Origin of the sequence: Ohtaekwangia kribbensis (assembly GCF_042676245.1) — a bacterium.
GTDB classification, from domain to species: Bacteria; Bacteroidota; Bacteroidia; order Cytophagales; family Cyclobacteriaceae; genus Ohtaekwangia; species Ohtaekwangia kribbensis.
In genome coordinates this window covers 865,071-980,413 of sequence record NZ_JBHTKA010000001.1, presented here as the reverse complement: position 1 = coordinate 980,413, position 115,343 = coordinate 865,071, and the positions used below count along the sequence as shown (strand labels likewise).

The 115,343-nt window shown below is 44.7% G+C and carries 84 protein-coding genes (2 of these 84 cut by a window edge); 44 read left to right on the top strand and 40 right to left on the bottom strand.

Features of this window, described 5'->3' with window-relative positions; translation table 11 throughout:
- Both ACFQ21_RS03850 and ACFQ21_RS03845 read left to right on the top strand, forming a co-directional pair.
- On the top strand, positions 1-2,388 hold the 3' portion of the coding sequence (locus ACFQ21_RS03850) for an efflux RND transporter permease subunit (protein WP_377575098.1). It extends 1,017 nt beyond the left edge of the window; 2,388 of the gene's 3,405 nt are visible here — the last part of the coding sequence; its start codon lies beyond the left edge, outside the window; it ends in the stop codon at positions 2,386-2,388.
- A gap of 156 nt (positions 2,389-2,544) precedes the next feature.
- On the top strand, positions 2,545-3,783 hold the full coding sequence (locus ACFQ21_RS03845; protein WP_377575095.1) for a metallophosphoesterase: 1,239 nt from the start codon (positions 2,545-2,547) through the stop codon (positions 3,781-3,783).
- Between the two features lie 52 nt (positions 3,784-3,835).
- Here ACFQ21_RS03845 and ACFQ21_RS03840 read toward each other — a convergent pair whose 3' ends face one another.
- The 5 genes from ACFQ21_RS03840 to ACFQ21_RS03820 all read right to left on the bottom strand — a co-directional run bounded on the left by ACFQ21_RS03840 (position 3,836) and on the right by ACFQ21_RS03820 (position 7,491).
- The gene (locus ACFQ21_RS03840; protein ID WP_377575092.1) at positions 3,836-4,468 is read right to left on the bottom strand and encodes an NAD(P)-binding domain-containing protein; all 633 of its coding nucleotides are present in this window, start codon (positions 4,466-4,468) and stop codon (positions 3,836-3,838) included.
- 50 nt (positions 4,469-4,518) lie between these two features.
- A complete protein-coding gene (locus ACFQ21_RS03835; RefSeq protein WP_377575089.1) occupies positions 4,519-6,027 on the bottom strand; it encodes a gluconokinase in 1,509 nt (502 codons plus the stop codon).
- A 131-nt stretch (positions 6,028-6,158) separates the two neighbouring features.
- On the bottom strand, positions 6,159-6,614 hold the full coding sequence (locus ACFQ21_RS03830) for a DoxX family protein (protein ID WP_377575086.1): 456 nt from the start codon (positions 6,612-6,614) through the stop codon (positions 6,159-6,161).
- A gap of 70 nt (positions 6,615-6,684) precedes the next feature.
- On the bottom strand, positions 6,685-7,056 hold the full coding sequence (locus tag ACFQ21_RS03825) for a hypothetical protein (protein WP_377575083.1): 372 nt from the start codon (positions 7,054-7,056) through the stop codon (positions 6,685-6,687).
- A 108-nt stretch (positions 7,057-7,164) separates the two neighbouring features.
- Positions 7,165-7,491, bottom strand: coding sequence for an RNA recognition motif domain-containing protein (locus tag ACFQ21_RS03820; protein ID WP_377575081.1), 327 nt, complete (start codon positions 7,489-7,491; stop codon positions 7,165-7,167).
- 448 nt (positions 7,492-7,939) lie between these two features.
- On the opposite strand from ACFQ21_RS03820, the gene ACFQ21_RS03815 reads away from it, so the two are divergent.
- Positions 7,940-10,504: a family 20 glycosylhydrolase gene (locus ACFQ21_RS03815; protein WP_377575078.1), complete on the top strand. Its 2,565-nt coding sequence runs from the start codon at positions 7,940-7,942 to the stop codon at positions 10,502-10,504.
- Positions 10,505-10,508: 4 nt separating this feature from the next.
- Positions 10,509-11,708 carry a DUF5009 domain-containing protein gene (locus ACFQ21_RS03810; RefSeq protein WP_377575076.1) on the top strand — a complete coding sequence of 400 codons (1,200 nt, stop codon included), beginning with the start codon at positions 10,509-10,511 and terminating at the stop codon, positions 11,706-11,708.
- Positions 11,709-11,714: 6 nt separating this feature from the next.
- Here the strand turns inward: ACFQ21_RS03810 and ACFQ21_RS03805 are convergent, their stop codons facing one another.
- The 3 genes from ACFQ21_RS03805 to ACFQ21_RS03795 all read right to left on the bottom strand — a co-directional run bounded on the left by ACFQ21_RS03805 (position 11,715) and on the right by ACFQ21_RS03795 (position 15,230).
- The gene (locus ACFQ21_RS03805; protein ID WP_377575073.1) at positions 11,715-14,063 is read right to left on the bottom strand and encodes an ABC transporter permease; all 2,349 of its coding nucleotides are present in this window, start codon (positions 14,061-14,063) and stop codon (positions 11,715-11,717) included.
- A gap of 148 nt (positions 14,064-14,211) precedes the next feature.
- The gene (locus ACFQ21_RS03800) at positions 14,212-14,436 is read right to left on the bottom strand and encodes a DUF6576 domain-containing protein (protein WP_377575070.1); all 225 of its coding nucleotides are present in this window, start codon (positions 14,434-14,436) and stop codon (positions 14,212-14,214) included.
- Positions 14,437-14,504: 68 nt separating this feature from the next.
- The gene (locus ACFQ21_RS03795) at positions 14,505-15,230 is read right to left on the bottom strand and encodes a head GIN domain-containing protein (RefSeq protein ID WP_377575067.1); all 726 of its coding nucleotides are present in this window, start codon (positions 15,228-15,230) and stop codon (positions 14,505-14,507) included.
- Positions 15,231-15,587: 357 nt separating this feature from the next.
- Here ACFQ21_RS03795 and ACFQ21_RS03790 point away from each other — a divergent pair, with 357 nt between their 5' ends.
- Positions 15,588-16,490, top strand: a complete 903-nt coding sequence (locus tag ACFQ21_RS03790; RefSeq protein WP_377575064.1) for an SAM hydrolase/SAM-dependent halogenase family protein — start codon at positions 15,588-15,590, stop codon at positions 16,488-16,490.
- Positions 16,491-16,549: 59 nt separating this feature from the next.
- Here ACFQ21_RS03790 and ACFQ21_RS03785 read toward each other — a convergent pair whose 3' ends face one another.
- Together ACFQ21_RS03785 and ACFQ21_RS03780 are read right to left on the bottom strand one after the other, a co-directional pair.
- On the bottom strand, positions 16,550-17,551 hold the full coding sequence (locus ACFQ21_RS03785) for an SMP-30/gluconolactonase/LRE family protein (RefSeq protein WP_377575061.1): 1,002 nt from the start codon (positions 17,549-17,551) through the stop codon (positions 16,550-16,552).
- Between the two features lie 48 nt (positions 17,552-17,599).
- Positions 17,600-18,748 (bottom strand): hypothetical protein, encoded by a 1,149-nt coding sequence (locus tag ACFQ21_RS03780; protein ID WP_377575058.1) that lies wholly within the window; start codon positions 18,746-18,748, stop codon positions 17,600-17,602.
- Positions 18,749-18,955: 207 nt separating this feature from the next.
- Between ACFQ21_RS03780 and ACFQ21_RS03775 the strand changes: the two genes are divergently transcribed.
- The 3 genes from ACFQ21_RS03775 to ACFQ21_RS03765 are packed head-to-tail and all read left to right on the top strand — an operon-like array spanning position 18,956 to position 22,462.
- Positions 18,956-20,404 (top strand): lipopolysaccharide biosynthesis protein, encoded by a 1,449-nt coding sequence (locus ACFQ21_RS03775; protein ID WP_377575055.1) that lies wholly within the window; start codon positions 18,956-18,958, stop codon positions 20,402-20,404.
- Positions 20,405-20,434: 30 nt separating this feature from the next.
- Positions 20,435-21,328, top strand: coding sequence for an FkbM family methyltransferase (locus ACFQ21_RS03770; protein ID WP_377575052.1), 894 nt, complete (start codon positions 20,435-20,437; stop codon positions 21,326-21,328).
- A gap of 21 nt (positions 21,329-21,349) precedes the next feature.
- A complete protein-coding gene (locus tag ACFQ21_RS03765) occupies positions 21,350-22,462 on the top strand; it encodes a glycosyltransferase (protein WP_377575050.1) in 1,113 nt (370 codons plus the stop codon).
- 44 nt (positions 22,463-22,506) lie between these two features.
- On the opposite strand, the gene ACFQ21_RS03760 is transcribed toward ACFQ21_RS03765, so the two are convergent.
- On the bottom strand, positions 22,507-23,664 hold the full coding sequence (locus ACFQ21_RS03760; protein ID WP_377578252.1) for a glycoside hydrolase family 88/105 protein: 1,158 nt from the start codon (positions 23,662-23,664) through the stop codon (positions 22,507-22,509).
- Between the two features lie 151 nt (positions 23,665-23,815).
- Here ACFQ21_RS03760 and ACFQ21_RS03755 point away from each other — a divergent pair, with 151 nt between their 5' ends.
- A complete protein-coding gene (locus tag ACFQ21_RS03755; RefSeq protein WP_377575047.1) occupies positions 23,816-25,948 on the top strand; it encodes a hypothetical protein in 2,133 nt (710 codons plus the stop codon).
- 202 nt (positions 25,949-26,150) lie between these two features.
- Here the strand turns inward: ACFQ21_RS03755 and ACFQ21_RS03750 are convergent, their stop codons facing one another.
- The 3 genes from ACFQ21_RS03750 to ACFQ21_RS03740 form a co-directional block, all read right to left on the bottom strand.
- Positions 26,151-27,497 carry an FGGY-family carbohydrate kinase gene (locus ACFQ21_RS03750; protein ID WP_377575044.1) on the bottom strand — a complete coding sequence of 449 codons (1,347 nt, stop codon included), beginning with the start codon at positions 27,495-27,497 and terminating at the stop codon, positions 26,151-26,153.
- A gap of 2 nt (positions 27,498-27,499) precedes the next feature.
- Entirely contained in the window at positions 27,500-28,783 is a 1,284-nt protein-coding gene (locus tag ACFQ21_RS03745) for a sugar isomerase (protein ID WP_377575042.1), read from the bottom strand.
- Positions 28,784-28,852: 69 nt separating this feature from the next.
- Complete coding sequence (locus ACFQ21_RS03740; RefSeq protein WP_377575039.1) at positions 28,853-30,961, bottom strand: bifunctional aldolase/short-chain dehydrogenase; 2,109 nt, start codon at positions 30,959-30,961, stop codon at positions 28,853-28,855.
- 36 nt (positions 30,962-30,997) lie between these two features.
- Between ACFQ21_RS03740 and ACFQ21_RS03735 the strand changes: the two genes are divergently transcribed.
- Positions 30,998-31,120 carry a hypothetical protein gene (locus ACFQ21_RS03735; RefSeq protein WP_377575036.1) on the top strand — a complete coding sequence of 41 codons (123 nt, stop codon included), beginning with the start codon at positions 30,998-31,000 and terminating at the stop codon, positions 31,118-31,120.
- A 112-nt stretch (positions 31,121-31,232) separates the two neighbouring features.
- On the opposite strand, the gene ACFQ21_RS03730 is transcribed toward ACFQ21_RS03735, so the two are convergent.
- Positions 31,233-32,294 (bottom strand): GntR family transcriptional regulator, encoded by a 1,062-nt coding sequence (locus ACFQ21_RS03730; protein ID WP_377575033.1) that lies wholly within the window; start codon positions 32,292-32,294, stop codon positions 31,233-31,235.
- 157 nt (positions 32,295-32,451) lie between these two features.
- On the opposite strand from ACFQ21_RS03730, the gene ACFQ21_RS03725 reads away from it, so the two are divergent.
- From ACFQ21_RS03725 to ACFQ21_RS03705, 5 genes are all read left to right on the top strand, one after another.
- Positions 32,452-33,528: a glycoside hydrolase family protein gene (locus tag ACFQ21_RS03725; RefSeq protein WP_377575031.1), complete on the top strand. Its 1,077-nt coding sequence runs from the start codon at positions 32,452-32,454 to the stop codon at positions 33,526-33,528.
- Between the two features lie 29 nt (positions 33,529-33,557).
- Positions 33,558-34,925 (top strand): Gfo/Idh/MocA family protein, encoded by a 1,368-nt coding sequence (locus tag ACFQ21_RS03720; protein WP_377575028.1) that lies wholly within the window; start codon positions 33,558-33,560, stop codon positions 34,923-34,925.
- Positions 34,926-34,935: 10 nt separating this feature from the next.
- The gene (locus ACFQ21_RS03715; RefSeq protein ID WP_377575025.1) at positions 34,936-36,288 is read left to right on the top strand and encodes a glycoside hydrolase family 88/105 protein; all 1,353 of its coding nucleotides are present in this window, start codon (positions 34,936-34,938) and stop codon (positions 36,286-36,288) included.
- A gap of 8 nt (positions 36,289-36,296) precedes the next feature.
- Positions 36,297-37,070, top strand: coding sequence for a rhamnogalacturonan acetylesterase (locus tag ACFQ21_RS03710; protein WP_377575023.1), 774 nt, complete (start codon positions 36,297-36,299; stop codon positions 37,068-37,070).
- Between the two features lie 76 nt (positions 37,071-37,146).
- Complete coding sequence (locus ACFQ21_RS03705; protein WP_377575021.1) at positions 37,147-39,024, top strand: rhamnogalacturonan lyase; 1,878 nt, start codon at positions 37,147-37,149, stop codon at positions 39,022-39,024.
- 794 nt (positions 39,025-39,818) lie between these two features.
- On the opposite strand, the gene ACFQ21_RS03700 is transcribed toward ACFQ21_RS03705, so the two are convergent.
- The 5 genes from ACFQ21_RS03700 to ACFQ21_RS03680 form a co-directional block, all read right to left on the bottom strand.
- The gene (locus tag ACFQ21_RS03700; protein WP_377575018.1) at positions 39,819-40,406 is read right to left on the bottom strand and encodes a hypothetical protein; all 588 of its coding nucleotides are present in this window, start codon (positions 40,404-40,406) and stop codon (positions 39,819-39,821) included.
- A 21-nt stretch (positions 40,407-40,427) separates the two neighbouring features.
- On the bottom strand, positions 40,428-41,255 hold the full coding sequence (locus ACFQ21_RS03695; RefSeq protein WP_377575015.1) for a hypothetical protein: 828 nt from the start codon (positions 41,253-41,255) through the stop codon (positions 40,428-40,430).
- 368 nt (positions 41,256-41,623) lie between these two features.
- Complete coding sequence (locus tag ACFQ21_RS03690; RefSeq protein ID WP_377575012.1) at positions 41,624-41,869, bottom strand: hypothetical protein; 246 nt, start codon at positions 41,867-41,869, stop codon at positions 41,624-41,626.
- 317 nt (positions 41,870-42,186) lie between these two features.
- Positions 42,187-42,936, bottom strand: a complete 750-nt coding sequence (locus ACFQ21_RS03685) for an ABC transporter ATP-binding protein (protein ID WP_377575009.1) — start codon at positions 42,934-42,936, stop codon at positions 42,187-42,189.
- Positions 42,933-43,667, bottom strand: coding sequence for an MlaE family ABC transporter permease (locus tag ACFQ21_RS03680; protein WP_377578250.1), 735 nt, complete (start codon positions 43,665-43,667; stop codon positions 42,933-42,935). Before ACFQ21_RS03680 ends, ACFQ21_RS03685 begins: the two co-directional genes overlap by 4 nt.
- A gap of 190 nt (positions 43,668-43,857) precedes the next feature.
- Here ACFQ21_RS03680 and ACFQ21_RS03675 point away from each other — a divergent pair, with 190 nt between their 5' ends.
- Positions 43,858-44,562, top strand: a complete 705-nt coding sequence (locus ACFQ21_RS03675; RefSeq protein ID WP_377575007.1) for an SDR family oxidoreductase — start codon at positions 43,858-43,860, stop codon at positions 44,560-44,562.
- A 48-nt stretch (positions 44,563-44,610) separates the two neighbouring features.
- On the opposite strand, the gene ACFQ21_RS03670 is transcribed toward ACFQ21_RS03675, so the two are convergent.
- The 3 genes from ACFQ21_RS03670 to ACFQ21_RS03660 all read right to left on the bottom strand — a co-directional run bounded on the left by ACFQ21_RS03670 (position 44,611) and on the right by ACFQ21_RS03660 (position 50,167).
- Entirely contained in the window at positions 44,611-47,007 is a 2,397-nt protein-coding gene (locus ACFQ21_RS03670; RefSeq protein ID WP_377575004.1) for a putative Ig domain-containing protein, read from the bottom strand.
- A gap of 218 nt (positions 47,008-47,225) precedes the next feature.
- Positions 47,226-49,001 (bottom strand): T9SS type A sorting domain-containing protein, encoded by a 1,776-nt coding sequence (locus ACFQ21_RS03665; RefSeq protein ID WP_377575001.1) that lies wholly within the window; start codon positions 48,999-49,001, stop codon positions 47,226-47,228.
- A gap of 1,037 nt (positions 49,002-50,038) precedes the next feature.
- Positions 50,039-50,167: a hypothetical protein gene (locus ACFQ21_RS03660; RefSeq protein WP_377574998.1), complete on the bottom strand. Its 129-nt coding sequence runs from the start codon at positions 50,165-50,167 to the stop codon at positions 50,039-50,041.
- 193 nt (positions 50,168-50,360) lie between these two features.
- Between ACFQ21_RS03660 and ispG the strand changes: the two genes are divergently transcribed.
- The 15 genes from ispG to ACFQ21_RS03585 all read left to right on the top strand — a co-directional run bounded on the left by ispG (position 50,361) and on the right by ACFQ21_RS03585 (position 73,372).
- Positions 50,361-52,325, top strand: coding sequence for a (E)-4-hydroxy-3-methylbut-2-enyl-diphosphate synthase (gene ispG / locus ACFQ21_RS03655; RefSeq protein WP_377574995.1), 1,965 nt, complete (start codon positions 50,361-50,363; stop codon positions 52,323-52,325).
- 25 nt (positions 52,326-52,350) lie between these two features.
- Entirely contained in the window at positions 52,351-52,590 is a 240-nt protein-coding gene (locus ACFQ21_RS03650; RefSeq protein ID WP_377574992.1) for a DUF6728 family protein, read from the top strand.
- Positions 52,591-52,947 (top strand): MmcQ/YjbR family DNA-binding protein, encoded by a 357-nt coding sequence (locus ACFQ21_RS03645; protein WP_377574989.1) that lies wholly within the window; start codon positions 52,591-52,593, stop codon positions 52,945-52,947. It abuts the gene before it with no gap.
- A 98-nt stretch (positions 52,948-53,045) separates the two neighbouring features.
- Entirely contained in the window at positions 53,046-55,145 is a 2,100-nt protein-coding gene (locus ACFQ21_RS03640) for an OmpA family protein (protein ID WP_377574986.1), read from the top strand.
- A 35-nt stretch (positions 55,146-55,180) separates the two neighbouring features.
- Entirely contained in the window at positions 55,181-55,771 is a 591-nt protein-coding gene (locus tag ACFQ21_RS03635) for a hypothetical protein (RefSeq protein WP_377574983.1), read from the top strand.
- A gap of 300 nt (positions 55,772-56,071) precedes the next feature.
- Entirely contained in the window at positions 56,072-59,152 is a 3,081-nt protein-coding gene (locus ACFQ21_RS03630) for a T9SS type A sorting domain-containing protein (protein ID WP_377574980.1), read from the top strand.
- 307 nt (positions 59,153-59,459) lie between these two features.
- Positions 59,460-60,026, top strand: a complete 567-nt coding sequence (locus tag ACFQ21_RS03625; protein ID WP_377574977.1) for an RNA polymerase sigma factor — start codon at positions 59,460-59,462, stop codon at positions 60,024-60,026.
- On the top strand, positions 60,010-62,643 hold the full coding sequence (locus ACFQ21_RS03620) for an outer membrane beta-barrel protein (RefSeq protein ID WP_377574974.1): 2,634 nt from the start codon (positions 60,010-60,012) through the stop codon (positions 62,641-62,643). Before ACFQ21_RS03625 ends, ACFQ21_RS03620 begins: the two co-directional genes overlap by 17 nt.
- A gap of 16 nt (positions 62,644-62,659) precedes the next feature.
- Complete coding sequence (locus tag ACFQ21_RS03615; protein ID WP_377574971.1) at positions 62,660-63,475, top strand: hypothetical protein; 816 nt, start codon at positions 62,660-62,662, stop codon at positions 63,473-63,475.
- Between the two features lie 52 nt (positions 63,476-63,527).
- On the top strand, positions 63,528-64,055 hold the full coding sequence (locus tag ACFQ21_RS03610; RefSeq protein WP_377574967.1) for a YceI family protein: 528 nt from the start codon (positions 63,528-63,530) through the stop codon (positions 64,053-64,055).
- Positions 64,056-64,062: 7 nt separating this feature from the next.
- Positions 64,063-64,959 (top strand): DUF5777 family beta-barrel protein, encoded by an 897-nt coding sequence (locus ACFQ21_RS03605; RefSeq protein ID WP_377574964.1) that lies wholly within the window; start codon positions 64,063-64,065, stop codon positions 64,957-64,959.
- A gap of 471 nt (positions 64,960-65,430) precedes the next feature.
- Positions 65,431-66,060 carry a response regulator gene (locus ACFQ21_RS03600; protein WP_377574961.1) on the top strand — a complete coding sequence of 210 codons (630 nt, stop codon included), beginning with the start codon at positions 65,431-65,433 and terminating at the stop codon, positions 66,058-66,060.
- An 89-nt stretch (positions 66,061-66,149) separates the two neighbouring features.
- Positions 66,150-70,553, top strand: coding sequence for a PAS domain S-box protein (locus ACFQ21_RS03595; protein WP_377574958.1), 4,404 nt, complete (start codon positions 66,150-66,152; stop codon positions 70,551-70,553).
- A 106-nt stretch (positions 70,554-70,659) separates the two neighbouring features.
- A complete protein-coding gene (locus ACFQ21_RS03590) occupies positions 70,660-71,052 on the top strand; it encodes a hypothetical protein (protein ID WP_377574956.1) in 393 nt (130 codons plus the stop codon).
- Between the two features lie 67 nt (positions 71,053-71,119).
- The gene (locus ACFQ21_RS03585; RefSeq protein ID WP_377574953.1) at positions 71,120-73,372 is read left to right on the top strand and encodes an alpha-N-acetylglucosaminidase; all 2,253 of its coding nucleotides are present in this window, start codon (positions 71,120-71,122) and stop codon (positions 73,370-73,372) included.
- Positions 73,373-73,378: 6 nt separating this feature from the next.
- Here the strand turns inward: ACFQ21_RS03585 and ACFQ21_RS03580 are convergent, their stop codons facing one another.
- From ACFQ21_RS03580 to ACFQ21_RS03570, 3 genes are read right to left on the bottom strand one after another with little or no spacing between them, the layout of a single operon-like run.
- Complete coding sequence (locus tag ACFQ21_RS03580; RefSeq protein WP_377574950.1) at positions 73,379-76,639, bottom strand: FG-GAP-like repeat-containing protein; 3,261 nt, start codon at positions 76,637-76,639, stop codon at positions 73,379-73,381.
- Between the two features lie 32 nt (positions 76,640-76,671).
- Positions 76,672-77,688 carry a PorP/SprF family type IX secretion system membrane protein gene (locus ACFQ21_RS03575; protein WP_377574948.1) on the bottom strand — a complete coding sequence of 339 codons (1,017 nt, stop codon included), beginning with the start codon at positions 77,686-77,688 and terminating at the stop codon, positions 76,672-76,674.
- A gap of 29 nt (positions 77,689-77,717) precedes the next feature.
- The gene (locus tag ACFQ21_RS03570) at positions 77,718-86,195 is read right to left on the bottom strand and encodes a PKD domain-containing protein (RefSeq protein WP_377574945.1); all 8,478 of its coding nucleotides are present in this window, start codon (positions 86,193-86,195) and stop codon (positions 77,718-77,720) included.
- A gap of 838 nt (positions 86,196-87,033) precedes the next feature.
- Here ACFQ21_RS03570 and ACFQ21_RS03565 point away from each other — a divergent pair.
- From ACFQ21_RS03565 to ACFQ21_RS03555, 3 genes are all read left to right on the top strand, one after another.
- A complete protein-coding gene (locus ACFQ21_RS03565; protein WP_377574943.1) occupies positions 87,034-87,204 on the top strand; it encodes a hypothetical protein in 171 nt (56 codons plus the stop codon).
- Between the two features lie 74 nt (positions 87,205-87,278).
- The gene (locus tag ACFQ21_RS03560) at positions 87,279-88,499 is read left to right on the top strand and encodes an OmpA family protein (protein WP_377574940.1); all 1,221 of its coding nucleotides are present in this window, start codon (positions 87,279-87,281) and stop codon (positions 88,497-88,499) included.
- Between the two features lie 155 nt (positions 88,500-88,654).
- Positions 88,655-89,908 carry a peroxiredoxin family protein gene (locus ACFQ21_RS03555; protein WP_377574938.1) on the top strand — a complete coding sequence of 418 codons (1,254 nt, stop codon included), beginning with the start codon at positions 88,655-88,657 and terminating at the stop codon, positions 89,906-89,908.
- A gap of 103 nt (positions 89,909-90,011) precedes the next feature.
- Here the strand turns inward: ACFQ21_RS03555 and ACFQ21_RS03550 are convergent, their stop codons facing one another.
- The 4 genes from ACFQ21_RS03550 to ACFQ21_RS03535 form a co-directional block, all read right to left on the bottom strand.
- On the bottom strand, positions 90,012-90,815 hold the full coding sequence (locus tag ACFQ21_RS03550; RefSeq protein WP_377574935.1) for a hypothetical protein: 804 nt from the start codon (positions 90,813-90,815) through the stop codon (positions 90,012-90,014).
- Positions 90,816-91,258: 443 nt separating this feature from the next.
- Positions 91,259-94,315, bottom strand: a complete 3,057-nt coding sequence (locus ACFQ21_RS03545; protein ID WP_377574932.1) for a sensor histidine kinase — start codon at positions 94,313-94,315, stop codon at positions 91,259-91,261.
- Between the two features lie 75 nt (positions 94,316-94,390).
- A complete protein-coding gene (locus tag ACFQ21_RS03540; RefSeq protein ID WP_377574930.1) occupies positions 94,391-95,167 on the bottom strand; it encodes a response regulator in 777 nt (258 codons plus the stop codon).
- A gap of 233 nt (positions 95,168-95,400) precedes the next feature.
- Positions 95,401-97,065 carry a sensor histidine kinase gene (locus tag ACFQ21_RS03535; protein ID WP_377574927.1) on the bottom strand — a complete coding sequence of 555 codons (1,665 nt, stop codon included), beginning with the start codon at positions 97,063-97,065 and terminating at the stop codon, positions 95,401-95,403.
- Between the two features lie 177 nt (positions 97,066-97,242).
- Here ACFQ21_RS03535 and ACFQ21_RS03530 point away from each other — a divergent pair, with 177 nt between their 5' ends.
- The 3 genes from ACFQ21_RS03530 (at position 97,243) to dinB (ending at position 99,981) form a co-directional block, all read left to right on the top strand.
- Positions 97,243-97,902 (top strand): alpha/beta fold hydrolase, encoded by a 660-nt coding sequence (locus ACFQ21_RS03530; RefSeq protein ID WP_377574924.1) that lies wholly within the window; start codon positions 97,243-97,245, stop codon positions 97,900-97,902.
- A gap of 115 nt (positions 97,903-98,017) precedes the next feature.
- The gene (locus tag ACFQ21_RS03525; RefSeq protein ID WP_377574921.1) at positions 98,018-98,782 is read left to right on the top strand and encodes an SDR family NAD(P)-dependent oxidoreductase; all 765 of its coding nucleotides are present in this window, start codon (positions 98,018-98,020) and stop codon (positions 98,780-98,782) included.
- 92 nt (positions 98,783-98,874) lie between these two features.
- Positions 98,875-99,981: a DNA polymerase IV gene (gene dinB / locus ACFQ21_RS03520; RefSeq protein ID WP_377574918.1), complete on the top strand. Its 1,107-nt coding sequence runs from the start codon at positions 98,875-98,877 to the stop codon at positions 99,979-99,981.
- 76 nt (positions 99,982-100,057) lie between these two features.
- Here the strand turns inward: dinB and ACFQ21_RS03515 are convergent, their stop codons facing one another.
- Positions 100,058-100,603, bottom strand: coding sequence for a hypothetical protein (locus ACFQ21_RS03515; protein ID WP_377574915.1), 546 nt, complete (start codon positions 100,601-100,603; stop codon positions 100,058-100,060).
- Positions 100,604-100,849: 246 nt separating this feature from the next.
- Positions 100,850-100,999 carry a hypothetical protein gene (locus ACFQ21_RS03510; RefSeq protein WP_377574911.1) on the bottom strand — a complete coding sequence of 50 codons (150 nt, stop codon included), beginning with the start codon at positions 100,997-100,999 and terminating at the stop codon, positions 100,850-100,852.
- Between the two features lie 312 nt (positions 101,000-101,311).
- Between ACFQ21_RS03510 and ACFQ21_RS03505 the strand changes: the two genes are divergently transcribed.
- Complete coding sequence (locus ACFQ21_RS03505) at positions 101,312-102,259, top strand: hypothetical protein (RefSeq protein WP_377574908.1); 948 nt, start codon at positions 101,312-101,314, stop codon at positions 102,257-102,259.
- Positions 102,260-102,261: 2 nt separating this feature from the next.
- Here the strand turns inward: ACFQ21_RS03505 and ACFQ21_RS03500 are convergent, their stop codons facing one another.
- From ACFQ21_RS03500 to ald, 5 genes are all read right to left on the bottom strand, one after another.
- Positions 102,262-102,960, bottom strand: coding sequence for an SOS response-associated peptidase (locus ACFQ21_RS03500; RefSeq protein WP_377574905.1), 699 nt, complete (start codon positions 102,958-102,960; stop codon positions 102,262-102,264).
- Positions 102,961-103,027: 67 nt separating this feature from the next.
- Entirely contained in the window at positions 103,028-103,963 is a 936-nt protein-coding gene (locus tag ACFQ21_RS03495) for a YheT family hydrolase (protein WP_377574902.1), read from the bottom strand.
- Positions 103,964-103,970: 7 nt separating this feature from the next.
- Positions 103,971-104,495 (bottom strand): YfiT family bacillithiol transferase, encoded by a 525-nt coding sequence (locus tag ACFQ21_RS03490; protein WP_377574900.1) that lies wholly within the window; start codon positions 104,493-104,495, stop codon positions 103,971-103,973.
- Positions 104,488-105,264, bottom strand: coding sequence for a TerC family protein (locus ACFQ21_RS03485; RefSeq protein ID WP_377574898.1), 777 nt, complete (start codon positions 105,262-105,264; stop codon positions 104,488-104,490). Before ACFQ21_RS03485 ends, ACFQ21_RS03490 begins: the two co-directional genes overlap by 8 nt.
- A 172-nt stretch (positions 105,265-105,436) precedes the next feature.
- Complete coding sequence (gene ald, locus ACFQ21_RS03480) at positions 105,437-106,549, bottom strand: alanine dehydrogenase (RefSeq protein ID WP_377574896.1); 1,113 nt, start codon at positions 106,547-106,549, stop codon at positions 105,437-105,439.
- Between the two features lie 263 nt (positions 106,550-106,812).
- On the opposite strand from ald, the gene ACFQ21_RS03475 reads away from it, so the two are divergent.
- Positions 106,813-109,227, top strand: a complete 2,415-nt coding sequence (locus tag ACFQ21_RS03475; protein ID WP_377578247.1) for an alpha-ketoacid dehydrogenase subunit alpha/beta — start codon at positions 106,813-106,815, stop codon at positions 109,225-109,227.
- A gap of 38 nt (positions 109,228-109,265) precedes the next feature.
- Here ACFQ21_RS03475 and ACFQ21_RS03470 read toward each other — a convergent pair whose 3' ends face one another.
- The gene (locus tag ACFQ21_RS03470) at positions 109,266-110,123 is read right to left on the bottom strand and encodes a hypothetical protein (RefSeq protein WP_377574894.1); all 858 of its coding nucleotides are present in this window, start codon (positions 110,121-110,123) and stop codon (positions 109,266-109,268) included.
- A 36-nt stretch (positions 110,124-110,159) separates the two neighbouring features.
- Between ACFQ21_RS03470 and ACFQ21_RS03465 the strand changes: the two genes are divergently transcribed.
- Together ACFQ21_RS03465 and ACFQ21_RS03460 are read left to right on the top strand one after the other, a co-directional pair.
- Positions 110,160-111,152: a LuxE/PaaK family acyltransferase gene (locus tag ACFQ21_RS03465; RefSeq protein WP_377574893.1), complete on the top strand. Its 993-nt coding sequence runs from the start codon at positions 110,160-110,162 to the stop codon at positions 111,150-111,152.
- Between the two features lie 397 nt (positions 111,153-111,549).
- A complete protein-coding gene (locus ACFQ21_RS03460) occupies positions 111,550-111,954 on the top strand; it encodes a DoxX family membrane protein (protein ID WP_377574891.1) in 405 nt (134 codons plus the stop codon).
- Here ACFQ21_RS03460 and ACFQ21_RS03455 read toward each other — a convergent pair whose 3' ends face one another.
- Both ACFQ21_RS03455 and ACFQ21_RS03450 read right to left on the bottom strand, forming a co-directional pair.
- Positions 111,955-112,692 (bottom strand): SIMPL domain-containing protein, encoded by a 738-nt coding sequence (locus tag ACFQ21_RS03455; RefSeq protein WP_377574889.1) that lies wholly within the window; start codon positions 112,690-112,692, stop codon positions 111,955-111,957.
- Between the two features lie 51 nt (positions 112,693-112,743).
- Complete coding sequence (locus tag ACFQ21_RS03450; protein WP_377574887.1) at positions 112,744-113,517, bottom strand: class I SAM-dependent methyltransferase; 774 nt, start codon at positions 113,515-113,517, stop codon at positions 112,744-112,746.
- 44 nt (positions 113,518-113,561) lie between these two features.
- On the opposite strand from ACFQ21_RS03450, the gene ACFQ21_RS03445 reads away from it, so the two are divergent.
- From ACFQ21_RS03445 to ACFQ21_RS03435, 3 genes are all read left to right on the top strand, one after another.
- Positions 113,562-114,011, top strand: a complete 450-nt coding sequence (locus ACFQ21_RS03445; RefSeq protein ID WP_377574885.1) for an acyloxyacyl hydrolase — start codon at positions 113,562-113,564, stop codon at positions 114,009-114,011.
- A 138-nt stretch (positions 114,012-114,149) separates the two neighbouring features.
- Positions 114,150-114,779 carry an RNA polymerase sigma factor gene (locus ACFQ21_RS03440; protein WP_377574883.1) on the top strand — a complete coding sequence of 210 codons (630 nt, stop codon included), beginning with the start codon at positions 114,150-114,152 and terminating at the stop codon, positions 114,777-114,779.
- On the top strand, positions 114,769-115,343 hold the 5' portion of the coding sequence (locus ACFQ21_RS03435) for an anti-sigma factor family protein (protein ID WP_377574880.1). 274 nt of this gene lie beyond the right edge of the window; the window shows 575 of its 849 coding nt (coding positions 1-575); the start codon lies at positions 114,769-114,771; its stop codon lies beyond the right edge, outside the window. The genes ACFQ21_RS03440 and ACFQ21_RS03435 overlap by 11 nt, the downstream gene beginning before the upstream one ends.

Genomic DNA, 115,343 nt, shown 5'->3' with positions numbered 1-115,343 from the left:
ATCAATACCATCATCATCGGTTTCGTACTGGTAACGATCATTCTCATGTTCTTCATGGGCGCTACCAACGCGATCTTCGTAGGTCTGTCGGTTCCGCTGTCAAGCTTTATAGCGTTCCTTACATTCCCTACACTCGGCTTTACGCTCAACATGATGACGCTGTTCTCATTCCTGCTGGCGCTGGGTATTGTGGTGGATGATGCGATCGTGGTAATTGAAAACACACACCGCGTATTCGACAATGGTAAAGTGCCGATTCGTAAAGCTGCGAAGATTGCTGCCGGTGAAGTATTCATGCCGGTGCTATCGGGTACATTGGTGGTGTTGGCACCATTCGTGCCGCTTGCATTCTGGCCAGGTGTTATTGGTAAATTCATGTTCTATCTACCGGTAACATTGATTGTGGCATTGCTTGCTTCGTTGGTTGTTGCCTATATCATGAACCCGGTGTTTGCTGCTGACTTTATGAAGCCGCACGATCACGATCATGAGAACAAGACTAAACTTACCAAAGGCTTTAAAGTATCCACTGTCGTTTTCGTTGCTATAGCGTTGCTGTTCTACATAACAGGATCGTTTGGTATGGGTAACTTTACCATCTTTATATACCTGCTATATGCACTGCATCATTTCGTACTCGAGCGTGTTATATCGGCATTCCAGACAAGAGCATGGCCATCGGTACAAAACGGTTACCAGAAATGGATCACATGGTGCCTTCAGGGCTGGAGACCATGGGGTGTTGTACTCGCTGTAGTGGCATTGTTTATTTTCTCGATCATATTTACAGGCATTCGTAAACCTCCGGTGGTATTCTTCCCGCAAGGCGATCCTAACTTTATATTTACCTATGTGCGCATGCCGATCGGTACCGATCAGCGTGTAACCGATTCTATTACCAATATTGCCGAAGACAGGATCATTAAAGTTATAGGCAAGGATACTACAATGGTAGAGTCAATTATATCCAACGTATCCATTGGTGCTGCTGAAGATCAGTTTTCCGGTGCGCAATCACAACCGCATCTCGGAAAAGTTACGGTTGCCTTTGTAGATTTTGCGAAACGTGACGGGCGTTCATCGAAAGAATACCTCGGTAAGATCCGTGAAGCGGTGAAAGGTATAAAAGGTGCTGAAATTTCAGTTGACCAGGAGCAGGGTGGACCTCCAACCGGTAAGCCAGTCAACATTGAAATTGCCGCTGATAACTTCGACTTGCTGGTATCTACAGCGGATCGTGTGAAGCGTTATCTCGACTCTGTACAAGTGCCGGGTGTTGAAGAATTGAAATCAGATTTTCAAAGTGATAAGCCTGAGATCGTGATCAAGATCGATCGCGAGAAAGCAAACCGCGAAGGTATATCTACCGGTCAGATTGGTGGTACATTGAACACCGCTATATATGGTGAAGAAGTATCTCGTTTCCGCGATGAGAACGATGACTATCCGATTGAACTTCGTATTAAGGAAGATCAACGCAATGATATCAACACGTTGATGAACCTGCCGATAACCTATCGTGATATGGCTTCGGGTGGAGCTGTTCGCCAGGTGCCGCTGTCTTCGTTCGCTACGATTGAGTATTCAAACAGCTATGCCGGTATCAAGCGTATTGATCAGAAGCGTGTGATTACGTTGTCATCCAACGTACTCAGCGATTACAACGAGAACGAAGTAGTGGCTGAGATCACGAATCGTCTTAAGTCAATTTCAATTCCGGATGAAGTAACTGTAAAGATGACCGGTGCGCAGGAAGACCAGGCTGAAACTTCGAACTTCTTAGGTGTTGCCGGGCTGGTAGCCCTCGGGTTGATCTTTATGATCCTGGTGATTCAATTCAACTCGGTAGGTAAACCGCTCATTATTCTCACCGAAATTCTTTTCAGTGTGATTGGTGTATTGCTTGGTTTCTCTTTCTTCCGAATGGAAATATCCATCGTGATGTCGGGTGTAGGTATCATGGCATTGGCCGGTATCGTTGTGCGTAACGGTATATTGCTGGTGGAATTTACCGACCTGCTTATATCACAAGGTATAGAATTGAAAGATGCCGTGATTGAAGCTGCAAGAACGCGTATGACGCCGGTGTTGCTCACTGCCATGGCAGCAACTTTAGGACTTATACCACTAGCCGTAGGGTTGAATATCGACTTCGTTACGTTGTTCACAGAATTTAACCCGCATATATTCTTCGGTGGTGATAACGTAGCATTCTGGGGACCTCTTTCATGGACCATGATCTTTGGTTTGATCTTCGGTACATTCCTTACGTTGTTCCTGGTGCCTGTAATGTACCTGATCATGGCGAGACTGCGAGCACGCGTATACAAAACGAAGAAAGAAGAAGCGCATGGCGATGAAAAAGAAGAAGCCATTGTTGCTATATAAATAGCAGGGGAGGCTTAATCGTTAACTGCATAGGTAACAGGTTTGGTTTGATTTTTCAGGATGCAGTTAACGATTAACTTTCTGTAAGCGCAGAAACTAAATTTAAGCGAAAGTCGTCTTTACACAGGGACGACTTTTTCTTTTATGAAACCTCGTATGATGACTTTGATTTTCTTCACGTTACTTTTCCTGGTAATAGATTATTATGTTTTTCAGGCTGTAAAAACGGTTAGTGATGATTGGACTCCGCTCTGGAAAACGATAGCCCGCACAGCATTCTGGGTTCCGACTGTATTGAGCTTTGCTGCGCTTTTTTGGTGGACGTTTGGTGATCCGTATGGTGTAAGTGCTACCACCCGAAACTGGATTATTACCGGACTCATCGCTACTTACTTCTCAAAAGTATTTGCTGTAGTCTTTTTGTTCATTGACGATCTTTACCGCGGCCTCAAATGGGCGGTAAGCTTCTTCTATAAAGGGCCTTCCGGAGATTTACCAGGCGAAGGAATTACTCGTTCTGAATTCTTATCGAAGACAGCATTGGTGGCTGCCGCTATACCTTTCGGTACGATGGTATACGGGATCGTGTCGGGTGCACACGATTATCGCGTCAGAAGAAAGACTATATACTTGCCGAATCTGCCCAAGGCTTTTGATGGTATAAAGATCGGTCAGCTTTCGGATATACATTCCGGAAGTTTCTTTAACAAGGTTGCCGTGAAAGGTGGTGTGGAGATGATGCTGCAGGAAAAACCGGATGTGCTGTTTTTTACAGGAGACCTGGTGAACAACGAATCGTCCGAAGTAAAAGACTATATCGACATCTTCAACAAGCTGAAAGCACCGTTCGGTATATATTCTGTTACAGGTAATCATGATTATGGTGATTATCATCAATGGGCTTCACACGCAGCCAAGCAAAAGAACTTTAAAGACCTGATCGAAGCACATCGCCTGATGGGATTCAACCTGCTGATGAATCAACATCATTTCCTGGAAACAGCAGGAGAGAAGATTGCCGTGATTGGTATAGAGAACTGGGGCGAACGCAAGTTTTCAAAGTACGGTAAACTTGATAAAGCCTATGCAGGCACAGAAGAAGCGCCTGTAAAGCTTTTGCTTTCACATGACCCTAGTCACTGGGACTCGCAGGTACGTCCGCTATACCCGGATATAGATGTAGCCTTTGCGGGACATACGCATGGCTTTCAATTTGGTGTTGAGATCGGAAATATAAAATGGAGTCCGTCACAATACGCATACAAGCAGTGGGCCGGATTGTACCAGGAGGGTTCTCAATATCTGTATGTAAATCGCGGATTTGGTTATCTCGGGTATCCGGGACGCATCGGTATGCCTCCTGAACTTACCATCATCGAGCTCAAGCGTGGATAATGCACGCTACAGGGTTGGTATATATACTCTGAATGTTCCAATCGAGATATAGCTATATATTCAGAAAGTGCGCGATCTTTCCGGTGTCTAGTGTAAAGTCATCGCTGCGATGCGCGCTTAGTCCTTCCTGCAGGCTGGTAATGGTGCCGGCTTGCACGGCTTTCGCAACCATACCAACATAATGCCCTGAGCCGCTGCGACCACAATATAAACAGGCATCCGCACCGGCGATATCTTGCAAAACAGGTTCACAGTAGTTTAGCGCGAAACGATTTCCGCCAATAACAAAACGCGGTTGAAAGGATGCATCGTGACCGTTGTATAAAATGCTGCAATCCAGGTAATCGATCTGGTAACCTTGCAACTCGCGGCCTCTGCGAATAGTATCTTTGTAGAAGGAGTCACTGCTGTCAATAACAATATCACTTACAGAAAGATAGTCTTTCAGGATGATGAGGATCTGATCAAGCAGTTCGCCTGCCGGAATGGTAATCCATACAACACGTTTGGAAACTATACTTTCTGAAAATGTCTTCAACGATGAAGCTGTCGCGATGCCCTGCTCCCGGATCGTTTGCAGTGTAACTTCATCGTGGTCATAAACAATTATATCATGACCGCTTGCCTGCAGATCAAGTGCAAGATTCAACGCAGTGCCTTCAAAGCCGATCAACCCGATTTGCATACCTATATATTGAGCGCGAAAGTTAAATCACCATCCGGATAAATAAAACATCAGATCAGTGCAGAAGTCTTCATGTCTGAAAGAACACCCATGTTAAGAAGCAACGTGTTGGTAAGATTACGGAATAGCGGAAAGACACTTTCCTTATATACCCGGTGGTTTTCAATATTGGGAGTAAAGATACGAACACGGTCAGGTTTCAGAGAGCGATAGTCTGCGAGTGAACTGATTTTCCGCAGCGCCATGTAGGCTGCACCAATGGCCGAAGCATCATCCGTGTTTACCAGTCCGATCGGTTTACCAAATATATCGGCCAGTAGTTGTACCCATCGCTCCGAATGTACAAAGCCACCGCTTACGTTAACCTGTTGTATGACCAGTCCGGATTCCTCCAGGCATTGACTGATGTGATAAAGCGACAGCGTGATGCCTTCCAGTACAGCACGTGTAAAGTAAGCTTGTGTATGTTGCGCTGTAATGCCAAAGAATACACCAGAGGTTTCGCTGTTCCACAACGGAGCACGTTCGCCCAATATATAGGGTAAAAAGATCAATCCGTCCGAGCCCGCTTTTATCGAATCAATTTCTCCGATCACTTCATTATATATAGCAGCATCTGCAATATCTTTTTTCAGAAAACTGGACAAGTACCAGCGCAATGCAACCCCTCCGTTATTGATCGGTCCTCCGGAAATAAATGTACTTTCATCCAGCCGGTAATTGAAGGTCATCGCGTCAAAATTGAAAGTAGGATTTGTATTGGCAACGCGTATAGCACCACTGGTACCAATCGTTAAAGCTGCTATACCGGGTTCAACTGCGAAGCTGCCTACATTGGCACAGCAACCATCACTTGCGCCCGCCATAAATGGTATACCAGCGGGGATTCCCGTTGTATCAGCCGCTACTGTCGTCAGTATATTTCGTTGAAAGGTTGTGCTTACCGGTACAGAAAGTTTATCGGCAGTGATGCCGCACAGTTGCAAAGCCGGTTCACTCCATTGCAATTTTTCAATATCAAATAGCCCCGTTGCAGAGGCAATCGAGTGATCAATTTCATGTACTCCGAAAAGCCTGAACCAGATATACTCTTTAATGGATATATACTTGACTGCTCTGGCATACAGGTCGGGATCATTTTCACGCAGCCAGATAATCTTGCACAAAGGCGACATAGCATGAACAGGCGTACCGGTTTGCCGGTATATCAATTCGCCTGCAGGGGAGTTCTTGATACGATCAGCAACGGAAGCACTCCGGTTGTCTGCCCAGGTGATCATGTTCATCAACGGATTGCCTGCCGCATCTACCGGTATAAAACTGTGCATGGCCGAGCTCAGTGAAATACCATGTGGAGTATGCTGAAGTGTTTTTATCGAACGAAGAATACATTTCAGAAAGGCCTGCCATATAATTTCAGGAGCCTGCTCGCTATAGCCGGGGTGGGGTGATAGTGTAGGGTAGGCAACCTGTTCAGTATGTATAGCCTTACCGTTGTAATCAACGGCTACTGCTTTTGTACTTCCCGTTCCGATGTCAATGCCAAGAATATATTGCATGGTGAAATCAAAACTCCAAAGTACAAATTCCTATTGAGTAATGCCGGGTTAATGCCGGTATAGAAGGGGATACAATAAAAAGGCATCCGTTGGTAAATCGGATGCCTTCGGTTTAGGTTAGGAGAATGCTTTTACTGATGCTCAGTAATGTGCATTTCTCGTCTTCGCCTGGCATCAATGGAGTAACGCCCTGCTCCAAACACCATGAACATGATTAAACCAACCAATACGACAACGGAAAGCCAGAGTTCCATGTGCTGGCCTATTGATAGAAATCCCTTGGGAGCATTTACCATGAATACAGCTCCAATCAATATGGGTACTTGAATAAAACATACTATACGTGTAAATACTCCAAAAGCAATCAGCGGTCCTCCGCAGATGTGTGCAAATACAACATAGTGTGCGAGCACTGCGCCTGCGAAATACACGTTGACCCCCGAGGTTGTCATCTCAAGTTCATGCATATGCGTAATAAAGTACAAGCCTTTATAGGTGATAAATATTCCCAGCGCGATTCGAAGAATATCCAGAAAACCGGGGCGGTGACTGTTACCCCATTTTTCTACATCGGTGATAACACTCATAATCTTTATATCGTTAATCTATACAAAGTTTACGAAAATGCTTTGGCAAAACCAAGTAGATTCGAACAATTCATAACCCCGCGTGGGCTGTGGGCTGTCGCTCATTCCAGATGCGAAGAAACCAGTAGATAATAAAAGGTATAGTACCGAAGAAGATAAAAATCAATATCCAGATGATCTTCTCGCTTTGATCGATTGTTTTGTTCAAGGCTGCATGCACTATATAAAGTATGTGTAATGCAAAAGATATAAAGGAAAGTATAAGGACGGGAACGATGAAGGAAAGTATACCGGCTATAATTACGGTTTCAGAAGGTTCGTGATGTTCGCTTGTCTCAATGGTCTCCATTACGAAATGGAATATCTGGTAGAATATATAGGGAACCATTACGAGCGGCAATAGCGTAAAGATGAGCAGCGCTATCTTTTGAGGTTTACTCATATTCATATCTATAGGGGTTGGTAGTATAGTTACGAAAGTGAATATAAAAAAAACTGCCCGGTTATTTACCGGGCAGCCTTCCGAGTCTTTTGTGGGTATTTCTCCGAATTAATAATCGTTGTTATTATTTCTGCGGTTGAAACCACCGCCACCACCGCTTCTGTAGCCACCACCGCCAGAGCGAGGTGCGTCAGATTTAGGTCTAGCTTCGTTTACTACAAGGGTTTTACCCAAGAAGTTGAATCCGTTAAGGCTTGTGATAGCTTGACGGCCCGCTGCTTCATCCGCCATTTCGATAAAACCGAAACCGCGACTGCGTTGCGTTACTTTGTCCATGATAATCTTGGCTGAAGAAACTTCGCCATACTCTTCGAATAATCCCTTCAATTCCTGCTCGGATGCCTTAAAAGGGATGTTGGCAACGTAAATGTTCATTGTTTAAAAGATAAATGAGAAAAATTAATTTTTGAAAACTGACAGACTTCGACTGAACTACTTCTGAGGGCGGCCTCAGTAAAGAATGACAATTAACAAGTGCAAAATAGAAATATTTTTTGATTTTCCAGCAATTCTTTGTTTTCTATCGATTTCTGATTAAAAATTGGCCCTTTTAGCAGGAAGAACGGGCATAGCCGGGTAAAATAATTTACAACTGCCTCGTACTATAGGTACACTTATGAAGCTTGCGTGTTACGACATTCATGTACCCGTAACTTCAAATGTTACAAAGGTTGGTAACAACCCAGGTATATACTTTTCGTCAGTGTGCCCGGTGTGTCTAAATATATTTTCAAGTGTGCGCGGTGTGCTTCGAATTATTCATGCTAGTCATTTCAATTCATCCTATATTCACCACAAAACCAATTAAGATCGTAGCCCATTAATGAGAACACTTCTTCTTACTGCGCTTGTACTCTTTTCTTTTTTAGTACAGTCGCAACCTAAAACCATTGACGCTGCTAAAATCAAAGTACAATGGGAGGTAATCGAAAACAGTCATCAGAATAAATCACAGTTTCTGTCTGCTTTTACATTTACCAATACTGGTAAAGAAGATATACCGGCTGTCGGTTGGACACTATATTTCAATTTTGTACGTGCCGTAGATCCGACATCCGTTACGGGGGGTGTGATGATTGAACGGGTAAATGGCGATTTCTTCAAGCTATATCCCAAGCCTGACTTCAAAGGTATAAAAGCAGGCGCATCACTGCGTGTTGAATTTGTCTCCAGCGACTGGGTGGTAAATTTTACCGATGCCCCGGCCGGTATATATATAGTTTGGGCCCATGCACCTGAAAAAGGTGTAGTGATCACCGACTACACCATTAAACCATCCACGGAGCCGAAACAATATTTGCGTTTTCCCGGAGACAAGATTGGACTGATAACACCAGCCGCACTGTATGATCAGAATAAAAATACATTGCCGGTAGCGGCTGATAAACTTGTTAAAATATTTCCAACACCCGTGTCCTATCGGGAAGAGCGTGGTTTCTTTGCGTTGTCTAAAGATATAGTCATCGTAGCGGATGCCGCTTTCCGGAACGAAGCCGAAATACTTGGAAGCGACTTGTTTACGATATTCAAAACGAAACCGCCTATTGTAACGACCGAGGGAAGCGCAAAGAAGATGATTCAACTGGTCAAAAATAGTTTGCCGGAAGAAGCGTATGAATTACACGTTACCGCAGAGAAGATAACCATTGCTGCGTCTTCCGGGGTCGGGGTATTTTATGGCATCCAATCGTTGAAGTCACTGTTGCCGGTGCAGTCGTGGTCGAAATCCCAGTCGACAGTAGCCATACCGTTGGTAACGGTGGAAGATGCTCCGCGCTTTTCGCACCGTGCTTTCTTTCTGGATGTATCGCGTAATTTCCAGCGCAAGGAACAGATTCTTAAAACGCTGAACCTGATGGCTCTCTATAAACTTAATGTCTTTCATCTCCATCTGAACGATGATGAAGGCTGGCGACTGGAAATTCCTGCGTTGCCGGAGTTGACTGAGATCGGTTCGAAGCGTGGCCATTCGTTAACCGGCAGTACACATTTGCCGCCATCGTATGGCTCCGGACCAGATGTAAACAATCCCTATGGCACGGGATATTATTCCAAAGCTGACTATATCGAGATCTTAAAGTATGCAACAGCGCGACACATTCGTGTGATACCCGAGATCGAAACTCCGGGACACGCGCGTGCTGCTGTTAAATCCATGGCTGCCCGTTATGAACGCCTGCTCAAACAAGGTAAGAAAGAAGAAGCAGAGAAATATTTACTCCACGATCCGGAAGACCAATCGCAATACCGTTCTGTGCAGGGATGGAACGATAATGTGATCAACGTTGCGTTGCCTTCGGCCTATACATTTCTGGAAACCGTTGTAGACGAAATCACCGCGATGTATAAACAAGCCGGAGCTCCTTTAAATACGATACACTTTGGTGGGGATGAAGTACCGGCAGGTGTATGGGAAAAATCTCCGCTATGTAAAAAGCTGATAGACGAAAATGCATCAGTTAACAACGTAGATGACCTCTGGTATTATTTCTATGGAAAGATAAATACCATGCTGCAGAAAAAAGGATTGACCATGTACGGATGGGAAGAGATATCCATGCGTAAAACAAAACTGGATGGTAACAATACATATATACCCAATCCTGATTTTGTAAAAGACCGTTTCCAGGTTGATGTATGGAACAACGTGCTCGGCTGGGGTGCAGAAGACCTGGCCTACCAGCTGGCCAACGCAGGCTATAAAGTAGTACTGTCATGCGTAAGTAATTTTTACTTTGACATGGCATACCATAAAGCATTTGATGAACCCGGATATTACTGGGGCGCATTTATAGATGTAGACAAACCTTACTATTTCATTCCCTACGATTACTTTAAGAATGCAAAAGAAGACAAGTACGGTAACGCGCTGAATAAATCAATTTTCATAGGCAAAGAACGACTCACGGATTACGGCCGATCCAATATAGTCGGTATACAAGGTTTGTTATGGAGCGAGACCGTGCAAGGGGCCGAGCGCATGGAGTATATGATACTGCCTAAATTTCTGGGACTGGCTGAACGTGCATGGGCGAAAGATCCGGCATGGGGCACCGAGAAAGATGCCGCGCAAAGTGATAAGCTATACCAGCAGGCATGGTCTGAATTTATAGCCACCGCCGGATGGCGCGAGTTGCCGCGACTTGATTACTATGCAGGTGGTTTCCAATATAGAATTCCTTCACCGGGTGCCGTTGTACAAGATGGCAAGGTGCAGGTAAATATGCAGTATCCCGGCTTCACCATTCGCTATACTACGGATGGTAAAGAGCCTTCGTTGAAGAGTCCGGTATATACTTCACCCATCGCAGTAAAAGGTACAATTAAGCTGAAGGCCTTTAACCAGAAAGGCAGGGCAGGGAAGACATCGGTAGTGACAAACCCGTAACAGCATGGCTATACACAACGCACTGACTACACAACGCATTCTGTCGATCGATGCGTTGCGCGGGATAACGATACTCGTCATGATCTTCGTGAATGAACTGGCCGGTGTACAAGGTATACCGATCTGGATGAAACACATGCCCGCAGATGCTGATGCCATGACTTTCGTGGATATGGTGTTTCCCGCCTTTCTATTCATCGTAGGTATGTCTATACCTTTTGCCATCAACAACCGGTTGTCCAAAGGTGATAACATGTGGCAGTTGCAGCTTCACATACTGGTGCGAACAATCGGACTGCTGGTGCTCGGTGTATTTATGGTAAATGCCGAGGGAGGTTACAACGAACAGGCTATGGGCATGCCGATAGCATTGTGGTCGCTGCTCTTCTATGCTGGTGTTATACTGGTGTGGAATGTATATACCTTTCAGTCGAACGTTTTGCGCTGGGTGCTGCGCGGTATCGGCTTGGTACTTGTGGTTGTGCTGGCATATTTATACCGTGGAGGCGAAGACGGCTCGCAGACCATGACACCGCAGTGGTGGGGCATTCTCGGGCTGATCGGGTGGGCTTACCTGATCACGTGTATTATATATCAATTGGCCGGAGGTAGATTGCTGCTCGTACTATCAGGACTCGCGGTAAGTATAGTATTCTACATTGTTGGTAAATCGGATGCTACCGAAAGTTCTCCGGTAGCCGCGTGGATGAGCGGACAGACCGGTCATGCCATTCATACTGCTATAGCACTTTGCGGTGTTATGGTGTCACTGTTCTTCTTCGATCAAAAGAAGAAACAGGAGACCCGGGTCCGGTTTATACTGGCTTTTGTTTTTGCAGGTATATTGTTTGGCGTAGGGTATATTCTGCGTCCGTATTATACTATATCCAAGATCTACGCAACACCCACGTGGGCGTTATACAGTGCTGCCGTATGCACCTTGCTCTTTGCATTTTTATACGGGCTTATTGATCTGCGCAAAGTAAGCGGCTGGACGAGCTTCTTTAAGCCGGCTGCGTCCAATCCGTTGCTAACCTATATTATTCCCTATATAGTATATGCGCTGATGCACTTGCTGCACATACACTGGCCCGAGCAGTTCTACCAGGGAATAACGGGTATTATCTGGTCGGCAGTATATGCTGTTATCGTGATGGTAATTGTGGTCGGGTTGAACAGGCTCAAGATACGACTTCAGCTATAGCACCGGTCACTCGTACCGCAGCGAATCTACCGGGTTGGCACGTACTGCCTGTAGTATTTTTAATGACGTGATCAGTACAGAGAAAAGTACAATGATTACGACAGGCAGCAGTACAAACCAGAATGTAAGATCGATGCGGTACGCAAAACGATCCAGCCACCCCGTTGCAGCATAGACAGACAACGCTATACCCGCGCACGCACCGGCTATAGTCAACGCTATAAATTCTTTTGAAAGTAAACGGATCAGTGAACCGGCACCAGCGCCCATCACTTTTCGCAGGCCTATTTCTTTCGTGCGTATCTCCACCGAGTATGCAGCTATACCAAATAAACCCAAGCCCGTGATAATGATGGTGAGTACAGAGAAGTATATAAACAAAGCGAGTAATATTTCCTCGTTTTCGTACTGCCGGTTGAACGATTCATCGAGGAAGAGATATTCGAAAGGTGAGTCTGGTAATACTTTAGACCATGTGGCTTTTACCTCGTCTAGTTTACCAGGCAACATGCGTATATAAAGATACCCACCCGGAGAAGCCGGTTCGCAGAGTACGATGAGCGGGTCAATGGAATTGTGCATGGATCTGAAGTGAAAATCTTTCAACACCCCAATAATGGTAACGGCTTTCCTCCCGGAGAAAGTAAACATCTCAATCTTTTGTCCAATAGCATTCTTCCAACCGGTTTCCCTGATAAAAGCTTCGTTTACCAGTACAAGTTCTCCATGGCGCGGTGCGGCAAAATCATCGAACGGTTTTCCTTCGATTAATTTCATTTGCATCGTGGAGATATAGCCGGCATCGGCCAGTATACTTTGCGGCATCATTTCATGTTCTTTACCCGTTTCTTTATACCAGATGTTTGTCGTTCCGGTTATACCACCGGGTAAAGATTGCAGGTCGCCCGTGGTGATGGTTGTTGCCAGGTTATGGTTGATCAATTCACGTGTAAGAAAACCCATGTTGACCTGGGCAGCGGAGTCGCCCGGGTTCTGAACAACAAGAACCTGGTCTTCGTTAAAGCCAAGGTTCGTATGCTGCATATAGTTCATTTGTCGTACTACAACCGCGAGGCAGATCAGCAATGCAGTGCTGAACATGAACTGTACACCGATGAAGAACTTTCGTACATGACTACCTTTTGTTACCGGACCAATCTCTCCCTTTAGCACCTTTACAGGTTTAAATGATGACAGTATCCAGGCAGGATAAAGCGAAGCAATCACCGAAACAAGAATGAGCAGGAGTAATGCGCAAAAGACTATAACGATATCACGCTCCAGCGTAAAGTTGATCGTCTTCCCCGTTATACCATGAAAGATATGATAGAATACTTTTAGGAACAGGAACGCAACTATACCGGCCATCAATGCCGCGAGTAAGGATTCTCCCAGAAATTGTTTAACAAGCTGAAACGGCCGCGCACCAATGGCTTTTCGTATACCAACTTCCTTGGCGCGTTCCAGCGAACGTACCGTGGTAAGGTTGATGAAATTAAAAATAGCAACGGTAGCGAGTATAACAGCGATCAGTATAAATATATAGATGTTGTTGAGATTCCCTTTTGCATTGTCCATTTGAATGCCTTGTGTGAAGTGAAGATCCGGCAAGGCCTGCACTTCAAACGTAGCGCCCATCGGCTTCCAGTCTTTTTCAGTAGCCTTGTTCAGCATCGTGGTAAACTCCTTTACATCGGTTGGCTTGCGTAGCAGAATATAGGTATCGAACTTGAAGAATTTGTTGGCACTTTCTTCAGTCGGAAAGTTACCATTGATGAGACCGTTGATCCGTTTATCGGAGTTCTCCGGAACGTCCTTCATAATGCCCGTAACTTCGTAAGACTTGCCTCGAATGTCGATCGTTTTTCCAATGGCATCGCCCCGGTAATATTTAGCGGCTAATGTTTCTGAAAGTACAATGCTGTTGGATTTTGCAAAAACTGTTTCCGGATTACCCGCAACCAACGGATAGGTAAACACTTTGAAAACGGAAGGATCACTGAAATATATACCTTCTTCTTTTATCGATTCGTGGTTGATATATAGCCTGTCGCGCAGATCATCAAAGCGAACATACTCTTCTACCTGCGGAAATGTACGCTTCAAAAACGGACCTATACTTTGATCGGTGATGCGAACGCGGTTTGTATTGGGCGGATCAACAAAAGTTGTAGTAACGCGGTAGATGCGATCGGCTTTATCGTGAAAGCGGTCAAACGTCAATTCATCAAATACAAAATACAGGATAAACACACAACTTGCCAGGCTAATGCCGAGTCCACCGATGTTGATGAACGTAAACATTTTCGACCGCGCCAGGTTGCGCAGTGCAACGGTGATATAGTTTTGAAGCATAGGGGTGAGGATGTAATGCAAGGTAACGTAATCTTTTTGTAACGGTTACGCAAACATTATGGGGTATACTCACATGATGATGTAGGCAGGGTATAGATATACCAGAGCCGATTCCGAAGACTATATTTCCTGTAATGTTGCAGAGAGGCTATTTCTTCCCCGATAATTCATCGAGGCGTTTTCGTTCGTAGTCGGTAAGACTGTCTATTCCGTGGCGGTTTATCTTGTCGAGGAGATTGTCGAGTTCTTCCAGGCGTTTATTGCGGGCTGCGTTGTAACGGTCTTCTTTTGTTTCGAGATTTCTGCCTGTAAAACTGTTGCGAAACAAATATACCAGAATGGCTACAATGATGAGCGTTCCGAAGATTCCCATAGACAGAAAATTGTCCTGTCAAGATAAGAAATGATTGATTTCGAATCTTAACAGGACCTTTGATTTTTTTAGTAGGCTCTTTCTACTACACCCGAACCGTATATTTTCTTAACGGCTGTTTTGGTGTTGCCTTTATGTTTTACAGTACCGCTGCCAAGAATAACAGCATCAATGTTGTTGGCTACATTCAGCTCACAGGCTCCACTTCCGCTTACGGTAGCTTTGGCTGTCTCAAGCGGGCAGTTAAATCCTTTCAGTGAACCGGTACCGCTTACCAATGCATCGATCGAAGTAGCGTAGCCTTTCAGGATCAGCGTTCCGGAGCCACTAACTCCGGCTTTTACCGTATTGCCTTTGATATCAACATCCATGGTGCCATTTCCATTTACGGCCAGGTTAATATAGTCTGCTGCAATTGAGTTTTCAGAGACAATCTTGCCGCCACCGTTTACCTGCAGGTCGTTCAGGTTTTTTACACTCACATATACCTTCATGGTCGGGTTCAGCTTGATGTCATCGATCTTTGCCCACAGGCTTTTGTTCGGATTGTCAGGCTTGCGTTCCATGTTGATCATCAGTACTCCGTTCTCTACTTTTATTTCAGTAAGGGAGTAAATCTCGGTCAGGGCTTCTACTGTAACTTCCTGTTTGTTGGTTTGCTTCAGGTATACAGTGTAGGCGGAGTTAACATAGATTCCTTTAAAATCAGGGAGTTCGAGAGTCTTCTTGGTAGTCTGTGCAAAGGCACCAGAAACAAAAAGGGCAAGCGCGCAAAGGACGAATGCTTTTTTCATTTGTTGAATAGGTTGATTTATACGGATCAAGTAACGATTGGACAGGTAAATTATAAAATCATCCTGACGATTAAAAGGTACGTTGATCGGTAGAAATGATGTTACCCCTTACGAAGTTGTCCTAAAACTTACTTCTGTTTCCGGAAAATGGCCTTCATGATGAGTATAAAAGCAATTCCCCCAATGCACATGAGGAGCAGTACGGTGGGGGTTATTTGATTGACAGCGTGCATTTTTTTACGTGTTTAGGTGTGTATGTGGTCAGGTGTTTAGGTTGGGTAAAGTTACGGAAAGAATGGGTGGGGGCGTAAATCTGTTTGGGGTTTTATATATTGTTGGTATAAATGATGATTGGATATGGCTTCGTATAGACTGCTGTTTGTTTTGTTTGTTATGATTTGTTCGGTGACGGCTATAGGACAGCCGCGGGCGCTTGTGTTTCAGTCGGATTTCGGATTGAAGGATGGTGCTGTTTCGGAGATGAGGGGTGTTGCGTTTTCAGTTTCACCGGAGCTGCGCATGTTTGATATCACGCACGAAATTCCGGCCTATAACATTTGGGAAGGTGCCTATCGGCTATACCAGGCGGCTCCGTATTGGCCGGCAGGCACGGTGTTCGTTTCGATCATCGATCCGGGGGTCGGTTCAGAACGTAAGTCTGTTGTGCTCAAAACAAAAACAGGGCACTATATTGTTACTCCGGATAACGGAACGCTTACACTCGTAGCAGAGCATTTGGGTATAGAAGAAGTTCGCGAGATTGATGAAGCGAAGAACCGCCTGCGTAATTCAGGTAAATCGTATACCTTCCACGGTCGCGATGTATATGCCTATACGGGAGCGCGACTGGCTTCGGGGGCTATATCTTTCCAGGAGGTCGGTTCTAAACTTAATCCGCAGGTTGTACGCATCGACTATCAGAAACCTGTTGTAGAGAATGGCGTTGTGAAAGGAAATATACCGGTACTCGATATACAGTACGGTAACGTGTGGACGAATATCGATCAATCACTGTTGGACAAACTCGGTATAAAAATAAAAGACAAAATACACGTTACGATTTATCACGAAGGAAAATCAGTGTTTGAAAAAGATATACCCTACGTGAATACATTTGCCGATGTGGCAATAGGGGAGAATATGTCGTACATGAACAGCCTGTTGCAATTTTCGCTGGGTATAAACCAGGGAAGCTTCTCGGAGAAGTATAAAGTTTATAGCGGGGCAGCGTGGAGCATTGCTGTTGCGAAAGCGAAGTGAGATTGCTTTCAATGGAAGTATACCGGCCATGATTGCAATATACCATGGCCGGTATATAGTTAGTCGCGAAGTTTTACACGCAATACATACATGTCGGCTGTGAGGTATAAAGTCTTCTCATCAGCACTTAAAGCACAGTTAGACGTTGCTTCGGGTATTTTGATTTTGCCCAGCACTTTTCCTTGCTGGTTAAAGATCCATACACCACCGGGGCCTGAAGCGAAAATGTTACCCTGTTTGTCTACTTTAAATCCATCGGGTAACCCTCTTTCTTTTTTCGCATCCTCGGTAGCATCATAAAAAATACGGGCATTGGTAACAGAGTCATTCTCTGCGAGATCAAATGCATACCAGATCGCTTTCTTCGAATCAGAGTTAGCCACTATAAATGTTTTTTCTCCCGGCAGAAAAGCTATACCATTGGGGCGTGTGAGTGAATCCACCAGCAACGTAGCCTTTCCATTTGAAGCTTTATATACACCGTTGTGCGGAGCTTCTTTGGCTGGGTCTTCATCACTTTGTGAGGGAAGTCCATAGGGAGGATCGGTAAAGAATACATCTCCGTTGCTGCGAACCACCGCGTCATTCGGACTGCTTAATTTTTTTCCATCAATGTTATCAGCAATGGTAATGAAGTCAGGCTTCGGATCATTTACCGGGGCGTTCATATAGGCAACCCTGCGATCGCCATGCTGACAAAGTACAAGTTTACCATCCGGTGTAAGCGTGAGTCCGTTGGAGCCCATCTCGCCACCGCGCGGCACCGAGCTGGTATATCCGGAAGGCGTCAGGTATACCGACAATCCTTTTTCTTCCGACCATTGATGAATAATATTTTTAGGGACATCCGAGAATATCAGTGTTTTGGTTTCTTCGAGCCATAGCGGGCCTTCACTCCATTCAAAACCTTCTGCAATAATTTCAGGTTTAGCCGATGCAGATATAATAGCATCCAGTGCTGGGTCTATGCGTTCAATTGATCCGATGGTTCTCATCTCATTGTTTTTACATGCCGTTAAAACAGTAAGCAGGGCGAGTGCTGATAGTAGTCTGGGCTTCATGGATTTGTTTAATTAAGTTGCCCAAATTACACAATCCACCCAAACTTGCTAATGGCTTAATACTTCGCGTACAAGCTGGTTAAAGATTTGTTCATTGCGTTCGGCATTCAATTCTTTGGCAGCAACGCCTGCATTGGTCTTAAAGGCCGCTACCTGTTCAGCAGTAAGTGCGTTCAGTTTTTTGGCAAGACTCATAGGGGTAAATTCTTCCGAGACAACACCTATAGTATATTGATTTACAATGGAAGCCATCTCCGGTGTCGGCCCTATAGCAACCCCCAGGCGTGCCTGAATAAAATCAAACAACTTGTTCGGCAATGTATTCTCGTAATTGAAATTTACCGGGGGCAACAGAAAAACACCGATGTCGTACGGCTGAATGGTAGTTACCACTGCGTGACTTTTTACAGGCGGTAATATTTTGATGCGTGGATTTTTAGCAGCGTTCGCTTTCAGGTTTTCGATAAAGGCTTTCGTTTGCCCAGAGGCAAAGTCGGAAGTCATCAGCATCATGTCTAATGTAAAACGTTCATCGAGGTGATCCATCATTTCTACCATCAGCTCCAGCCTGCGCGAAGGATTGGCTATACCGTGATGGATAAGACGAATTGTATCCGGTTTAACCTGTGCAGGTATAACATCGTGATAACGCGTAGCATTGGTAATAATCACCGGCTTAACTCCGAAGTTCTTTTCATATTCGTTTGCCAATCCTTTGCCAACCGTAAGCATACCCGCCACCTGCGGTATATACTTTTTACAAAGGTGAATATAGAACGGCTGAAAGAACGTTTTCCAGATTCGATTATTCTCAAAGTGTCGCGGAGCATACTCGTGTGCATCGAAGATAACTTTTCCATCACCCTTTACCTGGAACGCCAGCGGCAAGGTATCAATATCATTCGCCACAACAAGATCGAAGCGTTTGGACTTCAGTGATTCAAGAAGATACCCGTAATCATGAAAGAGTTTATAAGCCGCATTGTATTGTCGCGTAAGCAGGCTCACAGCCATCAGCGCTTTTCGAAACGGAGTAAGCTTGGTCTGTTTAACCCGGATAAACGTTACACCCTCCGTATCTTCAGCATCAAAACATACCACGGTAACGCGATGCTCCTTCCGTAAAAAATTAACCTGCCGCGTTACCCGCGCATCATGCTTGAGGTTGCTGAAAACCAGAACAAGAATATCTTTCATCCGATGAATTTTGTTTCCCGTATACGTTACTGCCACTGATTCACTGATCGTTAACCTGCGACCGTATCAAACCGGTTTGCAAAAATATAATAAATTTGATGCCGGAAGGGATTGGTTTTTACTGCCAGAAGATACGTTTACTCTTGCAAAGTTATTCCCATCTGTTTTTCCGAATACGTCAAAGGGTGCTAACTTGCTGGCTTCGCTATGCGCATTAGTAAAAGTTTTATAAAGAGTTCGCTTATCTATACAGTGGCAGGTATGCTGCCCATGGCCAGTGCTATTATTCTGCTCCCGTTTTACATTGAAAACCTGAGCACGGCCGACTACGGAGCGCTCTCTATTTACCTGGCGTTCTCGCTGTTCATCCAGATACTCACCACGTATAGCTTTGATACTTCGCTTTATATACACTTTCACGAATTTAAACACGACCCGGCAAAACTCTCGTCCTTCATAAGCTCGGCTTTTGTACTCATGCTGATGATCGGGGGCGGAGTAGGATTACTCTCGCTGGTGCTGGGCGATTTAACCTTCAGTAGTTTTTTTACAGATAAAAGTATCTCCTTCTTTCCGTACGGTATACTGGCGGCAGTTACCGGAATTTTTCAGGCACTCTTCAAAGTACACAGTAACCTGTTGCAGAGTCGTGAGAAACCCGAACTGTTTTTCTGGTCGAACCTGATTTCGTTCCTGCTCATTGCCGGGCTTACCGTTATAGGACTTCAGCTATATCCGCACTCGCTGATTGGTCCGATAGGCGGAAGAATGATCGCGGCTGTGCTTGCCGGTATATGGGTGCTCGCGCGAATCTTCTCGGAGTTTGGAGTACACTTTAATTATCCGTTACTGCGATCATCGTTTCAGTTTAATCTCTATGCATTTATTTACCAGTTACAGCAATGGGTTATCAACTACTTCGATCGCTTTATCATGCTCTTCTTTATGCCGTTGAGTGATGTAGGGGTATATGATTTTGGTGTGAAGTGTTTGTCGGTGATTGAATTCATTCTCAACGGACTGCACAGTTCTTTCTATCCGAAAGTTGTTAGCTCCGTAACAGCGCAAAAGGACAAGGGTTCGTCAATCGAGATAAACCGGTATTACCACGGCTTTACTTCAGTGATCATGATTCTTGTCTGCCTGAGTATACTCGCATTCCCCTGGGCAATTGAGACTTTCGTAACCAAGCCCGACTATAAACGCGCGATTGAATATTTACCCTATATATCCCTGGTATTTATTATCCGCCCCATGCGCCTGTTCTTTGCTATACCCTATGGCGTGCTCAAGTATACCAGGCCGCTGCCGATTATATACCTGATCATTTCGGCTGTAAAGATTATTTGCATGGTACTGCTGCTGCGCGATCTTGGTATATATGGCGTTGTGCTGGCATCAATACTGAGTGCCGCGGTAGAAGTATTGCTGCTGCGTTATCAGGCTCGTGAGAAATTTCAGTTTCGCTTTAACCTGTTCAAGATTGTGCTGGCACCGCTGATCCTGTTTTTACTCATCGCGGTGCTGGAGCCGTGGTTGGGAACTACGCAGCCCTATACCATACATGGTATATACCTGGTTTCATGCCTGGTACTTTTATACTGGGTATACCGGCAGGAAGTTAAATTGATAGATCCTCGTAATTTTATTAAATAGAAATTCTGTAAACGACTACGTGCACGCTATATGATACGATCCGGTGTAACTAATTTGTTTCGTTCTCTCAATGCCAACCTGCTATACGGATTGCCCTGGCCGGTAGAGAAAACGCTGAAAGCCGTGCTATATATTTCCGAGAAGTGTTATCGCTCGTGGATGAAACGTCCGCATGAAGAAGAACACGTGCTGGTTACCAACATCGATAAAGATATCACCATGCGGGTAGATATATCCAAAGCGATGGGCGCTGCATTCTACTGGATGGGTTTTCATGAGTTGAACGAATGGCGCTTTCTGAATCGTTACCTGAAACCCGATATGGTATTTGCAGATATAGGGGCGAACCAGGGCGAGTTCAGTTTGTTTGCTGCAAAACGACTGACCAAAGGTCGCGTACTGGCATTTGAACCCGTTGACTTTTTTTACAACTTGCTGCGCGAGAATATAGGACGCAATGATTACCGGAATATAGATACGTTTCACTATGGATTGTCGAATGAAGTAAGACAGCTTCCCATCTATATGGGAGAGACCGGTGCTGGTGAGCACGAAGGGTTAGCTACTATTTTTCAGAGCAACCAACGCGCGCGGTTTATTCAAAATATAGAGTTACGAGTGCTGGATGACCAGGTTCCATTGCTGAATCTGAAGCGTCTTGATTTTATGAAGATCGATGTGGAAGGAGCGGAAATGCTGGTGCTGAAAGGCGCGCAGAAAACAATTCAACGTTTTCGTCCGCACATTATGCTCGAGATCAACCCGGCAACGTATAAGGTAGCGGGCTATACGGTGCCTGATGTAATTGCATTTTTTAAAGCGATGCGCTATACATTGCACGTGATGACCAAGCGAGGCACACTGAAGCCTGTATCATCGATTCCGGATTTTTGCAACGCTATATTTGTTCCTGATCCGGCTTAACTATATATACTCTTCGCGACTATGAAAATACTCATGGTTACTCCCTGGTATCCAGATAAACTGAGCTTTAACTCGGGAGCGTTCATCCGCAGCCAGGCAGCAGCATTGAGTGGCGAGCACGAAGTTGTTGTGATCTCGGCAAAAGTAAATTATAGTAAATTCGGATTGTGTTCATTTGATAGCGAGAAGTCATTCTACGGAAAGGTGGAAGAGCACCGGATTATCATAAACCGATCGCTACCGGTATATAACCAGTTGAATTACTGGTTCATCATGTTCTGGTATTCACGCGAAGTGATCAGAAATTTCAAGCCGGATATTATTCACGCTTCCATCGGATACCCCGGAGCTTTTTGGGGATTGCTGTTGAAGCGATTAACCGGCAGGCCCTATATATTGCAGGAACACACCCGCGTAAAAAACAACTTCAGGAGTTTATTTCATAAAACACTAACCAAGACAGGACTTCGTAAGGCCGATGCTCTTGTTGCCGTTGGCAGACGTCTGGCTTCTGAACTGGAAGCACTTTTAAATAGAAATGTTGCTGTTATACCCAATGTAGTAGAAGTTGAAAAATTTCAGGGGCTTGCTCCGGTAAAGGAAAGTGGTATTCAGATAGGCTTTCTGGGTGGGATGAATACTCCTGTGAAGGGATTTGATATTTTACTGAAAGCATTGGCCGGTATACGGGAAGACTTTGTATTGCATATAGGCGGAGCCGGTACACTTGAGAACGAGTATAAGAAACTGGCGGAAGATTTAGGGATAGCAACAAGATGTAAATTCTATGGATTTATTCCATACGAGAATATACCTGCCTTTATGGAGCGATTGCATTTCTATGTTTGCTCCAGTCGCTATGAAACATTCTGTGTCTCACTCGTTGAAGCGATGGCAGCGGGGCGGCCGGTAATATCAACACGATGTGGCGGTCCTGAGGATTTTGTTAACGAGCTGAACGGTTTGCTCGTAGCCAATGAAAATACAGATGCACTTCGCGAAGGAATACAACAAATGATGCGCACGTGCCATGACTACAATGCAGAGGCCATCGCGAAGTATGCCGTTGATAACTTTTCAAAACGAAGTTTCCTGCAAAAGATAAACAGCCTCTACAAATCGGTTATGAAATGATCTGCAAAGGCTGTTCAATATTTGTTCTTGATTAATAGCAGTCGCTATATCTTGCGCGCGGTAACAAGTTTATATACCTCGCATCCCGCCAGCAAAAAGCATCCTAATCCGTAATCTTCAAAGTTAGGAACCGATGTATAGGTTACCGGTTGGCCATCTTTCGGTTCTTTACCGGTGCCCTGCACATAGCCGAGGAAACCATTTTCATGCACGGCATCTTTTACCATCGCATTCCATGCTTTCGTTGCAACCGGTTGATATTTTTTCGCATCCAGGTATCCGTTGTTAATGCCCCACGTCATGCCGTATACAAACAGCGATGTGCCTGTTGTTTCTTTTCCACCATAATTACCCGGGTCATGAAGACTCGCATTCCAGAAACCATCTTTGCGTTGTATCGGCACCAATGCTTCTGACATGGCCTTGAAGTCATCTTCATATTGTTTACGATGCGGTGCATCTTTCGGTATAGTTGTCAGTACACGCACAAGTGCTGCATATACCCAGCCGTTGCCGCGTGACCAGTAGCAGTCTTCACCATTAGGTTCTTTATAGGGCGGATCGAAATCTTTATCACGCCACCACAGCGCATCTTTCGGATTGAACAGGCCATTGTCGCCATGCTTGTTGCGGGTATACATATACATTTCGTGCATGCGCTCCCAGTAGGCAGGTTCGTTATATACTACACCGAGCTGTGCGAATACCGGCATGGCCATTTGAATGGCATCCACCCAACTCCAATCATCTACTTTCGTAGTGCGCATCATACTGTCGATCGAAGCCTTGATCTTTTCAATCTTATAGGGCTTCGGATCGAGCAGGTACATATCAATATAGGTTTGTCCTGCACACTGGTTGTCCGCATTGCGCGTATAGGTTTCTCCATCGCGCAAGTTCCATTGATGAAAGTCGGCCCAGCGTGTGGTGTACTCAAGGTCTGTTGGTTTCGGATCGAGTTTGTAGAGCGCCATCAATCCTTCATAATATACTCCGCGTGTCCAGATGTTGCTGGCGCGCGATCGCTCCGTTACAATGCGTTTGCCTACATCAGGCCACTTCTCCTGGAAGTACTTGTTCGTGCGGTGCATAACTTCCAGTATCTTGTCTTGTGCCGGTAATTTCTTTTGTGCCTGAAGCGTAGTAGTGCCTAGTGCCAGACAGATTATCAACAAAAATGATTGCTTGCTCACATGTGTCATGGTTGTAGAAATGAAGTGAAACGTACCTCCAATGTAACAGGTGATGTTCCGAAAACTTTCAGGTAGTGTCCTGCATGCATGTTGCTCCATCTGTAAAAGTGCTTTTCTTTTTGTGTTGAATTGATGACTTTTATCGCATACCATTTTTAATATGAGAGTTATTATCAGTATGCTGGCCGTTGCATGGAGTATATTTTCCTTTGCGCAAGGTGTGTCTGTAAAAAGTATAGATCGTTTTGCGCTGGTAACGCGCAACAACGTTGTGCTGAAACAGGTTGATACACTCGGTTCGCTTTCGGTGGGCAATGGTGAGTTTGCATTTACAGCCGATGTTACCGGACTGCAGACTTTTTACGAAGAATATGAAAATGGTATCTCGTTGGGTACACAGTCACAATGGGCCTGGCACAGCATTCCGACAGATAAGAAATATACTTTGAATGATGTAGCGAAGCTATACGAGTCGTGCGATGGAACGAAAGCACCTTACGCAGTGCAACAAAAAGAAGGTATAGCCGGTGAAGCAACCGAGGCGTTACGTGCAAACCCGCATCGGCTGCATCTCGGATTGATCGGTCTGATTATGACGAGGACAAATGGCGATGCCGTAACATTGGGCGATTTGAAAAACATTCACCAACAGCTTAACCTCTGGACGGGAACGCTGGAGAGTAAATTTGAAATTGAAGGAACGGAAGTAAAGGTAATAACAATGGCTCATCCGGATGAAGATGGTATTGCCGTGCGGGTAGAGTCACCGTTGATCAGTAGCGGACGATTGAAAGTAAATTTCCGTTTTCCCTATGGAAAGAATTGCCACGTATGCCCCGGGTATGACTGGAGTAAATCTGATGCGCATCGTTCGACAATAGTCGCAAAACAAAAAGAGCGTACAGTCATTGAGCGTGTATTAGATTCAACACGCTACTATGTTCAGGTTACACATAAGTCATCGGTCATTCATGAAGCAAAGAAGCATCACTTCGTTTTGTCTCCTGACAGGAATTCTGCGTTCGAGTTTACGGTAATGTTCAAAAAAGAAAACACCCCCAGGTCTGTGCAATTCAGTAATGTATGGGATAAAAATATAGCATCGTGGAAAAAATTTTGGACAGAAGGTGCCGCGGTCGATTTCAGTGCCTGTATCGATCCGCGTGCAAAGGAACTGGAGCGCAGAGTTATACTGTCTCAATACCTTACAAAAATACAATGTGCCGGTACATTACCACCGCAGGAAACCGGCTTAACCATGAACAGTTGGTACGGTAAATTTCATTTGGAAATGCACTGGTGGCATGCCGCACAATTTGCCCTGTGGAATCGCAGCTATTTACTCGCGCGCAGCATGCCTTGGTATACACAAACGCTTCATAAAGCAAAAGCAACAGCCAAATGGCAAGGCTATACCGGGGCACGCTGGCAGAAGATGACAGACCCGCATGGCAATGAAAGTCCTTCGAGCGTAGGTGCTTTTATTATCTGGCAGCAACCGCACCCGCTATATTTTGCAGAATTACTCTATAGGTCAAATCCCGGCAAGGAAACACTTCAGCAGTATAAAGATATAGTGTTTGAGACAGCCGAGTTCATGACTTCATTCGTAAAGCTGCGTGATGGTAAATATCACCTCTGCCACCCGCTGATACCAGCGCAGGAAATTTTCAAGGCAGCAGAAACGGATGATCCTGCCTATGAATTACAATACTGGTATTACGGATTATCGATAGCACAGGAGTGGCGAAAAAGAATGGGCATGCCCGAGCATAAAACATGGAGTGCTATATTAAAAGACCTTGCACCTTTGGCAAAAGATGCCACCGGGAAATTATACCTGCCCAACGGGACAACACCTACAGCCTATACCGATGACTTTTTCAGAAGAGATCACCCGGCAGTAGTAGGCGCGTTGGGTTTTCTTCCTGCGAACGCACGAGTTGATGCAACCATTATGTCCAATACATTTGATGAGATCATGAACCGCTGGCAATGGGAAACAACGTGGGGCTGGGATTACCCGCTACTCGCCATGACAGCCGCCCGACTCAACAAACCCGAACAAGCCATCGATATATTATTGAAAGACGTACAGAAAAATATATACCTCGTAAACGGACACAACTATCAGGATACACGCCTGCGCCTATATTTACCTGGTAACGGAGGCCTTCTCGCTGCGATAGCTATGATGGCAGCCGGCTGGGATGATAACACCGAAGCCAACCCAGGCTTTCCGAAGAATGGTCAATGGAACGTGCGATGGGAGGGACTGCGAAAAATGCCGTAGGAGACGCAAGCTTTGAGCTGCGAGATTGAGTTGCTGGCGAAGAGGGCTGCCGGCTGCAAGCTTCTGGAATTTAGCTTCCGTACTTTTCCATTCAAACCGTTCTTCAAAAAAGCAACGGTAGGTCTAAGCGAACCATGCGGTCACAATTTTTACCTTCAGACTTCCCGTCTTCCGGACTTTTTTACTTTCCGACTTCTTACTTCTAAACCACCAGCTCCACCTGCTTCCCCTGCATGATCATTGCTGCTCCATGAGCAGAGCCTAGCGGCATGTGCGATACTTCGATGGTATAGTTTGGAAGATAGTATTGTAAGAGTTTTATAAAGATATCGTTGTCGATGAAGCCACCATCGATATATATCTTCTTGACATCGGAGTTGCCTAGGGCGAGCCTGGCGGAAGCAACTTGTAACAATGTTAGTCCCCAGATGAGATGATGATACGCTTCTTCGTACGATTCAAAATTATTCGGCTTCCAGTTGTCGGAGGAGAATACATCTTGTGAGAGTAACGGGTTGGCAATAGTTGCAGGATAAAATGACGGAGTGAGCTCGTGGTTATGTATCTTTTTCAGGAATGAGTCCTGTAGCTTGATCTGTTTATAGTATCGCGCTTCCTTGTGAAATATATCATTGAGGATGCGAAGGTGATGATCGAGTTCGTGCCCGAGAAATAAACGCGATGCCTTGACCGGTTTACCTTCTATGGTCAGGAAATTGAGACAGTCGCGATTGAGTTCGTCACGCGTCAGACTTTCTTTGGTATAGGGATTCAGCGTAATGCTCCATGTTCCGGTAGAGATCAGTGCAAAAGGCTCCTGCGTGCGCATCATATAGGCAGCTAATGCCGAGGAGCTGTCGTGTATACCCACGCCAACTTTTACTGCGTGACCGCCAATGATCGTTTGAAATGTTTTGGAAGCAGGAACAATCTCCGGCAACAGGTGGTCAATCTTTTCAGTATATACCCAGTCGTGATAGCGGTTTCGGGAGAAATCCCAAAGTTTGGTATGACAACCGATGGATGTAGGCTCACTCACCAACTGACCGGTAAACAAGTAAGACAGGTACTGCGGAAAGTGTAGCGTATACCGTATGCGTTGAAAGACTTGCGGCTTGGTATATTTCAGCCAGTATAATTGAAGACCTGCATTGAGCATACCGAGTGCAGGTGATGCCGTGTGTAAATTATGTTCGTCTTGCGGATACTGTTTGTAAAACTGATCACAAATATCATCCGGGAACGGTTTCAGGTAGTTATATAGCGGTGTTACCGGTTTGCCATCGGCATCCAGGTGAACGAGGGTAGCGCCATACGTTGAAAAGTTCAACCGCTTCAATTGATACTCACCAGACGAAGTTATTTTCCGAACTGTGTTCTGTATCCAGTTGCAGAGTACATATATATCATCGCACTCGAAGCCGTCATCATCCAGTGTAGGCGTAAGCTTGAAGTATTCGTGATGAAGTTCGCGCAGGTTTTCATCGAAGAGGAAAAACTTCTTGTTGGTTTTTCCGATATCAAAAATTGCAGTAACGGGTATAGCCATAATCAGAGTCCGGTAGAAACAGTTTTAAGTCCGCGCTCCTGGATCAGCTGCTTGCGCACATTCAGGTTTCGGAAGAAGGTTATCGGCTGCAATGCAGCGCCTATGCGCCTTCTGGCTTCGGCTATCAGCGGACGTACATCCGTGCGGTAGGCATGCTGCAGAATTTCCTGCGCTTGTGTAGCATCGTTGTTCTCGCGTGCTGCTTCCAGTTCTTCTTTGTTTACCAGCAGCGCCTGTGTATAGGCAAGTTTTATAGCTTCTACAGATTGTAACAGGTCTTCGAGTGGATCTTTTACATTATGACTGGCGTCTATCATCCACGCAGGTGAAGGATTTATACTCGCAGGATCTTCCATGCCGTATACCAGTTCATTGAAGATGAGGAAGAGTTGATACGGCTTGATGCTGCCCACCGTAAGATCATCATCTCCATACTTGGAGTCGTTGAAATGGAAGCCTCCTAATTTACCTTCCATCATTAATGTTGCTACGATCTGCTCAATGTTGGTGTTGGGTAAATGATGGCCCAGGTCTACAAGACAGTATGCTTTCTTGCCAAGCTTCGTAGCCAGCAGATGAGAGGTGCCCCAATCCTGTATTACCGTGGAGTAGAAATAAGGTTCGTATGGTTTATACTCGATAAACATCTGCCAGTCGTTGGGCAGTGCGGTATATATTTCTTTTAGCGATTCCAGTGTGCGCTGAAAAGCCTTTCTGAAATTCTGTTGCCCGGGAAAACAGGTGCCGTCTGCCAGCCATACCGTTAGCGCCTTCGAACCAAGTTGTTCTCCGTGACGAATCACTTCGATGTTGTGATCAACCGCCTGCTTCCGTATTGATTTATCGCTATGCGAGAGCGAGCCGTATTTATAGGACAATGCCTGATCAGGTTGATCCTGGAAGGTATTGGAGTTTACCGCATCAAAGGCTATATCATGTTCCGCTGCGAGTGCTTTTATAGCCTTGGCATCTTTCGGTATATCCCAGGGTATATGCAGGGATATAGCACCGCTGGAACGATTCATGGCATGCAACAAGCCTACATCCGAGATTTTTTCTTCGAGATTTCTCGGTTCACCGCCCCCGGAAAACCTTCCGAAGCGAGTGCCGCCATTGCCGAGTGCCCAGCTGGGTATAGCAATCTGCAGCGCAGCGATTTTGTTCAGTATACGTTCAACATCGTGTCCTTCCTGCGTAAGCCGTTCCGCCAGAAAATTAAAGGCTGACTGATGGCTGTTGTGAAGCTTTTTATTATGATCCTCGATAAATTGTTTTTCCAGTTTCATACATTCAAAATTTTACAGCATTGCCGATAGGACAACGATGTGATTACTGACTATATATATACCTATATTTTATCGCACAAATGCTGCCGCCACCCCACCATCTACATTGATGATGTTGCCGGTACTTTTGCTCAGGTGTCCACCTACGAGAACAAATACACCGTTGGCTATATCTTCTGTCGTGATGATCTCGTTCATGATGGTTCGCTTGGCGTAGAAAGCAGGGAGCTCTTCAACGGTAACGCCGTAGGCCTTCGCGCGGCCAGCCGCCCATTCGCCTTCCCATATCTTGCTGCCTTCGATCACGGCATCCGGGTTTACTACATTGACGCGGATCTTTTCTTTACCTAATTCCGCTGCGAGCAAACGACTCATGTGGGTTTGTGCTGCTTTGGCTGTTCCATAACCAACGTTGTTCGGTCCGGCAACCAGTGCGTTCTTGCTCGCTATATTTACGATGTCGCCCCCTAAATTCTGTGCGCGTAACACTTCAACACCAACTTTGGAAACCATGAATTGTCCTTTTACAATAACATCGTTCAGCAAATCCCAATCTTTCTCGGTAGTTTGTTCAAGCGGCTTGGAGATGGCGAGGCCCGCGCAGTTCACAATGATGTCTACACCTCCGAAGTAAAGCGATGCACTGTCGTAGGCTTGTTGTATAGAGGCAGTATCGGTAACGTCAATCAAAGAACCGGATGCTACATCACGACCAAACTGTTTGGTAGCCTGCTGTAGCGATGTTTCATTGATATCGGTCAGGAAAACGCAAGCGCCTTCGCCTGCTAATTTTTTTGCTATAGCAAGACCTATACCTCCGGCACCACCGGTGATCAAGGCAATCTTCCGCGAAAGCGGTTTCTCCTTCGGCATGCGTTGTAGTTTGGCTTCTTCAAGTAACCAGTACTCAATGTCGAAAGCCTCCTGCAATGGCAGGGCTACATACTCGGATATAGCCTCGGCACCTTTCATCACATTGATGGCGTTGATATAGAACTCACTCGCCACACGCGTAGTCTGTTTGTCTTTTGAGAATGAGAACATGCCTACACCCGGCCAGAGTATAATTACCGGGTTGGGATCACGCACGGCCGGACTGTTCGGATGTTTATGATCGTTATAGTACTTGGTATAGTACTTTCTATACTCTTCAAATTCTTTTTCAAGATTGGTTTTGAGTGCCTGCTTGTCGCTGAGATCAGCATCGGCAGGTATATTGAGTACAAGCGGTTTTATCTTCGTGCGCAAAAAGTGATCGGGGCAACTCGTGCCAAGGGGAGCAAGTCTGTCGAGGTCCTTACTGTTGATAAACTCCAGCACGCGTTCGTCATCGGTAAAGTGTCCTACCATGCGGGCGTGGCTTGATGCGAGCCCGCGCAGTACAGGTGCCAGTACTGCTGCCTGTTGCTGACGTTTCTCTTTGGGTAACGCGGTAGCTTTGTTACCACCGAACACCGGTCTTTTTTTTCCGTAGTTCTCTTGTAAATATTCAGAAGCCTTGTCAATTATTTCGAGACTGTTGATATAGCACTCGAACGAAGTATCGCCCCATGTAAATAAACCGTGTCCACCAAGCATGATGCCTCGTATACCCGGATTATCTTTTAATGCCTTGTCCAGTTTCAACGCCAGGTCAAACCCCGGCCGTTGCCACGGTACCCATGCAATTTGTCCGTTAAACAACTGCTGGGTTATACGCTCGCCATCTTTGGAAGCAGCAATAGCAATAGCAGCATCCGGGTGTAAGTGGTCGATGTGTTTGAAGGGCAGGAATGCATGCAGCGGTGTATCGATCGAAGGTGCCTTGGAGTTAAGATCGTAAATGCAATGATTGAAGAGCTCTACCATTTCATCTTCGTACTGCAAGCCCCTATATATAGTCTTGAGTGCATGAAGTCTCTCCATATAGAGAGCCGCCAGGCCACTCTTGGTAAGAGTACCGATGTCGCCACCAGAACCCTTTACCCACATAATTTCAGTTTCTTTTTTTGTAAGCGGATCTTTTTCGATCGTCTTGCAACTGGTATTGCCACCTCCGTAGTTGGTAATGCGGAGATCAGAGCCTAACAGGTTGGAGCGGTAAATCAGCAAACCTACTTCATCGTTCTTCAGCGCAGCTTCTTTTGCTTTATCCCAACGATAGTCAACGTGTTGAAATGTTTTTTCAAGGATTTCCATAAAAATATACTCAATTGATTTGAAAAAAGTCTGAGTATGTCAAAGCTATTCCTGATGAGCGGCATGCCTGTCCTGTTGTGTGCTGCCAGACAAACCCTACACTTTCCGGTATTGGACCCTGCGGTTAACCGTCCGGAAAAAACCATGCTTCAGGTATGAACCGCAGCATGTATGGAGCGTTGGTACTATGGATAAGAAATCCCTGCCCGTGAACAGCACGCAACAGGGATTTTATACTTTATACGTATATACAACCAAAAGGCTTGTTAGATCAGATCGAATTCCGGTTAATGAAACGGAATGCGTTCTTTACGAGTTCTTTTTTCTTTTTCACAATCATATAGGCCGCGGTTTCACCCATCACCTGGAAGTCAGTGGAGATTACCGTGATGCCCAGCAGATCTTTCAATGGTGTATCATTATAGGATATAACACCTATATCTTTACCCAATACGAATTTGCGGTCGCGCACTTGTTTGATCAGGTTTACCAGGTCGTTCTCTTCAATAATGATATAGGCATCTTTCGCCTGTAGTTCCATATCATTGTATACTTCTTCAAGAACCTCAAAGTCGAAATCAAAGTCGGAACAGAATTTCTGGAATCCCTGCTGTATTTCGATCGGGAACGGATAAACCGTTTTACGAGGATATACCAGGATAAGTTTCCGATAGTGTCTCAAACGGTCAATGCCTTCCCGTAAGGAATCATATATATCCATTTTGAAATCCTGGTATACCGAAGCAACATCGCGTTTCAGTTCGGGTAAATAATTATCGAGCAACACCAGTTTGTCTTCCGGAATTTTACGAAGCGCGTCAATCACTTCCCCGGTTATACTCTGGTGGGTGAGGTGTTCATCTTTAAAGTGAGGCATCACCACGTAGTAATCATACCGGCCTATACTTTCGTTGAGCAGGTTCAGGAATATTTTCGGATCGCAGTGGTATACATTGAGGTCTACCTGTGCCTGTGTGCCGAGGCTGTTAACAAATGAGTTGTAGATACCCAGTTTATAGGAACTGAGCTTGTTCATCAGAAACAGCACACTCATCTTGGACGGTAATATCGTGCGGGCTACATAATAGCCTTTGCCTTTAGCCGAAACGATGATCTGTTTTTCTTTCAGCAGGTTGTAAGCTTTTTCAACCGTGTCGCGCGAGAGATAATACTCTTCGCTGATCTCATTGATAGAAGGTATACGTTGCCCCACGGTGAGTAATCCTTTTTCAATGTCTTCGATGATCGAGTTAACAATCTGGTGATACTTCGGAATGCGCGATTCGCTGTCGATCCGGATCTCATGGATTTGTTCCAATTCCTGTGCTCTCATGCTCATTCGATTTGGTTTGGTATTACCAAAGTTTAAAAAATACAATCGTTTTTCCCAACATTTCAAACGGTATAGTACAGGACAGTGCCCATTTTTAAGGCGCCTAGTTTTAGGAAAATGTGCAATCGATTGCTCATTTCTTGCTAAATTCACTGTCATGCGCGATTCTGCTGTTTCGAGGAGAGATTTATTGAAGGGAATGCTGATGCTTCCCGCCCTGACCGGCTTCAAAAATTTTCTTGAGGACGATGCGAAAATGTCGCCTTTTGCCAAAAGACTGAAGCCAATAGGCCGCAGGCTTGAGATGGACGGATGGTATATCTGGTGCAACAGTCCCATCTACGGGCCTGATGGAAAAGTACACGTTTTCTTTTCGCGCTGGCCTGCGCAGCGTGGCATGGGCGGGTGGATCAATTCAAGTGAAATTGCGCACGCGGTTGCTGACGATGCCGAAGCATCTTTTCAATATGTGAGCACGATACTCGCTCCGCGCGGTGCAGGCTACTGGGATGGCACCACGTGTCATAATCCTCACATTCAATATATAGATGGAAAGTATTGTCTCTTTTATATGGGTAATGCGAATGGAAAGACGGATACCAAACGCATCGGTCTTGCGGTAGCCACTACGTTGTACGGCCCGTGGACGCGGCCCGATAAACCTTTGCTGGAACCTGGACCGGAAGGTGCGTGGGATGATCATTGTACTACCAACCCGGCTTTCATCAAACATCCCGATGGTCAATACTGGCTATACTATAAATCGTGGAACACAAAAGAATATATAGCGGCAGCCGGTCAACCTATTCGCGGCAATCGTAAATACGGACTGGCCACTGCGGATGCACTCGAAGGTCCTTATATCAAATCCGCATCGAACCCGGTGGTAGATTTTTCTTCACTTGGTAACAATCGCCAGTTCGAAGATGCTTTTGTATGGCGTGAGCATAATACGTTCAACATGATTGCACGAGACATGGGCTTCTTCAATCACGAAGCGGGTTTACACCTGCAATCCAAAGATGGTATGAAATGGTCTGAGCCGCGCATCGCCTATAAAGAATTAAAGACGTATGCGGATGAACCACCGGCACCGGCTCACCTGAAACGCTATGGCAGACTGGAACGTCCGCAGTTATTAATGAAGGACGATAAGCCGGTATATATGTTCACGGCAGCGCAGGGAGGGAATTACATGACTTCATCAGCCTTTGTTTTCAAACTCAAATCCTAAAAAGAATAATCACTTTAACAACCTGAAGTATGAGCGACAACATTTTAACCCGGAGAAAATTCATGGCCACGGCAGGAACCGCTGTAGCAGGAGCCATGGTGATGAGTCCATTTGCAGCTGCTGCAACGGAGTGGGCACCGGCCAAAAAGAAGAAGATTGCTATTGTGGGTACGGGAAGCCGGGCACTCGGCATGTGGTCGAAAGATGTAGCGATGTCGTACCCGGAAAATGTAGAATACGTTGGCTTATGCGATGTAAACCCTGGTCGTCTTGAATCTTTTAAAGCAGCAGCCGGATTTACCTGTCCGACCTTTACCGATTTTGAAAAGATGATGAAAACGGCAAAACCCGATGTGCTTATTGTGACCACCGTGGATGCCACGCATCATGAGTATATCATTAAAGGTATGGAGATGGGAGCGGACATCATCACTGAGAAACCAATGACCACCGATGAGCAAAAGTGTGAAGCTATATTACAGGCAGAGAAACGCACTGGTAAAAAAGTTACGGTAACTTTCAACTATCGTTACTCTCCGCATCGTGCCAAGCTATATGAGTTACTTCGCAGCGGTACGATCGGTGATCTTACTTCTGTCGATTTTCATTGGTATCTCGATACCGGTCACGGTTCCGATTATTTCAGGAGGTGGCATCGTCTCAAAGAGAAAGGTGGTACACTCTGGGTACATAAAGCCACGCATCATTTTGATTTACTCAACTGGTGGATTGAATCCGATCCTGCCGAAGTATATGCCAGTGGTTCTTTGGAGTTTTACGGCAAGAACAATTCATTCCGTCATACCAACTGCAGACCCTGTCCGCATAAAGAGAAGTGTAATTTTTATTGGGATGTTACCAAAAACCAGATGTATACCATGCTCTACGTAAACAACGAAAAGCATGATGGTTACCTGCGCGATGGCTGCGTCTGGAAAGAAGATATCAATATATATGATAAGATGGCTGCTACCATCAAGTATGCGAATGGTGTGCAGGTGAGTTACTCGCTTACAACCTACTCGCCATACGAAGGCTATCGCATTGCGTTCAACGGTACAAAAGGAAGAATTGATGTGTGGATCGAAGAGAGTAATCCGCTCCTGGAGAAACCGTATGATGAAATCATGATCACGCACAATTTCGGAACACGTGAATTTATACAAGTGCCACACGGTACCAGCGGACACGGTGGTGGTGATCGCTTGTTGAAAGATAAAATTTTCGGGGGCGTTACCGAAGATCCGCTGCATCAGTCGGCCAGCGTGCGCGATGGCGCATTGTCCATTCTCGTAGGTATAGCAGCGCGTAAGAGCTGTGAGACAGGTTTGCCGGTAAAGATTGCAGACCTCACCAGCATCAAGCCTGAAACAAAAAGACAATTTGTAACCAGTTAAGATTTCGTATATGATCAACGCTATCGCGAAATACGGATGCCTGCTATATATACTCCTGGTGTGTGTAACTGCGCGGGCACAGAATACAAAAGGAAACGACAGCAACACTCCGCTGCATGCCCTGCAACCGAACTATAAAATTCCATACGGTAAAACTACTACGCAGGATGTAAAGCAAGTGATGGATCGCGTGCTGGCATACCTGGCAGAAGTTACACCGACTCAAGTAGTCGATCGAAAAACGGGTTCCGTTATCACGGACCTGAAGAAGCCGGTGAAGGATGCTATTGTAAAAGCAGGAGACTTTCGTCTGACGAGTTATGAGTGGGGAGTAACCTATGGCGCGATGTTGCTGGCCGGTGAAGTTACCGGTGACAAACGCTATAGCGAGTATACATCTGCACGGTTTAAATTTCTGGCAGAGGCAGCTCCGTATTTCCGTGCGTATGGTAATGCGTTTCCGGATGAGCGTAACCCCTTTAGACAAGTGCTTGAGCCTCACGCGCTCGATGATGCCGGTGCCGTGTGTGCTGCGATGATCAAAGGACTTCGTGGTGGTATCAATGCTGACCTTCGTCCGTTGATCGATAACTATATCAACTATATTCTTACCAAAGAGTATAGATTGACGGATGGTACACTGGCACGAAATCGTCCGCTACCCAATACGTTGTGGCTGGATGATCTTTATATGAGCGTACCCGCGATAGCACAGATGGGTAAGCTTACTGGTGACCGCAAGTATTACGATGAAGCTGTTAAACAGATCCGCCAGTTCTCGCAGCGTATGTTCAATAAAGAGAAGAAACTATATATGCACGGCTGGGTGGAAAGCATGGATGTACATCCGCAGTTTCATTGGGCACGCGCCAACGGCTGGGCATTGATGACAATGGTGGAGGTATTAGATGTACTTCCCGAAGATCATCCAGAAAGACCTTTGGTGTTAGGACTTCTCAAAGATCACATTCAGGGATTAGCGCAGCATCAGTCGGGCGATGGTTTCTGGCATCAGCTCATTGATAGGAATGATTCATATCTCGAAACATCAGCTACCGCTATATATGCACATTGTATTGCCCATGCGATCAATAAAGGTTGGATCAACCGTGAAGCGCATGCTCCAATGGCGTTGCTCGCATGGAATGCAGTAGCTACAAAAGTAAATGCACAGGGACAAGTGGAAGGCACGTGTGTTGGAACCGGTATGGCGTTCGATCCTGCGTTCTATTATTACCGACCGGTAAATGTATATGCAGCGCATGGTTACGGACCTGTGTTGCTTGCCGGTGCATCGATCTATAGTCTTTTAAAAAATCATCCGGCTGATATTAACGATAGCGCCCTGATGTTTCCCAAGTAATTTAGAGTATGAGATATATAGTACTATTAGTGTTGCTGGGTATAGCAACATCGTTTACAGTTCAGAAACAGAAGCCTGTTATATACCTGGTGGGCGATTCAACCGTGAAGAATGGAAGTGGTAAAGGTGACAGTGGCTTGTGGGGCTGGGGAGATTTTCTCTATACCCAGTTTGATACAACCAAAGTGCGTATCGAAAATCACGCCCGCGGTGGACGAAGCAGTCGCACGTACCAAACCGAAGGGCTTTGGCACAACGTGCTGGCAAACGTAAAGCCCGGTGACTATATCATTATGCAGTTTGGTCATAACGATGGCGGGGCGATTAATGATACGTTGCGTGCCCGCGGATCGATACGCGGTATAGGAGAGGAGACTGAAGAGATCGACAATCTCATCACGCATAAACATGAGATCGTGCATTCATACGGATGGTATATGCGCAAGTATATACGCGATGCCAAAGCGAAGGGCGCTATACCGATTGTATGCTCGCTTGTAGCGCGCAATGTCTGGAAGGATGGTAAGGTTGTCCGCTCCACGGACAGTTATGCAACGTGGGCTGCGGATGTAGCAAAGGCTGAAGGGGCATACTATATAGATCTGAATGACCTGGTAGCATCGCGCTATGAACAACTCGGACCGGAGGAAGTCAAGTCGAAACTTTTCCTGGAAGATCATACGCATACTACCGAGGCAGGAGCGAGGATTAATGCTGCGCTCGTAGCGGAGGCGATTAGAGGGGAGAAGAAGCTTGCTTTGAGGAAGTTTTTACGTGTTTAAGTTTTTACGTGTGTATGTTAGATGTGTTGAGGTGTTGATGTTTGTGGAGGTATATTTTGAGATAAAGCGATAAGATATGTATAGGTTGGGGATTATAGGTATACTGGTCTTAATGAGTACGAGTGTTTTTGCTCAGCGGTATATGGAGGATATTGGGAGAGGGGTGGTGGCCGTGAGGCAGGATATGAAAAAGGTTTTTGTGAGTTGGCGGTTGTTGATAGATGATCCGGATGATGTTGTGTTTAATATATATAGAATTACGGATGGTAAAACTTTAAAGCTGAATAAGAAGCCGGTTGCTGATGTAACGTTCTTTGTGGACGAGACGGCAGATCTTTCAAAGACCAATGAATGGTTTGTTCGTGCTGTTGTGAATAAGATGGAGCAGGCTGCGAGTAAATCTTTTTCGATGGCGGCTAGCCACGCTGTTGGACAGTATCTCACGGTGCCTTTGAAAACTCCGCAAGGATATACGCCTAATGATGGATCGGTAGGTGACCTCGATGGTGATGGTGAATATGAATTGGTAATTCACATGACGGGGAAAGCGCACGATAATTCTCATAAGGGTATAACGGATGAACCCGTTCTTCATGCCTATAAACTGGATGGGACATTGTTGTGGTCTGTTAATCTTGGAAGGAATATTCGCGAGGGTGCGCACTATATGCAATTTATAGTATATGACCTGGATGGTGATGGTAAAGCTGAAGTTGCCTGTAAAACGGCCGATGGTACAAAGGACGGTAAGGGTGTAGTGATCGGTGATGCGAATGCAAACTATGTTAATGACGGTGGCTATATATTAAAAGGTCCGGAGTACCTGACTATATTTGATGGTGTTACGGGTGGAGCGCTGGCTACAACACGTTATATACCTCCGCGGCATCCGGATACGGAAAATCCTACGACTGAACAATTGAAAGAAGTGTGGGGAGATGGTTATGGTAATCGCATGGATCGTTTCCTCGCGTGTGTTGCTTACCTGGATGGCGAGCGTCCTTCCTTGATCATGGCGCGTGGATACTATACGCGCACGGTGCTGGCCGCCTGGAATTGGCGTGATGGTAAATTGAGTTCGGTATGGACGTTTGATAGTGATGCTTCAGAAGAGAATCGTAAATTCCGCGGACAAGGTAATCACAATCTCAGTGTTGGTGATGTGGATGGCGATGGTAAAGATGAAATCATTTATGGCGCCTGTGTGATTGACGATTCTGGTAAAGGACTATACTCTACAGCGCTTGGTCATGGTGACGCGCTTCATTTCTCTGATCTTGATCCTGATCGTCCGGGGCTTGAGTTATTTGATATACAGGAACGATTTGATGATGCCGGAGCACATTTTCGTGACGCAAAAACCGGTGAGATACTTTGGAAAAAGCCTTCGGTAAAGGCTGGTGATGATGGTGAAGGTCCTGGACGTGGCAATTCATTTGACATAGACCCGCGGTATAAGGGAAGTGAGAGTTGGGTGCGCGGGGCGAACATTACCGGGCTGTTCAATGCAAAAGGAGAGAAGATCGCGGTGAAGGAACCGGGTGCCTGTAATTTTGCCGTATGGTGGGATGGCGACCTGCTACGCGAGCTGCTCGACAAGAATATAATTTCCAAATGGGATTGGAAGAGCAGTACACTGCAGCCTTTGTTAACCGCAGAAGAGTGTACCGCCAACAACGGAACCAAAGCAACGCCCGTGCTAAGCGCAGACCTCTTTGGCGACTGGCGTGAAGAAGTGATCTGGCGCACCAACGATAATACAGCACTTCATATATATACCACCACGATACCTACAACATACCGTTTCACTACACTGATGCACGACCCGGTATACCGCCTTGGTATAGTTTGGCAGAATGTAGCCTATAATCAACCTCCGCATGTTGGATATTATTTAGGTGAAGGAATGAAGAAGCCGGTGCGGCCCGCTGTAAAAATGGTGGGTGAAAAATAGTGTATCATCGATTTTTTGGAATCGCCATAACTGGATTCTTTACAGGTTTGGTGGTATGGATATAATATTTATCAATAAGGATCAACTCATCCATGAACAGAATTCTTTCAAAACCTTCCACCCATGGTTATCTTTTTTATATAGACGTATCTTTCCTTCGTTACACAACTCTCCACAGTGATAATCAATATAGAATAGGCACATTGTTCCGTTGTTAAAGAAGACAGGAGATGAGAAAATGTAATAATGACTGCCATATCGTTTGTTAAAATAGTCCCAACCTCTAGGCCGTGCTCCGGTAAATATGTTGCTAATGGTATCTTTAGATATAAAAAAAGGTGTTCCTGTTAGTTCTGAAGTCCATGAAGTTAAAGATGGTTGATCGATGGCTTTGATTATGAATTCTCTCGATGCGGAGCCAACGATGGAAGAATCATGCGAAATCCATTCGAGACAGTTCTTGAATTCCCTTGTTTCAGGTTTGTCCACTAATAGGAGTCGATCTTCCAATGAGTTAGTTTTCTTAATAAACGAAATGAATTCTTTTGTTAGTTTATTATTCTGATAATTCGAGTTGTCGCTTCTACCTGCATGACTGGCAGTGGTAAGAATGAGACTAAGGATTAATATTGACTTCATATTGTAAAATTTAATTGTTCAAAGGCACGAGTGGCCTTTGGTGCCATTGCGATATTGATCTGTTATTTGAATTAGCTCATCCATGTTTGCAAATTGATAGCTATTAATCTCCTTTTGTCTCAATTTCAAATTTTGCGGAATGCTATCTTATTCATTCAGTAATCATTTGCATCTGGATCGTATGGCACTCTTACTTCTATAGGATTCAGAACTATACCAAAATATTTTAAAGGGTTCTTATGAGCGAAATACAGAATGCGATCATTCTTTTCAAATTGAAATAAACCAGTGGCTTCCACTTCAATGTCTTCAAACGGTTTTTCTGAAAGAACATCTATTCTGGTAGAAATTTTCTGCTCAATACGTGGTCGCAGTGTAAATATCATTGGTAAAATTAGTGTCACTTTTTTCTTAAACTTTTTTCCATTTTGATTTATAACCCAGCGATTATTAGTTGTCATTAAAACGTCTATGATATATGGTTTCAGTAACGAGTCTGTTAATGCAGAGAAAAAGATGTTATCAACAAGACCATTTCTGTCTATATCAAATTTCACAGAAGCAAAATTCTTTAGTTTAATTCCTTCATGCTTGCTGAAAATTGTATCCTGTAATTTGAATTTGAAGTATAGCTCCGGTGAAACTTCCTTGCCGCTTTCATTAAGAAATTGTACACTTAATTGTGAATGTGCACTCTTACTAATTAGCATGAGTGATAGAAATATCTTAATATATAGTCTCATAATTAATTATTTGTTTGTTACTTAATCCTTAGAGCAATTCCTACCTCCAATACTTTTTATCTTTTGAACTCCGCCCACATTGACCTTGACGACTCGTTCTTCTTTTTCTCCAATTTGGATGATTTTGTCTTCACTTAAACTCCATTTGCTCATTGACTGCTGGAAGTTAATTGATCCAATTGCGTCTTTGAAATTATACAACCAGAGCGCTGCTACTTGCTGGGTTTCTTCCGTGCTTAGTTTTTTGCCATAAATTTCTGATACAACATCAATCATTGACTGAGTTTCATAAGTAGATGACATTAGTTCGTGCTTTTCCTTCTGAGATTTATTTTGATAGGTTTCTCTTATATTGAAAATGCCGTGTTTGGTTTCATGGTAGATTGCAATAATTTGAAATAGTTCACTTGTTCCTGGTAGAGTTGAGGCGTTTAAGGTTATTTCGATATGGGTATTATGATCTTTGTCAAGATTGGGAGGTGCTGTTTGTGCGTGTACTGGTTGGTCATTTTTATCCAGTATGATATTTACTTCTTTGAAATCTAAATTTTGTGCTACCTCCGCATCAACAAACCAATACTTAGCATCACGATTTATTTTATTTTTAAAATCATCGCGTAGTAAGTTTTTAATTACACTTACCAAACAAGGCGATTTTACATTGTTAAAAGTAATATCGTCAAAGCCGGGCTCAGGGACAATTACCACTACCGGATTGCTTTTCACCGGCTTAGGCGTGCTTGTACTTCCTCCTGAACCTCCGCTGCGGGGCGTTGCATCACTTGCTCCTATATATGTGCCACCGCCACCCGCTGGAGGGATAGCGATCATGTCATCGCACCAGCCCATATTAAATGAAAAGGTGCAGACCTTACTTACCTCTGTTTTGCGATCGTACTGGCAGTGGCATGGGTAGTCTGTTACGGTCTCTACTTGGTAGGTTGTAACGCATGTCTGTTCTACACTTCGTATGCACTGGTTGATAAGTTGTGTTCTTCCACTGGCAGAGATACTGTCGTTAAAGGGTATCGGAAGTTCTCGTATAAGTCCGCCTTCCAGGTTATACAATTGAAGTATGCCCTTGAACTCCGCGTCATCACTGTAATCTTCTTCGGGAATATAGCGGTATACAAATCCGTAGAACCCATCGTTATATTTTGAGAGTACCAGGTTTTCAAAATAGTCGGGAGAGTCATCCGGTAGTTTGAATGTATAATTCAGATGCCGCTGTCAAGGTCTTCATACTTAAAGAATGCATCTGTGACTTTAATGGCGCTGACTCTTCCTGTCGCTGCTTGGCTTTGAAGCTTTGAAACTAATTCTTTCGCAGCAGGCTCATGATCGAGATCTGTTAGTGTGATCTTGTTTTGAGGTTGGATTTGTGTCACACCGGATTCATCGGAATTGCATGCAGAGTTCCACAATAGCAGAACCACGGCAACAATGGGTAATTGTTTACGCATACCTATAGATTTAAAAATGTGTAATGATATGAGTTCATGTGAGATCCGTAGTTTCACATGAATTCGATTGGCAGGGCGTGAAAAGTTCTCTCGATAACTCCTAACAAATTTTCACCTGCGTGCGCCAAAACTAGTAAGAGGGCGGTGGGTGAATCAAGCGTATTATTACGGATGTTGAATGGATATTATACAGAAGTGCCTGTCCGTATTAATACGTAAATATACTATATATAGCGGTGATACTTCACAATATGCATTTGAATGACAGATATTTGCAGCTGTTCTATAGCAAAGTAGAGAATGTTGGAAGAGAAAAATTACTTCTCCCGAAGACTATTCATAACCTTGTTGGCAAAAACAAAGTCATCGAGTTCTTTTATACCGGAGTGTGTGATGTCGTTCTTGTTGCCTTCCCAAAGATTTTGCCCTTTATAGATGAACATGATCTTTTCACCTATACCCATCACGGAGTTCATGTCGTGTGTAACGACTACCGTGGTCATATCGTAATCTTGTGTTATGTCCTGGATCAGATCATCGATCAATACAGAAGTCTGTGGGTCAAGACCGGAGTTGGGTTCGTCACAGAAGAGATAGTTCGGATTGTTTACGATAGCACGTGCTATGCCTACACGCTTCTTCATACCACCGCTTATCTCGGAAGGCATTTTCTTATTTACGTTTTCGAGTCCTACGCGTTTGAGACAAAAGTTAACGCGCTCGATTTTTTCATCGAGCTTCATGCGGGTGAGTACATCGAGCGGGAACATTACGTTTTGTTCAACGGTCTTGGAGTCGAACAACGCGCCCCCCTGGAAGAGCATACCGATTTCTCTGCGCACTTCTATTTTTAAGTCACGATCGCCTGCATAGAAATCACGACCATCAAAAAATACTTGTCCCATGTCGGGTTTTGCCAACCCGACAATACATTTCAACAATACACTTTTACCTGTACCACTGGCACCGATAATCAGGTTGGGTTTACCTTTCTCGAACGTACCGCTTACATTGTTGAGTACAAGCTTGTCGCCAAACGATTTGGTTATGCTTTGTATCTTGATCATTTTCCAAGTAAAAGTTGAGCCAGCAAATAATCGGAAATCAGTACGGCAATTACACTGCTGGTAACTGCTTTTGTACTGGATACACCAACTTCGAGTGCACCGCCTTGTGTATTGTATCCGTTGTATGAAGAGATAGACGAAACCAGAAATGCAAATACAACGGACTTGATAAGCGCAAAGGTGATGGTGAATTCATTATAGCCGGAGCGAAGTCCTAATATATAATCGGCCGGTGTGATAACGCCCGTAAGTGTTCCTGCCAGATACCCACCAAGCATACCACAGAAACCTGCGATGATCACCAGGAGCGGATACATGAGCAGGGATGCAATGATTTTTGGAAGCACAAGGTAAGAGATGGAGTTGATACCCATTACTTCCAGTGCATCGATCTGTTCGGTGATGCGCATGGTACCAAGACCGCTGGCCATACTGGAGCCAACTTTACCGGCATAGATCACGGCAATAATAGTGGGCGCGAGTTCGAGCACGATCATCTCCCGGGCAACCTGCGAAATAACGTAGTCGGGTATAAAATCACTCACCATGTTAAAGGCTGTTTGTACGGTGGTTACCGCGCCCATGAAGGTTGATACCAGCGCTACGAGAAAAAGCGAACCGATACCTATGGCAATACATTCTTCAAGAATAAGATGATAGTAGGTTCTGAACGACTCACGATTCGTAAACAGGTGTCCTAAAAAAATAAAGTACTTACCAATCTCCGTTATCATACGTTAAGCATACGCCCTCATTATCTCGCTAAGATAATTGAAATTAAAACATCCGCAGTATAAGGATTTTTAACTTTCAAGTTTCAGATTTGCAGCGCTGGCGGTAAAGATCAGAAAAACAGCCCAATCGGTGTTAAATGTCTTACCTACAGGAGTATATCCCATATTTGCGTGTGAAATCCTTTTCATGAATAAACTGATTGTTGTTACCGGCGGAACCAAAGGCATTGGAAGAGCCATTGTTGAAAAATTTGCAGCGCAGGGTTTTGATGTCGTTGCCTGTGCGCGTAACGAAGACGATCTGCAGCAACTCAAGACTGTGCTGGAGCAACGTCATGCCGTCAAAGTCTATGTTCAGTCAGCCGACATGGCGGTGAAGGATGATGTGAAGAAGTTTATAGATTTCGTTCTGCATCTTAACCGGCCTATAGATGTGCTGGTGAACAATGCCGGCTATTTTATTCCGGGAGAGATTGCCACGGAAGCGGAGGGAACGCTTGAAAGTATGATCAACGCGAATCTTTACAGTGCATACTATACCACGCGCGGACTGGTGCACGGCATGCGCGAGCGAAAGAGCGGGTATATCTTTAACATGTGTTCCATTGCCAGTATTAAAGCCTATCCGAATGGCGGGTCGTATGCGATCAGCAAATTTGCGCTGTTAGGTTTCAGTAAATGCTTACGGGAAGAGTTGAAGAACTTTAATATTCGCGTAACCGCTATCATGCCGGGTGCTACGCTGACTGCGAGCTGGGAAGGTGTAAATATCCCGGAGGAACGTTTTATGAGCGTGGAAGATATAGCCGATACAGTTTACAGCGCCTATAGTTTATCCGGACGAAGCGTTGTTGAGGAGATTATTATTCGCCCGCAGCTGGGCGATATATAAAAGTATACTGCCGCGATAAAGTATACCACGGCAGTATACTTTTATAGGTTACTGTTTGGTCAGTTTGTAGAAGCGTGCACCTTGCGATGTGCGCACATGCAATACAAACAGGCCGGATTGAAAACCAGACAGATTACATCTTGTTTTCAGATCAGGATCGAGCGTATGTAGTTGTGTATATACCGATCGACCACTCATATCGCGGATGTCCACTTGTACTTCTTTACTCTCAGGCGATACCAACTCGCGTTCTTGAGACAAATCAATGGTTACCCAATCGTTTACAGGGTTCGGATATAGTATATATTCTGTTGCCGTAGATGCAGAGGATTGTTCTGAAGCGATGCGGGCCGATGCCAGTGTTGAAGTATAGCTTCCGCAGGTAACAGCGTCTACATCAAAACCATTGGTGAAACCATCAAACGCAAATGCATTGGTGGGGGCACACGTTATAGGCGTGAGTATCCGCGCATGTCGATCTGTTTTGTCTACGATCTTCACATACCGGCACCAGGTAATTTTACCTGCAAGATCAAATGCTTTGTCCAACGGAGCATTGCAATCCTGTACATATCCGGTTATTCCAATTGAAACCCATTGTGTCCCATTTTGTGAAACGAATACTTCCGCACGTTCCGGATGACTTGAGAAGGACGGATCACCAAACGACATCTCGTGTACAATAAGATCATTGCCGGGTTGATCGTACAGGTTACTGCTTAATTCCAATACTATAAATCCGTTATACCCGAGTGCGAAATGTCGTGGCGGATCACTGGGACTATCGCTGGCATCGGGTTCACCGAGTGCCTGCAGCGGATCGCTGAATTGTGCAGGTACCGCTTGACCGTTTTTCTGAAAGCCCTGGTGATAGGTAATTATACTTGCCCCGATAACACACACCGGTGGATTACAAAGTTCTGACGATGCTCCGCGTATAAGTGTTTTGGTTCCCGTGATGCCGTCCTGCCAACTGATGCGGATTGTATTCGGGTGTATAATATTCGGAGTTTGAAAAGTAGTATATCCCGGAGGTACCACCAGTGTTCCCTGATAAGAAGGTTCGTACAGCAATTCCCAATTGACAAGTATATAGGCATTTTGATTGGGATTATAGATCTCCCAGTTTCTTACCGCTATACTGTCTGCGCAGCGCGGTGTGAGTACCAGTGATAGCGGGGCATAGCCACCGACTACCTGCACGGTATAGGTGCGGGTAAATCCTGCACAGTTACTTCCGAGATAGGCGCGTATGGTAAAGGTATATATGCCGGGCATGGTCGGTTCGCCACTCAGGTAGCCGTCATAAAAGGAGAGTCCCATGCCGGGCTCCAAAGAGAGTCCGGGGGGAAGAGTGCCTGCTGTTACTTCATACTTTACAGGAACACCTAAAGATGATTGCGGGGTAGACAAGAGACCTTCGTGAACATCTTGTCCTACCCGGAAGGCGGGGAATTCATACGGATCAAACTCCGCATTCGCACACGTCCATGTATTGGTAATCGTGAGCGTATCCGTACATCCCAGTGAATTTGTACCAGCTATTTTCATACTGAATGTGCCGGCTTCCTCTACGGTTCCGTTCAGGTCACCACATGCTGAACCCGATGACGATATAGTATATCCGGGCAGTAAACTCACTGCGGTGAATTGGACAGGTTCCGCACCGCCACCGCATATACTATAGTATTCCGGTATACCTACGGTTGCGTATGTGTTTTCAGAATAAGCAACATAAAGATCGAAATATGCGCATTCAGGATTTTCATCAATCACAATAGTATATTCCTGTTCTACTGCAGTGCAGTTGTTACCAAGATAAGCACGCAATGTAAAGGTATATTCACCGGCTCTTGTGGGTGTACCTCGCAGAAATGTATCGTAATACCCACTGTCCAATAAGACAAGTCCTGGCGGAAGTGAGCCACTCGTGATATTGAAATGAAAGGGAAGGCCTAGTGGGTAAGGGGTATACTCGATGAAGAATCGTTGATTGTAATATTGATTAACAGCACCATGATTAACAGCAGCAGGTTCCGGAGCAATCCGCTCGGTTGTCATGCATTGATAGTTATGCGTGATGGTAAGTGTGTCCTGACATCCTTCAGGCGTAGAGGCCGCTATAATTATACTCTGTATTCCCGTTTCAACGGCTGAGCCCCAGACTTCAATACACGGAGAGCCAGGGGTATAATTCTGGATGGTATAGCCGGTAGGTATATGTAGCACCTCGTATGCTATGGCAGACTCTTCGCTATGCACAGAACAGATTCCATAATACTCGTACTCACCGACAAGACTATGTCCGGATTCTCCATAGATGGCCGCTATTTCAAAGTTACAGGGTAAATCCGGATCACCAGGATTATGTCCGGGCTGGGCAAGTACATTAAAACAAATGAGACAACAGAAGATGATGGACAACTGGATCAGGGGGTTTTTCATACGTTTAGTTGTTAAAGGTGGATCATTAATGATTGGATTTAGTTATTGATTATTGTTTAAAAAGAAAAAGCACAAAAACCTCTGTATCTGTACAGAGGTTATGTGTTGATTTATATAAATAGATCTAAAGACTACCGAGATGCTTCGATGACACACAAAGATTGTTGTTATAGTAACTGTTAACCGCTAATGATAAAACGGCTAACGGATAACAACTTTTAGTGTTTCATGAATTTGTAAAAACCGGAAGAATATATTCCGGTACGTACATTTAGTATATACATACCTGCCCGCAAATCACTAACCTCTAACGTTACTACGCCATCCCCCTGCAGGGTTTGTATAGTTTTGTAGACACCATTGCCACTGATGTCGGAAATATTTACTTCTACGCGTCTGTCGGCTGGTATAGCTATAGATTGATCTTTGGAGAGATCAACCGTTAACCAATGATGCGCAGGGTTCGGAGATAATATATAGGTATTGGCGCTCACGTCTCCTTCGGTACCTAATACAGGAATACCGCTGTCTTGTGCACAGGTAATGGCATCAAGATCAAAACCATCGGAGTTATCATCGAACGCCCATGCAGACGTAACTTCGCACGTTACCGGATCAAGTACCTTGGCATGCCGGTCTGTTTTATCAAGCACGCGTACATAACGACACCAATCTATTTTTCCGGAAAGATCAAACGAGTGGTCCAGTTTACTCTGGCACGTAGCCGGGTTTGTTATCCCTAATGATATCCATTCTTCGCCATCTTTTGAGACAAATACTTCTGCGCGTTCCGGGTACGTGCCAAAGGCTGGATTGCCGGCTGAGTATTCATATATAACCAAATCATTACCGGGTTGATCGATCAGTACACTGCTTAACTGCAGCACCACAAAGCCGGTATATCCCAGTGTTAAATATTTACCGACAGCATTGGGTGCATCGTTGGCATCGGGTTCGCCCAGGGTAGCCGTACCATAATTTTGTTCAACGGACAGAGTCTCTCCGCTCTTCTTAAGTCCTAGGGTATATTTAACAACGTTGGATGCATATACGCAGGTAGGAGGATTACAGAGTCCTACAAAAGATGACTTCTCGATGTTTTGCACGGAACTCACACCATCGTACCACGATATCTGAATGGTATTCGGATTGGCCGTGCTTGGTGTCTCAAAGTAAGTATCGCCCGGTTCGGCAGTAAAGGCATCTACGCTGGTTACGGCATTTTCAGTATAGAATAACAGCTCCCACTTCATCGGTACTGCAAAATTATTGGGATTGTGAATCTGCCAGTTGCGCACAAAGTTGGTTCGGTTGCACAGCTGGTAAATGATAAGTGATTTTACCGATTCGGTGTTACCCACCATCAATGTATACTGCTGATCACCCGTTACGCAGTTATCGCCCAGTATAGCACGAACTCTGAATTTATAGGTTCCGACTGTAGTTGGTACACCAGATAAGAATGCGGATGTCTCATTGGAACCACTTTGAAGTGTAAGTCCGGGTATAGAGCCTACCATTTCATATCGCACCGATTCAACCGTGTAGGGCAGTTGTAAATTAAAATCCTGGCTATAGAATTTTCCATTTATTGCATCGGGAAGCATGGAGTTTGTAGGATTGATCGACCCGACCGGTGGGCACTGAAAAGTTTTGGTGTAGTCAATCGTATACTCGCAGCCACCGGTTGTATTTGCTTTAATAACAAAGTGAAGAAGACCGCTCTGCTGAGCTGCACCGTGTATTCGGATGCATTCTTCTCCATCCTGGTAATCGTCAACGGAATACCCATCGGGTAAACTCACAACCGTATAGTGAACGGAGCTTTCAAACATATTGGGACACACCTGGCCCCATCCGATTTCGCCAACCAATCCCGATCCCAGTCCACTATTGAACTCAATCTTAAATCCATCGCATGTTTGCGCATGTATGGTAACAAGAGGCAAGCAAGACAGCCCGAAAGCTGCAAGCACTTTGAATAATCTTTTCATGTCGTTATGGACACAATGTATAGCAATATGTAGTATATGAATTCTTTGCGGGTATACCGCCACCGGACAGACCGGAACTTATTTTCGTAAGCGGCAGAGAGGGTTGGGGCCGAACTCGTCATCTTACAGATGTGATAGCATCAGGCTATATACGTATGCATAGGCGGATTTTCCATACAGTTAGGTTGTTAGAGAGGATTTACAATAATTGTTTATACATAAACTGCCCGGTTTGCCGGTGCAGCAGGATGTCAATCAACGACCAAATAAAGCCCCCGTTGATCAAAACCAAAGCAACTTTTAGACATTCATATTAAAAATGGACTGATGGTAAGCGTACAATTTTGCACGGGAAGAGGTTGGTATAGGGGCGGATGTGTTTCCATAGTGGATTATGCCGGTAAAAACGCACAAAGCCGGCAGTAACGGAATGTGATAAATCGGGGTAAAAATACCTTTCATAAGTGATAGATTATAGCTCTACCTAACTTACTCAAAAGTTGGGCCATAGCAACCTCCGGTGGGGAAGTTTATTTTCGCACAGCAACCATTTTTAGTTGCGGTGGCTGTATGGCTGCCGTTGTTGTAGTCGCTATCCGGTAATGTTGCTCCTATAAACAGCACACCGATTATAATATAGCCGAATAGCAGGAAATTACCCCTTTACAGAACTATAGCATACCCTGATTCTGCCGCGGAATACTGATATAGTATATAGATACCGTTGCCAGCTATAGTATTCTTCCGGCTGTATAGAGGCGCGCAAAATGTAGTGGATTGTCCACAAGCGATAGCATCAATATCATTGTGAAGGTCATCGGTATAGCCTGTAAAGACTGAAAACAGTAACTATAGTTATAGTATCAGACTATATACCTGCTGCGGTGAGCTACTCATGGGGCGTTGGAATCGAAATGAAGACAAGTGGCAGAAGTTTACCTGTTGCCAGGTATAGCCGGGGATATCAATCAACGGAAATTTTTCAGAAGGTTGATTTAAAGTGTGCGCAACCTACAGACTTCAGGTGGTGTTTAAGATTAAAAGGGAGGTGGTGAACGGTGGGCATTGTACGACACCGGGTACAGGATGATAATTGCGCGTTGTGGAACGAATCGTGCGCGTTGGTCTCCCAGCACGGCTGACAATTTTTGTAAAACATTTTTCATAACGGGAGAGTTTTATAAAAGTGTACCGAACTTACTTAAAAAGCGGAAGCATTGGCAATTGTATTTAATTACTTTTCAGTCGGTTACGACTGGCAGAAATAGATTCTTGCGAATCGCCATCCGCGCAACTAATAACTGGTAACGGACTAACGAATAACGGATAAACCGTTAATTTTGCACTAAACTATTTTTTGTGAATTCATCCATAGCTTCATTCAAGCAATACTGCAACAGCATCGTACAATACAGTCGCAGAAAAACAGTAGAGGTAAAGATCGGTGATGTTCCCATGGGCGGTAATAATCCCATCCGCATCCAGTCGATGACAACAATTGACACGATGGACACGCTGGGTTCGGTGGAGCAGACGATCCGTATGGTGGAGGCTGGCTGCGAGTATGTGCGCATTACCGCGCCCAGCATGAAGGAGGCGCAGAACCTGGGAGAGATTAAAAAAGAACTGCGGGTACGTGGCTATAACGTTCCGCTGGTAGCCGATATACATTTTACGCCCAACGCTGCCGAACTCGCGGCACGCCTCGTAGAGAAAGTACGCATCAACCCCGGTAACTATGCCGATAAAAAAAGGTTTGAGACAATTGAGTATACCGAAGCAACCTACCAGGCTGAACTAGCACGCATCCGCGACAAATTTGTACCACTAATCAAGATCTGCAAAGAGTATGGCACCGCTATGCGCATTGGTACCAACCACGGTTCGCTGAGCGATCGTATCATGAGTCGTTATGGCGATAGTCCGGTGGGAATGGTAGAATCTGCGCTGGAGTTTCTTCGCATTTGTGAAGACGAAGGCTACTATAATATAGTATTGTCGATGAAGTCCAGTAACCCACAGGTAATGGTGCAAGCGTACCGGTTGCTGGTACAAAAGCTGGATGAAGAAGGACTGAAGCCGTACCCGTTACACCTCGGTGTTACCGAAGCCGGTGAAGGTGAAGACGGTCGTATAAAATCATCAGTAGGTATAGGTACTTTGCTGGAAGATGGTTTGGGCGATACCATTCGGGTATCACTTACGGAAGAACCGGAAGCCGAAGTGCCGGTAGCCTATACGTTGGCCAAGCGCTATGATGATCGCGCGATACACAATCCTATTCCTGCTGTAGAAAATTACCCGGTCACTCCGTTCGAATACAACCGCAGACCTACGCGACCGGTACTTAATATTGGTGGTGTTGAACACTTGATACCGCGTGTAGTTGCTGATTTTTCTGCGAAGGAAAAAATTACCGCTGCGTCCTTTTTTGCGTTGGGATATCAGTATTCGGTTCCATTGGACAAATGGAATATTACGGACATGGCGTGTGACTATATATTTCTGGGTGATCGCACGATTGATTTTGAAATACCCGGCACACTCGGGTTGATCTACAATCACAAGACTTGGCTTACACAGAAAGACAAAGACAGAGCTTACCCGTTCGTTCGGGCAGAGCAATATATAGCCGGAGTAGAACTGTCGGATCAGGCTAATTTTATTTACGCTTGTCTTCCGGATATTAACGACACGTTGATTGCCCGGTTAAAAGAAGATAAGACTTCTGTGTTGTTTGTCGATACCTATAACAAACATGGTATGGCGGAACAGCGCAGGTTGTTTGTGGAGTTGATCAACAAAGGTTGTGATGTGCCGGTGATCATTGGCAGAGCGTATGCTGATCTAACAACAGAGCAGCTTCAGCTCTATGCGTCTACGGATTTAGGCGGATTGCTTGTGGATGGTTTAGGCGATGGTGTCTTTATAGCAGCCGAGAATTGTGGCTCAGACAAGATGATCAATGAGACAGCGTTTGGTATTCTGCAGGCCACACGTACCCGTATATCGAAGACAGAGTATATATCATGTCCTTCGTGTGGAAGAACGTTGTTTGATCTGCAGGAAACAACGGCACGTATACGCGCACGCACCAGCCATTTGAAAGGAGTGAAGATTGGTATAATGGGATGCATCGTAAACGGCCCGGGTGAAATGGCCGATGCAGACTATGGCTATGTAGGCTCTGGTCCCGGACGAATTACGTTATACAAGGGAAAAGAAGTAGTGCGGAAAAATGTACCGACAGCACAGGCTGTTGACGAACTGGTGAACCTGATTCGTGAGCATGGCGACTGGATTGAACTTGAGACAATGAACTGATGTTGCTCTAAAACAACGACACGACATGGAAGAGATTAAAAACAGCGCAGCACCTGCGCATGAAAATAAGCCGAAGAAATCAGGATGGAAAGAATTCTTTAGCCTGGGAGAAGTTGGAAATTATTTCTTCCGCAAAAAAGATCAAACACGCCCCAATAACATCAACATACGCATGATGCACGGTGTGAATAAAATTTCCATTTTCATTTTTTTAATCGGTGTGCTATATCTTATCTTCAAGCTGGTCATTAAACCACGCTTGTAAGTGAACATTGAAAATTATCGCGCATACTGCATAGGAAAGAAAGGAGTAACCGAAGAATTTCCGTTCGGTGAAAACACACTGGTGTATAAAGTGATGGGGAAGATGTTTGCCCTTACGGATGTAGAGTTTTTTGAAAGTGTAAATCTGAAAGTAGATCCTGAGAAAGGTGCTGAACTGCGCGAAGAGTACCCATCGGTGCAGCCGGGCTATCACATGAATAAAAAACATTGGATCACCGTATTGATGGATGGTTCTATACCCGATAAACTGGTGAAGCAGTGGATCGATGATTCGTATCAGTTGGTTGTTTCCGGCCTCACAAAAAAACAGCAGGCTGAATTGATGTCATTAAAGTAAAACGCGGTCTTTTGCGTTCGCAGGTAACGGAAAATTTCAGTCTAACCGCATCGTTAAATTTTCGTATTATTAGTACTTCAATTGAGACAACCATCATCATGCTGCTCCGCCTCTTATACTTCATTGTCTGTATTGGTGTAACTATACCAGTCTATGCACAACAGGAACTGGTACGCGAAGATTTCAACAACAACGCTAACTTGTGGGGACTTGAGGAAAACAGCTCGCGAAATATATATATGGCTAACGGCAAACTGGTGCTCGATAACAGGAGTAGCGAGAGCGCCTTTGTGAGTCACGATTACCCGGTCGATCCTGATAAAGATTTCTACATCGAAACACAGATTAAGAAGAACGCAGGCGGCAATATTACCTACGGGCTATATTTCGCGGATACACGTAAAACGAAAAACAATAAATGGTATTATTACCTTATTGCTCCGGACGGTCGCCTTATCTTTTGTGAAAACAGCAGTGAGAAAACCGATTATCTATACTATCAGAATGAATCGCCTGTAGTGGCACCATCACCGACCGGGAACACATTGGCTGTAGAAAAGAAAAGTGGTGTTACCAATTTTTACTTCAACGGTCAGAAGATGTTTACACTTTCCAATGTACGCTTCTGGGGAAACTTTGTAGGCTATGCCTTGTACGACCAGGGAGCAATTGAAGCTGACTATATAGTAGTAAAACAGAATTTCAAACTGAACCTCGTGCCGAATGCTTCGGTCAATTATACCAAAGATAATTTAGGGCCGGCTGTTAATACAAAAGATGATGATATTATGCCGATCATCAGTGCCGATGGAAAAACACTATACTATGCTGTTGAGAACGATCCGTCTAATGCAGGCGGTACCGAAAATTCTGATATATGGTATACCACACGCAAGGCGGATGGTACTTGGAATCCGCGAAAAAATATAGGGACACCCTTAAATACGCGTGAAGCAGACTTCGTGGTGAACGCTATGCCCGACAACAACTCGCTTCTTATCAATGGCGACTATGTGAGCAGCAACGGAACGATAAACAAATACGAAGGCTTATCCATGACGCATCGTACGCGCACGGGTTGGAGCCTGCCGGAGAAACTTGTGATCGATAATTTCTATAATTACTCTACCGAAGTCTCATTTGCACTTTCGCCCGATCAGCAGGTATTGATCTCATCCATCGAACGGGACATTACATACGGCAGTACCGATCTGTATGTATCGTTCCTGCAATCGGACGGTACGTGGACAGCGCCTGAAAATATGGGATCGGTTCTCAATACCTATGGTAAAGATATAACACCGACCATCGCTGCCGATGGTAAAACATTATACTATTCAACCAACGGCAAGCCCGGGTATGGCAGTAATGATATATTTGTTACCAGGCGGTTGGACGATTCATGGAAGAACTGGTCCGAGCCGCAGAACCTCGGTCCATCCGTTAACACCATGAACTGGGATGCATACTATAGCGTGCCGGCATCCGGAGATATAGCGTATATAGTATCGAACGACAAGAGCCAGGGCGGTGCTGATATTTATAGTATACGCGTGGTGAAGGAAGCGCAACCGGAGCCCGTGGTAATTGTGCACGGTAAAGTATATAATAAAACGACCAGCCAGCCGATAGGGGCCACGATTACGTATCATGATTTGACCAACGGTAAAGATATAGGGAGCGCAGAATCCAACCCTGTAGATGGCAGCTATAAAATGGTGTTGCCCTATACCAAAGCCTATGGTTTCCTGGCGGAGAAGGAACAGTTTTTATCCGAGAGCAGTAACCTGGATCTGAGCGAAGTAAAAGCCTATCAGGAAGTGCAGCGCGATTTATACCTCACACCCCTGGAGGTTGGAAAAACGGTTACGTTGAACAACGTGTTCTTTGTACGCAGCAAAGCTGACCTGCTTCCGGAAAGTTATCCGGAGATTGAGCGACTGGTAAAAGTGTTGAATGATAATCCTGCGATCAGGATTGAATTAACCGGTCATACGGATAACATCGGTAATCCTGCGTTGAATAAAGAGCTGTCAGAAAAGCGCGTGGAGACCATCAAGAATTACCTGGTAAGTAAAGGTATCGCAGCCGATCGCATTACCGGTAAAGGATTGGGCGGAACTAAACCGGTTGCCAGCAACGCTACCGAAGACACACGCAAGCTGAACAGGCGAGTGGAGTTTACGATTGTGAAGTAATCTGTAGTATACCTCTATAGCATAAACCTGTTTTTATGATGAAGCGCAGTTTGTTCATTGCACTTTTAATTCTGGTAGCAGGAGCGGGGGTATATTTTGCCTGCTATTGGATCAACACACAACCGGTACAAATTCTGAATGCCGGTGAAGTAAGCGATGTTGAGAATATACCCGTGCGCAATAAACAGATTCTTGAGTTGGTAAATGCAGAAGGAAGAACGCTGGCTCCGGATTACAAGCAGGTAGTGTGCACAGAGTTTGTTATTAAAGTCATTGAGAAATTTACTCCGTTAACAACAGCTGAGGAGAACAAGATCCGGATTATTACCCGTGAAGATATACCGTTGTTATTAATACAGCAGTCACCGGTTATAAAGGGAGTCCATACATCATTAGTTGAAGCACGTAAAGGCGAAGAAGTTCTGAAGGCAGAAGATGTACGTCCCGGAGATTTTGTGCAATTCTGGAATACGTATTTAGGTATACCATACGGACATTGTGGGGTAGTTTTTGATGTTGAACCGCATAAGAGTATAACTATATTTTCATCGCACCCGATAACCGGTGGGTACGGCAAGCAGAAATACCTGTGGCCCGACCAGGTATTTTTCGTTCGGCTCAAGTGAGATCAGGTTATGAAAATGTTCTCACGTTCCGCTGGTATAGTCCGCTTCTTTCTGCATTCATCTATACACCGGCTTTGCTAGTTATTTTTTCGGCATGATCTCTTCCACGGGAAAGGTATATGCATGATTTATATACCAATTGAATACGTTTCATACCCCCCCTGAACATCTTATACCCTATAAGTTAACTTTTTGATACGGTGGCAGGCGGTGATTTTCCCTAGGTTTACGCAAACGATTTAGTGAATCATTAAAACGATTGCTACTCGTGAGATATCTCAAAATTAACCAGTAAACCTTATGAAGAGTTATTTTACAACAGAACCCGGCCGGCTTCGAATCTTCCCGCAGGGAAGGCAACGGTGGCTGTGCATCATGATGATTGGCCTGTTACTCGCAGGCGTTTCAACAACAGATCTGAAAGCTCAGACAACGTACAACTGGGGTAACGTTGCTATTGGTGGAGGGGGCTTTGTATCTGCAGTGGTAACGAGCAGAAATCAGCAGAACCTTATGTATGCACGAACCGATGTTGGCGGGGCCTACCGGTGGGATGCAGCCAGCAGCAAGTGGATACCCTTACTTGACTGGGCTGCCGAAAATGAAAAAGGATATCTCGGAGTGGAATCACTGGCGATCGATCCGCAGGCACCTGCCAAACTATATATGCTTGTCGGTATATCGTATTTCGACAATGGTAAAACCGCTATACTTCGCTCTACTGATTATGGTAAAACATTTTCTATTACCGATGTTACTTCACAATTCAAGGCACATGGTAATGGCATGGGAAGACAAACCGGGGAGAAGCTGATCGTAGATCCTAACAATGGAAATATACTCTTTTGTGGTACGCGCTGGAACGGATTGTTCAAGAGTACCAATGCCGGTGTAAGCTGGAGTCGTGTAACATCGCTGGATGTAACTACTACACCCAATGAAAACGGGATCAGCTTTGTGGTGATGGATAAATCCAGCAGCACCTCTGGCACAGCAACCAAGACTATATATGTAGGTGTATCGCGTTCCGGAAGCACCAATCTATACCGCAGTACGGATGGCGGAACTACATTCTCGGCAGTAGGTGGTGCACCCACAACCTATATGCCACACCGTGCCGTATTGGCCAGCGATGGTAATCTATATATCACGTATGGAAACGGAGCGGGCCCCCATGGACACTGGTCTGTTCCTGAACCGATGGATAACGGACAAATATGGAAGTATAACACTTCAACCGGTGCGTGGACCAATGTATCTCCATCCGGTATAAATCGTGCCTTCGGGGGTATATCTGTTGATCCAAACAATGCCAGTCGCCTCGTAGCAACTACCATCAATACCTACCTTCCGCAAGGCGGCCCGTATGGTGACAGAATATTTCTGAGTACCAATGGCGGTGCCAGCTGGACAGATGTGATCGCACGCGGATTCAGTCTTGATTCAAACGGTATATCCTGGATAGCAGGACACGCCATCCATTGGGCAGGTTCTGTAGAGTTCGATCCGTACAACACCAAGAAGGTATGGGTAACATCCGGTAACGGTATATTTTCTACAGACGATATTGATGCTACTCCCTGCGTATGGAAGTTTCGGGTACAAGGATTGGAAGAGACGGTACCACTGGATATCGTAAGTATACCGAGTAACGGTCCGTTGGTTTCCGTGATTGGTGACTACGATGGATTCAGACATACCAACATTACACAATATACATCGATGCATTCACCGAGCACCGGTACAACTACCGGGCTGGCATGTGCATCACAGAATACAAATGTACTTCTGCGCGTTGGTAACAATATGTATTACTCTACCAACATGGGTGTATCATGGACCGAGTGTACCAAGAATGGCAACAAAGGTAAAGTCGCTATATCTGCTGATGGAAATACATTTCTGCATTGTCCCGAGACTTCAACTACAACCTATCGATCAACCAACCGCGGCACTTCGTGGACTTCCGTAAGCGGACTAAGTATAAATGAAGCTCGTCCGGTAGCTGATCCTGTAAATTCAAACAAGTTCTATGCGTATGATCCGGGCAGCGGTTCCATGTATATCAGTACGAATGGAGGCTCTTCATTCGCGGCAACCGGAGCTCCCGGTAGCGGAGGAGGGAGAGTGATTCGTACAACACCGGGCGTAGAAGGTCATTTGTGGGTGCCGTTGTTTAACGGAGGTTTGTCGCGATCAACAAACTCAGGACAGTCGTTTACCAAACTCTCCAGCGTAACGTACTGCGGAGCAGTCGGCTTAGGAAAAGAAGCTCCCGGTAAAACATACCCGACACTCTATATCTGGGGAACCGTAAGCGGTGTACTCGGTATACATCGTTCAATTGATGAAGGAGCTACCTGGACACGCGTCAACGATAACGATCATGAGTATGGCGGACCAGGCAATGGTGAATTTGTTATAGGAGACATGAATGTATACGGACGAGTATATATGAGTACAGCAGGTCGTGGTATAGTATATGGAGAACCTGCCAGTTGCACACAGACTGCCATAGTACCCTATATACAGATAAACGGAGGTAGCTGGCAACAAACAGCGTCTGCTTCATTAGCAGCAGGAGGATCGGTAAAGTTCGGTCCGCAGCCCACAACGGGTGGCTCCTGGAGTTGGACAGGTCCGAATAACTTTACGGCAACAACACGCGAGATTACTATATCCAATATACAATCAGCACAAGCCGGTACCTATACCGCCCGCTATACCAACAGCAGCGGCTGCGTGAGTACACAGGCTTTCACCATTACTGTTACAGGAAACAGTGCCATTGTTGTGCGGGCTCGTGGTGTGGCAGGTGGCGAGACCATTGATCTCCGCGTGAACAACACAACTGTAGCTAGCTGGACACTTACAACAGCGTATCAGAATTTTTCATCGTCAGGAAACGGTACGGTTACTGTTCATTTTACTAACGATGCAGGATCACGCGATGTACAGATCGACTATGTAACGATTGGTGGTGTAACCTATCAGGCAGAGAACCAGGCAACCAACACAGGTGTGTGGATGAACAATACCTGTGGCGGCTCGAACAGCGAATGGCTGAATTGCAATGGCTATATCAGTTTTACTACCAGTAGTGCGCGCTTGGCTGCACCTGAAGTTGCCGAAGTACCAGCAGAGTCAGACTTTATTCAGGCATATCCGAACCCAGTTCAGGATAAGGTAACGGTTCGCTTTACCAAAGAAATGGCGGGCGGTAATGTTCTATTTACCGATGTAACCGGCAAAGTGCAGCTGACCAGCAAGGTTGAATCAACAGAGCAGACATTCGATCTGACGCAGTTACCTACCGGAATATATATGGTACAGGTGGCGGGTGAGAAGACCCGGTTTGTTGTGAAGATTGTAAAACAATAGCGTATGTTAATAAAAACTCCCCGAGGCAATCGGGGAGTTTTCGTTGTTTTAAGATCATATACCCCTCTTTCTTTATTGCCAACGTTTTTGTCCCTGCTTATTTCCGCAAGCAACGCACACAATAAGGTTATTTTTAGCAAAGCTTTCAGTTTAATGACTATACCGTTTTATCTGGTAGAATTTGGTCAGAGGAATTTCTCTTTCGGTCTTATCAATAGAAGTATAACGTGTAAATTCATAAAAATGACGATTCGGAAGGCAACCCTTTTTTTTAACCCTGCGTCTGGTGGAAGATTCTAGAAAAAACTTGGAGGACCCAAAGCAGATAAAAGTGCTGCTTCAAGACTGTCGCAAAGGCAGTCGTGAAGCACAGAAGCGTCTTTATGAGCACTTCTATGGGTATGCTATGAGTGTTTGTCTGCGCTATTCAAAAACAAAAGAAGAAGCAAAAGAGATCATGAACGATGGTTTTATGAAGTTTTTTACGCACATACATCAGCATGATGAAGGAGCTTCTGTAAAATCATGGTTGAGAAGAATAATGATCAATACCGCTATTGATCATTATCGCAAACACAACAAACATTATCACCACCAGGATATAGAGGATAGAACGGTTCAGAATATGGCCGACAACACACAGGGCAATGAGACAATTTCGTATGAGGAATTGATCAAGATGGTGCAAAAATTACCAGACGCGTATCGCGCGGTTTTTAACCTGTATGTTATCGATGGTTATACTCACGAAGAGATTGCCGAACAACTGGGAATTGTAGTAGGCACCTCGAAGTCGAATCTGTTCAAGGCGCGCGAGCACCTGAAGAATCAATTACGGAAGATAAATATTAATAACTATGCGCAATATTTCTGATAACGAACTGGACAAGTTGTTCCAGGATGCTGCGCAGCGGATCGAGCCTGAGTTCGATCCGGGAGACTGGGATAAATTATCAAAGCGCATTGACCGCAGTGATCGGATCAATCTCTTCAAACGAATTGCTATATACCTTTCGCTGGCGTTGCTGCTCATATTCTCTACATGGTTAGGTATTAACTACTATCGGGGACAATCGGACAGCAAAAACAATGCAGTCAACAACAGCGATGCGGGTATAGAGAAAGAAATACCAGATTACGCAGCTGCTGGCGAAACACGAAATAGTACGGATACAAATGCATCCGCAGAATATGCAGGTATAGATGCCGGTGATGATAACGGTACGCCTGCCGGTTCTTCGTCAGAAGGTGCAACTGCTGTATCGCGTGACTCTCAGAATGGACAGACTTCTTCTGCAGGGGATCAGGCTTCATTATCTGCCGGAAACAATACCGATACACAAAAAGCGAAAGATATAGCAGCGGCAGATCAAAATCGTGCGATAGCATCAACATCAGCTACGCAGTCGGCTGTGCAAAATACAGCGGAGCGTAAAAATACCAGCAGTAAATCAACTTCGACTGCGGAGAACAATTCAACAGCAGCGGGTACAAAAGATCAGAACGGTAATGCTATTATACATAAATCGGCTGAGCGTACAGCCACAGACAACGATCAGCAAAGGATACAGAAGCAGAAGCGAGCCGTTGCAGGAGAGAAGAAGAAGCGTGATGAGGGTTCGCTTTCTGCTTCCGGTAATTCAGAAAATAACGGTAGTCAAAAAGATCTGGCACTGACTTCTGAAAGTCAACAGAAAACATCTGCTATAGAAAAAGATGCGAAATCGTCATTAACATCTGTGCAGGCTGAAAAATCTTCTAAACAGGCGGGTAACACAGCTTCAAGCAATGAGACAACAACTGGTAATAATCAGAAGAATGAAAATATAGCTTCTGACACACAGCGTTTATCGTCCGCGTCTATCACTACAACTTCCAGTGAGAAACAAAACGCAGCCAATACGAAAAGCAATGCGTTAACCGGAACGAGTACCGGTGCTGATGTAATGAATAATTCAGCAATACAGAATGATGGGACTGCAGCAGTTGCTACCAATCAATCAAATACATCTGATCAGGCGAAGGCAAACAGCAATACTCTTTCATCTCAACTGAAAAATAAGGAAGCATCTGCTTCCGGTACTTCGGATACTTTGGCTTTAACGGATACCCGTGCGAAATCGAAGAATAGTGCGATGCTGAACGATCATAATGCTACATCCGGCAATACAACCGCCAATCAAACCGGTAATGCAAATCAAAATATAGCGGGTGCCGATAGTCTTTCAACGGTGACACCTGTGTTGAAATCAAACGACAATATTTCGTCTGTTGCAAAAGGCGTTGTTGAAAAATCAACAGACCGGGAAAATGTGACTGGTGTGGTTGCGAATGATCGTCCTGTAGAGAAATCAACTTCAAAAGAAGATTCATTGCAAGGCAGCGCGCCTGCGCTTGCAAATGTATACAATGAAAATAAAGGTATATCTGCTGCTGACTCTACCGTTGCAAATCGTAATCGTACGAATGAAGGAAATCGCGACACAAGAAAAACGGCAACTGGCGGAATTGAGAATGCCAGTACTCAACCTGCAAGCGAAATTGATCGCGCTTCGGCATCAGACAGTCTTTCTCGCAATGAAGCTGATTCCAAACCAAAAGTGATAGATAACGCTGCTCCTGCTAAAGATGGTAACACTGCTAAAGGAGATGAAGCGTTCGCTAAATTAACAGACGATAATGCTGGTAGAGAAAAACAGACTATATCATCCAGCACAGGTACATCTATCGATTCATTGAGCAATCACCCCGAGTCTGCAATTCGGAAGGCACGCGAAAAATCAAACGCAGTTACTGTAAACGACAGCACGCTGGCCAAGCCGATCACAAAAGCTGATTCACTGAATCATGCTGCAGAGAATAAGAATGCAGCGGAGGATAAGCGTGAAGAAGAGAAAAAATCAAACGAGTCAAACTGGTATGTAAAATTGCTGGTGTCGCCCGACTTCAGTTCTATTGGTTATAACAAGCCTGGTAAGACCGGTTTCAATTTTGGCTTAACCGTTGAGTATTCGCCTGCTAAACACTGGGGTTTTAGCACTGGTGCTATATGGTCTAAAAAATTGTACGATAAAAATAATCCAGGTAAGTCATATTCATACGGTGGCACATCGTTTGAAGCAGATTACCTCGATGGTGATTGCAGGGTGTTGGATATACCCATCAACATAACATACTATATATTGCCGGAAGCCCGTCTTAACTTCTATGCAACAGTAGGAGTGTCGTCCTACATTATGTTGAAGGAGGATTATGTATACACGGTTACCGAGAATAATAGCAATTACTATTACTACGAAGATTATAAAAACGAAAATCGTCATTGGTTCGCTATGCTGAATATTTCATTCGGGTTGCAGTATAGAATCAGTCCGAGATTACAACTTCAGGCCGAGCCATTCTTAAAAGCACCGATGTCGGGTGTTGGTCAGGGTAAAATTGATCTGGTAAGTGCCGGGTCGTTCTTTACGCTGAAGTATAAATTGAAATAGGTATAAATGTATATATATGTCGAGCAGGTTAAAGTTTGTTAACGTAGTTGTTTTATTGATTGTCCTCGTGCGCTGTACAAATCACGTTGAAACCGAAGTGGTGGATTGTGAAGCGAATAAGCCTTCGGTTACGGTAGAGAGTACAACGGACCCAACCACCTGCGATAGCAATGATGGCTCTATTGTTGTAGCAGGTACCGGTGGAAGTGAATCGTATCAATATAGTCTCAACGGTGGTACATATCAGTCATCAGCAACTTTTGCCGGACTGGGTGGTGGTACCTATACTATTACTGTGCGCGATTCTAAAGGTTGTGAAAATGTAGTGCAAGGGACACTTGTTATCAAGTCAACAGACCTGGCAGCTACCTATGAAATAACCGAAGACAGCGAGTGTTTAACAAACAACGGAACCATTACGGTGAACGCTACCGGTACAAATACACCGTTCGAGTTTAGCATTGGGTCGGGTAGTTTCAGTTCAACCAATACCTTCACTGATTTGCACTATGGTGCCTATACTGTTCGGGTGAGAGACTCTCAAGGTTGTACTATATCGCTGAGTATTTCTGTTGTGCGCGGACAAACCGGAGTAAGCTGGACAGGCGATATTAAACCGATCATCGATGCAAACTGTGCTATATCTGGTTGTCATGTAAGTGGTAATCAGATTCCGGACTGGTCTAACCTGACCAATGTTCAGAATAATGCTACTAATATCAAGACACGGACCAGTAATGGTTCAATGCCTCCGGCCAGTCAGCCGCGACTTACGCAGGAGCAGATCACCAAGATCGCCTGCTGGGTAGACGATGGTGCAAAGAGTGACTAGAAATCAAACAGGGATTCTGAATCGAATAAAGTAAAAATTAAACATTATGAATATGAAAATCCGCTTAGCAGTGATGTTCGCATGTATCGCGATAGGAGCCAATGCGCAGAAGTATACCTCTGAGAAAAGTACTGTTACGTTCTTTTCGAGTGCAGCACTCGAAGATATAAAGGCAGATAATGCTAAGGCATCGAGTGTGTTTGATGCGTCTAATGGAAATATAGCGTTCGTAGTGCCGATCAATGAATTTCAATTCAAGAAGTCGTTGATGCAGGAGCACTTCAATGAAAAGTATATGGAAACTGAAAAATATCCGAAGTCTACCTTTCAGGGAAAGATCGTAGGGTTTGATGCAAACGCGGCTACACAGAACGTAAAGGCCCAGGGTAAATTAACAATCCACGGAGTTACAAAAGATGTGGAGATTCCCGGAACGATTGAAAAGCAAGGCGACAAACTGGTAATGAAGTCGGTATTCATTGTAAAGCTGGAAGACTATAAAGTTGATATCCCGAAACTGATGTGGCAGAATATAGCGGAGCAGGTAGAAGTAACCGTAAATTTTACATACAAACTTTAAGAGATACATGCAGTCGATCAAGAGAAATATAGTCGCTTTAAAAACCATTTTTGTTTTCTTCTGTACATCGCAGGCTTTTGCACAAGACGATCTGTTGAAGGAGCTTGAGTCAAGTTCGGAGAAGGAACCATCGTATACTGCACAAACTTTTAAAGGTACACGGTTAATAAATGGTCACTCCGTTGAAACCATTGGTGAAGGAACGCTGGAGTTTATCTTCTCGCACCGTTTCGGTCGCCTCAATGGTGGCTTGTATGAAATGTACGGCCTTGATGATGCGTATGTGCGTCTCGGGTTGGAGTACGGTGTTACCGATAATTTTGGTATTGGTATCGGTCGCAACTCGGTCGATAAAACAGTTGACGGTTACCTGAAGTATAAATTGGTGAAGCAGTCGAGAGAAGGATCGCCTGTTACAGTCACTGCGTTCGGAAGCACCGGGTATAAAACATCTCCTAAAGATGCTGACGTACCGGATGGTTTTCAGCGTACCGATCGTTTATCATACACAGCTCAGCTTTTGATTGCCAGAAAATTTACATCCGCTTTATCTCTTCAGTTGATGCCTACGCTGGTGCATAAAAACTGGGTAGCGCTTGATGAAGGTGATAACAATCAGGTTGCAGTTGGCGTTGGCGGTCGCATAAAAATGACCCCCAGTGTTTCGGTTAATCTCGAATATTATTACCGGGTTAACCCGAGTGCCGCAGCTTCTTATAATGATGCCATTGGTATAGCAGTAGACATAGAAACCGGTGGTCACGTATTTCAGATCATCTTGACGAATACCCGCGGTATGATTGAGCGTTCGTTCATTACGGAGACTGATGGAGACTTCTTTGATGGCGATATACACCTGGGCTTTAACGTTACTCGGGCATTCCAACTGAAAGGCAAGCGCTAGTTTTTACAAATTCGCATGTAATGCCTACCCCATTGGTAGGCTGACTCAGGGCCCCGGATTCTCCTGAAAGAGAGTCGGGGCCTTGTTCATTTTGTAACAACACCTACAACATTCTAAGTAAAAATTACATGCTGGACGTACGGGTGGACATTACTTTTTGGATTAGAAACGGTATGAATGGTCGTTACGTCAGGAGGAACGGTAAGAAGTGGGTGAAGGCATATTTAACAAAAGGTACCCATTCCGGAGCGATCTGATAACGTGGAGGACCAAAGTACACCTTTTTGTCATGGTGCAATTTGCGTGATATCGTAAAGGGGTTTACATATTTGTTCAAACGTCAGGGGATCAATCCGAATATGTTGTTACCCTTGTTCGCTTTAAGCATCTAAGGTACACGGCTACTTACTTACGGTCGGTTGGAGCCTTGAACCCGACAAAAATTGACAGAAAAGAAAACTCAATAACTATATGGTAAAACTAATTGTAATTGATGATCACGCGCTATTCAGAATCGGTCTTGTATCAATCCTGAAAAAAGATCCCCGATTTAACGTTGTGGGCGAGTACAATAGCTTTACAGCTGTAAAGCCTCACGTTCAGGATCTGAATGCGCACCTTGTGTTGATTGATATTTCGTTGGATAAGGAGAGTGGGTTGGATGTTGCAAAGTACTTCAAAGAGAAAAAACCTGGTATAAAAGTAGTTATACTCAGCTCGCACAAAGAAGAGTTCTATATCGTGAACGCGATGGAAGCCGGCATAGACGGCTATATCCATAAAGATGTAGAGTCGGAAGAACTCATCCTGGGGCTGCACAAAGTATTGCAGGGTGAAAAGTTTTATTCCCTGGAGATATCAAACCTGCTGGTGAGCAGCCTTTACAAGAAATCCTACCGAGGCCTTCCATTCCTTACTAGCAAAGAAAAAGAAGTTGTGAAATACCTGATCGAAGGATGTTCCAGCAAAGAAATTGCTGCGCGTATGGAAGTGAGTCCAAGAACAATTGAGACACACCGCGCCAACGTGTTGGGTAAATTCGATTTGAAAAACACCACAGAGCTGGTCGCTAAAATAGCCGAACAGAAAATACGGTTCTAAAAGGTATATATCCGGCAAGCCTGTATATGAACACGTAAAGTTGTGGCCAGCAGGTCATGCAGAGAAGCGCGTCATTAAATCCGCATGTCATGAAGGGGAGCATAATTTTCTGTTTGGTATTGGGGAGTTTACTTGGCAATCATGCCACGCTCGCTCAGAACAAAAAGATTGATAGTTTAAAGACTGTGCTGAAAGTTCTTCGGCAAGATACCAACCGCGTGAAGACACTTGTGCTTTTATGCGATGCACAGTCTTATGTAGATTACGATGCTATTCCTGAAACAGCGAACCAGATCTTGACGCTGTCTGAAAAAATAGATTATCCCCAGGGCACTGCGAAGGCCTATACATTTCTGGGGGTATATAACGATCGAACCGGAAAATCATATCTTGGAATAGACTACTTCCTGAAAGCACTTCGCATTTACGAACAACTTCAGAATAAAAGACTCATCGCTGCCTGTTATAATAATATAGGCGTCATTTACCTCACGCAGGAGGATAACCGGGAAGCCTATAACTATTTTGATAAAGCGCTCGATGTCTGGACTGCATTAAACTATAAAAGCGGAATTGCCCGTGCGCTCAATAATATAGCAATAGTTTCTGAGAGGGAAGGGAGAGATTCGCTGGCACTTGAATATTACAGTCGTGCCCTGAAGTTAAATGAAGAACTGGGAAGTAAATCTTCCGTAAGCGTAGTCCTGAATTCCATAGGTAAAATATACTTTCGAAGACATCAGTTAGCGGATGCATTTACGTATCAGCAACGTGCGTTGCAGGAAGCAAAGGTAGCCGGGGCTACTACCCGTTATGCCGTTATATATTTAGCCATCAGCGAAATTTACCTGGAGCAACACAAATATAAAGAGACTTTGGAGGCTGCTCAACGCGCATTGCAGTTCGCCCGCCAGGTAAATTCAAAAGAAGAAATTGCCAATAGTTATAAACTCATCTCAAAGGCATACGAAACCAATAATGATTTCAGAAAAGCGTATGCCTATCAAAAGCTATACATGTCATTGAATGATAGCTTGCAGCGATCCGAGAACAAGAGTGCCATCGAGCGATTTCGCAATAACTATGAAATGGAGAAGCAGCAAAAAGAGATCTCCGTTCTTTCGCATCAACACCAGATCGAAGTACATAGAAGAAATAGTATACTCATCACCCTGGGCGGTCTTGTCTGCGTGTTCTTTTTGATCTTGAGCCGCCAGCGCCTGTCAGCAAAAAAGAAACTGGAGGTAGAACGCAAGAGCCTGGAACTCCTGAAAGAGCAAGCACTTCGCCTGGAGAGTGAAGTGAAGTATAAAACGCTTATTGAAAGTACATTGCTCGGCGTATCTATAGCGCGAAACCAGCAGATCATCTATGCTAACAAGACACTGCTCCGGATTTTTGGCTATAACAATATCGAAGAGTATTTTCAGAAAGGTGTTGTGGGCGTTACCACGCACGCTACTACGGAAACACGGGAGTTGATAGAGTCAATCATTCGTAGTTACAACGAGGGTAACGAAACACCTCAATCGTTTATAGGTCACTTTTACGATAAGGATAATAACATCCGTTCATTCGAAGTACAGGCCGGAGATATAGTGTTGGAGAACGAGCGCTGCCGCATGTATGTACTCATCGAGATAACGGACAGGCTGGCGGCTGAAAAGGCATCGGAGGAGATGGAGAAGCTTTTCCGTTTATCGCAGCACTACTCAGATATAGGCAGCTGGCGCTGGAGTTTTAATACAAGTGGTTTACTCTGGTCGAAGACAACCTATAAAGTTTATGGTGTTGATACTTCAGAAGAAGTTAATGCCGAGCGATTCTTTCAATGTGTACACCCTGAAGATCGGGACAAGATTGCGCTTGCCGCGACTGTAAGCATCGAACGCCATGAACCTTTTGAAGTTGAACACCGGACAGCTCCTGAAGAAGGAAAGTCGGTTCGTTGGGTAAAACTTAAAGGAGATGTATTTCGAAATGAAGATGGCGATCCGGTTGAGATCTTTGGTGTAGCGTGGGATGTAACGGAAGCAAAACAGATTGCAGAAGAGTTAAGACTTAGCAAAGAGAAATATAGAATACTGGCCGAGTCGGGGCATGAAGTACTGGGGCTATACGATTTGAATGGTATCGTACAGTATATTTCGCCAGCGGTTGTACGTATGTTCGGATATTCACCCAACGATATAGTAGGACAGAAGTTAACGGGAGATCGCGCACATCCGATGGACAAACGTCAGCTTCTCACCAACTTCCGGCTCGCACTCAGTCAGCCGGACGAGTCTGTTATGATGAAAGTCCGTATGAAACGTAAGGACAATACCTATATCTGGTGTCAGAAAAGTTTTCGGGCAATTAAAGATCAGGATGGTACTGTAACAGGTATACGTTGTCTCACGCGGGATATAGGATATGAAATTGCCTATGAAGAAAAACTGAATCGTTCGAATGCGCGTCTTACCAATTCCGTGCGGGAGTATAAAACATTAAATCGTAAGCTTAACTATTTGTTGAAAGAGTTGGGTAAACGATCACGGCAGATTGAAAGCACCAATCACAAGCTTACCATATCACAGCGGGTATTGAAGCATACCTACGAACAATTAAAACTGAAGACAGATGCGCTGAATGAAATCGCCATCATCGTTTTGTGCGACCGTTATGGAAAAATCTCGGATGTAAACGAAATGTTTGAAAGCGTTATGGGCTATGATCGCTCCGAAATCATCGGCAATACATACAACGAACTGAAACATACGCTATACAATTCGGGCATGCACACCGATGATTTCTTCAGAGATATCTGGATCGATGTGATGGAAGGTCGCGGCTGGCATGGTGAAATCTGCTATCGCGCTAAATCCGGGAACCTGGTGTGGTGTCTCAAACACATGGTGCCCGTTACTGAAAACGGTGAGTTTGCCGGGTACTTCTCTTTCAGCTATGATATCACACTGGATAAGAAGCGTGAAGCAGAGCTCATGGAAGCGAAACGTTTGGCGGAAGTAGCGTCTGCAGAGAAAGAAGACTTTCTTTCGGTGATGAGCCACGAGATACGTACTCCGCTCAATTCGGTTATCGGTTTGTCTAATCTGCTGTTGAAGAAACAACCGCGTGAAGACCAGTTGCCAATCATGAAGACACTGAAGTATTCGAGCGACAATCTGCTTCATCTTGTAAATGATATACTTGATTTTAACAAGATACAAGCCGGCAAGATCGAGCTGGAAGATATAACATTTAATACCATTGAGTTCCTGCAGCAGTTCCAGGCAGCGTATCAACCTATAGCATCCGAGAAAGGACTTGATTTCCGGGTAACAGCCGATGCAACTATACCTACTATACTAAGCGGAGACTCGATGCGACTTAACCAGATCCTGAACAATCTTGTTAACAACGCCTTGAAATTTACCCAGCATGGTCAGGTAAAAGTAAAAGTGTCGTTAGTCACGAAGAATGAAAATCAGTGCAAGTTGTTATTTGAAGTGCATGATACCGGTATCGGTATTTCAGAAGATAAACTGCCTCATATATTTCAGCCGTTCCATCAATCTGAAAAATATATATCGCGTAAATTCGGTGGTACCGGTTTAGGACTCTCGATTGTAAAAAGTCTGGTGTCCGTGTTGAAGGGTGAAATCTCCGTGAAGAGTAAAGCGGGAGAGGGCTCTGTATTCTCCGTGGTAGTTCCGTTTAATATCTGTTCCGTTGCTATACCACAGCATGTAGGTATAAAAGAACGGAATGAAAGTGCATTGATAGCATCGTTCAAAGGCTATCGGATTTTGTATGTGGAAGATGTAGAGTCTAACCGCATGGTAGTGGAAAGTTATCTGAAAGACTGCGGAGTAGAATGTACGTTGGCTGCGGATGGCGAGATCGCGTTGAAGCACACAGCCAATAAAACATTCGATGTTATCCTCATGGATCTGCAGATGCCCGGTCTGAATGGTTATGAAGTTACCGAGGCGCTGCGTTTACAACCGGGCGGACGTAACAATCATACTCCGGTTATTGCTTTTACAGCCGAAGCGTTGTCGGAAAATCTCAAGACACGCACGGCCATGTATCACATCCAGGATATCATTACAAAACCTTTCCAGCTTGACATGCTCATTCGTAAAATCGTAAAAGTGTGTCCGAAGCGAAGAGAGGAAGAAGACTTCCTGTCGTTCCAGTTTTATGAAGATGTATTCAACTATAATCCGGAAGAGATGGAGAAAATTAAAACTATCCTGATAAATGATTTCCGGTTAATGGAAGAAAACATAACACGATACGTGGAAGAGCAGAACATGGATGGTATACGCGCAGAAATTCATAAACTTTCTCCGATCGTAAAGAACCTGCGTTGCAACGCCCTGATACGTTCGTTTGAAGAGTTCAGAAAATACCACGAGTATTCACCGATTATCAAAGATTTACATATCGAACTATGCAGGCATAACACCATGCTTTATAGCTATGTAGAGAACTTGCAGTATTGACGAGGGAAGGGCTCGCATTGTTCGTTGCAACAAAAGAGACGGGGCTGCCGTTGAGTACAATCAAAAAATCAGATAGATTTAGTGTCTCAAAAAGCCCTTTACCCCTATGTCCCTTGTAAAAATCAGCGACAACAAGTATTACATCATTTCGATATCTCCTGAAAAGAACAGAGCCTACCTGAAGATTCTGGGCTTCTGGAGGAACCCTGAAGCCGTACCAGATTATCTCAAACACTGGACCGCTGCAGTGTCCAGGTTGAAAAGAGGTTTTACGCTTTTAACAGATGCCTCTGAGATGAAAACACATCCCAAAGAAGTAGTAAAGCTGCACGAACAGGCACAGGCAATCTTGCTGAAAGCCGGTGTTGTGAAAGTAGCAGAAATACTACGGGATGATGACCTGGCCGAGATGCAACTCAATGCCGTGGCTAAAACAACACAATTTCCCAAGCAGAATTTTAAATCCGTGGAAGAAGCGGAAGCCTGGCTCGACCAATAGGTAAATATAGTCTGTTCGGATGTTTGTATTTAGTGCTATATTTATGGTATATCCATAACTATAGCACATGCCAGACACCTCTTTTGTAAGCCTCCGTCAATCCTTTCAGAAAGTAATCTATAGCAGCGGTACATATACCGGTTGCCTGTTATTCTGTTTTATACTTTTGATTTCCTGCCGAACCGGTCGGGAAATCCGTGAGTACAATGCGAATGTTATGCCCGCTTATAATGCCCTGGAAAGATTGATTGGTCCACGAGCAAATGAATTTGTACTGCGATTAACAAACCATGCCACCGACCAGGTAACGATCAGCACAGCACGGGGTGAAGTAATTATTGAAGGCAGTTCAATCCCGGCTATATGCTATGGTGCCTATACGTACCTGCGAAAGATCGGAGCTGTTCATATAAGTTGGGAAGGGAATCGTGTGAGTCTTCCAGCACAGTGGCCCGATCAGTCTTTGCAAACATTGCAATCACCTTTTGTTTACCGGCAATATCTCAACGTGTGTGCCTTTGGCTATACTACGGTTTGGTGGGATTGGGAACGCTGGGAAAAGGAAATCGACTGGATGGCTATACGCGGCATCAACATGCCTTCTGCGATGGAAGGGCAGGAGGCGGTATATCTCCGTCTCTGGAAAGAAATGGGGCTTACGGAAGCAGATATACTCCAGCATTTCAGTGGTGCGGCATTTTTACCGTGGCATCGTATGGGAAATATAAATGGCTATGGTGGTCCGCTGCCCATGAGCTTCATCAAAAAGAAAGAAGTATTGCAGAAGCAGATACTCGAACGAATGCGATCGCTGGGTATGCAACCTGTTGTACCTGCCTTCAGCGGCTATGTTCCTGCAAAACTGAAGGATAAATTTCAATCGGCACAGATACGACAACTTGAACCGTGGGAGAAAGGATTTGAAGGCACCTATATGCTCGATCCGAAAGATCCGCTGTTCCTCACTATAGGCAAACGATTCATTGAGCTATACCAGGAGATGTATGGAGATGCATCGTTCTATCTTGCAGATTCATTCAACGAAATGAAGCCTCCGGTTACTCCGGCAAACAAACAAAGCCTGCTGGCAGAATATGGTGAAGCGGTATATAAATCCATTCAACAAGGCGATTCTTCAGCAACGTGGGTCATGCAGGGATGGCTCTTCGGCAATGATTCTGTTTTTTGGGACACTACATCCATTCAATCTTTTCTGAGTAAAGTGCCGCCATCGAAAATGATCATTCAGGATTTTGGTAATGATCGCTATCCCGGTATATGGAAACGTACCAAAGCGTATGGTGGCAAACAATGGACGTACGGCTATGTACACAACTATGGAGGCTCAAACCCGGTATACGGCGACTTTGATTTCTATAATGAAGAAGTTACTGGCCTGCTGAATAATACGGATAAACGTAACCTTGTTGGCTATGGTGTTTTGCCTGAAGGACTAAACAACAACTCAGTGGTATATGAGTATATATATGATTTGTCATGGTCGCCAGAAGGTATAGCATGGAAAGACTGGATCAGACAATATAGTATGGATCGATACGGGTATATATCGGATAATATACTCACCTCATGGGATCTGCTCAAAGAATCTGTTTTTCAGACACGCTATTGGACACCACGCTGGTGGAATGGAGGAGGAGCTTATCTGTTGTTCAAGCGACCTACGGCTAACATTGTTGATTTTAAAGGATACCCGGGCGATAATCAGAAACTCCGAAATGCTGTGCAACGCTTGCTGAAAGACACCGGGCACAACAAACCTGGTACGTTGCTCATATATGACCTTGTTGAATTTACGCGTCACTATATGAGCATGCATATCGATTCATTATTAATCGATGCAACGAAAGCTTACAAGGCCGGTAATCTCTCGCAGGGTGATGCATTGGCTGATAAATCATTTTTTATAGCAGAGAAACTGGATACGCTTATCGGTGTACAGGAATTTAATGTGTTGGACTATTGGCTTGAAGGAGCATCGCGTTATGGCGACAATAAGCAGGAGTCTGCACTATATGTGCAGAATGCCCGAACACAGATTACAATATGGGGAGGTGATAACCTGAAAGACTATGCTTCCAAATCATGGCAGGGTATGTATAGGGGTTTTTATGTTCCGCGCTGGAAAATGTTTTTTGAAGAGATGAAGAAAGCGCATGCAGCCGGAAAGAAATTCGATGAAGAAGCGACCCGGTTAAAGATACTGCAATGGGAAGAGGAATGGGTGAAAAAGAGTGATATATTCATGCATATCTATCCGGAAGATGCACCGGAGCGTGTATCAGAACTGCTGAAGCTTTGATATATACTAGCGAAGCAGTGTGATGCTCCCGGTCCGGGGATTTTTCTCCTGGCCATCGCAGCGAATAACGAAATAGTAAACACCATCGGGCAGTGCTCTGCCATTCATCGTTCCATCCCAATTGTTCAGGTAGGGCTTGGCTTCGTATACCTTGACACCTTTGTCATCAAAGATGGTGACGCTGCATTGCGGATAGTCCAGTATATTTTCAACCGTCCAGTATGGATTGATGGCATCGGTATTCGGTGAGAAGAAGAGACTCGGCTTGAGCTTGGTTGATGCTGTTGCGTTTTGTATGCGCACTTCCACAGTTGTTTCTCCGGAACATCCGTGGTCATCTTTTCCCTGTACAGTATAGAGGGTAGATACGGTTGGTCGCGCCACCGGGTTCGGTATATCTGCCTGCGATAAAGATATAGCAGGTTCCCAGCTATAGGTCGCCAATCCGGAGGCTTCCAATTGTGTACTTTCACCTTCATTAATAGTTGCTGGGTGTGCTGTAGCAACTACGTTGGGAGGAGGCAGCGCGGTTACGTTGCCTGTAATGGTAAAGATACAACCATCGCTGCCGGTAACTTCTGCCGTATAGGCACCGGGTTGTGTTGCAGTTATAGACGGCTCGGTAGATCCTGTGCTCCATTGATAACTATTGAACGAACCCGAGAGTGATAGTATGAGCGATTGCCCTTCACACATTTCATATACACCTGTGCTGCTGTTCATAACCGGAGGAACGGCCGCTGTAATGCTGATGGATTTTGTTGCCGTTCGTATACAGGCTCCACTCTGATAAGAGGCACTAAGGGTAACGGAGTAGGAGGGATTCGCTGAAGTATATATATGGACAGGCTCACGCTCATTGGATGTTTGAGAATCTCCAAAACTCCAGGTATAAAATACTTCTGCGGACCCGGAGGTGCTGGTGTTGTTCCTGAACGTTATCTCTGTTCCCTGGCATGCCGATGCCGGAGCATCGAATGCCGGAGCAGGAGGATCGGCAACAATAAGCGTTGCTGGTGATGAGGTTGCTACGTGACAATTCGGATTAGTGGAAGTTGCCGTGTAATAATACTCTCCGGATGTTCCCCGTACAATTGACTTACCTGATGAAAGTGCACCTGCTGTTCGTTCATACCATTGATAGGTAAAATCAGTACTATATTGAAATACCGAGAGCGTTGAGAGCTGACCGCCACAGATTACTTCGGGAGTCGAGCGTTGAATGGAGAAGTCTGGTATAGCCGTAACCTGCGCGGTTGTAGTGGCTGTCCGGGCGAGGCAACCGGTAGCTGCATCACCTGCGTATACATTTACTGAATATATACCGGCATCTTCGACTTTTACATTGTTGATCTGAACCGTTGCATCGGTGCCGATAACTTTTCCGGAAGCATCCGTCCATTGATAACTGAAGCCTGAACCGAGATTATTATTTAACGAAAGGATAAGTGTTTTACCCTGACACACCGGTCCGTTGTTTGCGGGCTGCGGATCGGAAGCTGCGCCTGCTGCTATGGTAACTTTCACACTGTTTGATACGGGCACGCAAGATCCATTTTCAGCAGTAGCCTTCACGTTGTATTCGCCGGATACGGCAGGCGTATAGGTATTTGTGCCGGATGATGTTGTGTTGGTGGAAAGGTTTGTCCATTCATATACTATACCACCGCCTTGTGTCGCGGTAAGCGCAACGGAATTGCTGCTGCAAATATTCAGCGGTCCGGCCGGTGTTACCTCCGGAATCATGCAAGTCTTATTGCGGAAGATCGAGACTTTTGATGCTGCTATATTTTGCAACGGATCATCGATACTGGTAAACGCTATATCAGGTTTGCCATCACTGTCCACATCCCCGATGGTTACGTGGCGGTTGAGGTACGTGGTAGATTTCGTTGTAGCTTGAAAAGATATATTTCCCGATGTACTGGTGTTGTTGAGGATGGTCAGTGATTTCTTTTTCACGGAGGCTGCTACGAGGTCCGCTTTTCCATCGCCATCCAGGTCACCGAAGGCAAGCCCCCAGGGATCACTGTCAGTCGTAAAAGTTTTGAGTGCACCAAAAGATATACCCGATGCACCGGACTGATTTACCAACACACCCACGGAAGCTGATGATTGCGTAAATGCTATATCCGCCTTGCCATCACCATCTATATCTCCCGCGCGAATGGTATTGATCGCTGTTCCTGCCGTAAATTTCTGCGCATTTTCAAATGAAAGAGAACCGGGAATGGAGCTGTTCCTTGCTACCCATATATCTCCGGAAGTTTGATAGGGTGCAGTTATTATATCGGGCAGACGATCGCCATCTATATCGGCAAAAGCCAAGGCATCGGTACCCGATATACCCGGAATGGAGATCGTTACCGGAGTTGGTGCAAATATGATGGACGTACGCTTGCTTTTATTTTGCAACACCAATACTGCGTTGCTTGCCTGTGATGTAACGAGCAATTCAGGTTTACCATCCAGGTCCATATCGGCTACTTCTATATGCCGCGGGGTAATGTTGGTGAGCCTGATAGATTGTGATGTAAAAGAAAGTGTACCCGGTCCCGGACTATTATTCTCCAGTATAAATATTTTGTTGGTTGATCCTTTCTCCGTAGCAATGAGATCCGTTTTCCCATCTCCATTCAAATCGCCACACTTGATTTGAAGCGTGCGCGAAAAAAGATTTATAGCCGTATTGCTGTTGAACGCTACATTACCGGGACCAGTGCCGGTATTCCGGTATATATTGATCTTGGCAAAATTATCGCTGGCTGTAGCGAGGTCACTCTTCCGATCACCATCAAGATCGCAGAGACATAAATCATATAGCCCTTCTTCTTTGGCAGCACCTCCGGGAAAATTAAACTGCCCTTCAAGATTATTAGGATTGAACGGCTGTGCATCATCACCATGGAAGCTCAGGAGAAAAGGATTCTGCGTATAGCCTGTCAGGTTGGAAGTTAAATTCGTAACGGCAATGTTGTCGTATGTAGTAAGTGCGGGAATCTTTACCGTGAGCACCTGGTCACTTACCGACACTATATCTGCTCTGGCAGCACCGAACATCACGAGCACTTTGGTTGCATCGGTACCAAAGCCACTGCCTTTCATCGTTACGATCTGTTCCATGCTTCCGCTTGTTTTACTCACATATTGGATCACGGGCGTTTGCGCATAGGAAGTTGTTATACTATAACTCCATACGAGTAACAAACCGATAAGCTTCAGCAGCAGTAAGTGCTTTCGGTTAGGATCAATTATTGTGAGTATCATGAGCGCGGGTATTTTTTTATGAGACAGCATGGCTAATTCCAGAAGCCTTCCTTGCTATTGAAAGAAGGGCAGGGAATAAGCTTGTATTTCTTTTTCTTCTTGTCCGAGTTACGTGCCGCGAATTCGTATACAAGGGACACCTCATGTGCTCCGCCCGAGGCAGACTGCAGTTTGGAGATGGTAAAGTCGTAACTATACCCGATGTTGAAATTCTTGAAATATAGTCCGAGAAAAATGATGAAGGCGTCCTGCTCAACCGTGTTGTTCACACCTTTCTGGAACGGCTTCCCCCGATACCAGAGTCCAAGTGATACCGGGTCGATGTGATAATTTAAACCCAGATCAAGTTGTGAGAATGAAGCGCCTTGCATCTGATAAATGAAAGAGGGCGTGAGGTACGATGGTCGTGCTGTGCGCGAGCCTTGCAGCGGAATCTTTACACCACCGTGTATCGAAGTCTTCATCGGCAATCGGCTGCTTTCTCCCAACACTGAAAGATCAGGTTGATTGATGTGGGCGAAAGAAGCTCCGAGCCATATCTCTTTTGAGTATAAAACAAAGCCCGATCCGAAGTCGAGGTAATTTTCATTGCCGATCCTGCTCAATTCCGGATCGAGGGAAGTGCCGTTATACTCAAGTCCATCGCCCATGCGTAACTTGGTGCGGTCAATTCCATTCATACCATAACCAAAAGATATACCAGGTGAAAAAACAAGTTTGCTGGTAAGTTTTATCTTGTAAGAATATAGCAGGCTGGCTGTTGTGGTGCGCCAGCCGGCCGAGCCCATTTTATCCGTTGTAAAAAGTATACCAAAACCACTGCGCAGTTCATTTACAAAAATATCGTAAGAGGCTGCGTATGTGGAGAACGCCTGTGGCAGACTAGGCCACTGTATACGGTGGTTCACCACGAGGCGTTGCTGGGGCGTTATACCGGTAAACCCCGGGTTGAGATATAGCGGTGCCTGGTAATATTGTGAGAAGTGCGGGTCCTGACCAGTTGCCACAAATCCTGCACACAGAAAAATGAATACTATATATTTTTTCATCGCTTCGTTCTATTTGACGATATATACATTTACCGGATCAGGGTGATGTCGCCAACTTTGGTGGTGCGCTGGCCGTTACTCAACCGGATCACCATCTTGTATACATATACACCTGCCGGCATCAGTTTGCCATTCCGGTCATATCCATCCCAACCCTGATTTTTATCTACCGTTTCATAGATCATATTTCCCCAGCGGTCATAGATCTGCATGGTATATTCTTCAGCGCCTTTTACAATCGGCATAAACACATCGTTGAATGTTCCGCTGCCCGGAACCCCGTTGCCATGTGTGGATCCGTTTACGTTTGGTGTAAATGCATTCGGTACTTTTAACGATCCACCCTGTATAGCTACAACCTGGTGTTGCGCGGTGTCATAGCATACTATATTTCCATCCAGGGTTCCGTCACCGTTAACATCCTTGCTGCCGTTGTCGAAGCCAGCCACGAGTGTAATGGTATATTTACCTTCCAGCGTATAGAGATGCTTGGGCTCGGTCTCATCGGAAATTGTGCCATCATCAAAATTCCAGCTATACTGGTTGGCTCCGGTGGAGAAATTGAAAGTTTGCGTTTCCATATCGGGTATATATACTATGGACGGACGCAACTCGAAGTTGGCAGTAGGCACATCAAATACTTCAATACCACGAATACTTGTACTATCGCTTTGTCCGGTAGAGCGGAACTCAGCCTTCAGTGCTATACTATATTTACCCGGCTTGGATACCCTGAACACCGGGTTGCGCAGCGATGAACTGTCAGCCAGTGTACTGCCGTTGTAAAGTGTCCAATGGAAAGCATCGGCTCCCGGAGACAGATTGGTTACTTCAATATTGGCTGGAAAGCATGCTGCCAGCGGTGTAGCGGTGAACGCAGCCTTTACAGCCGGTAACAGAATGGTGATCTTCTCCATCTTTGTACTCGAGCATGTTTCGCCTGCATTGCGCGCAGCGATGTTGGTTACGGTTAAGCGAACTTCCTTGGTACCCGCAGCATGATACTCTACGGTATAAGGACCTGCACCATTTGCAGTAGGAGGTGTGGCTTTTATATCATCGAAGTCCCATATATACTCGAAGTCATTTGTATTAATAGTGGACGATGTGTTGGTAAACGTAATGGTTGACAAACCCGCAGTTAGCGGAGGTACATTGTCGTAAGTAAAGTCTGCCGTAGCACTGTGGTATACTACGACTTCTTTTTTATACTCACCGGTACAACCTTCTGCGTTGGCGGCCTGGTATACTACTTCGTATATAATAGGTTCCTGCGAAGATGTATTCGTCATTACATACGATACTTCTGCGGCCGGAGCTGGTTTTTCCTCCAGCCTGTCCGTTGTGCCTGGTACATGGTAGTACCATGTGCCGTGATCAATACCAAGAGACTGATCCTGGAACGTTATGGTCTGGCCACTGCAGAGCGAAGTATCGCCCGGCAACACATTGAGCGCGATGAGCGGGTATATGGTGATCTCACGTGTGGTCGGATCTGGTGTACACAGGAAGTTCGATGCCTTCAGCTTCACGTTATATACGGTGGAGTTGTTCGGTGAACCGGCAGCGAAGCCATGTCTGATGGTATGCTCGCCAGCTGCAAGTGAATCTTCACGAATTACGGTTGAGCTGTCGCGCGACCAAACCCATTCGTATTTCACATCAGGCTCTACATTCCATTTGAATTCAAAGTCATTACCTGGACATTGCGCGTCTGATCCTACAATAGAAAAGTCGGTAGAAACATTTACAACGCTGATGCTTGCTTCCTGGTCATCGCCTTTACAGCCGTTGCCATCCACTATATCATAGAATTTATACGTTTTGTCTTCTGTAATCTCCGGCAGAACTACAACGCTGGTTTTTCCGCCTTCTTCGTTCAATACGGTATTGGTGCCATCGGTATAACTATAGGTAATCGGTATAGCACCGGATTCTACAATGAGCTTGATCTGTCCCGGTTTGCCATAGCACAAATTTGAAGGTGCATCGAGACGGACTACCGGTGGCTGGTTTACGGTGATCTTTACCATCTCGCGTTCGTCTGTTCCTTTTACTTCGCAATATTTACCCGTACGAGTCGAGACACTCCATACAAGTCTTCTGAAGTATGTAGTCTGACTTAACACTTCCGGAGTATATTCATTGGAATTTCCATTCGCGGATGCTGGTATATCAATCCAGTTATCCGTTGTCGGTGCTTCTCCGTCCGGAGGTTGTTGCTGTTGCCATTGGTAACGGTAATTCTCCACACCACCAAAAGGAGGCGAGAGCTCTGTGATCTTTTCTGCCGGTGTGTTGAGACAAACCGATTGATCAACACCTATAGAACCTCCGTTCAACGCAGGTGGATTCAGAATCGTAGCGGCTGAAGGACGTGATGCACAGTTGTTGCCATCTTTGATCACGATGGTATAGGTTCCTTTACCAAGGTCCTTGAAGCGTACGCTGTCCGTTCCTTGTAATGTGGCAGAGGTAGTGGCATCGTTTACTTTAGACAGTACTGCGGTATAGCCGGAGGCAGCAGGTGTACCTCCGGTGAAGGTTACTTTTACTTCGCCATCCGTAGCATCTTTACAGGTCAGGTTATAGCCATCATCATCGGTAGCGACTGATACCGTGTTGATCTCGACTGGTGTAGGCTGATCCATAGTGAGCATTTCCGAAGTAGCAAAGCAGCCATTGGTATCTTTCACGCGTACGTTATAGCTTCCTACACCGAGGTTTTGAAATATACCATCGTTGTCTGCATCGAGCTCGTTGCTTTGCACGATCCGATATTCCGTATAAGGCGCGGTTCCCCCGGTAACAATGGTTTCTATTTCACCGTCTTTAGCCTGGAAGCAACTGATTGCTTTCTTTAATTTAACATCTGCTGCCAGGGCGGTAGGTTCGAACAGTGATACAACGGATGTTGCACGGCATCCTTTCAGGTCTTCTACTACAATGGTATAATTACCACCCGACAGTGAAGTAAAGGTATAATTGTCCGAAGGTGCTGTAACAGGTATGGCGTTGTTGATCTTGTAGGAATAGGTGGGTGTACCGTTTTTAACAACGATACTGATCTCTCCGTTGCTGAGACCGTTGCAGAGTAAGCTTCGTGGTGTTGCTTCAAAGGATACTGACGGATTAACGGTATACTCAACCGTAACAACGTTGGTACAGCCTGTGGGTATATATTCTACTTTTACATAGAGTGGTATCTGGTTCTCTACGGTATACTTTTTCAAATCTGCATCCGGAATAATATCAGCACTATTCAGCGTCTGACTTTTATACCAGGTGAGTCTTGTATCTGCTTTACCGGCATTCGGTGTTATCGATGACTCGAGTGCCTTCAGGTCTGCGGTATAAGTGTTTCCTCCCGGAACATCAGAACAAACCGTCTTTTCAATTTTTGTTGCCTCTGGAGAAGGATGCACCGTTACAGTAAAGGTAATGGCAGATCCTGAACAGTTTCCTTCCGTTGCCGGGTTTGTACCGATCACTTCAAATGTTACAGTGCCATCAATAGTTTTTGAATTTTGTACCAGCAGATTATCAATATCACCCTGACCTGAGTTTGAACCGGTGGAGATATAAGCATCAGCATTCTTTACAGTCCATGTAAAGGTTGCGTCAGTATTGTTCGTGGATTCAAAAGGTACGTGCAACAGATCGTTGTTACAGGCCGCAAAGTCAGTTACAGGCTTGATGATTGTGTTCGGATGAACGGTAACTTTTACCTGGCGCGGTGCTCCGGCACAATTCAGTTGTGTGCTGTACGGACGAATGGTATATATTACTGTACTGTCGGCACCGTTGTTGTTTTCCCACTGATGGTTTTTAATGGCGTCCGAATTATACTGTGTAGTGGCATCGGGTGTTTGTATAGCCGAAATAGCCTTTACACCAGCTGGTACATATATACTTTCGATGATGAACTTGTCAGCCGGGAATGTGTTGGATGCGGATGACAGAATGATTCCTGTCTCAATATCGCTACATAATTCTTTGTCGAGTGTAGGGTGAAGCTGCGGTTCCGGTTTGATCGTGAGCGTAATGATCTCGGCATCTCCTGGACACTCTTTGCCGGTGGATCCTATATTTACCGGGATCACCGTATAGTTCACCGGTAACGGAACTGCTTTCAGGTTTTGGAACTGATCGTTCACGATAGCATCATCGGCAACGCCATTGCCTTTGGTCGGGCCAACGATCGGTATGATCTCAGTGGCGAAGCTCGCATTGGTGATGTTATATTTGTTGATCGGAACCGGGCTTGATGGATCAGCCTGGAATTTTACTCCGGTCGCGTAATCACTGCAGACGTCTGCATCACCATTCAACATGATCGGTCGCTTGTTTACCCGTATCGTATCTTTCGCCAGCGGACTAACGCATATCGAATTACTTTCCTGTACACTGATCACAACATCTTCCGTAAGGAAATTTACCAGGATCTTGTTTGTTGCCTGACCATCGGAGATGAATGCTCCGCCCTGTGAGTTGTCGGACAACTTACGTACTTCCCAGCTATAGGATGAAGCCGGGTAGTTGTTAGGGGTTACGTTGTAACTGATGCCTTCATCATTTTCGCAGACCACCGAGTCGCCATGTATAGTGGGTTTGCCGGGAGTAGGAGAGACGAGTATCGCTTTCTTGGTAACAGGCGCGCTACATCCGTTCAGTTCAACCTGAACACTGATGGTATCGGCTATACCGTTAACACTGGCTGTAGGAAATTGCAGCAGTACAAAGAAATCGCTGTCCGTTCCGCCACCAAAAACTTTATAGGACGAAGTCGGTATATTCCAACGATACTTAACACCCTTTATAGGAGTGATCTGGTATATTTCAACGGCATCGCCCTGGCAAACAGATTCTCTTCCGAAGATCTCGCTGCTTGCAGGAATATTTTTTATTGTCAGTGTAAGCTCAGCATAGTCTGCGCAGGATGGTTTGTCTTTGAATGTTATCCGTGCATAATATTTAGCGCTACCGTTTACCTCGACCGGAGACGTTATCTCGAAGGTATTGTTTTGTGCATCGAACAAGGAGGGATACCAGGCAACAGCGACATTATTGGCACCACCGGTTACTTCATTTATATACGTTGCATCATTCAGATCTATATTCGATACTTTGTTGCTGCCGGGAGAATCTTCACAAAATGCAACGGTGGCATCTTTCGCTACCGGCAACGCGCGCACGTCTACCGTAACCATAGCATCGTTGGTACAATTGGAAGATATATCGCGAATGCGGGCCAGGTATATTTGTCCCGAAGTAATATTGGTTTCCTGTATCGTTGGATCGGTGACCTGCGTCCCCGCAGGAGGTGTCCCATTTCTATACCAGGTTATACTTCGATCTGCTGCAGGTAATGTAGTAACAGAATCCTCATAGTTTGTTAAGAGTATATTACCGGTAACCGGTGCACCGGCCGGAGGCTCTTCGCATATACGTGTGGTAAATGATTTGGCATCCGGAAGTTTTGCACGTGTAAGTGTAATCGATGAAGGATCGGATACACATCGGCCGCTTGCGCTGGTGAGCGTCCAGGTAACGAGTACACTGCTGGGGGCAGCGGTTAATCCACGCACGGTTGTTTGTGGATTTGTTTTATCATCAAACGTAACGCCTGCCACGCTTGTAGTCCATGCACCCGTGGCGTTGTAGGTTGCCGGATCTGCATTTAACTGAACAAAGCTCTCGCAGATGTTGGGTATATCAATGCCTGCGTTGGCAACAGGTTTGCGGTCTATATTTATCTTTACTTCTTCCTCTACAGATGAACATGAACTCGTAGCGGCTGGCGTAGCCACCAGTTTTATCCGGATCGGTACACCGGCATCATAGTCTTCCTGCGTTGGTGTATAGGTTGCTTCAATGGTGATCGGTCCGCTGCCGCTTTGTGTGCTGGCAGATATAGTTCCGTTACCGGATATATTCTCCCAATGACCACCGGTAGCACCAGCTGAAACTATACCAGATACTTTTATCGGCGTGAAGTTTTTCGGATCGAGACAAACACTGTCAATATCCGGAGCGCTAGTAATTTCAGCGGGCTCATCAAATGTAATAACAACATCGTCTGTTTTCTCGAAGCATGAAGCACCACCACTGGTGATCGTCCAGCGAAGGGTATAGGCACCATATATATATGGTGAACCTTGCAGATTTACAGGTGATTTTGCCGCGCCTGTATTATCTATCTTGATAGAACATGCAGCACCGGCACAACTGCCCGGACCACTTACTACACTCCATTTACCCGTTCCGATCGAAGGTGTATTTCCTTCCAGCACGGTAGAGGGGCCGCATACCTGTTTATCAGCACCGGCAGTCGGATCGGTAGGGTCCGTTCCAAAGTCGATGACAACATCATCGTAACTGGAACATGAACCACTGCTTACCGTCCAGCGGAGGGTATAGGCGCCAGCGTTCGCAGATGGAACCGATATGTAGGCATTGCGATCGGTTTTGTCGGTGCTAAACGTTGGCTCCGGTAATCCGGAAGGTACACTTCCTATATAAGACCATTTGCCTGTGCCCGGTGATGGATCGCTTGCCGCAAGGGGATTGGAATTCAGCGTTGCCCCGGTAAGCTGACATACAAACTGATCGGGACCTGCATTGGCCGGTAGCCCGGGGTTCGTAGATACTTCAACCTGCTCTTCCGAACTGACTGCTTCGTTGCAGGGGCCGTTATCTACTACAGCTCGGAATTTATATACACCTGGTGAAAGTACACCGGGTGATATGGTAGTACCTTTTCCAAGCGATGCGTCTTCAGTAAAAGCACCACCGTTTACGGATACTTCCCAGCGCAATACATCGCCTATATTTCCGGAGAGTGTAATGTTACCGACTGGTGATGTCTGGCATACATCCGGTGCAGATGACAGTGTTCCGCCAACCGATGGATTGTATACGCGTATAGTATATGATTTTTCTTTAAAGCAGGAAGGCGAGCTTGCATATTGTTTGCGTACCGCTATAGTCCTGTCAACAAATCTTTGTCCTGATGAGAAATTTACGTTGAACTTGAACGTGGCGGTTACATCCGTGCTCGAAGCCAGTGTAACTCCCGATGAACTCGTCCATGCATATTGTGTGGCTCCGCCTACCGGTTCCGTTGTAAGCGGTGGCATGGTAATGGTAACCGTGGTTGTACCGGTGGATGTACTGTTACATACTTCAGTTGGTATGGTGCTTACCGGGTCTGGCAGCGTTATATCTTCGCGTATCGTTCGCTTCACCAGTACCTTCGGACTTTCACAATTCAACCCGTTGGCTACGTTGGGCTGATAGCTGGCCCACACTTTATATACACCCGGAGTTTTTTTGTTTACCCAATCCGGATGCGAAGTAATCGGCAATGATGTAGATGTGCCCGAAGTAATTAACGCCCCGGGGGAGTCAGTTGCTCCCGGCACATTTTTATACCAGTTAACAATATACGTGGGCGGTACACCGGATATAGCAAAAGCATTCGGTGTGTTGTTGTAGCAAACAGTTTGATCAGCAGCAGGTGTTGGCGGAGGCGGAGCGCTGACGATACGTACGGTAGCAGTTTTCTCCACGGGAGGGTTATCTCCGTTTACAAAGTCTCCGTTAACCGGCACGAGTGGTGATAACGGGTTATTGGAGTATGGATTACAGAAGTTCCAGTAACGAACTTTCAGTTCGATCACATCACCAACCTGAGGATAGCCCGCACCAAATCCTCCGGGTGCTGTAATCTCGAGCGAAGGTCTTTTATTATTGGCAATCACGGCAGAGCTGCTCATGTAGTTAACTCCGCGTGTATCCTGGTAGTTGGTGAGTATATCTGCGCCACCGGCACCGGTAACGGGTATACCATCTACTTTCAGGTTCGGTATCTTCGGCACAGCAGTGCCTGTGTTGTAGACAATCTGCTGCCAGCGGTTCGCTATATTCGGACTCTCCACTGCATCAGGTCCGGGAGGGTGTATGTAGTTTGGATTACAGTTCCAGTTGGTTGCATCCTGAAACACCACTGATATATCAACACCTGCGCAGACCTGGTGTTCATTGGTTCCGGTAACGGGTGAGATTAGCTGTACCTTACCTCCGTTATATTCATCGGTTCGCCAAGAGGCAATGCGTTGTACCTGGCGTGTTATAGGGCATAGTGATCCTTTATACCGTAAGGTCATCACAACGACAAACTCGCAGTCGCTGTCTACAGGAAAGGTATGTGTAACATCAGCACTATAGGAAGTTTGCCCTTGTGCCTGTGGTAGTATTGAATTTTTTCCATCGCCCCAGTCAATGTATATATCTACAGCACCTGCAGGTACAGGTGTTAAGAACCCTACATTGTATGTAACGCGCGCGCTTACCGGTGAGCAGAAACCTGCCGGAAACTTATTACTACCCAGTGATGAAACAGTGGGGAGTCCTACGCATTGTGCTAGAGCGTCATGATTTACAACGGTAGGGATAAGCGCTGAGGTAACTAGAAACAAAAAAATCGATCGTACAGATTTAAGCATAACTTTCGCTGTATTTAAAAAGTATATATAGGGCCTTACCTGATACAGAGACCATTTTGGCAAAGGTAAGGTGAGATGCTATACACGAATTCCGTACTACACAGATGTATATATCAGTATAATTACGGATCGGTTAAGTAAGATGTGCGGATATATTTGAGAATATCAGGAAGTTGACGTTGGTATATTTTTGTCGAAATATTTTGGTAATGATGAAAAAAGATCGTGAAGATGTGAATTTTTAGAACCGTCAGCGATGCAATAACCGATGTAAGATAAATTGCCATCGTGGATGATGCACCGATTGTGCCATGTAGCCGTATTCGGGTTTGTTGGAACTTGTGCACGGATTTAACTCTCTGTATTTCTACGGATATAGCTCAGCGTAAAAATTGTGTTCTGCTTTAGGTAAAGAAGCTTATCGTGAGACGTTTGCTTCCGGTCTATCTTTGTGGCTGTGTATCTTTCATTTAGGAAGATATACAACGAGGTTGAATCGATAAAAAAACAAACGAATAACAATATGCAGTCAAACGGTAACATGAACAGAGGCGATAGAGAGGTGATCTCGATCATGTTTGGTGTAGGTGTTCTTTTTTTGATTTTTCTTTTGATGGTTTTTTCCTGATGTGGGGAGTGATGTAACGATGGTATATCCGTAAAAATACGGATATCGATTCGCGTAAAATCCGGTTGTTACCTGCTGGAAAATCCTGACACTGCCCCTGTCGCCTTCAGGGTAATTTTGTTTATAGCTCTGCTGCGATTCCAGCCGGATGAGAGTATATACCGAAATCTGAAGGAGATAAGTATTGTGGGAAATAATTCAGTGACCGATATGCCAGTAAAAGGGAAACCAGATAAGCCTCCGCGGGTTGTTGTTGTCAGGAAGATAACCGAGTATGAAGCGAAACTTCTTTTTTCAGTCTATAAGAAGCACGCTGAAATTGTTGAGCAGATCGATCATGGTAAAACGTGGAAACGGACTGATGTAGTAGGAGAGGAGTGAGGCGTGCATGAAAAGCAGGAAGCGAAATGTAAAATCCCAATCAGTATAATTTTAGTATAGGAAGTTCTTTGAGTATGAAATTTTTTAAGTCCGTACTACTCATGGCAATGAGTGTGATGATACACTTCAGTGTACAATCGCAGAATAATACAGAGCCTGATGTTATTGCCAGTAATCAATACTATGTTGTTATAGGTGCTTTTGCCGTTCATGATAACGCGACCAATTTTGTTAAGCATGCTTCTTCCCTGCAGTTACCTGCATCCTATGCCTTGAATACCGATAAAAATTTATACTACGTTTATGTACTTCGCACCGATGATCGCGAGAAGGCTGTTGAACAGGCGCAGCAAGTACGCCTGGAAGCTAACCTGACCGATACATGGGTTTATCATGGAGAGATATTGGATGCTCATGTTCTCACCGATGATAACGAAGATAAAATAACCATGACCTCCGTTCCCTTAACAAATACAGCAACAGAAAAGAAACTGGAATCCTCAACTGTGAGTGTCGTTGCTCCACCTGAACGCAAACCGGAAGCTGTTGTTGATCGCGAGCCTGTTCGCGAATCTGCCAGTATTGATGAAGGTGAAGGAAAGCGTTTCCTGTTTCATGTATTCCGCGCGAATGATGGTGAAGCTGTCGAAGGAGATGTTGATGCGATTGATGTAGTTCGTTCGAGAAAGATCGGCAGCTATAAATCAAATATGCCGGTGCGCGTTGCTGAGCGCAGTGATCTCACCGATGTATCGTTTATATGCGAAGTGTTTGGATACAGACGCGCACAGAATACCATTAACTTTCAGGATCCCCTGGCGATGGATGGTGTCTCACAAGATTCTAGTCAGAATATAGTTGTTCCATTTGAATTGGTACGATTGAAGAAAGGTGATATCGCGGTGATGTACCACGTTTACTTTTTTAAAGATGCCGCGATCATGCGACCAGAGTCTAACTACGAAGTAAACAGCCTTGTGGAAATGCTGAAGGAAAATCCGAAGTATAAAATAAAAATTCACGGCCATACCAATGGAAGTGCTTACGGCAAGATCGTCTACATGGGTAAATCTGATAATTTCTTTTCATTGTCCAATACACGCGAAGGCTTCGGTTCCGCCAAAGAACTTTCCGAAGAGAGAGCTCGTGTTATCCGTAATTTCCTCATCAGTACCGGTATCGAAAAAGAACGAATGACAATCAAGGCGTGGGGCGGTAAAAGACCTGTTCATAATAAGAACAGTGCCAAAGCGCAGGAAAACGTTCGCGTGGAAATTGAAATACTGGAGGACTAGTCTTCTTTTATTCTTCTCATCTTTTTACTATACTATACGTGTTTTTACGGAGTGGTATCTAGGTGTACATAGTACACAACTCTGTTTATAAATACCGTGAGAGAAGCGTCTGGCTTTTAACGTTTTTTGTGGCGTCTATTTTTTACTAAATCACCATGAAACAAAAAATTGTAACAGTCATTGCTTTAATCACTTGTCTGTTCGTTGCTGGTGCAGCAACAGCAGGCTCAACTAAATCTACCATCAAATCCGGGGTATGGAGAGGCGTATTGGAAATGCAGGGTCTGGAGTTACCCTTCAACTTTAAAGTAACAACCGATGCAGCCGGTGGATACGATATCCAGATCATGAACGGAGAAGAGCGTTTACGTCTCGATGAAGTACGTATCACAGGCGATTCTATCAATATAGCGCTTCATATTTTTGATGCTAACATCAAAGCCAAAATATTCGGACAAGGCGATTCGCTTAGCGGAGTATTCATTAAGAATTATGAACAACATTATCAAGTTCCTTTTCATGCAGCTCACGGAAAAGGTTATCGCTTTGCAAAAGTTAATTTCAATGCGAACGAACCTGACTATAGCGGTAAATATGCTGTGAAGTTTATTCACGAAACCGATACATCCGATGCTATTGGTATTTTCAAACAACAGGGTAACCACATAACCGGTACATTTCTGACTACAACAGGTGACTATCGTTACCTGGAGGGAAGTGTAGTCAATGGTATGATGAGTCTCAGTGCATTTGATGGCAACCACGCGTATCTGTTTACTGCCAACAAAGATGGAGAAGGAAAATTACTTGGTGAGTTTTTCTCGGGCCTTACCTGGACAGAATTCTGGACAGCGGAGAAAGATGAAAACGCGAGTCTGCCAGATCCGGAGTCACTTACGTACCTGAAACCTGGCTATGAAAAAATTGAATTCTCTTTTCCTGACATCGCTGGGAAGAAAGTAACATTTCCGGATGTTAAATATACCGGTAAAGTTGTCGTGCTGCAGATCTTTGGTACCTGGTGCCCAAACTGTATGGACGAAACAGTTTTCTTAAGCCATTGGTATAATGTAAATAAAGGCAGAGGTGTTGAAATTATAGGTCTTGCTTACGAACGTAAAAGTGATTTCTCGTATGCCAGCGGTCGTGTTCGCAAGATGATTGACGTGTTGAAAGTGCCGTATGCATTTGTAATAGCAGGAACCAACGATAAAGAGAAAGCATCGCAGACATTACCCATGCTGAACAAGGTAATGGCATTTCCGACAACGATCATCATCGGTAAAGATGGTAAAGTAAGAAAGATACACACTGGTTTCTCCGGACCTGGTACTGGTCTTTATTACGATCAATATATCGAGCGATTCAACGAGACTGTTAATGCCTTGCTGAAAGAAAGTGTAAATTAGGATAGCAGAATACTGTATAACTCATTAACTAAAAAGCCTCGTTCCGGGTATATTTCGGAACGAGGCTTTTTTTAGTTTAGGTATATAGCAATATATAAATTGATCAGGAGCCAGCCTTGTTGTATATAAAATTACCTTCCTGTCCGTTCTTGCCTCGCTCACCATGCTTGCCATTGGTGCCGCGCTTTGAAGTTTGCATAGCTCCAGTTCCGATAGCGCCTCCGCGCCCCCCTTCACCACCATAGCCAGAGTATCCACCGTGCAGGTTAAATTTGATTACTTCGCTGGAGAGTAAATTAGCAGGGCATTGTGCGCATCGAAATGTAAATGTACCACCGGCACCACCATCGCCACCATTTCCGCCATTGCCACCATTTCCTCCGTTGCAATCGCAGTGGATCGTACTCTTGCTTCCATTGCCGCCACTGCCACCGCTTCCGCCATCACCACCGTTTCCTCCATTCAGTCGTAACAGTAAAGGATACATGTTCGATTCAAGCTGTGTTACTTCAAGTGTAAGATTCTTTCCTCGTTCACCATTCGCACCATTTTTTCCATCAGCACCGGGTTTACCATGGTTACACGGACCTTCTGATATATCTGCATCTTTAGAAGGCCTTGAGCTTGTACCGTGCATGCCACTACCAATAATCCAGCATTGCTTACCGATCTTTAGCTTGTTTATTTTGATATAGGATGCCGAAGTACCGTGTTTCAGAACCAGGTAGGAGGAATCATGCATGATAAGCTCATCGAGAATCAGCGTGTCTCCCTTTAATTCGTACGAACTCTTTTTCTGAATTTCAAGATGCCGGTTTTGCGCCATCAGATCTTGGCAGACCGTAACGATCATGAACAACAGGATATAGCGCAGCAATCCTGATCGCTTTAGGTAATTGAATCGCATAAGTAAATTTTGTTAGGATTTAGTAAAGGTAGCCAGCGATTGTTGTTCCGCTTGTAGGGGAATATACCTACGTGGTTGTATGATAAATACAGATGTAGATAGGTTCTTTGATATAACTATTCCCAATCATTTTTATATCCGTATAAATACGGACATGTATTTAGTAATAAAATCGGTGGCCCTACCATTATTAATACAGAGAACAGATGATTTAGAAGATGCTTTACTTTGTGCTATAGAATAATAGATAGTGTGATAGTAAATGTTGTTGTGTTACAATGATTGAAGATTTCTCCGCTTATTTCGATAGTGGGGTTTGGGTCGGGGGCGCACAGATATGTGTGCCCCTTTTTTTTGACCAAAAAAATGATCGCCTGGATAACAATAGGCGTTAATTGATCATATACTACTGGGCTAAATGTGCTGATCGACTGCCGAGAAGCTTATGCCGATATAGGAATGGTGAAAGAGAATTTGCTTCCCTTGGTAAGTTCGCTCTCGATGTATAACTGACCGGAGTTCTTTTCAATAAACTCCTGGCAAAGACTTAATCCTAGACCAACACCGCGTTCACCTTGCGTTCCTGTGGTGGAGAACGTTTCTTTCTGCAGAATTTTTGAAACGTCTTCTTTTCGGATTCCTTTGCCTGTATCGGTGATGTATACCATAATATATTTCTCTTTTATATGCGCACCCATCTCCACGCGGCCCGTGGTGTCGGTAAATTTTATGGCATTGTTCACCAGGTTACGGATTACCAGTTTGATCATGTCCTTGTCAGCGTAAACATCGGCATGATTTTCAAATGTATTGGTGAGTACTATATTTTTACGGGTTGCCAGCGGTCTGAACAGGCGGAAGTTCTCCTCAATGATTTCATGAATATCAAATGCTGAAGGTTTAACTTTCACACCTTCCATCTGGTTGCGGGCCCAATGTAGCAGGTTGTCAGTAAGGCTTACGGTATAGCGTACGCTTTCCTTGAGGTCAGGCAAAACACTTTTGAAATCACCTTCCGTTATAAAGGTATATTCCAGCAGGTTGAGCATTTGTTGTACCTGGTGAATGGGACCGCGCAGGTCGTGCGATATTATGGAGAATATTTTGTCCTTGGTAAGATTCAGGTTTTCGAGCGATTCAGCCTGCATTGAAATCTCTTCGTTCTTATTCAGAATTTCCTGGTTTTTGGCGATAAGATCTTTTGTCTTTTCATTAACCAAGCGTTGAAGTAATTTCTTCTGTAAACGTATCTGTTGCGTATAGTAATATATAATTGTCCAGATGATAACCGTTAATAAAATAAAGTATAGTACGTAGGCCCACCATTTCTGGTACCACGGAAATTGAATCGTAAACGTGAACACCGCGGGTGCGCTGATAACGTCATATATATTTTTAGAACGGACTAAAAACGTATAGGTACCTCCAGGTATATTTGTATATGCAGCCTCACGACTGCTCGACCAGTCAGACCATTCATTTTCAAAACCTTCAAGTTTATGCTGGTATACTGTTTTTTCAGCATCTTCATAAAATGAACTTGAAAAGTCGAACTTCAGGCTATTGTTTCTATAAGCAATTGCCGGCTGATGTGAATTCTGGTTACCCGTATAGATCAGCGAATCTTTTGCCCAAACGTTATGGATCGAAGTATAAACAGGATCGTCATAAAATGTTTTTTGACTTGGATTATAGTGAAGCAACCTCAGTTCGTTACCGATAAAAACATCTTCCGGGCCGGTTATTAAAATGGGGGCGCGTACACCAATGCGCAAGTCGCGAATAGGGATAGCAACTTTGTTGAATGGAGTGAAGTATACCTTATAGGTTCCATCGTGTTGACTTTTAAATACTCCTGCTGTTTCTTGCTGGCCGGGCTTTGCTCCCCAGAAATAAATATCTCCTTCTGCACTTTCGGCCACGCTATATATACAGAAATTGTCAAGTAACGTATGTGTTTTGGAGTCTGGTTCGAACCGGTCTTTAGCCTTGTTATACCTGTATAGCCCATCGGTTGTGGTTACTACAACGCTGCTGTTTAACTGATAAATGCGATTGTTTAGATTTGATGGAAGACCATGACGCTTGTCATAAAATGATACTGATATGACTTCATCCATCTCTTCGTTTAACAGAATCTTGTAAATTCCTTTTTGTCGATGACTGCTCCACAGGTATCCGTCCTCATCTTCCGCCAGAAAAAATCCTATGTCGTCAAAACCTTTAATCTGATTTTTTTTCCACACTTCCTTTTCTTTCCTTAGAAGAAAGAGCCCGTCTACTGCCCCCATGATCATCCGGTCGGTATGATTTCGAATCTTAGACAGAACGTATGCTTCTGTATGGCTAACGATCTGTATAGCCTTTGAGCCCTTCAGTTCGTAAACACCGGTATTGTGCGCAGCATACAGATGCTCACCGATGTTTAGAAAATTTGAGCAGCCTCCTTTCTGAATAGGTATAAATGTGTCGGGAGTATTTTTATAATAAAGATCGCTGGCGGTACCAACATATAGATCCGAACCAGATTTTCCCAATGATACAATTTGGTTTTGTAAACCGTTTCGCTTGTCGTAAAAGGTGAGTGGCGAACTGGCAATAATCTGGATAAGAGCATTATTGGAAGAGATCCATAAATTGCGTTGCATGTCCTTAAACAAAATGCCGGGCGTTACAAAATCGCCCAACGCAGTAACATCCAGTGTAGATGTTATATTGCCGTCTCCGTTCATGAAGACAATCTCCTCGTCAGATGAGATTGCGATCATACCGTTATCAAGAGCCCTGAGTACCGTAAAATCCTGTCCCCGTGCATGAGACTTTAATTCATTTGGGAATAATTTTAGTTTGCCATTTGCACCCGGTGTGATGTCAAGGGTCCATAGCTGCTGCTGTTGATCAAGGATAATAAGTGAGCTTATACCATAGGCATCAATCCAGCGTATTGATATTTTATTGAGCTCATCACTAAAATCTTCGTGTTCAAATTTTCCTTCTTTGTAAAGCAACATTTCATTATGCCTTACCAGGTAAAGCCGGCTTTGAACTTTCACGAGCCCCTGGTTAGAAATATCTATAGGATAGAATTTTTTATCCTCATAGCGGAGTATAAAATCATCGGTTTGGAAAAAAATGGCATTTTTGTAAACTGCAATAAGATATATACTTGAATTATTGTAGGGGGCAGGAACCTGATCTAGAAGCGAGTGGTATTTATATTGTCCCGTTGAATCTTTGCGGAAATATCCCAGATCCGAATTGGTTCCTACATATATATTACCGAGTGTATCCGGAGCCATAGACATGATAATATCTTTGTTGGGAAGTGCGAACATATCCCATTTGGTACCGTCATATTTTAATACGCCTTCGTTGTTGGCAATGAAAATATTGTCCTGAAAGTCGGGTTTGATATACCAGTTTTGAAGTGAAGCTGCTTTATATACATCGGATGTATGATACTGCACAAAGGGCTGTTGTGCATGAGCAGTTATGCCCATGAAAAGAGACAGGTATAGGATTAAAAAAATACGCTTCATAGAGGCGTGTCTCTCTTGTTCAGGTTTGTAATGCTCTTACTGCAGGATGTTCGTAAGCTGCATACCTACCTGGGCGGTGTTAGCTTTGTATAGGTACTTGCAAAGAATTCTGAAGAGCTCAGCACTGTTAACAGGCTTCAGCAAACAACTGCTGGCACCTGCACTCAGGGCATCTGCTATATTTTCTTTCAGCACCGGGGCTGTAAGACAGCTGATAATTGGTATATATTTGTCGAACTCCCGGATTTTTGCTGTCGCTATATTTCCATCTTCGCCAAGAATCAGGTCATCCATCAACACTAGGTCAACGTGTTGCTCCGATACCAGGGCCACGGTGTCCTCTCCATTTTCTGCCAGCAGCGTTGTGCATCCCCAGCCTTCCAACATGGATTGAAATAGCATCGCGTTGATTTTACTGTCTTCCACCACTAATACTTTTTTACCTTCAAACGGGCGCTTTGTATTTTCGGTAGGTGCATTGATGAGGCGGAACGGAAATGTAATTTTCTTCTCGTTGCCTTTGCTGAGATCGATCTTCATATTCTCGCGGTCGTACCCGGTAATGTCGATAACGATCATCGTTACATTGTCGAATTGATCTTTTCGCGTGATCTCAATAAAGACTTCGTTGATGTCAAAGGATTTAGCTAAAAACAGGCAGCCATGCTTGATAGCGCCCACCAGGCGATCGTGGTTGCCCAAATAGACATCGTCTAGCTGAACGTCTATGTTCAGCTTCAGCAATACCGTACGATACCGGTTTAGTTTATTGGCCAGTTTATAGCAGGATTCACGTAGGCTAAATTCTTCCATAGGCAGATTGTGCTTTTGCTGCATTCTCCTTGAATCAAATCTCTGCAAGTATAGGGGCTTATTTCAAATGATACATCCGTGATGAATTGAGCGTTATATCAGTAAAAATACTGATTCCTCGTAAGGTTACTTTATTACTATATTCTTCAAGCCTCTTGCGAAAGATGTCTTTACAGCGTTTAAATGAACTTTTTAGCAGTTGCGGTGCAACTTTTCGGGCATCGCAATAAAGTTCAGGCAGTGCGCATGGTGAAATTTTCAGGCGGCCGTTTGCGTAAATATATTCTGAACGTAGTGCCCTGATTTATCTTGCTCTCTACTTCTATCTTGCCTCCCATGGCTACTACTTGTGTTTTTACCAGGTATAGCCCCATGCCTTTACCTTCTACATGGAAGTGAAAGCGTTTATATAGTGTGAACAGATTTTGTTTGTGTGTTTCGGTGTTAAAGCCGAGTCCGTTGTCGCTTACCGAGATACAGATATACTCATTGATCGGGTATGATTTTACTTCGATAACAAGTTTGTGATCGGGATGTCTATATTTGATAGCATTACTCACCAGGTTGAAAAGTATGCTGTCGATATAGGGTTTTACGCATACTATTACCGGGGCGTTTTCGAAATTTACGCGTATGTCGGCATGCGTTCCCTGTATTTCCCGTTCCAGGTTTGACATGACCAGGGCAAGCTCTTCGTTGAGATTTACCGGTGTGAGAAAACTTGTTCCATTACCTTTTATTTCAAGAATAACATTCAGGTCTTTAATAACCGTGTCCAATTCATGTGTTGAGCTGATCAGTTTGTCGATGATCAGTTTTTCTTCATTGGTATCACTGGCATAGTCTAACACCTTACCCAGGCCGAGAATGCGTGCGGCCGGTGCGCGTAAATTGTGAGCCGCTATAAATGCGAACTGTTGCAGCTGTTGGTTGTATTCGATAAGCTCTTTTGTACGGTCGCGAATCTCTTCCTCCAGTGAATCATTCTTGGCAATGATCTTCTTGTTTTGCATCAATATAGTTTGCTGTGCCTCACTCAGTTTTTTATTCTGACTCTCCAGTAAATCTTTCTGTTTCGAGATTTCTTCCTGCTGTGCTTTCAGTTCTTCATTCTGCGCGGTGATCTCTTCCTGTTTACTTTGCAGCATCCGGTTTTGTGCCTGTATCTCGCGGGTACGTTCTGCTACCTGTCGCTCAAGTATTTCGTTCTGCCGTGAAAGTATAACGGCTTTCTCTGCTTCTGATTCACGAAGCTTTACCTGTATAGCAAATTTTTTGTGTGTTTGAAAGGCCGTGAAAAGTAATGTCGGTACACAGGTGAGGAAGAGAAATATCTGCACCAGGTAATTATTGCGAAGGGCTGTGTGGTATTTTGTAAATGCCTGGCTATTTATATCGTCTTCAAAGCGGTTTATCTTGGTAGAAACTTTTTCGTATTGCAGCCATAATTTATAGCCTTTATCCTGGTTCGATAGTCGTTTGAATTCATCCATGTTGCCGTCATCGATCAGTTTTTTCATTTGTACACACAAGTCGGCATAGGCATCGGTGGAGTCCTGCAACTGGTAGAACTCATCCAGCGGATAACCTTGCTGCTCTAGTAAATTACCAACGGACAGGAAGAGTGAATCTTTATCGCGTAAAGCAAAATGCATCGGATATAGAAACTTGTCGTGGTTGAATAACGCATACCCGCGAATACCCAGGTCGAGGTTGTGTATAATGATGATGGCGAATTGTGAGACCGTAACTTTTATCTCTTCCGCCTGCCGTTGCAGCAAACGGTTTTCTTCCATGATCCGGTTATTGTTAAGCGTAATAATAACGTTGAGGATGATCAATACAATAGTGAGTGATACAGCAAAATTGATCCAGCTTTTATGCGTAAGTTGTTTCACTTTTTTTGGATGGGGTAACACCCCGGATAGAGTTGTTTAATGTAAGTAGATTTTATGATTTCCGCTGCATTAAATGTTCCTAAAACTGTACGGTATATTCTACAAACGTATTGTTTAAAAGCTATATTCATGTTTTTTGTGATGGGAATGGATTTATATAGAATGCATGATTTAAAAATGAAAGAGATTTACCTGGTAAGCGGGCTCGGGGCAGACGAGCGCGTATTTGAATATTTAGACTTGCAGCCGTATAAGAGAACGTGTCTCCAATGGATCCGTGCAAATGAAGATGAAACGTTGGAGCAGTATGCGGCCAGACTTTGTGAACAGATCAAGGTTGAAAATCCGGTACTGATTGGTGTCTCATTTGGCGGTATGATTGCGGTTGAAATCGGAAAGCTGATCAAAACCGAAAAGATCATACTTATATCTTCTGTAAAAACGAAGGAAGATATACCCTTACACTATCGTGTGATGGGCGCTGTTAATTTTAACAAGCTTATGCCGATGGGCCGCATGAAAGATTTATATGGAATCATTGCATGGCTCTTTGGTGTATCCAGTAAGGAAGAGCGCCAATTACTGGAAGATATTTTGAATTCTACCGATGAACGCTTTGTACACTGGGCCATCGATCATATTATCAACTGGGAGAATAAAATCTTGTTGCCCAATGCTGTGCTTATTCATGGTACAAGCGACAGGCTCTTAAGCGGCAGCACTCCGGACTATAGCATAAAAGACGGAGGACATTTTATGATTGTAAATCGCTGCGAAGAAATCAGCGCGATTATAAAAGGTATACTCGCCAGTGTGGAGAAAAACACACTTGTCTAAGGTCGATGCGCATGATATTAAAAACTGAACTCATCACCATTTAACCTGAATTCGTCACCATTTTTTGCAACACATGGTGCGGAAGTTTGTATTGTTAAATCAAGCAATACAAACTATGCAAACATCAGGTAAAGTAGCTCTTATCACGGGCGGTAGTCGGGGTCTCGGAAAAAATGCGGCGTTGCGTATGGCGCGCAAAGGTATTGATGTGATCATTACCTATAATAATCGTAAGGAAGATGCAGATGCTGTTGTGGCAGCGATTAAAAATACCGGTAGGGCAGCCGTTGCGCTGCAGTTGAATACCAGTGTGGTAAAATCATTTGATGCATTTTCGCAGCAGCTCGTGGTCGCGTTAAAAGAAAACTGGAATCGCGATACGTTCGATTTCCTGGTTAATAATGCCGGCACAGAATATGCCGCACCCATTGCAACAACAGCCGAAGAACAGTTTGATATACTCTGCAACGTACATTTCAAGGGAGTATATTTTCTTACACAAAAACTATTGCCCATGCTGGCCTATAACGGAAGTATCATTAATGTGTCCACCGGATTGGCGCGTTTCTCTTTCCCGGGATATAGTGCGTATGCTTCTATGAAAGGAGCGATCGAAGTGTTTACGAAGTATCTCGCGAAAGAATTAGGATCGCGTGGTATACGTGCAAATGTTGTGGCTCCCGGTGCTATTCATACCGACTTCACGAAAAGTACTTTTGAGGCGCATCCGGAAGTAACAACCGCCATTACATCGGTTACAGCACTGGGGCGCGTGGGCGAGCCGGATGATATAGGTGGAGTTATCGCGTTTCTATGTACCGAAGATGCCCGCTGGGTAAATGCGCAGCGCATAGAAGCTTCAGGTGGTATGATGCTGTAATCGATTTGTTTTAGATAGAAAGGAGTATATATCAACCGGAAGCATCTGTTGAAAGAAGAGGCTGTATATTTGTGCAGGCAACGGTAAGCTTCATGGAAAATCAACCGGCAGTAAGGCTCCGCAAGATCATTCATATTGATATGGATGCCTTCTACGCGTCTATCGAGCAACGGGACAATCCGGAGTATAAAGGGAAGGCCATTGCGGTCGGTGGTTCACCAGAGGGTAGGGGTGGCGTTGTGGCTACAGCCAGTTATGAAGCGCGCAAGTTTGGTGTTCGTTCAGCTATGCCTTCCAAAACAGCTTTGCAACTGTGTCCGGATATAATCTTTGTGCGGCCACGCTTTGAAGTTTATAAAGAAGTGTCCGGAAAAATACGTGAGATCTTTCATCGGTATACCGATATCATTGAGCCTTTGTCGCTGGACGAAGCCTTTCTCGATGTTACGGAAGATAAACAGAATATAGGCTCTGCCATCGAGATTGCTACGCTGATCAAGCAGGCTATAAAAGATGAACTTGATCTCACCGCTTCCGCTGGTGTATCGGTTAGTAAATTTGTTGCCAAGATAGCGTCTGATATGCAGAAGCCGGATGGACTCACGTTCATTGGTCCTTCGCGTATCCAGTCGTTCATGGAGTCGCTTCCGGTGGAGAAGTTCTTCGGTGTAGGGAAAGTAACAGCAACCAAGATGAAAGCGATGGGCTTGCACACCGGGGCTGATCTTAAGAAATTATCCGAAGATGAACTCGTAAAACACTTTGGTAAAACAGGACGCTTCTTTTACAAGATTGTACGCGGACAGGATGATCGTGAAGTGCAGCCGCACCGCGAAACAAAATCAGTAGGAGCGGAAGATACCTTTGCGTACGATCTTACTACCCTGGAAGAAATGTATACCGAGCTCGATAAGCTCGCTGTAACGGTGAGCAAACGCTTGAATCACTATACACTCAAAGGACGAACGATCACCGTCAAAGTAAAATATAGCGACTTCAAGATTATTACCCGGAGTCAATCGTTTCTTCATGGTGTTAATGATAAAGATACGATTGTCATGACTGCTCAACAGCTTCTGGCGGCAGCCGATATGAACAACAAGAAAGTACGGTTGCTGGGTATATCGCTTTCTAATTTTGGAGAGGTGATCGCGCGTGAAAAGCGAGACCCGGTACAAGATCAATTGAAGCTGTTCTGAGGTATATAATATAAATATACTTTGAACAGGTTCAATTGCTTATATATACATGTTGTTGATTGAGAATATACGCTCCTTAGTATTGGGTTTCAGGGGCCAGGAATAAACCAGCTAGCACCAGTATCCAGAATATACCACCGATAACCAGCACAGCAATCTGCCGACCATTAAAACCCGATATAGTAGTTGCTTTATACTGTTCTGAATTGGCGATAGCAAAATTCAGGGCGTTAGCAGGAGCCAGTAGAAAGAAAGATGATACAATGGATATCAGCCAGTACGGTTCAGGCAATCGCGAAGCAATACTGAAAATGATCTGGCCAGCAAAAAGCGCCCAACTGGAGTAGCTTTTCTGATACCCGTTAGACTTAGCGTAGTGCTGTATGTTTTCAAATAAAGAGTAAAGAAAAAAGATAGAGAATATAGCGCGTGCGACCGGCATAATGTCAAGGCCATCTTTCTCTTTGAAGAAACGCCACGATTTATAGATCCACCAGATGCCGTACAGGCCAAAGGAAACTAAAGAGAGAATGAGCACTTTCATGCCATCAACGATTTCAATTTCTACTTTACTGTTACTTTCATCAGTAATGTTGAGGTCAAGGATCTGATTTGATTCCATGGTTGGTCAGGATTAGGTTATTACCAAAGATTGCAAAGAGCACCTTGATAAGCCCTAACTTTTCGATTGCTTCTGTACAGATGTACCGAATCGACCTCAGTTGATAATATTTAACAATATTGGGAACGCCTGGTTTTATTTGAGGCAGCTATAGTCTGTCCCTATATGCCTTGCGGTTTGGCAAGGACAAAGCCAGACTGAAGAATAAAACAGAACTGTAGAAGTTTCTTTACGAATGTGTCGTGTTCACATCCACTGCATTTTCCACCAGATGCTATAAAGCCCGAAGGAAAGAATGGAAAGGATGAGCACTTTGGTAACGTCACCAAGGTCAATGTCTGTTTTACTGTTGCTTTCGTCTGTGATTTCCAGGACGAGGGTTTGATTTGATTCCATACGTTAGGAAGATTAGGTTATTAACCAAAGTTTGGAAAGTGTGAACAAACAAGCTGCGATTTTTGACAGACTTTCGTACAGATGTAGAGATTTTGGTGAAAAAACGAGTGCTTTTTCCGTGGCTCATCCCACTAAAAACAACCTTCTGGCGTTATAACTGAAGGAATAACTTTCAAAAACGTGATAATTCATGCGCACTAAGAACCAGTTCACACTAAAATCCTTATTTTTGTTTGAATTACCCTGTTCATGCTGAGGGCATTTTTTGTATTTGTTTGTGCTTGCCTGCTTTTAAGTGCCTGTACCCAGCGCATGATATGCCCTGCGTACCAGAGCGCCTTTATTTACGATAAGAATGAACTTCGTAAGAAGTTTAGCTATTTCCAGGAAGACTCAACTCCTAAAGTATTCACGGCCAGTAAAAATAAGTATCTCATTGCCGAGCCAACCTCGTATCGTAAAAAGATACGGAGCATGCAGACGGTAGAGATGAAACCGGTGTATGTTACGCTGCCGGATTCACTCAACCCGGAAGCTGGTATGGATGGTGAAGATGGCGTAGTGCCGGGCGCAGAACTTGATCTGGCGGCCCGTTCGGTTATCGATAGTATTTACATCGAAGATGTAGAGCGCGATACATCGGCCGTTGAAGAAGATAGTGTATACATGATCAGTAAAGACAAGGAAGTTCGCGTACTGAAATATGACTTCCCGGATAGTCTTATCTACGACCCTACTACGGGTAAATATGTGCCGAAAACACCGCGGTATATTGTAACTGAAATTACCTTTAACGTGGAGCAGGACAACTATATGTGGTACCTGCGCGATTACCTCGTGCTGCCGGATGTGCGTCTTGCCAAGCAAGGACAAGCCGAGCAGAAAAAGCAAGCTGCCAAAGCGAAGAAGAAAGGTTTCTTCGGATTCTTCAAGAACCTGTTCAAGAAGAAAAAGAAAGAACAGCCTGCTGATTCCACTGCGCAGCAAGTTGTACCGGAGCCCAAAGCTGATGACTTCGATTATGTTGATGAGGATGAACAGCAGAAACCTGTTGTAACGGAAGAAGCACAGCCTGAGAAGAAAGGTCTGTTCCGCAGAAAGAAAAAGAAATCAACCGAAGAGCCGGCTAACAACGATTCCGCTACGGAAGAAAAACCTGCCAAGAAGAAAAAGGAAAAGAAATCCAAAAAGAAGAAGGATGAGGCTGCACAGGAAGAACCTGCTGAAGAAGAAAAGAAAGACGATGATGATGGATTCTAGGATCAGTCAAAGAGCGTCAGATTTCCGAATTGATCAGCAGCAGGTGCAGGTATAATCAGGGAAGGTACATCTGCTTTCACATCGCTGATGCGTGGCGATACGGAGTATAGATTCATTCGCTCACCTGCGTACGCGTTCAACACAAACGCCAGATCCTCCTCCGTGCTTTCTTTATTTAACCATACACTTTCTTCTTTTTTATTCAGTATTACCGGCATGCGGTCATATATAGACGCAACCATGGTGTTGGCGCGCGTAGTAACGATGGTAAAGGTGTGAAACTCGTTGCCATCGGTGTCTTCATACTCTTCCCACAAACCTGCGAATGAAAAAATCTCCTGGTCAGTACAAATGAATCGATAGGGTATAAATGTTTTCTTCCCTGCTTTCTTCCACGCGTAGAATCCATCGGCCGGAATAATGCAGCGTGTTTTCATCATGGCTCGTTTTATAGCAGGCTTCTCGGCTATATATTCAACCGGTGTGTTGATGATCTTTTCACTCAACGATTTGTTCTTTGCCCACTCCGGTGATGTACCCCAGTAAAACGTAGAAATACCCTGAGGTGATGCGGAGGTGATTACCGGCATTAGTTGTGTAGGGCATGCGTTGTAGCGAGGCTTGAACAACTCCGGTATATCTATCGAAAACCTTTCGCTGATCTTTTCGGGTGTAGCGGTGAGGCTGTATCGTTCGATCATAAATATAGGGGCTTTGAAAGGTGATGCATACAGTTAATGACTTGCCGGAGTAAGTACCGTCAGCAAGTTAAGCGTTTATAAATTCCATCGCACGCTCTTCACTCCAATATAATCCATTTTTATTGAATTGGGCGAAGCCCACGTGGCCTCCGTATGCAGGACTTTCGAACCTGGCAAAAGGATGATCGTGAAGTGTTGCTGCCGGGTAACAGTCTTTACTCAGAAACGGATCGTTCTGTGCATTGATGATAAGGGTGGGAATCGTAATGCGCGTAAGAAACTGCAGCGAACTGCTTTGAGTATAGTAATCAACAGCATTCTTAAAGCCGTGGATAGGGGCCGTGAATTGATCGTCAAACTCAATAAGCGAGGCAATGGCATCTATACCTTTTATATCAAGCTCCTTGCGAAGGGCAGCCTTGGTAATAATTTTCTTTTTCAAACTTTTCAGAAAGCGTTCGGAGTATATTCGGTTGGAAGGACGAGATATCTGAATGCAGCTTGAGTGCAGATCGAGCGGTACGGAAAACGCTACAGCCTTCTTTACTTCTTTCGGAGGTTGTTGCTCACCTATATATTTCAGTGTGAGATTGCCACCGAGACTGAAACCGATGAGCGTAATGTTGGTATAGCCGCAGGCGATGGCATGGTTAACCACTACACCTACATCATCTGTAGCACCACTATGGTAGAAGCGAAGCTCGCGGTTCATCTCTTCGCTGCAGCCGCGGTAATTCCAGGTAAGTACATCAAAGTTATTGGCAAGGCACATTCGTGCCATACCTTTGATATAGCTTCGTTGAGAATTACCTTCCAGACCGTGCGAAATGATCACCAGTCGGCCGGCATCTTGTTTTACCCAGTCGAGATCAAGAAAATCCTGATCGGGTGTAGCAATGCGTTCGCGAGTATACGCCTGCAACGGCACCCGCCTTAGCAAGGCCGGATATATAGTTTCGAGGTGAGCGTTAAAAAGGAAAAATGGTGGTTGATAACTCGACAAGGTATTGTTATTTGCCGGCTACAATTTTCAGGTGCCCCAGGTGATGTTCTCCATGCCACGCATAGCTGGCAATAGCCTGATCGATCCGTACGTGTTTTTTGGAATCAGGATGATAGAACTGTCTTCCCAGTTGTTCTTGCGTAATGCCGTTTAGCAATACAGTCCACTTAGCATGAAGTGCTTTTAATAAAGCTATAGAAATAGCAGGATCTGCTTTCGTTTCGAAAGTATCTGCCCACAACTTCTCATCGTATGCTTTTATGGTAGGAGTCTCTTCCGTCAATGTCCACTTAATGCGGATATAGGCATTCATGTGACTATCCGATACATGATGCAATACTTGTCTGGCAGTCCAGCCGCCTTCACGATACGGAGTGTTCAGTTGTTTTGCAGTAAGCTTGGAAGACAGTGCTTCAATGCTTGCCGGCACAGCTTCTATGCGTTTAATGTTGGCCTTTACATCTTCTAGTGTATAGGAGTCATTGGCTGTAAATCTGCCAATGGGATAACGCAGTTGTTCGTCATTATTCATGGAATTCCTCTTTTGCTTTTTTGCGATTGTTACGCACCCGTATATTCACCATCTCGATCAGCAACGAGAACGCCACAGCAAAGTATATATAGCCTTTTGGTATTTCGTACTCAAGTCCTTCCAGGAACAACATGAAACCGATCAGGATTAAAAATCCTAATGCAAGCACTTCCATGGAAGGGTGACGGTTAATAAAATCACTGATGGCTCCGGAGAATATCATCATAATGCCGATGGATATAATTACGGCAGTAATCATAATGATTACGTGGTTGGTAAGACCCACCGCAGTAAGAATCGAGTCGAATGAAAAGATGATATCGAGCAGAATGATCTGCACAATTATACCTGTAACGTTGACTTTACCTTTTGTTTCCTGATCAAGTTCGTCTTCACCTTCCATTTCATGGTTGATCTCGCGTGTACTCTTGGCGATGAGGAACAGACCACCAAACATCAAGATCAGGTCACGGCCGCTGAACGGATGATCGTGATCGCTGAACAGGTGTACCAGCTTGGTTCCGATAATATCAGAAAGATGGAACAAAGGTTCTTTGAACGATATAACCCAGGTGATACCAAGCAAGAGAATGATACGCACTATGAGTGCGAGGATCAAACCTAAGTTACGGGTACGGGCCCGGATTTCCACCGGAAGGCGATTGGCAACAATGGAAATAAAGATGATGTTATCAATACCTAATACGACTTCAAAAAACGTAAGCGTCAACAAGGCGAGCCATGTTTCCGGGTGGGCGAATATTTCCATGCCGAGTAGTTCGGAGTTTATTTGGCGCTAAAAATAGAATAAGAAACGCGATAGTCCAAGTGAGGGTTACTTCAGAAAGTACTTTAAGTTATCAACAAGTTAACGCGTTTTAAAACAAAAGCCGCAGGTATTTCGTAGACCTGCGGCTTTATATTCAACAGGCTATGCCTGACTATAAAAACTTCTTAACATCTGTATACGGCAGGCTAAAGGCATCGGCTACCGCTTTATATACTACTTCACCCTGAATAACATTTAACCCAAGACGTAGTTCCAGGTTGTCCTGACAAGCTTTCTTCCAGCCCTGACCAGCTAACCGTATGGCATACGGAAGGGTAGCATTAGTCAACGCCAGCGTTGACGTATAAGGCACTGCACCCGGCATGTTGGCAACGCAGTAATGTACTACATCATCAATGATGAATGTAGGATCTTCGTGTGTAGTAGGGCGGCATGTTTCAATACATCCTCCCTGGTCAACCGCTACATCTACCAGTACAGTACCAGGACGCATAGACTTTAGCATATCGCGTGTGATCAGCTTCGGAGCTTTTGCACCTGGCACCAATACACCACCGATAATGAGATCAGAATCTTTGATGAGCTCACGAATGGTATATTCGTTTGATACCATAGTATGAACATTCTTCGGCATCACGTCATCAAGGTAACGAAGGCGCGTCAGGTTAAGATCCAGAATGGTTACATCTGCACCCATACCAGCAGCGATCTTGGCTGCATTGGTTCCAACCACACCACCACCCAGTACTAATACTTTGGCAGGCTTAACACCCGGAACACCGCCTAACAATATACCTCTTCCTTTCAGGGGCTTCTCCAAATACTTGGCACCTTCCTGTATCGACATTCGTCCGGCTACTTCAGACATCGGGATGAGCAGCGGTAAACTTCCGTCATTGCGTTCAACCGTTTCGTACGCAAGACATGTTGCACCACTTTCGATCATGGCTTTTGTAAGCGGTTCGTAGGATGCAAAGTGGAAGTATGTAAAAACAAGTTGATCCTTCTTAATGAGTTTATATTCCTGCTCGATCGGTTCTTTTACTTTCATGATCATCTCAGCGTTGTGGAATATCTCGGCAGCATTGTCTATCAATGTTGCGCCAGCCTTTTGATAATCTTCATCAAGAAAGCCGCTTCCGTTTCCTGCTGATTTCTGAACCTGCACAGAGTGTCCGCGCTTTACCAGCTCCTGCGTTCCTGCAGGGGTGAGGGCTACGCGGTTTTCATTGTTCTTGATTTCCTTCGGTACGCCAATGATCATAATTATTTATAAGATTGTTAATGAGAGCTGCAAATATACAGTTGCATCAAGTATGAAAAAGGAGAGAATGAAAGATGATTTTTATTCGAAATAATTTGTTGTAAAGCGAGCGATCATTCATGTAAAATTCCGATGAATGAGTTTTTCCGAAATAAAATTTGTAAGCCGTGTTTGTAAAATGAAGTACTGCAATCGTTGGTGCTTTTGAAAGGTAAAACTATTCCCTATTTTTGGACTCAACAGGTTTCACCTAATCCCGGATTATTTTGAGCGCATTAAAAGAAGCAAAGACAAAATTCTCGCAGACGAAAGTGAAAGATATACTTTCAGACTATCGTCTCGCAGTAGAAAGCAGGGAAGCCAGTATCATCGGCCGCAAAGAAGTGTTCATGGGTAAAGCCAAGTTCGGTATCTTCGGTGATGGTAAGGAAGTGGCGCAGATTGCTATGGCGAAAGTTTTTCGCAACGGAGATTTTCGTTCAGGTTACTATCGTGACCAGACATTTATGTTCGCGATTGGTGAACTTACCGTGCAGCAATTTTTTGCTCAGCTCTATGCGCATACTGATCTCGAAGCAGATCCTTCTACAGCCGGCCGTTTAATGACCGGTCACTTCGGTACACGCACACTCGATGAGCATGGTAAATTTAAAAATCTGAGCGAGCTCAAGAACAGCAGCGCAGATATATCGCCAACAGCAGGGCAGATGCCCCGACTGCTCGGTCTTGCCTATGCATCGAAGCTATATCGTAACAACCCGGCACTGAAAGATTATACTAATTTTTCAGTGAATGGTAATGAAATTGCGTTCGGTACCATTGGCAATGCATCTACATCAGAAGGTATGTTCTTCGAAGCGATCAATGCTGCCGGTGTATTGCAAGTGCCGATGCTTACTTCGGTGTGGGACGATGGCTATGGTATATCTGTACCGGCTGAGTTTCATACTACCAAAGCAAGTATATCAAAAGCACTGGCAGGTTTACAGCGCACAGCTACTGAAAAAGGTTTTGAAATTATACTCGCCAAAGGATGGGACTACCCCGGCCTGTTGGAAGCCTATCAGAAAGCAGAGAAGATATGCCGCGAAGAACATGTACCGGTACTGCTACACGTTGAAGAGCTGACACAACCTCAGGGGCACTCTACATCGGGATCGCACGAGCGCTATAAATCGAAAGAACGACTTGCGTGGGAAGCAGAACATGATTGCATTCGCAAGATGCGCGAGTGGATTATTAATGATGTAATGGTATTGCCGGAAGAAGTAGATGCCATTGAGAAAGAAGCGAAACTGTCTGCTAAACAGGCGAAAGATCGTGCCTGGAAAGCATTTACAGAAGACGTACGCAAAGACCAGAACATCGTTGACGCTATATTGGAAAAAGCAGAAAAGCTGAGCAGTCGCGGTGAAGATATAGAGGCACTTCGTAATGAATTAAACACTACGATTAACGCCACACGCCTCGATACCATGAAGGCTGCACGCAAGGCGCTTCGCTATTTCCGCGATGAAGATCACGAAGCAAAAACGGAATTGATCGAGTGGGTGCGCGCTGCCGAGAGCGATAACTATAATCGCTATAGTTCACATTTATATAGTACATCGGATGAAGCTGCCCTCAAGGTGGAAATTATACCGCCTCAGTATAGCGATAACTCTTCAATTGTAGATGGAAGAGAAGTATTACAGGCTTGTTTCGATGACGCGCTTACACGCGATCCGCTGGTGATAGCCTTCGGTGAAGATGTAGGGAAGATCGGAGATGTGAACCAGGGCTTTGCCGGTTTACAAGCAAAACATGGCGAGCTGCGTGTAACCGATACCGGTATTCGCGAATGTACCATCATCGGGCAAGGTATAGGAGCAGCCTTGCGCGGCTTGCGACCTATAGCCGAGATGCAGTATCTCGATTATCTCATTTATGCATTACCTACACTGTCAGATGATCTGGCGTGTTTGCAGTATAGAACGAAGGGCGGACAGAAAGCTCCGTTGATCATTCGTACGCGCGGTCACCGCCTGGAAGGTGTATGGCACGCCGGTTCACAGATCGGTATGATGCTGCAAAGCTTACGCGGTATATATATACTTACTCCGCGCAACATGACACAGGCTGCCGGTTTCTATAATACTATGTTAAAGTCTGATGACGCTGCCATCATCGTGGAGTGTCTCAACGGATATCGTCTGAAAGAAAGAATACCGGATAATATAGGAACGTTTAATGTTCCGCTCGGTGTACCGGAAGTTTTGAAGGAAGGTTCTGACGTAACCATTGTTACCTATGGCTCGATGTGCCGCGTTGTAATGGAAGCTGCAGAAGACCTGGAGCAATTCGGAATATCATGCGAGGTGATCGATGTGCAGACGTTGCTGCCATTTGATATACATCACCGTATAGTCGAATCAATTAAGAAGACGAATCGGGTTATTTTTGCTGATGAAGATGTACCCGGTGGTGCCACCAGCTATATGATGCAGCAGGTGCTTGAAGTACAGAATGCGTATCAGTATCTCGACTCCAAGCCTGTAACCATTACAGCAAAAGAGCATCGTCCGGCATACGCATCCGATGGCGATTACTTTACGAAACCTAATCCGGAAGATGTGTTTGAGACGGTATATACCCTCATGCACGAAGTAGATCCGGATACATTTCCGTCTTTATATTAAATATTAAGAATACTGCCGGGAGAGGAGAGACTGATTTTTTATTTCTTGATTCCTTCAAGAGTAACAAAGTCAGTCTCTATTGTATTGCTGGAATTCAAACCGCGATCTTTAATCGTAACGCGCAGCTTGAACGACTGTGATCCCAACACAATAGCAAGACCTTCCGATTTCATACTATAACGAAGTGTACCTTCCAGCGGGCCATTCTCATCCGAGAGTCGTGGAAATCTTCCATCGAAAGACGGACCGCATTCTGTTCCGGTAATGGTTTCCCAATCCAGCTCCGTACCGTTGCTCAAAATGAAATCAACCGTGATATTATCATAGTTCGGATTCTTCTGTGTATAGAATATCTCTTTGATCTCGTACAGATCCGGGTTCTCCGGATTAGAGCTTCGCAGTGTATCGGTGATGTTATAGGTAGCATCAAAGGTGGATTGATCACCACGTTCTACATATAGCGTATCAAATATATAGGTGTTGCAGGTATAGGGATAAATATACTCCGGCATCTTGCTCGCATACTCCGGCTTGTCCAGTGTACGGTTGGTTGCAAGCTTTCCGGTCTGACCGGCATTTATTAAAAGAATGGGAGGGATGTTGGTATACTTGGTAATGGTTGGAACAGCAATGAGGTTGCCGTTGTTTTCCAGGTAGTAGTTCTTCGGGTGAAACGGGTAGGAGATGTCTTCCAGTGAACTTGAAAGACCGAGGTCACCATCGCCATCCTTGAAGTTGATAGAAAGAACAAGCGAGTCGATAGCATCAGCTTCCTGATAAAACTCCAGTCCTGCTAAATTGATACTGGGGGTATTCGGATACTCGGGCGGATCGAAACATGAACTTGCCGCCACTGCTAAAACACCAAACACCAATAGACCCTTTGTAATTTTCATTCTGTATTTTTGAACCCTGTTAAGTTACGTAAACGCTTGGATACTTTTAAAAGTTTTGAATCTACATTATACTCCGTTAACGATCAAACCTTTGCTCATATTGCTTTAGAGGTGTTTCGTTTTCAGGCCGTTAACAATCCGGTATATCGCGCTTTTATTCAAAACCTGTCGGTAGATCCGGCCGCTATAGCACGGGTTGAGGATATCCCTTTTCTGCCAATCTCATTCTTTAAAACCCATGCGTTGCAAAGCGGTAACTGGCAACCCGAAGTAACCTTTACCAGCAGCGGCACCACGGGAGCAACTACCAGTAAACATGCCGTAGCCGATCTCGAATTTTACCAGCGGCATTCACAACGATGCTTCGAGTATTTTTTCGGACCGCTTACAGACTATCACTTCCTGGCTTTGCTGCCATCTTACCTCGAACGGCAGGGATCGTCTCTCATTGCCATGATGGATTATTTTATCAGGCATAGTAACTCTTCATATTCATCATATTATCTTTTTCAGATCGATAAACTTCTGGAAGACCTCGCTAAACTCCGAAGCGATACATCGCGGAAAGTTATACTCTGGGGGGTATCCTTTGCCTTGCTGGACCTGGCCGAAAAATTCGAGATCGACCTGAGTCACTGCCTGATATTCGAGACCGGAGGCATGAAAGGCAGACGAAAGGAAATTACCCGCGCTGAACTTCATGGTATACTCCATGAGAGGCTAAAGGCATCGCATATTTACTCGGAATATGGTATGACGGAACTGCTATCGCAAGCCTATACGGCAGGCGAATTTCGGTTTAAATGCCCTCCGTGGATGAAAATTATCGGGAGAGACATCACCGACCCCCTCAGCAAGGGGTTACTTCGCGAAACAGCCGGGATTAATGTCATCGATCTGGCTAACATTCAAACGGTATCATTTATAGAAACCGAGGATTTAGGCAAGGTTTACCCGGATGGGACCTTTGAAGTTCTGGGAAGAATGGATAATAGTGACGTGCGCGGGTGCAATCTGATGATCGGTTAAGATTTACCCTGATATTTGTTTTGTTCTTAAAGAATTATATTTTTGCTTGTAATCAATCCCATTGAAATGAAAAAGATTGTAGTATTCGTTCTATTGGCAGCTTTTGTGTCAGCTTGCAGCCAATATACATGCCCTACCTATACCAAGAAAGAGGCTCCGAAACAGGCTAAAGATTCTTCTCAGCGTATTTAAACTATATTTATAGCGCTTCCATAGTTAGAGGGTTGCTCTTCTGACTAAAAAGATATTTGCTAAAGGAAATCGTTATCGCGGTTTCCTTTTTTGATTTATACCTCCTCCAGTTAAAAATTCACCCGGAAGTCTGGTGCCTGACATTTTACAGGCACCCGTCACCATACTTTTACAGCAACTAAGAACCCTATTAACATTTTGCTGTATGAAGACATTTACATGGGCCTGCTGGGCTGCCAGAATTATAGCGGCCGCTATTATGGCGCAAACACTGTATTTTAAATTCACGGGTGCAGAAGAATCTGTATATATTTTCTCAACAGTAGGTATGGAGCCAGTGGGCCGCATCGCAGTAGGTATACTTGAACTTGTTGCTTCTGTATTACTGATCATAAATGCCACGGCATGGTTGGGCGCATTGCTGGGTGCCGGGTTGATGGCGGGTGCACTTGGTATGCATGCAACATTATTGGGTATAGAAGTAAAAGGCGATGGCGGCTATCTTTTTTGTCTCGCGCTTATCGTATTGATCTGTTGCTGCTGGGTAATATTCTTCAACAGGCAAAAGATCAATACAATACTTTCGAGGTTTAGGAAGAGCCGCGTGTGATTATGGTTTATTGTTGATGAGCCACGAGATTATCACTTCATCTGATACCTCTATATCCTGCACGGTAAGATCACTGAACCCGGTGTCACTGTTGGAAGCAGACAAGGGTATAGGTGCATAATCACGGTAGCGTAGTCGTTCACGTAGTGAGTAATCTTCATTATATCCGTATCCGTACTGTATAGATTGAATGTTACCCAATGCTAATTTGGATTGGCGTGCAATGATGGCGGCACGTTCTTGTGCGTTTTGAATACTGAGTTCAATAAGTTTACCGCGGACCTCCGCCAGTTTTTCTTCCGATAAAATGAAACTGAATTGAAAATTAAGATCGAGCGTTGTCTCCATAAAAGCATCTACCAGTTTGGTAACGCGTTGTTGGTCATATTTAAATTCAAGAATGACAGACTGTGATGCTATATATCCGCTATCGACTATTACATCGTTTCTGTAAAATGAATTCTTTCCGGCATTAAAGCTGTTGCTTTTGATTTCAGTGTTTTTAAAACCAAGCTTTTCGAGTTGCTTCAGTAACGATGCGTTTTTTTCGTTTACACTTTTTACAGCCTTATTAAAAGCCAATTCAACGGAATTGAATGAGATGCTGATCACGGCCAGGTCCGGAGGTACCTGCATGCTTGCGTTACCTCGAACCTCTACAAGCGGAGGCTTCTGGTTCTGGGCGAAAACATGAATGACCAACAAAAGATAAAGCGAAGTGAAATATAGCTTCTTCATCACGTATAAGGTTTAGTAGAATGTATGAGTAACGAAAAATGCTTCCGAAAGTCACTTCACCTTCACGCCTTTATATAAAATCTCTCCCTTAACCAATCCGAATTTCTGGCGCGTTGCTTCGGGTAACGTATTTACGAAGTCGTCTTCAATAGCTTGCAGGCCGGCTTGCTCAATGCGTTTAGGGTAATCATGACCGTATTTACGAACGTGATCATCCTGGCCGAAGATCCGCTCGCGTTCGCGCGGATCAGTAATTGTATTGTCTTCAAAGGTAGTGTCGGGCACCGGATTGAAAAACGGAATCTGCAGTATAGCAAAGCCCCCGGGTTTTAACACACGATTTATCTCGCGCATCGCCTGTATATCATCGCGTACATGTTCCAGTACGTGGTTGCAGAGCACGGCATCAAATGTATTTTCAGCAAACGGAATCTCATGTATATCCATCTTTACTTTGGCCAATGGAGATTCAATGTCAGCGGTGATATAGTTATCACCATGAACTTTCTCAAAGCGCTTGATGAAACAAGCCTCGGGCGCGATGTGCAATACATGAAGTTTTGATCCGAAGAAATTCGTTTTCTCTTTCAGATAAAGCCAGATGAGTCGGTGACGTTCCAGCGAAAGGCAATTTGGACACAATGCATTCGGTCTTGGATTAATCCGTCCGTACGGCAGCAAGGTGCGGTAACTCGTTTCACACACCGGGCAGGTAACAGCGCTGCCGCGGTAGAAAAGTCCGATAACGCGAACACCAAAACCACCAACACGTTGCAGATACTTGCGTGGTACAAAACGGATAAGCCAGGAAATGATTTTTTTCATGCGGGCGCAAAGATAAACGTTAATCGTTATCGGTTAATAGTTAATTGGCGGGTAATCATCAGGTACTTGCTTGCCGGCAGGCGAAAGAATATAAATTACCAGCTAAGAAAGTTTATGTCTATAGGAGTGGAGTTTATCGCGCTATTTCCAAGGGACGACTTCAATGCTGCCACGGTTTTGCCATCAGGCCATTCGCCAGGTTTTACCCGGTGAACAGAGTAAAATGGAGATTGTATTTTGAATCCGGTGGAAGTCTTGTTTATACGTTGACTGAATTTCCTGAGCCCACCGATCGGGACAATCGACTCGGACTTCAGTTAAATGGAATAACAAAGTATGGCATAGGTTCTGACATCAACATTTCAAGGAGTACTTCGATTATCGTCAGCGTCCGACATCTTCACATCTCCAATGGAAACACCAAAAGTGCAGCGCGGAATCCCTCTCACGACAGCAACGGGTTTTCTATAGGACTAGCGCACCGATTGAAATAGGTTGTTGATTGTGTGACGGTTATTGTCAATGAGACCTTTCCTCAAAATTCTTTCACAATCATAAAACTTTTCAAGCCCCCTTATCATCTTTATATCAGAAAACGGCAGTAATGCCTAAATCCTTCGAAATTAGACCTCATGGCCGAGACCTTACTCGACATCGCGATGATGCATTCTGAAACCGTAATTGCCCGGGCGAAACAAGGCGACCAGAATGCTCAAGGTAAACTGGTGCAGTTGTGGTACAAACGTATCTACAACTTCAGCTACAAGTTTTTTATGGATCATGACCTGGCCATGGAAGTATCGCAGAAAACCTTTATCTCGATGTGCCGGAACCTGGCTGGCCTGCAGGACATTGCCCGGTTCAAGTCATGGCTCTATAAAATTGCTGTAAACTATTGCCGCGAAGAAGCCCGCAGAAAGAAAGGGAGCCGGTCGTTATCATTCGATGTGGTATGGAACCGTGAAGCTGAAGATTCGCCCAAGTGGGAGTCGTCATCACAGCGGTATGCGAACCCGGAAAGCCAATACCAGCAAGCCGAACTCTCCGACATTCTGCAGCAGGCGCTCTTTGAGCTGAGTGATGAACAACGCGAAGTGGTGATCATGAAGGAATACGAAGGATTGAAGTTTCGTGAGATCGCGGAAGTGCTGAATATATCAGAGAACACAGTGAAGTCGAGGATGTATTACGGTCTTGATGGATTGAAGAAAATTCTGGAACGAAAAAATATTACTAAAGATACAATTGGCTATGAGCTATAAACCTGATCAACACGATTGGATGGCTTACCTCTATGGCGAACTGGAGGGTGCTGAAAAAGAAAAGATGGAGCAGTATCTTTTATCGGATCCGCATGCACGCAAAGAACTGGAGCAATACCAGCAATTGCGCAAAATGATGGGCACCGTAGAAGACAAAGAAGTAATTGCTCCGCCTATCGTAGTGGGCGATAATCGCCAGCGCTTTATCTGGAATACACCGGCCGTGCGCATGGTGGCCAGCATTGCGGCTTCTCTTCTTATCATCATCCTGGTGGGTAAACTTACCGGTACGCAAATAAGTATGTCGGGCAACGAGTTCAGGTTGAGTTTTGGTGATGCCCCTAAAAACGAAATGGTGCAACCGGCAACGGCCTGGCTATCCGCCAACGAAGTGCAGAACATGATCAACGAGTCGCTTAACCAGAACAATATAGCGATGCAGGCAAGCTGGAAAGAAACACAGCAAAAGCTCGATGCTTCTATTCGCAGTAACCTCGCATCCAATTCCGGTAAGATCGACAAGCTGGTGAAAGAAGCTTCCAATGCTTCACAGGAACAGATCCG

Bases quoted from the DNA above. Each gene is read 5' to 3' on its own strand.
- ACFQ21_RS03525 (WP_377574921.1), top strand. From the start codon at position 98,018: ATGCAAACATCAGGTAAAGTAGCTCTTATCACGGGCGGTAGTCGGGGT.
- ACFQ21_RS03700 (WP_377575018.1), bottom strand. From the start codon at position 40,406: ATGAGACTATATATTAAGATATTTCTATCACTCATGCTAATTAGTAAG.
- ACFQ21_RS03565 (WP_377574943.1), top strand. From the start codon at position 87,034: ATGCCAGTAAAAGGGAAACCAGATAAGCCTCCGCGGGTTGTTGTTGTC.
- ACFQ21_RS03715 (WP_377575025.1), top strand. From the start codon at position 34,936: ATGATCAACGCTATCGCGAAATACGGATGCCTGCTATATATACTCCTG.
- ACFQ21_RS03730 (WP_377575033.1), bottom strand. From the start codon at position 32,294: ATGAGAGCACAGGAATTGGAACAAATCCATGAGATCCGGATCGACAGC.
- ACFQ21_RS03820 (WP_377575081.1), bottom strand. From the start codon at position 7,491: ATGAACATTTACGTTGCCAACATCCCTTTTAAGGCATCCGAGCAGGAA.
- ACFQ21_RS03830 (WP_377575086.1), bottom strand. From the start codon at position 6,614: ATGAGTGTTATCACCGATGTAGAAAAATGGGGTAACAGTCACCGCCCC.
- ACFQ21_RS03785 (WP_377575061.1), bottom strand. From the start codon at position 17,551: ATGAAGCCCAGACTACTATCAGCACTCGCCCTGCTTACTGTTTTAACG.
- ACFQ21_RS03675 (WP_377575007.1), top strand. From the start codon at position 43,858: ATGAATAAACTGATTGTTGTTACCGGCGGAACCAAAGGCATTGGAAGA.
- ACFQ21_RS03545 (WP_377574932.1), bottom strand. From the start codon at position 94,315: ATGGGCATAACTGCTCATGCACAACAGCCCTTTGTGCAGTATCATACA.
- ACFQ21_RS03590 (WP_377574956.1), top strand. From the start codon at position 70,660: ATGTCCCTTGTAAAAATCAGCGACAACAAGTATTACATCATTTCGATA.
- ACFQ21_RS03720 (WP_377575028.1), top strand. From the start codon at position 33,558: ATGAGCGACAACATTTTAACCCGGAGAAAATTCATGGCCACGGCAGGA.
- ACFQ21_RS03755 (WP_377575047.1), top strand. From the start codon at position 23,816: ATGAGAGTTATTATCAGTATGCTGGCCGTTGCATGGAGTATATTTTCC.
- ACFQ21_RS03585 (WP_377574953.1), top strand. From the start codon at position 71,120: ATGCCAGACACCTCTTTTGTAAGCCTCCGTCAATCCTTTCAGAAAGTA.
- ACFQ21_RS03765 (WP_377575050.1), top strand. From the start codon at position 21,350: ATGAAAATACTCATGGTTACTCCCTGGTATCCAGATAAACTGAGCTTT.
- ACFQ21_RS03695 (WP_377575015.1), bottom strand. From the start codon at position 41,255: ATGGGCTGGTGCGATGACATGATCGCTATCCCTCCAGCGGGTGGCGGT.
- ACFQ21_RS03710 (WP_377575023.1), top strand. From the start codon at position 36,297: ATGAGATATATAGTACTATTAGTGTTGCTGGGTATAGCAACATCGTTT.
- ACFQ21_RS03620 (WP_377574974.1), top strand. From the start codon at position 60,010: ATGCGCAATATTTCTGATAACGAACTGGACAAGTTGTTCCAGGATGCT.
- ACFQ21_RS03690 (WP_377575012.1), bottom strand. From the start codon at position 41,869: ATGCGTAAACAATTACCCATTGTTGCCGTGGTTCTGCTATTGTGGAAC.
- ACFQ21_RS03595 (WP_377574958.1), top strand. From the start codon at position 66,150: ATGAAGGGGAGCATAATTTTCTGTTTGGTATTGGGGAGTTTACTTGGC.
- ACFQ21_RS03740 (WP_377575039.1), bottom strand. From the start codon at position 30,961: ATGGAAATCCTTGAAAAAACATTTCAACACGTTGACTATCGTTGGGAT.
- ACFQ21_RS03510 (WP_377574911.1), bottom strand. From the start codon at position 100,999: ATGGAATCAAATCAAACCCTCGTCCTGGAAATCACAGACGAAAGCAAC.
- ACFQ21_RS03555 (WP_377574938.1), top strand. From the start codon at position 88,655: ATGAAACAAAAAATTGTAACAGTCATTGCTTTAATCACTTGTCTGTTC.
- ACFQ21_RS03795 (WP_377575067.1), bottom strand. From the start codon at position 15,230: ATGAAAAAAGCATTCGTCCTTTGCGCGCTTGCCCTTTTTGTTTCTGGT.
- ACFQ21_RS03540 (WP_377574930.1), bottom strand. From the start codon at position 95,167: ATGGAAGAATTTAGCCTACGTGAATCCTGCTATAAACTGGCCAATAAA.
- ACFQ21_RS03800 (WP_377575070.1), bottom strand. From the start codon at position 14,436: ATGGGAATCTTCGGAACGCTCATCATTGTAGCCATTCTGGTATATTTG.
- ACFQ21_RS03610 (WP_377574967.1), top strand. From the start codon at position 63,528: ATGAAAATCCGCTTAGCAGTGATGTTCGCATGTATCGCGATAGGAGCC.
- ACFQ21_RS03605 (WP_377574964.1), top strand. From the start codon at position 64,063: ATGCAGTCGATCAAGAGAAATATAGTCGCTTTAAAAACCATTTTTGTT.
- ACFQ21_RS03705 (WP_377575021.1), top strand. From the start codon at position 37,147: ATGTATAGGTTGGGGATTATAGGTATACTGGTCTTAATGAGTACGAGT.
- ACFQ21_RS03840 (WP_377575092.1), bottom strand. From the start codon at position 4,468: ATGCAAATCGGGTTGATCGGCTTTGAAGGCACTGCGTTGAATCTTGCA.
- ACFQ21_RS03580 (WP_377574950.1), bottom strand. From the start codon at position 76,639: ATGATACTCACAATAATTGATCCTAACCGAAAGCACTTACTGCTGCTG.
- ACFQ21_RS03815 (WP_377575078.1), top strand. From the start codon at position 7,940: ATGAGAACACTTCTTCTTACTGCGCTTGTACTCTTTTCTTTTTTAGTA.
- ACFQ21_RS03485 (WP_377574898.1), bottom strand. From the start codon at position 105,264: ATGGAAATATTCGCCCACCCGGAAACATGGCTCGCCTTGTTGACGCTT.
- ACFQ21_RS03550 (WP_377574935.1), bottom strand. From the start codon at position 90,815: ATGCGATTCAATTACCTAAAGCGATCAGGATTGCTGCGCTATATCCTG.
- ACFQ21_RS03470 (WP_377574894.1), bottom strand. From the start codon at position 110,123: ATGAAAATTACAAAGGGTCTATTGGTGTTTGGTGTTTTAGCAGTGGCG.
- ACFQ21_RS03450 (WP_377574887.1), bottom strand. From the start codon at position 113,517: ATGAAAAAAATCATTTCCTGGCTTATCCGTTTTGTACCACGCAAGTAT.
- ACFQ21_RS03685 (WP_377575009.1), bottom strand. From the start codon at position 42,936: ATGATCAAGATACAAAGCATAACCAAATCGTTTGGCGACAAGCTTGTA.
- ACFQ21_RS03505 (WP_377574908.1), top strand. From the start codon at position 101,312: ATGATATGCCCTGCGTACCAGAGCGCCTTTATTTACGATAAGAATGAA.
- ACFQ21_RS03775 (WP_377575055.1), top strand. From the start codon at position 18,956: ATGCGCATTAGTAAAAGTTTTATAAAGAGTTCGCTTATCTATACAGTG.
- ACFQ21_RS03810 (WP_377575076.1), top strand. From the start codon at position 10,509: ATGGCTATACACAACGCACTGACTACACAACGCATTCTGTCGATCGAT.
- dinB (WP_377574918.1), top strand. From the start codon at position 98,875: ATGGAAAATCAACCGGCAGTAAGGCTCCGCAAGATCATTCATATTGAT.
- ACFQ21_RS03500 (WP_377574905.1), bottom strand. From the start codon at position 102,960: ATGATCGAACGATACAGCCTCACCGCTACACCCGAAAAGATCAGCGAA.
- ACFQ21_RS03440 (WP_377574883.1), top strand. From the start codon at position 114,150: ATGGCCGAGACCTTACTCGACATCGCGATGATGCATTCTGAAACCGTA.
- ACFQ21_RS03745 (WP_377575042.1), bottom strand. From the start codon at position 28,783: ATGAAACTGGAAAAACAATTTATCGAGGATCATAATAAAAAGCTTCAC.
- ACFQ21_RS03660 (WP_377574998.1), bottom strand. From the start codon at position 50,167: ATGAAAAATGTTTTACAAAAATTGTCAGCCGTGCTGGGAGACCAACGC.
- ACFQ21_RS03515 (WP_377574915.1), bottom strand. From the start codon at position 100,603: ATGGAATCAAATCAGATCCTTGACCTCAACATTACTGATGAAAGTAAC.
- ACFQ21_RS03725 (WP_377575031.1), top strand. From the start codon at position 32,452: ATGCGCGATTCTGCTGTTTCGAGGAGAGATTTATTGAAGGGAATGCTG.
- ACFQ21_RS03735 (WP_377575036.1), top strand. From the start codon at position 30,998: ATGTCAAAGCTATTCCTGATGAGCGGCATGCCTGTCCTGTTGTGTGCT.
- ACFQ21_RS03630 (WP_377574980.1), top strand. From the start codon at position 56,072: ATGAAGAGTTATTTTACAACAGAACCCGGCCGGCTTCGAATCTTCCCG.
- ACFQ21_RS03640 (WP_377574986.1), top strand. From the start codon at position 53,046: ATGCTGCTCCGCCTCTTATACTTCATTGTCTGTATTGGTGTAACTATA.
- ald (WP_377574896.1), bottom strand. From the start codon at position 106,549: ATGATCATTGGCGTACCGAAGGAAATCAAGAACAATGAAAACCGCGTA.
- ACFQ21_RS03570 (WP_377574945.1), bottom strand. From the start codon at position 86,195: ATGCTTAAATCTGTACGATCGATTTTTTTGTTTCTAGTTACCTCAGCG.
- ACFQ21_RS03460 (WP_377574891.1), top strand. From the start codon at position 111,550: ATGAAGACATTTACATGGGCCTGCTGGGCTGCCAGAATTATAGCGGCC.
- ACFQ21_RS03615 (WP_377574971.1), top strand. From the start codon at position 62,660: ATGTCGAGCAGGTTAAAGTTTGTTAACGTAGTTGTTTTATTGATTGTC.
- ACFQ21_RS03790 (WP_377575064.1), top strand. From the start codon at position 15,588: ATGGCTTCGTATAGACTGCTGTTTGTTTTGTTTGTTATGATTTGTTCG.
- ACFQ21_RS03825 (WP_377575083.1), bottom strand. From the start codon at position 7,056: ATGAGTAAACCTCAAAAGATAGCGCTGCTCATCTTTACGCTATTGCCG.
- ACFQ21_RS03845 (WP_377575095.1), top strand. From the start codon at position 2,545: ATGATGACTTTGATTTTCTTCACGTTACTTTTCCTGGTAATAGATTAT.
- ACFQ21_RS03805 (WP_377575073.1), bottom strand. From the start codon at position 14,063: ATGCTTCAAAACTATATCACCGTTGCACTGCGCAACCTGGCGCGGTCG.
- ACFQ21_RS03575 (WP_377574948.1), bottom strand. From the start codon at position 77,688: ATGAAAAAATATATAGTATTCATTTTTCTGTGTGCAGGATTTGTGGCA.
- ACFQ21_RS03530 (WP_377574924.1), top strand. From the start codon at position 97,243: ATGAAAGAGATTTACCTGGTAAGCGGGCTCGGGGCAGACGAGCGCGTA.
- ACFQ21_RS03600 (WP_377574961.1), top strand. From the start codon at position 65,431: ATGGTAAAACTAATTGTAATTGATGATCACGCGCTATTCAGAATCGGT.
- ACFQ21_RS03780 (WP_377575058.1), bottom strand. From the start codon at position 18,748: ATGAAAGATATTCTTGTTCTGGTTTTCAGCAACCTCAAGCATGATGCG.
- ACFQ21_RS03670 (WP_377575004.1), bottom strand. From the start codon at position 47,007: ATGAAAAACCCCCTGATCCAGTTGTCCATCATCTTCTGTTGTCTCATT.
- ACFQ21_RS03560 (WP_377574940.1), top strand. From the start codon at position 87,279: ATGAAATTTTTTAAGTCCGTACTACTCATGGCAATGAGTGTGATGATA.
- ACFQ21_RS03770 (WP_377575052.1), top strand. From the start codon at position 20,435: ATGATACGATCCGGTGTAACTAATTTGTTTCGTTCTCTCAATGCCAAC.
- ACFQ21_RS03835 (WP_377575089.1), bottom strand. From the start codon at position 6,027: ATGCAATATATTCTTGGCATTGACATCGGAACGGGAAGTACAAAAGCA.
- ACFQ21_RS03665 (WP_377575001.1), bottom strand. From the start codon at position 49,001: ATGAAAAGATTATTCAAAGTGCTTGCAGCTTTCGGGCTGTCTTGCTTG.
- ACFQ21_RS03455 (WP_377574889.1), bottom strand. From the start codon at position 112,692: ATGAAGAAGCTATATTTCACTTCGCTTTATCTTTTGTTGGTCATTCAT.
- ACFQ21_RS03635 (WP_377574983.1), top strand. From the start codon at position 55,181: ATGATGAAGCGCAGTTTGTTCATTGCACTTTTAATTCTGGTAGCAGGA.
- ACFQ21_RS03490 (WP_377574900.1), bottom strand. From the start codon at position 104,495: ATGAATAATGACGAACAACTGCGTTATCCCATTGGCAGATTTACAGCC.
- ACFQ21_RS03750 (WP_377575044.1), bottom strand. From the start codon at position 27,497: ATGGCTATACCCGTTACTGCAATTTTTGATATCGGAAAAACCAACAAG.
- ACFQ21_RS03760 (WP_377578252.1), bottom strand. From the start codon at position 23,664: ATGACACATGTGAGCAAGCAATCATTTTTGTTGATAATCTGTCTGGCA.
- ACFQ21_RS03650 (WP_377574992.1), top strand. From the start codon at position 52,351: ATGGAAGAGATTAAAAACAGCGCAGCACCTGCGCATGAAAATAAGCCG.